Genomic DNA, 92,406 nt, shown 5'->3' on the forward strand with positions numbered 1-92,406 from the left:
AAAACCGTCCCCCTCACGCAAACATGTCCAGAATTGTCGCGCCGCTGTCGCGTCCCTGTCGCCTGACTGTCGCGTCGGTGGTGCGGGACAGTGACCCTGATCGTGACGCAATAGTCGCGCCACAGGCGCGTCGGTGTCGCGTCGCGGGCGCGTGACAGGTGCAAAAGGCCCGAAATGGCCCGACGACACTGTGAACTTCGGGCCGAAATATACTGTCGCGTCATCCGCCTGACCGACCAACCCTAGGGCAACAAATTCGCGCTGTCCTACACCGCACCCCTCAGCCACTATGCGGATGGCTCTTTGACCTGTCGGATATGCCCGCGCGCCGCAGAGGCCGATCCTACCGCTTGCGCGTCAATTCCCGCATCGCCTCATCCAGCCCCTCCAAGGTCAGCGGATACATGCGCTCGCTCATCAGGTCACGGATGATGCGGGTGGACTGGCTGTAGCCCCAATGCTCCGCCGGCGCGGGGTTCAGCCACACGGTCGCGGGATAGGTATGGGTGACGCGCTGCAGCCAGACGGCACCCGCTTCCTCGTTCATATGCTCCACCGACCCGCCCGGATGGCTGATCTCATAGGGGCTCATCGCCGCGTCGCCGACGAAGATCACCTTATAGTCATGGCCATATTTGTGCAGCACGTCCCAGGTCGGGGTGCGCTCGGCAAAGCGGCGGCGATTATCCTTCCACACGCCTTCATAGAGGCAGTTATGGAAGTAGAAGAATTCCATATTCTTGAATTCGCTGGTCGCGGCGGAAAACAGCTCCTCGCACAGCTTGATATGCGGGTCCATCGATCCGCCCACGTCCAGGAACAGCAGCAGCTTGACCGCATTGTGCCGCTCGGGCCGCATCCGGATGTCGAGCCAGCCCTGCCGGGCGGTGCCGCGGATCGTCGCGTCCAGGTCCAGTTCGTCGGCCGCCCCCTCCCGCGCAAACCGGCGCAGCCGGCGCAGCGCCACCTTGATGTTGCGGGTCCCGATCTCGCGATTGCTGTCCAGATTGGCGAATTCGCGCTTTTCCCACACCTTGATGGCGCGCTTGTGTCGGCTTGTCCCCCCGATCCGCACGCCTTCGGGATTATAGCCGCCATGGCCAAAAGGGGATGTGCCGCCGGTGCCGATCCACTTGCTGCCGCCCTGATGGCGCTCCTTCTGCTCCTCCAGCCGCTCCTTCAGCGTCTTCATGATCTCGTCCCAGTCGCCCAGCGACTTGATCTTCTCCATCTCCTCGGGACTGAGGAACTTCTCCGCGACCAGGCGCAGCCATTCCTCGGGTATCTCCGCCTCAACCCCGTCCTGGCCCAGCAGCCCCTTGAACACGCGGGCAAAGACCTGGTCGAACCGGTCGATCAGCCCCTCATCCTTCACATAGGTGGCGCGGGCGAGATAATAGAAATCCTCCGGCCGTCGCTCGATCACGTCGCGGTCCAGCGCCTCCAGGAGCAGCAGATGCTCCTTGATGCTGGCGGGGATGCCGGCGGCGCGCAGCGCGTCGAGGAAATTGAGCATCATGGTGCCGATCTTGTCGGCCAGCGCGGCGGGCGATGCAAGCGTCGGGCGGATCGCATTGGCGAAATATTAAGTGTTGCGCCGCACGGTAAACAGTTCAGTATTCATTGTGACAGTTAAGTTGCGGGGGCGGCTTGGAAAACGGAGAATTGTTGGCTGACCTGGGGGAACGGTCGGGCGACATAGCATTGCAATGCAGCGAAACCGCTGGATTTCTGGGCGAAGTGAACCGCCGGATCCAGGGCGATTCGGCGCGCCTGTCGGACTTGCAGGCGAACATGCAGACGCTGACCGCCAGCCAGAATGAGAGCGTGGCGGCGGCCCAGGAACTGAGCCTCACCGCCGGGCGCGCCGGGCGCATCATTGCCGAGGGGCATGATGTCATCACCCTGTCGCTGGGCGAGGTGGCGGGGCTGGTCGAACATGTCACCGGCCTTGAAGGCCATCTGCGCCAGTTCCTGCAGGTGATCGAGGCGGTGGGCGGCATTTCCGATCAGCTTGGCACGATCGCCCGCCAGACCCGCCTGCTGGGCGTCAACGCGGCGATCGAGGCGGCGCGCGGCGGCGAGGCGACGATGGGCTTTGCCGTGGTGGCGGAGGAAATCCGCCGGCTGGCCGAACAGGCGGCCGAATCCTCGGCCTCGGTCGGCAGCAAGCTTGGCCAGCTCGACCGCGATGCCCGGCATCTGATCGGCGGGGTGGAGGCGAATATCCAGCGCGGCCGCGACGTCGGCACCCATATCGACCAACTGCGCTTGTCGATGGCGGAAATCGCCTCGCTCGTGACCCAGTTCGGCGAGCGATCCAGCGCGATCGTCGCCTGCACCGACGAGGCGGACGCTCATGTCGCGGCGCTGGACCAGGGGCTGGCGCTGTTCGGCCGCTCCTCGACCGAGAGTGCGGGACGTGTCGACATGGCCCGCGACAAGATCGAGACGCTGGAGAGCCTGGCCAACGACATGCTCAACACGGCGGCGCAGAGCCGGCTGCGCACCCGCAACAGCCATTATATCGCGCTGGCCGAGGATGGCGCGGCCGAGGTTACGGCGCTGATCGAGGATGCACTGGCCCGCGGCGAATTGTCGCAACAGGCGCTGTTCGATCGCAGCCATCGACCGATCGCGGGGTCCGAACCGACCCAATATCAGACCGGTTTCACCGCCTATGCCGATCTGCGGGTGCGGCCGTTGCTCGACCGCCATACCGCGAAGGACGCGACCATCATCGGCTGCTGCCTGATCGACATGGACGGCTATCTGCCCACCCATATCAGCGCGCGCAGCCAGCCGCAGCGCATCGGCGATCCGCGTTGGAACATGGAACATGCCCGCAACCGGCAAATCTTCATGGACGCCCAGACCCGCCGCGCGCTCGACGGCGACGATGATTTCTACCTCTTCACCTATCGCCAGAATCTGGGAGAGGGGCGCTACCGGGCACTGCGCAGCGTGTTCGTGCCGCTGCGCTTCGCCGGCCGCCGCTGGGGCCTGTATGAGGTCGGCTATCTGATCTGATCCACCCGCCTTATGCCGTGGATCAGCGAGACCAGCACGAAGGAGATGATCATCAGCAGATACCAGGCGCCCAGTTTCATCAGGCTGACCATCTCCCAGCCATGGCGCTGGCTGGGGTAGGTCCAGGCATTGGAGAAGGTGCCGATATTCTCCGCCAGCCAGATGAATAGCGCGACCAGGAAGAAGCCGAGCAGCAGCGGCATCCGCCGTGCTTCCCGCCAGGGCGTGAACCAGATCCAGGTTCGCCCAAACAGCAGGATGGCGGCGGCGAACAGGGCGATCCGCACATCGGGCAGCCAGTGATGGGCGAAGAAATTGACATAGATGGCGCTCGCCAGCAGCACCGTCGCCCAGACCGGCGGATAGCGGCTGAACCCGAAGTCGAAGATGCGCCAGACCCGCGCGATATAGCTGCCGACGGCGGCATACATGAAGCCGGAAAAGAGCGGAACGGCGCCGATATGGAGCAGGCTGGCCTCCGGATAGACCCAGCTTCCCGCATGGGTCTTGAACAATTCCATGATCGTGCCGATCAGGTGGAAGGCGCAGATCACCAGTGCCTCGCGCGGACTTTCCAGCCGCAGGGCCAGCATCGCGATCTGGATCGCGACTGCGGCCAGGGTCAGGAAATCATAGCGATGCAGCGGCGCGCCGGCGGGATAGAAAAGATGGGTCGCGAGCAGCAGCGCCAGCATCAGTCCGCCGAACAGGCAGGCCCAGCCCTGTTTGAAGCCGAACAGCAGGAACTCATAGGCCCAGGCGCGCGGCCCCGCCGCGACGCGGACCGATTCCAGATGGGCGCGTATCCGCGCAAAGCGGGTCGCGCCCGTGGGGTCGTTCATGTCCCGATGTCTAGCGCGCCATGGCCCGGACGCCAATCATTCCGGCCCCGACGAAAGGGCTTTGCAGCGCGCGCATGATCGTTAAGCTGACGGAACGACAAAAAATGAGGAGAGGCTGCCGATGGCGGGACGGCGATGGACGCGGGGTGTGGCTTTGGCGCTGCTCGGCGCGTCGGGCGCGGCGCTGGGGACCGATACGCCCCAGCAGGCCCAGGACGAGATCGTCGTGATCGCCGCCCGGATGAAGATCATCAACATCGAATATGCGCTTCGTGGCCCCTGGCTCAAGGCCTGCAATCTCGACGGGACGACCGGCACGCCGGCCGCCGACCGGGCGATCTGCATGTTGCTGCAGCAATGCCTGCTCGACGGGAAGACAAGGCGCGAAGAGGCCAAGCAATGTGTCAATGCCCGGATCGATGATCTCGCCAATCATCGGGGTACCCTGCCTGCACTGGTAAGCGAGGCCGCACTTGAAACCGCCCCTGCCGGGCAGGATGCACAAGCGGACGAAGCCGAAAAATCCGACGCGATCATCGTCACCGGCGCGCGCCATGCCATCAATCCTGGCCTGTGGCGCTTTACCGAGATCGGGACCTATGTAAGCAGCATATCCGGACATCATCCTCCCGGCACCCGCCAGTGGGAGGCGTGCATCCCCGATCGCCGCGATGATCTGGCGATCCGCTATGCCGTGGAGGGGCCACCTCTGCCGGCTGGGGCCGGTGGCCCGCATGGATGCCGCCAATGGCGGGTCACTGTGTCAGGGCGAAAATTCGAGGGGCGACTATATTGCGGCCGTGCGCATGGCGGCTTTTCCTATGGCAGGATGAACGGAACGGTCACGGGCGATGCGCTGGAGGCATCTGCCGAACACAAGACTGTTGGCGGACGGGGGCCGCGCGGCAAGGGCCCCGAGAAGCCGCGCTTCTTCGGCAGCCTGAAGACCGAATTGTCGGGGGAACGCGTCGGCGTGTGCCCCGGCCGCTGATCGGAAGCGAAAGGGCGCTCCGGATAATGTCCGGAGCGCCCAGGATTTTCTAAAACCGCCTCAGTTGGGCTTGCGCGCGCCCTGGCTGATCGTAACCTCGCCATTGGCGGCATAAAGTGCCGTGGCTTCGGCCTGGGCGGTCTGGGGATCCTTGCCGTCCAGGATCGCGGCGATCTGGCGGCCGCTCGGCACCTTGTCATAGACGCCGTAAAGGTCGGTCTGGCCGACCATATGGATCGACAGTTGATAGCCAAGGTCGCGGGTGGCGGGATCGAAGGCGAGGACAGTGCCGCTATCGTCGACCGGCACGATGATCGCGCCATCGCTGCGCCCCGTCTGCTGCAGCATGTCATAGCTGCCCTGTGCGGTCTGGACGGTGCCGCGAATGCACAGATTATCCTTGCCCTCGCGCGGGATGCGGACCTCCTGCGGCACGGGCTGGCCGGCGGTGCCGCTGGGCACGGCCTTGGTCAGGCGGGCGTCGCTGCCATCGCCGGTCGGGCAGGCACCGAAGCTGGCCGGGCTGGTCGCGTGAAGGCTTGTCGCATCGTCGAATTTCAGGCCGGCCAGCATGCCGTCCAACCCGGCCAGCACTTCGGCGCGGCGTTCGGTCGGCCCGGTGACGCGCAGCTTCACCATCCAGCGCCCGGCATGGGCGAAGGCGGCCGCCGTCGTCAGCGCGCCATCGGCGGCATCGTCATAGACGGCGCGGATCGCCGTGCCCGCGCGGCCGCCGGCGGCGACGCTGTCATAAGCGGTGCGATGGGTCTTGCCGCCGAACCGCTCCATAACCGCCTTGTCGGTCATGTAAGCGGCGAGTGAAGCGTCGGCATAGGTGGGCAGATAGACATAGAGGGTCGCCTGGATGGCGCCATCCTGCGAAATATATTGGGCGTAATTGTCGATGCCCTTGCCGCCGTTCGATACTTCGCCGCTCTTGGTCAACGACAGGCTGGCGACCGTCTGCGGCAGGCTGATGCCGGCGGCGGTGGCACGTATGGCAGTATCACTGGGCGTCCATGCCTCGATATCGTCCGCAGCCTGCGCCAGCGAGGGCAGAGCCAGGCAGAGGGCCATCGAACATAGGAACAACGCACGTCGGGGCATTGGCATCCTCTCTCTCGATCCAGACCGTCTTGGCGCGGCCTTGAATGACAGAGGATCAGAAAATCACGGATTCCGCAGGGGCGCAAGCCGCCTTCACGCCGGCGGGGCCATTTGCCCCGGAAATCGCGACAATTGCGGGCCGTGACAGGTCCATTGCGGCGCAGCATCGGTGGGGATGACGCCTTCGGCCACGACCAGGCCGGGTTCGCCCAATGTCAGGAGCGCGATTCGGCCAGGCTGGCCGGCGGCCTCAGCGCCCCTGGCGCCGCGCCATGAAGGCCAGGCGCTCGAACATCATGATGTCCTGCTCATTCTTGAGCAGCGCGCCGTGCAGCGGCGGGATCGCCTTGGTCGGGTCGGCATTCTGCAGCACGTCGAGCGGCATATCCTCGTTCAGCAGCAGCTTCAGCCAGTCGAGCAATTCACTGGTGCTGGGCTTCTTCTTGAGACCGGGCACCTCGCGAATGTCGTAAAAAATGTCCATTGCCCGGCTGACCAGCATCTTCTGGATGCCGGGGAAATGGACATCGACGATCGCCTGCATCGTCTCGCGATCCGGGAACTTGATATAGTGGAAGAAACAGCGACGCAGGAAGGCGTCGGGCAATTCCTTCTCGTTGTTCGAGGTGATGATGACGACCGGCCGTTCCTTGGCCGCGACCGTCTCGCCGGTCTCATAGACATGGAAGGCCATGCGATCGAGTTCCTGCAACAGGTCGTTGGGAAATTCGATATCGGCCTTGTCGATCTCGTCGATCAGCAGGACGGGCAGGGTGGGGGAGGTGAAGGCCTCCCATAGCTTGCCCTTGCGGATATAGTTGGCGATGTCGTGGACCCGCTCGTCACCCAGCTGGCCGTCACGCAGGCGGGCAACCGCATCATATTCATACAGGCCCTGATGCGCCTTGGTCGTCGACTTGACGTTCCATTCGATGAGGGGGGCGTTAATGGCCTTGGCGATTTCCTGGGCCAGCACGGTCTTGCCGGTGCCCGGTTCGCCCTTCACCAGCAGCGGCCGGCGCAGCAGCACCGCGGCATTGACCGCGACCTTCAGATCGTCGGTGGCGACATAATCCTGGGTGCCCTCAAAGCGCATGGCTCTCTTCCGCTCCATCATTGCTGGAGGACCGGACTAGGCAAAGCGGGATTGGGGCGCAACGCGTTTGTGCGTTGCGGCAAGCGGTGGGGCGATGGATCAGTCCTGCTGTTGCCGGCGGATGGCGGCGCGCGCCTCCAGCACATCCCACAGACCGCGATGCTGGGCCAGCAGCTGGCGCATGCCGAACTGGATCGCGCGATCAACGGCCGGATCGCCACCAATGGCGCGCGCCACGTCCAGCGTTGCCCGATGATCGGGCAAAGAGCAGGGAACCGGTTCGATGCCCGCACGAAGCGCGGCAATGTCCAGCAGCTTGCGCACGGCGCGCCAGTCCAGCACCAGCGCGATCGCTGCGCCCATGGCGCAACCGCGCCGGTCGGACTGGGCCAGCATGTCGAGCGCATGGCGCTGCTGACTGACGATGGTTTCGCAACTGCTCTGGCCCGCCGTGCTGGGGGCGGGGCCAGCAGCCACGGTGACCTGGGTCAGATAGGCGCGCTCCCGCGCAAAGGCGTCGGCGGCCTCGATCAGCCAGCGGCGCGCGGCATTGTCGACCGAGCGGGTGGCGGCATGGTCGATCACGCCGGGATGGCGACCATGGAGCAGGCAGAGATAATAAGCGGCATCGGCAAGGTCGGGCAGGCCAAGGCCATCGCGCGAGCGGGCATCCTGGCTCGCCTGGGCCAGATAGCTGTGGCTATAGCTGCCATCGGCCCGAACCAACATGTCCAGGATTTGCGCAATATCGTCGCCCCGGCGCAGCGCCGTCACTTCGCTCATAGAAATTTCCCTGTGGCAACGGCGTAAGGGGCGCCGCTGGGTATAATTTAGGGCATGGTGCGTAAACGCCGGGTTAAACTTGTCGCTTCGGCTGGTCGCAAATGTGGCACCAATGGTCTAGGCCGTTATGGTTAACAAATGATGCTATCGTCTTGAAAAACAAAAGGCCCGGCTGGAATGTCCGGCCGGGCCCTTGTTTGAAGCGATAATCTGACCGGATTTACTGGTCCAGGAAGCTGCGCATCTTGCGGCTGCGGCTGGGGTGCTTCAGCTTGCGCAGCGCCTTCGCCTCGATCTGGCGGATACGCTCGCGGGTCACGCTGAACTGCTGGCCCACTTCCTCCAGCGTATGGTCGGTGTTCATGCCGATGCCGAAGCGCATGCGCAGTACGCGTTCCTCGCGCGGGGTCAGGCTGGCAAGGACGCGGGTAACCGTTTCCTTGAGGTTCGCCTGGATCGCGGCATCCACCGGGATGATCGCATTCTTGTCCTCGATGAAGTCGCCCAGATGGCTGTCTTCCTCGTCGCCGATCGGCGTTTCGAGCGAGATCGGCTCCTTGGCGATCTTCATCACCTTGCGCACCTTTTCGAGCGGCATCGACAGGCGCTCGGCCATTTCCTCCGGCGTGGGCTCACGGCCCTGCTCGTGCAGGAACTGGCGGCTGGTACGGACCAGCTTGTTGATCGTTTCGATCATGTGGACCGGGATACGGATGGTCCGCGCCTGATCCGCGATCGAACGGGTGATCGCCTGACGGATCCACCAGGTCGCATAGGTGCTGAACTTGTAGCCGCGGCGATATTCGAACTTATCGACTGCCTTCATCAGGCCGATATTGCCTTCCTGGATAAGGTCCAGGAACTGCAGACCGCGGTTCGTGTACTTCTTCGCGATGGAGATGACGAGGCGCAGGTTCGCCTCGACCATTTCCTTCTTGGCGATGCGCGCCTCACGCTCGCCCTTCTGCACCATGTTCACGATGCGGCGGAATTCGCTGAGCGACATGCCGGTCGCCTGGGCGATCTCGCTCACTTCGTTGCGGATGCGCTCGACCGCGCGGCCTTCGGCAGCGGCAAAGGCGGCCCATTTCTTGTCGAGGCCCTGCACCTTTTCCAGCCAGGCATCGTCCAGTTCATGGCCCATATAGCGCTCGAGGAAGTCCTTGCGGCTGACCTTGTGGCGCTCGGCCAGACGCAGCATCTGACCACCCAGCGCGGTCAGGCGCCGGTTATAGGCATAGAGCTGGTCGACCAGATATTCGATCTTCTGCTGGTGGAACTGGACGCTCTCGACCTCGGCGGTCAGCTGCTCGCGCAGCTCATGATAGCTGTCCTCGGCCTTCTGGCTCAGGCTCTCGCCGTTCGCCATGGCGACCATGCGCGATTCCTGGGCCTTGGAGAAGGCGCGGAAGATTTCGGTGATGGTCGCAAACTTCTCTAGCGCCATCGGCTTCAAAGTCTCTTCCATCTGGGCGAGGGACAGGGTGTTGTCCTCTTCCTCGTCCTCCTCGCGACGGGCGCGGGGCGCACCATCCTCGTCCTCGTCGCCGTCGGCGGATTCCTCCTCCGGCTCTTCCTCTTCCTTGAAGCTGGGGCCAGCGGTCTTCTCGCTGATCTCGCCATCATCATCCTCGGCGCCTTCCTCCATATTTTCAGGAGCAGGATCCTTGGACAGCATGGCGTCGAGATCGAGGATCTCGCGCAGCTGCATCTCGCCATTGTTGAGCGCGGTCGACCATTCGATGATCGCGTTGAAGGTGGTCGGGCTTTCGCACAGACCCAGGATCATCGTGTCGCGGCCGGCCTCGATGCGCTTGGCGATGGCGATTTCGCCCTCGCGGCTGAGCAGTTCGACGGCGCCCATTTCGCGCAGATACATGCGCACGGGATCGTCGGTGCGATCGACCGTTTCCTTCTTTTTCTCGGTGACGAGCTTGGGGCCGTCATCGTCGCTCGAATCATCGTCGGCGTCGTCGGCTTCCTCGCGCTCGCGCTGCTCGTCGCCGTCTTCGCTCGCCTCTTCATTCTCGACGATGTTGACGCCCATCTCGTTGAGCGCCGACATGATGTCCTCGATCTGCTCGGAGGACATCTGGTCCTGCGGCAGGGCATCGTTCAGTTCGTCATAGGTGATGTAGCCGCGCTTCTTCGCGCGGGCGATCAGCTTCTTGACGGACGCTTCGTTGAGGTCGAGCAGGGGGGCATCGCCATCCTCGCCATCGCCCATCCCGCCATTCTTGCTGTTCGCCTTGGTCGCCATCTATTCGCCTTAACTCCGTCGTCCCGACAGGAACGAGCCTCAATCAAACAATGTCTTCGGACTGCGCCAGTTCCGCCAGGCGGCTGTCGTGATCGGCTTTCAGCGCGCGGACGCGCTGCTGTTCAGCGAAATTCTCTTCGCTGAAGTCGCTCTCGAACCGTCTAGTAGCCTCCGCCAGCGCCGTTTCCAGCTCCGGTCCTTGCGCCATCACCCGGATGGCCTCGTCCAGGTCGCGTTGCACGCGACTGGGGTCGGTTGTCATCCTATGTGGGGTGAATGTGAACGTATCGGCCCGGAGCATCCCCTTAGCCATATTATACAAGTCACCTTGCCCCAATATGGTAAGGAGGGCCTGCGTTTCAACTGTTTCTTTGCGGAAGGATGCGGCGATCATCGCATCCAGCAATCGCGCCAGCGCGGGATCACCGATTCGCAGGCCTGACAGCGTCTCGCGGTGCAGGACAATCTGCTCCGGATCGCGCAGCAGGCTGGCCAATATCGCCCGCAGCAGCCGATGTTCCATGCCGCTCGCGCCGATCTCCCGCGCCTCGTTGCCGGCGGGCGGGACGGGGGGCTTCCAATTGCCCTTCTTGTCGCGCTGCCAGCCGGCGCGGCTGCCACCGCCACCGGAGCCGCGCGGGGCACGCTGGCCGCCGCCAAACCGATCCGGCCGGGCAAAGAAGAGTGCGTCATAGCGCTCCCGGAATGCCTGGGCATAGAGCGCGCGGACATCGGGATGCTGGATCGAGTCGCTATGGGCGGCCAGCCGCTGCTTGAGCGCCGCCTTCTGCTCGGGCGTGTCGAGCGGGCCGACCTTCTGCTCATGCTCCCACAGGCGATCGACCAATGGCTGGGCGCCCGCCAACACGGCGTCCATCGCGCGCGGCCCCTCGGTGCGGAGCAGGTCGTCGGGGTCTTGCCCGGCGGGCAGAGTGGCGAAGGCCAGGCTATGGCCGGGGCGCAGCAGGGGGAGGGCGCGGGTCGCCGCGCGGATCGCTGCCTTCTGCCCGGCCGCATCGCCGTCGAAGCACAATATCGGCACCTCGACCATCTTCCACAGCCGCTCGATCTGATGCTCGGTCAGCGCCGTGCCGAGCGGCGCGACCGCATCACCGAAACCGGCCTGGGCGAGCGCGATCACGTCCATATAGCCCTCGACCACGATCACCCGGCCGCTCTGCCGGCTGGCGGGGGAGGCGCGGTCGATATTGTAGAGGGTGCGCCCCTTGTCGAAGAGCGGGGTGTCGGGCGAGTTCAGATATTTGGGTTCGCCTTGGCCGATGATCCGACCGCCAAAGGCGATCACCCGTCCGCGAATATCGCGGATCGGCAGCATCAGGCGACCGCGGAACCGGTCATATGTTTCACGTTCGCCGTCAGGGTCGATGAGCAAGCCGGCCTCGACCAGCATCGGCTCGCCAAATTCCTTGAGCGCGCCTTTCAGCTTCCCGCGCGAATCCGGCGAATAGCCAAAGCCAAACGTGCGCCGGGTCGCGTCGCTGATGCCGCGCTTGGCGAGATAGGCGCGGGCGTCGCCGCCGTCGATGCTGCCAAGCTGGTCCTCGAAGAAGCTCTGCGCGGCGCCCATCGCGTCATGCAGTCCCTTGGCCTGCTCGGCGCGCTTGGCCGCGCGCGGATCGGCGGCGGGCACTTCCATGCCGGCGGTTGCCGCCAGTTCCTTCACGGCCTCCATGAAGGGCAGGCCGCGCTGGTCGGTCATCCAGCGGATCGCATCGCCATGCGCGCCGCAGCCGAAGCAGTGATAAAAGCCCTTCTCGTCGTTGATCGTGAAGCTGGGCGTCTTCTCGTTATGGAAGGGGCAGCAGGCCTTATACTCGCGGCCCGCCTTCTGCACCTTCACGGTCTTGCCGATCAACGTCGAAAGCGACGTCCGCGCGCGCAGCTCGTCCAGCCATTGGGGCGTGAGGGTCATCTAATTAAAGCCCCTCCCTTCCAAGGGAGGGGTTGGGGTGGGTGATCTTCTGCCTTTCCGGCATGGCGCGGGCACGATCCAGAATGACGCTCAGCACGCCTTCCAGATTATCCCGAATGTCGATGTTGGAGAAGCGCAAAACCAGATAGCCCTGATGTGCAAGGTCAAAGTCTCTATCTCGATCCTTGATAGCATCATGGCTATCATCATCGACTTCTATGATGAGGCCGAGGAGGGGGCAGAGAAAGTCGCAGATATAGGGTTCGATCACGGCTTGTCGGCGGAATTTGAAGCCGTCCAGCTGGGAACCGCGTAGGGCGCCCCAAAGGCGGCGTTCATATTCCGTGGGCTCGCACCGCATCTTGCGCGCAAATTGACCGAGTCTCGCATTGATGCGCAGCGCCATCACCCACCCCAACCCCTCCCTTGGAAGGGAGGGGCTATTATGTCAGTATCGCATGCGCGTGTCAGCCCGGTGCTAACTCAGCTCAGCGCCGCCTTCACCAGCCCGCTCGCCTTGCTCATGTCGATCACCGCGCCATGGCGTTCCTTGAGCACGGCCATCACCTTGCCCATGTCCTTGACGCTTTCCGCGCCGATCTCGGCCTTGATGCCCTCGATCGCGGCGCGGGTCTCGTCCTCGCTCAGCTGCGCAGGCAGGAAGGTTTCGATCACGTCCAGCTCGGCCTGTTCCTTGGCCGCCAGTTCGTCGCGGCCACCGCTCTTGAACATGTCGATCGATTCGCGGCGCTGCTTCACCATCTTCTGCAGCACCTCGACCACGACCGTGTCGTCGTCGGGCACATTGCTGGCGGTGCGCAGTTCGATGTCGCGATCCTTGAGCTTGGCCAGGATCAGGCGCACGGCGGCCAGGCGATCCTTGTCGCCGGCCTTCATGGACTCCACTTGGGCGCTCTTGATGGTGTCGCGAATCATGGGCGAATTAATCCTGTTTCTCGGGAAAGGAGTAGATATAATGCGAAAAGAGATTTTTAACAGACGTTGACCTTCACGCGTTGCGGGAATAGGTGACCGGCCGTTTAACCCGCACCAGACGGGTTCCCGCAAAAGCATAAAGGACCGCAGACCATGGCTGACGCCAAGACCCTCATTGTGCCCAAAGGAGCGACAGGGGTATTGGTTTTTGCCGATGGCTCCGCCGTCTTCGGTCGCGGCTTCGGCGCGGTCGGTGACGCGGTCGGCGAACTCTGCTTCAATACCTCGATCACCGGCTATCAGGAGATCATGACCGATCCCTCCTATGCCGGGCAGATCATCACCTTCACCTTCCCGCATATCGGCAATGTCGGCACCAATCTCGACGACGTCGAAGCCGACAGCCCCTATGCGCTCGGCTGCATCGTGCGCCAGGACGTCACCGCGCCCAGCAATTTCCGCAATGTCGAACCGTTCGACCAGTGGATGAAGGACAACGGCCGCATCGGCCTCGCCGGTGTCGATACCCGCGCACTGACTCGCATGATCCGTGAGAAGGGCGCGCCCAACGTCGTCATCGCCCATGATCCGGATGGCAATTTCGACATCGCCGCGCTCGCTGCCAAGGCGGCCGCCTGGCCCGGCCTTGAAGGCATGGACCTCGCCATCGAAGTCACGGGCAAGGAAAGCCGCCTGTGGAAGGATGGCATCTGGACCATCGGCCATGGCTATGGCCTCAATGAAGCGGGCGAGGAACGCCCCCATGTCGTCGCCATCGATTATGGCGCGAAGAACAACATCTTCCGCAATCTGGTGAAGGCCGGCGCGCGCGTCACCGTGCTGCCCGCCACCGCGACCTTCGATCAGGTCAAGGCGCTCAATCCCGACGGCGTGTTCCTGTCGAACGGTCCGGGCGATCCGGCCGCGACCGGCGAATATGCCGTGCCGGTGATCCAGCAGGTACTGGCCGCCGACATCCCCGTTTTCGGCATCTGCCTGGGCCACCAGCTGCTTGGCCTCGCCGTCGGCGCGAAGACGATCAAGATGCATCAGGGTCATCGCGGCGCCAACCATCCGGTCAAGCGCCTGTCGGACGGCCTGGTCGAGATCACCAGCATGAACCATGGCTTCGCCGTCGATGTCGACACGCTGCCGGCCAATGCGCGCTCGACCCATGTCTCGCTGTTCGACGGCAGCAATTGCGGCATCGAACTGACCGACAAGAATGCCTTTTCGGTCCAGTATCACCCCGAAGCCTCGCCCGGCCCGCAGGACAGCTTCTACCTGTTCAAGAAGTTCGTCGATGGCCTCAAGGGCGCGGTCGCGGCGTGAGCCAGAACCTGCCCCCGGTTGACGAAGCGCGCCTTGCCGCAGAGTGGGAGGCGGACCGTGAGGTTCTCGCCAACCTGAAGCGCAATGGCGACGTCGCGCGTCTCGCGCGGCCCGTGGACGTCAGCTTCCGGGGCAGCGAGAAGGATTTCGAGCGTGTCCTCACCATCGCCAGCCAGTTCGGCTTCGTCGAACTGGACCGGGAGGAGGATGAGGAAGGCGACCTGTTCCTGTTCCTGGAATGCGTGCAGCCGGTCGACGAAGCCTCGATCCGCGCGCTGACCAAGAAATGCCTCCAGATCGAAATCCTCTGCGGCGTCGAATATGACGGTTGGGGCTGCGAGGCGCAGGCGGGGGGCGTGCATTGATGGCAAACCGCGATCAGATCGAACTGGCGAAGGAAACCTTGAACGTCTTCGCTGATCGAGGCGAAGATTTCGGCGATGCCCGTCATGTCCTTCATTTTATGGACGGCGGAAACTTCGAAGCGTTAGGCGCTTCGCTCCGTGAACTAGGTTACGCGGTAAAGCCGACAGTCAATGCAGATGGTATTATCGCCGAGCGACATGAAGCCATCGGCGAAGAATGGCGAACTACGACTCTGGCAGCGCTGTGCGACCTCTGTGACAGCTACGGCGTTGAATATGATGGCTGGGAGGCTGCAATGATGCGTCAACCTCCAGCGCCCGAACCATCGAAGCCAATCGGCTTTTTCCCCAAGATTTTTGGTAAGAAGAAATAAGATGCCCAAACGCACCGACATCTCCTCCATCCTCATCATCGGCGCTGGTCCGATCATCATCGGCCAGGCGTGCGAGTTCGATTATTCGGGCACGCAGGCGGTCAAGGCGCTGAAGGAAGAGGGCTATCGCATCATCCTGGTGAATTCCAACCCGGCCACCATCATGACCGACCCGGAATTTGCCGACGCGACCTATGTCGAGCCGATCACGCCCGAAATCGTGGCGAAGATCATCGAAAAGGAGCGGCCCGATGCGGTGCTGCCGACGATGGGCGGCCAGACCGCGCTCAACACGGCGCTGGCGCTGTTCAACGACGGCACGCTGGAGAAATACGGCGTCCAGATGATCGGCGCCGACGCCGAGGCGATCGACAAGGCGGAGGATCGGATCAAGTTCCGCGACGCCATGGACAAGATCGGCCTGGAATCGGCCCGCTCGCGCATCGCCCACACCATGGAAGAGGCGATGGAAGCGCTGGAGTTCACCGGCCTTCCCTCGATCATCCGTCCCAGCTTCACCATGGGCGGCACCGGCGGCGGCATCGCCTATAATCGCGACGAGTTCATGAACATCGTCCGCGGCGGCCTGGATGCTTCGCCGACCACCGAAGTCCTGATCGAGGAATCGCTCCTCGGCTGGAAGGAATATGAGATGGAAGTCGTGCGCGATCGCAACGACAATTCCATCATCATCTGCTCGATCGAGAATGTCGATCCGATGGGTGTCCACACCGGCGACTCCATCACCGTCGCGCCGGCGCTGACGCTGACCGACAAGGAGTATCAGATCATGCGCAACGCCAGCCTGGCGGTGCTGCGCGAGATCGGCGTCGAAACCGGCGGGTCCAACGTCCAGTTCGCGGTCAATCCCAAGGATGGCCGTCTGGTCGTCATCGAGATGAACCCGCGCGTGTCGCGCTCCTCGGCGCTGGCGTCGAAGGCGACCGGCTTCCCGATCGCCAAGGTCGCGGCGAAGCTGGCCGTCGGCTACACGCTCGACGAGATCGAGAATGACATTACCGGTGCGACCCCGGCCTCGTTCGAGCCGACCATCGACTATGTCGTGACCAAGATCCCGCGCTTCGCCTTTGAAAAGTTCAAGGGCGCCGAGCCGCTGCTGGGCACCGCCATGAAGTCGGTTGGCGAAGTCATGGCGATCGGCCGCAACATCCATGAATCGATGCAGAAGGCGCTGCGTGGTCTGGAAACCGGCCTGTCGGGCTTCAACCAGGTCGATCATCTGGTCGGCGCGCCCAAGGACGACATCATCGCCGCCCTGGCACAGCCGACGCCCGATCGTTTGCTGGTCGCTGCGCAAGCCCTTCGTGAAGGTCTGACCGTCGCGGAAATCCACAATATCGCCAAGTTCGATCCCTGGTTCCTGGAGCGCCTCAAGGAAATCGTCGAGGCGGAGAATGAGGTGCTGGAACACGGCCTGCCGCGCGATGCGGACGGCATGCGCCGCCTCAAGGCCATGGGCTTTTCCGACAAGCGTCTCGCCTGGCTGGCGCTCAAGTCCGCCAATCTGCGCGGCAATGAGCGCGGCGTCGCCCGCGGCAGCGGCCTGATCCACGATGCCGTCGTTGCCATGACCGGCGGCGTGACCGAGGATGAAGTGCGTAGTCTGCGCCACAAGCTGGGCGTGCGTCCGGTGTTCAAGCGCATCGACACCTGCGCCGCCGAGTTCGAGGCGAAGACGCCCTACATGTATTCGACCTATGAAGCCCCGATATTCGGCGAGCCGGAGAATGAGGCGCAGCCCAGCGACCGCAAGAAGGTCGTCATCCTGGGCGGTGGTCCCAACCGCATCGGCCAGGGCATCGAGTTCGACTATTGCTGCGTCCATGCCTGCTTTGCGCTGAGCGAAGCCGGCTATGAGACGATCATGGTCAACTGCAACCCGGAAACCGTGTCGACCGACTATGACACGTCCGACCGCCTCTATTTCGAGCCGCTGACGGCCGAAGACGTGCTGGAAATCTTGGCAGTAGAAATGTCGAAGGGGACGCTGGCGGGCGTGTTGGTGCAGTTTGGCGGCCAGACGCCGCTCAAGCTCGCACAGGCGCTGGAGGATGCCGGCATCCCGATCCTGGGCACCAGTCCGGACGCGATCGACCTGGCCGAGGATCGCGAGCGTTTCGCCGCGCTGATCGACAAGCTGAAGCTGCGCCAGCCGGCCAACGGCATTGCCCGCAGCCGCGAGGAGGCGATCGCGGTCGCCAATCGTATCGGCTATCCGGTGCTGATGCGTCCGTCCTACGTCCTTGGCGGTCGCGCCATGGAAATTGTCGACGGCCAGGCCCAGCTCGAAGAATATATCACTACCGCCGTGCAGGTGTCGGGCGACTCCCCGGTGCTGATCGACCAGTATCTGCGTGATGCGGTCGAGGTGGACGTGGACGCGCTGTGTGACGGCGACGATGTGGTCGTCGCCGGCGTGCTGCAGCATATCGAGGAAGCCGGCGTTCACTCCGGTGACTCCGCCTGCTCGCTGCCGCCCTACAGCCTGTCGGACGAGGTGATTGCCGAGATCGAGCGTCAGACCGAAGTGCTGGCCCGTGCCCTGTTGGTCCGTGGCCTGATGAACATCCAGTTCGCGGTCAAGGACGGCATCGTCTATCTGATCGAGGTCAATCCGCGCGCCAGCCGGACCGTGCCCTTCGTCGCCAAGGCGATCGGCACCCCGATCGCCAAGATCGCCTCGCGCGTCATGGCCGGTGAGAAGATCAAGGATCTGCCCAAGATCGATCGCAACGCGATCGACCATGTCGCGGTCAAGGAAGCCGTCTTCCCGTTCAACCGCTTCCCCGGCGTCGACCCCGTGCTCTCGCCGGAAATGAAGAGCACCGGCGAAGTCATGGGCATCGACAGCAATTTCGCCACCGCCTTTGCCAAGGCGCAGCTGGGTGCGGGTACCGTGCTGCCGACCAGCGGCACCGTCTTCGTCTCGGTCAAGGACAGCGACAAGCCGGTGATCCTGCCGGCGGTGCAGAAGCTGGCGGGCATGGGCTTCACCATCATCGCCACCGGCGGCACCGCCACCTATCTGGAAGGGCAGGGGATCGCCGTCGAGCATGTGAACAAGGTGGCCGAAGGCCGCCCGCACATCGTCGACCGGATCACCGATGGCGACGTGCAACTGATCTTCAACACCACCGAAGGCTGGCAGTCCCTAAAGGACAGCAAGGCGATCCGCACCAGTGCTCTACGCGCAAAGATTGCAAGTTTCACCACCGCGACCGCCAGCGTCGCTGCGGCGGACGCAATCGAGGCTTTGCGGGACCGCGCCCTTGAAGTGCGCTCGCTCCAGTCCTATTATCCTGGGTCGCACGCCTGATCCCCTTCACCAGGAAGCATGCTGCGGGTGGCGCCACGTTCGGCGCCGCCAAAGGGAAGTTTTGACGAAGGATTTGCAATAATGGCGACCGTCGAGAAGATGCCGATGCTGCAGGTGGGCTATGACAAGCTCAATGCGCAGCTCCGCGAGCTGAAGGCCGAGCGCCCTCTGATCGTGGACGCCATCGAGGAAGCTCGTGCCCACGGCGACCTGTCGGAAAATGCCGAATATCACGCCGCCAAGGAACGGCAGGGGCAGGTCGAGGCAACGATTTCCGACCTGGAAGACAAGCTGTCGCGCGCCCAGATCATCGATCCGACCACCCTGTCGGGTAACAAGATCGTGTTCGGCGCGACCGTGACCCTGCTGGACGAGGACGACAAGCCGGTCAAATATCAGATCGTGGGCCAGGCCGAGGCGGATGCCAAGGCGGGCATGATCAGCTATAACAGCCCGCTGGGCCGTGCGCTGATCGGCCGCGAGGTCGGTGACGAGGTGGAAGTGTCGGTCCCGTCGGGCGACAAATTCTACCTGGTCGACAAGATCGCGTTCATCTGATCCCGTGAAACTGCCTGCCGGACGCACGACCAACGCGATCGCGCTGGTCACGTTCGTTCTGTTCCTGTTGCTGCTGGCAACCGGGCAGATCGACAATGCGGCCTTGCTGGGCGGGTTCATGCCCGCCCGCATTGGTAACCCCGGCTTGCTGGACGGCATGGCGGCGGTGCCGTGGTGGCTGACGCCGCTCAGTTGCACCTTCGTCCATGCCGGCTGGCTGCATGTCGGCTTCAACCTGCTGATGCTGCTTTTCTGCGGGCGGCAGGTCGAACATGTGCTGGGCCGCACCGGCACGCTGATCCTCTATGTCGCCGGCGCCTATGCCGCCTGCTTCGCCCAATGGGCGATCACGCCGGAATCGATCAATCCGATGGTCGGGGCGAGTGGCGCGATTTCCGCGATCATCGCCACCTATGCGCTGCTTTACAGCCAGCAACAGGTGCGGCGGATCGGGCCGTTGTCGGCCAATTTCGTGCGGGTGCTGTGGCTGGCGGCCGCCTGGATCGCGATCCAGTTGATGATCGGCGTGGCGACGGCGGGGGGATTGGGCGATCTGGGTCAGATCGCGATTGCCGCGCATATTGGCGGCTTCCTGGCAGGGCTAGCCCTGACCCGGCCCTTGCTGCGCTGGCGGTTCCGCAAACGGCCCCAGGCTATCAATTGATCGTTCGATAATATGTGTTCGGGCGAAACCGGGGCATGATCCGGTCTCGCCCGAAACGGGTCATCAGGCTGCCGGCAGCTCAGGCTCCAGCAGGCGGTGCAGATGGACGATCACATAGCGCATTTCGGCGTCATCGACGGTGCGCTGCGCCGCGCCGCGCCAGGCCTTTTCGGCCGAGGCATAGTCAGGGAAGACGCCAACCAGGTCGACCTTGCTGAGGTCCTGGAATTCCAGCGTCTGCGGGTTGGTTACGCGGCCGCCCATCACCAGATGCATCTTGCTCATGGCGTTATATGTTCTCCTTTGACTGATCGCGGTGCCTTAGCATCGTCCCTGCGATCCGCCAAGGAAAGCGGCCTTTGTGTCGATTGCGTTTGCGGCAATCGCGATTAGCTTTTCGGCAATCGCGCCTTGATCGCGTCGCCCAGCGCCTCGACGCGGGTGGAAACGAGCGCGACCAGTTCGTCCGCCAGCTTCGATGCCTTGCCGCCAAGATCGGCCGATGCCGCGGCGTCACGGGCCGCTGCAGCGGTGTCGCTTGCGCTTTCCTTGGCGCTCGACAGCGCATGGCTGGCCGTTTCGCGGGCCTTGCTCAGCACTTCGCCGGCATTGTCCCGCGCACTCGCCAGTGCTTCGCCAGCATTATGGCGCAGCGACTCGCTATTCTCGCTCGCGGCGGTGCGGGCAGTGGCGGCCGCCTCCAGCACGCGGGCGCCGGCGGTGGCGGCCAGACCCGGCAACGCCTTCATCACCTTACGGCTCTTGGGGAACATCCAGGCGATGACCGCGCCTGCCGCCACCGCGCCGGCCACAGCCGCAACCGGATGCTCCTGAATGATCTCGTTGGCGCGGGCAGCGACACGCTGGCCCCGGTCGCGCGCGTCGCCATAGGCTTCACTCGCCTTGTCCTTGCCGGTCTGGATCAGTTCGCCGGCGCTTTCGCGCGCCTTGCCGGTGCTGTCCTTGATCATGTCGGTTGCGCTGCCGGCGGCGTCATTGGCCGCTTCGCGGACGCGGGTCAGTTGGGCGCGGATGTCAGCCATCATCAATCTCCGAAATTTCCGTGTTACGGTTCCTCAGTCGAACGAACAGGCGTCCGAAAAGTGCCGTGAGGGGGCGGCGGAAGAGAAACAGGACGATGCCGGTTGCCGCCGCGCCGGTTGCAACCGGCCGCTGGCGCACCTTGGCACCGACATAGGCGACGCCGTCGAGCGCAGTCGCCGTGATCTTCGCCTCGAAATCGGCCTTCAGCCGATCGGGTGCGATCCGCGCCTGGGCATCGGCAAGGCTCAGGACCGCCTTGCTGCGCAGATGCACCGCGCGTTCGGTCGCTTCGCGATAGGCCTGTTCCCGGCTCATGACTTGATCGTCTTCAACATATGGCTGATCTGTCCCTTGGCCAGCAGCAGCAGCAGGACGGCGATCAGTACAGCGCCGCCGAACACCGCCAGCGTTGCCCAGAGCGGCCCGATCGTCGCTGACAGCGCAATCACCAATCCGATCAACAGGGTCACGATCGCTGCGAACAGCAGCATCAACGCCACGATCCCCAGGATAGCGGCATTGCGGATGCCGGCGCCAGCAATGCCGGCGCGCAGCTTCTGGCGCTCGACCTCCGCCTGCGCATAGGCGCGGCCATCGGTGTAGAGGCGGGCGAATGTCGCGCGGACAGACTCCTCATTCCCCTCGGTCTGCGGCGTTGCCACCGTATCCGCTGGTTCCTGCGTCAATTGCCCCTCCGCCCCGTGAACCGGGGCCTGCGGTTAGCCGTCACGATAATCCTGTCTTGCGTTCGTCAGGCGTCGCTGTCGGACGATCCTTTGGCAAGGCGCATCAGCACAAAGCCGACCACGGCGGCCGCGCCGATGGCAACGGCCGGGCTCTTGCGCACGAAATCACGCGCCTCGGTCATCAACTGGTCCACGTCCTTGCTATCCAGCGTATCTGCAGCACTGGCCACCGATTCCGCTGCCTGGCGGGCATAATCGCCATATTGCGGGCCGAGCTTCGCATCGACCGTGCCGGCGGTGTCTGCAATCAGCTTCGACAGGCTCTGCATGGCCGAACCGGTCTTGTCCTTGGCACTGCTCGCCGCAGACTTTGCGGTCTTGCCGGCCTGCTCCTTGATCGGGTCGATATGCGCCTTCCAATCGACCGAATTGATCTTGTCGGTCGCGGCCTTGGCGGCCTTTTCGGCTTGCGCCTTGATCGGGGCGATCTGCGCGGACCAGCCATGGGCGGCCCCGTTTCCGGGCTTTGCGGGCGCCTTGCGGGTGGCGGCCTTCTTCACCGGCGCGGCCTTGACGGCCGGGGTGGAGGCCTTGGTCGACGCCGGCTTCGCCTTGGCGGCAACCGCCTTCTTCACGCGCTTGACGGGCGGGGTTTCCGGGGTGTCGGCCATTGTCCAAAGTCTCCCTAAAGCTCAACCTCATGGTCCCGCGCGGGGCGGGCTGTCATGATCCTAATGCTTGGCGGCGGCCTACAGTTCCGGCGCCGTTACTATTTTGAGCATCGGCATTTTTTGTCCGATGGCAAGTCCCCCGGATTGCCAAGTTTGGGGCTGCTGGCTAAGCGGGGCCGCGAAAAGGCCGCCCGGCGCGTGTCCGGGCCCAGATCAGGGAGCGATCATGACCGCCATTCTCGATATCCACGCCCGCCAGATTCTCGACAGCCGCGGCAATCCGACCGTCGAAGTCGACGTGATGCTGGAAGATGGCAGCTTCGGCCGCGCCGCCGTGCCGTCGGGCGCGTCGACCGGTGCCTATGAGGCGGTCGAAAAGCGCGACGGCGACAAGAGCAAATATCTGGGCAAGGGCGTGCTTCAGGCCGTCGCCGCCGTCAATGACGAGATTGCCGAGCAACTCATTGGCCTCGATGCCGAGGACCAGGGCGAAGTCGATGCTGCGATGATCGCGCTCGACGGTACCGAGAACAAGTCGCGTCTGGGCGCCAACGCGATCCTGGGCGTGTCGCTTGCCACTGCCAAGGCAGCCGCCGACGCGCGCGGCCTGCCGCTCTATCGCTATGTCGGCGGCGTGTCCTCGCATGTTCTGCCGGTGCCGATGATGAACATCATCAACGGCGGCGAGCATGCCGACAACCCGATCGACTTTCAGGAATTCATGATCATGCCGGTCGGTGCGGAGAGCATCGCCGACGCCGTGCGCATCGGTTCGGAAATCTTCCACACGCTCAAGAAGGGGCTGCACGACAAGGGTCTGGCCACTTCGGTCGGTGACGAGGGCGGCTTTGCCCCCAACATCGCCTCGACCCGCGATGCGCTCGACTTCATCATGCTGTCGGTCGAAAAGGCCGGCTACAAGCCCGGTGACGATGTCGTGCTGGCGCTGGACTGTGCCGCGACCGAATTCTTCAAGAACGGCAAGTACGAGATTTCGGGCGAAGGCCTGTCGCTCTCGCCGGTCGAAATGGCCGATTATCTCGCCGCGCTGGCCGCCGACTATCCGATCAAGTCGATCGAAGACGGCATGAGCGAGGATGATTTCGAGGGCTGGAAGGCGCTGACCGACAAGATCGGTGACAAGGTCCAGTTGGTCGGCGACGATCTGTTCGTCACCAACCCGGCCCGCCTGTCGATGGGCATCGGCAAGGGGCTGGCCAACTCGCTGCTGGTGAAGGTCAACCAGATCGGCACGCTGTCGGAAACGCTCGCCGCCGTCGATATGGCGCATCGTGCCCGCTACACGGCGGTCATGTCGCACCGTTCGGGCGAGACCGAGGATTCGACCATCGCCGACCTTGCCGTCGCCACCAATTGCGGTCAGATCAAGACCGGCTCGCTCGCCCGTTCGGACCGGCTTGCCAAGTATAATCAGCTGATCCGCATCGAAGAGGAACTGGGCGACATGGCGGTCTATGCCGGTCGTTCGATCTTCCGCTGATCCACGGCTAATTTCAGGTTAGGGATTCGGCTGGTCGCATCGGGCATATTTTTGCTTGCGACCGGCCGAATCCTGTGATTCAAGCAGTTCATGGCGCATATCGCGAAGCTCCGCATGCTATTGATGTCGGCCCTCGGGCCGGCAATCGCGGTGCTGTTGCTGCTGTTCTTCGCCGGCTATGTGGTGCTCGGCTCCAATGGCGTGCTCGCCTGGGGCGATTATTCGCGCCAACTGCGCGATGCGAAGGCTGAGCTCAAGATCGTCCAGCTGCATCGGCAGGAGTTGCGCAACCGGGTGGACCTGCTCAATCCGCGCCGCGTCGATCCCGATCTGTCTGACGAACTGATCCGTCGCCAGCTCGGCGTGATTCACCATGATGAAGTGATCGTTCCGCTGAACTGATCCGCGCGTCGATAGGGTGCGCTTTCCATTTATTTGGTAAAATCCTGTCGCGGCAACATTTTGTTGCCGGTCGTTCGCGACCCGTTTTCGACAGCGTTGTCATGGATTGTCGTTTTTGCACTCGGGACATTCATTATGCCGGGATTCCGTGGGGTCCGCCGTTGCAATCTATGCAACTCTGACGCATATCGGGCTTCCTTCCATCCTACCCACGCAAAAGGATAATAGCCTTGGCGAAACCAACCACGCCGCGCGCCGACAGCGCAAAGGCAAAGGCCGCAGTGCCGGCCGGTGCGGACCATAATCGTCCGCGCCCCGAAACGCCCACCGACTACAAGGCCAGCAAGGAAGAGCTGCTGGAATTCTATCGGCAGATGGTTCTGATCCGCCGCTTCGAGGAAAAGGCCGGCCAGCTTTATGGTCTGGGTTTCATCGGCGGTTTCTGTCACCTCTATATCGGCCAGGAAGCGGTTGCGGTCGGCATCCAGTCGGCATTGAAGCCCGGCAAGGACAGCGTGATCACCGGTTATCGCGACCATGGCCACATGCTCGCTTATGGCATCGATCCCAAGGTCATCATGGCCGAACTGACCGGCCGCGAAGCCGGCATTTCGCGCGGCAAGGGCGGTTCGATGCACATGTTCAGCGTCGAGCATAAATTCTATGGCGGCCACGGCATCGTCGGCGCCCAGGTGTCACTCGGCGCGGGCCTGGCCTTCGCCCACAAATATAACGACGATGGCGGCGTGTGCGTTGCCTATTTCGGCGACGGCGCGGCCAACCAGGGCCAGGTCTACGAATCGTTCAACATGGCCGAACTGTGGAAGCTCCCGATCATCTTCGTGATCGAGAACAATCAATATGCCATGGGCACCAGCGTCAACCGCGCCTCGTCGGAAGACCAGCTCTATCGCCGTGGCGAGAGCTTCCGTATCCCCGGCATCCAGGTCGACGGCATGGACGTTCTGGCGGTGCGCGGCGCGACCGAGGAAGCGCTCAAGTGGGTCCAGGGCGGCAATGGCCCGATCCTGCTCGAAATGAAGACCTACCGCTATCGCGGTCACTCCATGTCCGACCCGGCCAAATATCGTTCGCGTGACGAGGTTCAGGCGGTGCGCGACAACAGCGACCCGATCGAGGGCGTGAAGAAATATCTGATCGACGCCGGCGTCAGCGAGGACGAGATCAAGGTCATCGACCAGGATATCCGCAAGATCGTCGCCGAAGCGGCCGATTTCGCCGAAACCTCGCCCGAACCTGAGATGCATGAACTCTATACCGACGTGCTGGTGGAGCAATATTAATGGGTATCGAAATCAAGATGCCGGCGCTCTCGCCGACGATGGAAGAGGGCACGCTGGCCAAGTGGCTGGTGAAGGAAGGCGATGAAGTGAAGTCCGGCGACATTCTCGCCGAGATCGAGACCGACAAGGCGACGATGGAATTCGAAGCCGTCGACGAAGGCAAGATCGGCCAGATCGTGATTGCCGAAGGCACCGAGGGCGTGAAGGTCGGCACTGTCATCGCGACGATGGCGGGCGAGGGCGGCGAGGCTGCTCCGGCACCTGCGCCGAAGGCCGAAGCGCCCAAGGCAGAAGAGGCCCCCAAGAAGGCGGAAAGCGGCACGTCGAAGCTGGCGTCGGAAGCCAAGGCGACCGTGCAGGATCCGGACCTTCCGGCCGGCACCGAGTTCGTCAAGACGACTGTGCGCGAAGCGCTGCGCGACGCCATGGCCGAGGAAATGCGGTCGGACCCGCGCGTCTTCGTGATGGGCGAGGAAGTCGCCGAATATCAGGGCGCCTACAAGGTGACCCAGGGCCTGCTCGACGAATTCGGTCCCAAGCGCGTCATCGACACGCCGATCACCGAATATGGCTTTGCCGGCATCGGTTCCGGCGCGGCCATGGGTGGCCTGCGTCCAGTCATCGAGTTCATGACGTTCAACTTCGCCATGCAGGCGATCGACCACATCATCAACTCGGCTGCCAAGACCAACTATATGTCCGGCGGCCAGATGCGCTGCCCGATCGTGTTCCGTGGTCCCAACGGCGCGGCCAGCCGCGTCGGCGCACAGCACTCGCAAAACTATGGTCCTTGGTATGCCGCGGTTCCCGGCCTGATCGTCATCGCGCCCTATGATGCGGCCGACGCCAAGGGCCTGCTGAAGGCCGCGATCCGCTCGACCGACCCGGTCGTGTTCCTGGAGAATGAACTTCTCTATGGCCGCAGCTTCGACGTGCCCAAGGTCGACGATTATGTCCTGCCGATCGGCAAGGCGCGGATCATGCGTCCGGGCAAGGACGTCACCTTGGTCAGCTACTCGATCGGCGTGGGCCTGGCGCTCGACGCGGCGGAGACGCTGGCGGCCGAGGGCATCGACGCCGAAGTGATCGACCTGCGCACGCTGCGCCCGCTCGACACCGCGACGGTGCTGGAGAGCCTCAAAAAGACCAACCGCCTGGTGGTGGTGGAAGAAGGCTGGCCGACCTGCTCGATCGCGTCGGAAATCGCCGCCGTCGTGATGGAAAAGGGCTTCGACGATCTTGATGCCCCGGTCCTGCGCGTCACCAACGAGGATGTGCCGCTGCCTTATGCCGCCAATCTCGAAAAGTTGGCGCTGATCGACGCGGCCCGCGTGGTCGAAGCGGCCAAGAAGGTCTGCTACAAATAAGAATGAAAAAGGGGCGGTCCGATCGGATCGCCCCTTTTTTAATCAGACCTATGGTGGCCGGCTATCAGGAGCAGGCTGCAGTCTGCGAGGTGGACAGGTTGCCGGCATTTTTCATTGCCTGGTCGGTCCGTTCGCGCACGTTGAACGCGCTGGTGTAGCGGATGGTCTTTTCGCCGAAGATGCTGTTCGAAATGAGCGGCTGATATTTATAGGCGACTTCAACGAACATCACCGCCGTGCCGTTACCGGCGCTGATTTTTCGGTTGGTCGGTCCCATGCCGTCGACCATGCTGGCATCGGATGCGCCATTGCCTGTGGTGCCATAGGTGGAGGTAAAACTGCCGCTGCCATAGCAGCGCTGCCAGCGGATATATTGGCCTGTATTGGGCGCATCCTGCCTGTTGGGCTCCAGGTCCGACAGGAAGATTTTGCCATTGGCGGCGAAATTGAGTCCATTGGCGGAGAGCGCTGCGCCACTGAATATCTCGTTGATATCGGCCTCGTCGATTGACGCACGCACGCGCGAGGCATTGTCAGCGACCAGCATGGCAAGCTGGCTCAATTTCATATGGGTGATGGCCAGATTGGCGACTTCCAGCCCGCCTAGCGTCAACGCCAGCAGGACGGGCAGCGAATAGGCGAACTCGATCAGGGCCAGGCCTGATTGATCCTGCCGCAGCCGGCGCAGAAGGGGGGGCGAAGGCATGCGCATGTCAGGTGCAGACTTTCGTCGGGCTGATCTGATTGGACCAGGGCTGGTTGCGAAGAATGACCGATGACGTGGCGGTTTGCGTCGCTGACCAGCCAAGGATTTTCGCCATGGGAAATAGGCGCGGCATGGTGACCGTGACCTGATAATAGACGACGTCGTCGGCACTGCCGAGGCCGGTCGCGCCGGCGCTCGTGTCATAGATGCCGTTCCCATTGCTGTCTTCGAAACAGTCGCCCGCATTATAGGTGCCAAGCGGCGCGGTATCGGTCAGGATCTTCTCGGGCTTCCCGATCCGCGAGAAATTATAATAGCTGGTCTTGGTGATATCCACGCTGCCCTTTTTCGACACGATCGGGGCCATGCGCTGATTGATATAGGTGTCGATCTGGGCCGACGTCATCGTCCCGACCGAGGCGGCGCGGGCAGCCTGGTCCAGGACGCCCTTGGTGACGGCGTTGAGATAGCTTTGATAGCCCAGGTCGGCGATGCCCATGATGATCAGACAGAGCGGCCCTATGACGAAGCCGAACTCGACCAGCGTCGCACCGCGGCTGTCAGCCGCAAGGTTGCGGACAGGCAGGAGGCGCGCGATCATTGCGAGAGCCTCAGCCCGCCGATATTCTGGGCAATGGTGGTGAATTGGGTGGTCAGCGCGGCCGCGTTGGTGGACACGGCGACATGGTCGGTGCTGGAGGCGCAACTGTTGAGCGTGGCATTGGACGCGCTGGCGAAGACGATCACCCAGATGGTGATACCCCTGCGCTTGGCGGCTTCGCAGGCAATCGAGAAGCGCTTGTTCTGGATCGTCACCAGATCATCGGTGCTGGTGCCGGTCGGGGCAATGCGGCCATCCAGCCTGTTGATGCCCCAGCCGTCATAATTGCCGTCCGATGCGGTCATCGCACCGTCCGTCATGAAGATGACGTGTCGCGAAATGGTGAAGCCATTGGGGGCTGCGCCGTTATTGGCGGCAAAGATCCCGTTTGGCGACATCATACGGGCACCCCAGACCATCCCGGTGGTGTGATTGGTGAAACCCCAGGGTTCCAACGAGTTCACATAGGTATTGAACGATGTGGCGCTGGGATCGTTGCTGGGCGCCGCATCCCGCGATGTATATTCCGCCAGCGGTCGTGCTGGGGCCGGGCAGGCAGCCTGATCGCCGCCCCAACTGCTCCAATAGGGCGAAGTGGCAGGCGTCGAGGTGCGATACCAGGATACGTCCGGCCAGAATGGGCGCCAGCGGGTCGCGTTGGAATCTGGGATCAGGTCGATATTCAGGTCGTTCGCGCCGGTTGGGACGGAACTGGACGAGGTGCTAGAATTGATCGTGTTGATCGTATCCGGCTCCTCGATGCAGCCGCCCCAGGTCGACGTCGTGCCGTCATTATAGGCAGGATTTGGAATGGCCGTGCCACGGACATAGTCGGAAACCGTGAGGTTGATCTTGTTATAGGACCATTTGTCGAGCGACGTATTGCCGGTGCCACCGGTCACATTGCTCGTATGCGTGGTCGTCACTTCCTGGCGAACACATTTCTTGTTGTTGTTGCCAGAAGATGGGAAGGGCGTGGTCCCATCCCACGAATAGGCGGAATAGGTGACCCTGGTGATCATGTTGGGATAATTGCCGCTAATCGAGGTGGCGGCTTGCGCCCATGATCTGCAGGCGGCGAGGTCCACATTGCTGGAGTCGCTCTGGGCACTCCCTGAAGTCATACGACAGTTATTGCTTCCGCTGCTCTTGTAGCCTCGATAGCAGGTGCTGGTCGAAGCGGGGGTGTCGTTATAATAGGTCATCTGGCGGCTGTTATAGCCCCAGGTGTCGCCAGTGGTTCCGCCGACCAATGCCGTCGTGGGCAGCAGGCGCCCGACATTGACGTTGCTGGCATAGGGCATGAAGCCATAGCGCACCCGCCCGGTATTGGTGTTGCCGGGGCCAAGCGTGTCGTAGAAGGCGCGCACGGCCTGGCGCAGGGCCGCAATACGCGTCGTGGTGCCGCCCGCGCCATCGCTGATATTGCTGCTCATCGAACCGGTTGTGTCCAGCACCAGCATCACATCGGTATTGCCGATGTCGAATTTCGAACTGCACGACACCGACAGGTCGAGATATTGGAAGCCCAATATCCGCATGATCGTGGTCGGGATGCGCGTGTCGGCTGAAACCAAAACGGTGGTCGTCAGGCTCGGATCGCTGCGGATGTTCGGCGTGAAGCTGTCCGTCTGGAACGTGTTCTGCGGGAAGTTGAAATTGAAGAATTTCTGCGCTTCCGCAATGTCCGTGGACGTCATGGACGAGGTCGTCATGGAGCGTCGACCAGCCAGCGCACCGGCGTCACAGGCTTGCTGCAGACGGGCCTTGGCCATATAGGCGCGGCTCATGTCCACGCCGCCCCCGATCAGACCGGCAAGGGGAATGACGGCCGCGGCCACCATAGCGAGCGTGTTGCCTGCCTGGTTGCGCCGAAGCCGGCCGAGGAATGTCATCGCGCGCTTGATCTGCTTGCCCATGTTCCGCATTCACCCATGTCGCCCGTTTCCCCCCAGAAATCTGGACAGGGCCATCGTCGGCCATGCAACGGGACTGGTTAGGGTCTCTATGCGAAGTCTGGTTAAAGGATTGATAAGCCATTTTTAGATCGGGATCGAAATGATGGATCGCACGGACGATCTGGCGCCGCTGGCGCGCCTGCTTTCCGGGCATGCAAGGCGCTTTGCCGAGCGGCATCGGGCGCTCTGGGCGCTGGATCAGCGCTTTGCGCAAATTGCGCGAACCACCAGCGATCCAGCGATCGGGCAGATGCGTCTCGCCTGGTGGCTGGGCGTCGTTACGGACGCGGCGGGCGTCAAGGGACAGGGCGAACCGGTGGTCGACTGGCTGCGCGCGATCGGTGCGCTGGACGCGCCCGGCATTCCCGCAATGCTGGATGGCTGGGAAGTGCTGGTGGTGGAGCCGGAGATCGACCTCACCGGCTTGCGCGACTATGCCGCCGGCCGCGGCGGCGGGCTGTTCCAGGCATTGGCCGATGCAGCCGATGCGCCCGACTGGCTGATCGCGGCGGGCAAGGTCTGGGCTTTGTGGGATCTGTCCGCCCATAGCGGCGACGAAGCACTGGCGGATGCGGCGATTGGGCTGGCCCGCGACCTGTTGCCGCAGGTTGGTGATCCGGTGTGGCCCAAGGCGTGGAAGCCGCTGCGCATCGCCTATCTGCTGGCACGGCATGATGTCGAGCGGGGGCAGCGGGCGCCGGTCGGGCTGACGCGGAACATGGCCTGGCGGTTGATGCGGATCGCGCTTGTCGGGCGCTAGTCGATCGCGATAGGTTCGCGCCGTCACGAAGTGGGGAGCGGGCGATGGGACGGTTGCTGGCAGGTGGCATGGGGGCGTTGCTGTTGGTCGCGGCCGGCCTGTTCTGGTGGCAGGGGCGGGCGACCAACGAGCCGCCGCCCAAGGCATTGCTCGCGCCACCGCCACCGCCAGCCAACGAAGTCCTGCCCGAAGGCGATCCCGATGCGGTAGGCGAGCCGCCGCCGATGCCCGGCGAGGCCAGTCCGCAGAGCCGCGAGGAAAAGCGCTTTGCCCGTTATGACCGCAATCGCGACGGCATCATCAGCCGGATCGAGATGCTGGGCAGCCGAACCGCCGCGTTCAAACAGCTCGATACGAACAAGGATAATCTCCTGTCGTTCGAGGAATGGGCGATGGCCACCGCGGATCGTTTTGCCGGGGCCGATGCCGACAAGAACGGCAAGCTGACCCCGGCCGAGTTCGCCACCACCGCGCCGAAGCGGGCGGCGAAACCGCGCTGCAAATGCTGAGCCTGTCCCGGATGGATCAGGCCGGTTCCACCACCTCACCCAGCCAGCGACCGAAGGAGGCGCGGGCGCGGGCGGTATAGGCTTCCTTGCGCTGCTTCTTCTTGACGTCGTCCAGCGTCGGGAACAGGCCGAAATTGACGTTCATCGGCTGATAGTCGGCGGTCTCGACATTGCCGGTGACATGGCCGAGCAGCGCGCCCAGTGCCGTGTCGGCGGGCGGCGGCGCCAGGTCCTGGCCCAGTATCTCGGCCGCGGCGAAACGCCCGGCGATGAGGCCGATGGCAGCGCTTTCGACATAGCCCTCGCACCCGGTCATCTGCCCGGCGAAGCGGATATGCGGCGCACTTTTGAGGCGCAGCGTCGGGTCGAGCAGCTTCGGGCTCTGGATGAAGGTGTTGCGGTGCAGGCCGCCCAGCCGCGCGAACTCCGCCTTTTCCAGCCCCGGAATGGTGCGGAACAGCTCGACCTGGGCGCCATGCTTCAGCTTGGTCTGGAAGCCGACCATGTTCCACAACGTGCCCGACGCATTGTCCTGGCGCAGCTGGACCACGGCATAGGGCCAGCGGCCGGTCTTGGGATTGTCCAGCCCCATCGGCTTCATCGGGCCATGGCGCAGCGTTTCCGGCCCGCGCGAGGCCATCACCTCGATCGGCATGCAGCCCTCGAAATAGGGGGTGCTCGACTCCCATTCCTTGAACTCGGTCTTCTCGCCGTCGAGCAGCCCCTGGACGAAGGCCTGATACTGCTCCTTGTTCATCGGGCAGTTGATATAGTCCTTGCCCTCGCCACCGCCGGGGCCGATCTTGTCCCAGCGATTGGCCATCCAGCATTCTTCCATGTCGATGCTGTCGAAATGGATGACCGGCGCGATCGCGTCGAAAAAGGCGAGATGCTCCATGCCGGCGGCTTCGCCGATGCTGCTGGCCAGCGCGGCGGCGGTCAGCGGCCCGGTGGCGACGATGGTCATGCCCTCCGTCGGCAGCGTGTCGATCCGCTCGCGCACGATCTCGACATTGGGATGTTCGGCGAGTGCGCGGGTAACGCCGTCGGAAAAGACATGGCGGTCGACCGCCAGGGCAGAACCGGCCGGCACCTTGGCCGGTTCGGCGCGGTCCATGATCAGCGAGCCGAGACGCCGCATTTCCTGATGCAGCAGACCCACGGCATTCTTGTCCGCATCATCGGAACGGAAACTGTTGGAGCAGACCAGTTCGGCCAGGCCGTCGGTCTGGTGCGCCGGGGTCATCTCTCCGGTGCCGCGCATTTCCGACAGGCGGACCTTGATACCGGCCTGGGCGAGCTGCCAGGCGGCTTCCGAACCGGCGAGACCGCCGCCGATGACATGGATCTGGTGATTGGACATATTTCGCTTAACTTCGCACTTTTCCCGCACATTCGGTAATTTCCGAACGCCAGTGGGACATATTGTTATGAGATGCAATCAGTATAGCGGGGCATGGTTCAATAGGACAGGGGCGCGGAAATACTATTCCGGGGTGTAGGCCAGCCAGCCGCTGAGGCCGCTGGTTGCGATCAGGGCAAAGCTCAAATCAGGGAATTCCCCCAATAGGTCGCAGCCATAAGCCACGCCGAAGCCGACGGCGGCACCGGCGAGCAACCAGAAGGCGCGGGGGGCAAAAAGGGGACAATGATATGCCAGGACGCGCATCGACGTCGTCCCGATGATGATCGGGATGGCGGCAACCAAGGGGCCGAAGATCAACGCGAAGAGCAATATGAGGGGCAGGATGATGAGGATTCCCAGATCCACCGTAATGGCATCGGGTATGCGGCGATAGAGATCGGCGGCCAGATAGAGCGTCACGAACAACGGGCCGGCGGTCAGGATCGCGCGGGCGCCGCCGCGAAGATGGGCAGGATCGGCATGGGACATCGGAACCTCCCGGAAAGGGGGAAGGGTGGGGCGCACCCTTCCGGCTGGCGATCAGGCGGCCTGGGGATGGCCGTCGTGCAGCCAGCCATTCACCTTGCGGCCGAAATGGGCGATCGCGCCCATGTTGAAGAAATGCATGCCGCCCAGCACCAGCACGGCGAGGCCGATCTTGGCGCTGAGGAAGCGGATCGTTTCGGCATAGCTGGTCGGTTCCTTGCCCAGGCTGAGCGTCAGGGTGATGAAGCCGATATTGACGAGGTAGAAGCCGACGACGAGCAGATGGTTGGTCGATCGGGCCAGTTGCGCATCATGGCCGAAACATTGGATCAGGAAGACCTCGCCATTTTTCGACAGGGTGCGCGCGACCCAGATGGTGATGGCGAGCGTGATGACCAGATAGAGGGCATAGGCGGTTTCAACCATGGTTCATCTCCTTTTGGCAGTCAGAGGATGGCGGGCGCGACCGGCCGTTCGGCGCGCTGCTTGATGAGGACGAGCAGGTTCTTTTCGATGTCGCCCAAGAAAATTTCGCCCCACAGCCGGGAATAGCCATTGACCGGGGTCTGCATCCAATAATGGGTGTCGATGATGACGCGAGTGCGGCCGGGGCCGGCCGGTTCCATGCGATAGCCGCCGGTCGTCACCTTGAAATAGGCGCTGTCGGGCATCAGGTGCCGGTCGGTGAACTGCCAGGCGTCGAGCCCGCGAAAATCGAAGCGCCAGCCGATGCTGCGGCCCGGTTGCCAATCGATGATATGTTCGCGAAACCGCACCTGCCGGCCCCAGTCGGCCATGCGGACTGCGCCGATCCCGTCACCCAGCATATGGGCGCCGAGCGGCCGGGGTACGCCCAGCACATCCTGGGTGAAGGTCCATGTTCCGTCGCCCGGTCGGACATCGGGAATGCCGCGCAGCAGCGGCCAGATCCGGTCCGGGCTGGCCTCGACGATGATCGAGCGGCTGACGGTGGCGGTGGCGTCGGGCAGGGGGATCATCGGTTCGACCTGCATCGCGATCAGCGGCATGGCCAGCACCGCCATGCAATAGCTGGTGCCGCGATCGCCAGCACGGCCGCGCAGCCGATAGGTGGCATAGGCGCCAGCCAGCCCGCTGGCGATCCAGAGCGGGGCGAGCATGACGATGCAGATCACCCCTTCCTTCAGCACCGGGACGGACAGGAGGATGGTCGCGCCCAGCAGCCAGAGCGGCATCGTCATATAATAGCGGCGCGACCGCTCCGCCCAGGGATCGCCGACATAGGCAACGAAGGCGGTGAGCGCGGCGGGCAGGAGCAGCAGGAAGGTGAAGCTGACAAGGCCGTTCACGCGGGTGGCGTCGAGCAGCAGATAGACGCCGATCGCAAAGGCCATGGCCAGCGCGACGGCCGATGCAATGCGCAGCGGGGCCGATCCGGCGCGAACGGGCGGGGCGATGGGATCGGGATTTTCGTCGTTTTTGTCAGACATTTCTGTAAACTCCGAAATAGCTGGGTGCGATCGGGCGTCAGGGCGCATCGATTAGCAGCGACTAGTCCTTGCTCTTGCCGCTAGGAATGAAGCGGGCGACCTTGTTGCCGAGCTTCATGAGGGCGATCAGGGTCGACTTGGGCAGCTTGTTGACCTGCTCATACCAGTTGCCAAGCGTCGACATGAATTCATGCATGCGGGTGATGCGCTCGCGTACATGGGGCGGGCAGCTTTCATCCCTGGCGAGCCGCTGGGCGAGGTCGTTCAGCAGGGCGATGGTTGGGTCGATCTCGCGCCGCTTGCGCTCGGCAGCGATGCGGGTGAGCATTTCCCACAGATCGGTTTCCGCGACGAAATGGTCGCGCCGGTCGCCCTCTACATGGACCCGGCGGACGATCGCATAGGATTGCAGTTCCTTGAGCGCGGTCGAGACATTGGAGCGGGCAAGGCCGAGCTGGTCGACAATCTCGTCGGCGGGCAGGGGATGGTCCGACAGATAGAGGAGTGCATGGACCTGGCTGACCGACCGGTTGACGCCCCATTGCGTGCCCATCTCACCCCAGTGGAGCAGGAACGCCTTGGCATCGGGATGGTCGAGAAGTGGCATGACATTCCTTTCTGTAAAAACAGAAGTAACGGAATGAAAAGAGTCGGGCAAGGGGGCGGTGACGGCGGAGGAAAAATCGTCGGAATTCGTCGAGCCCGTTGAAAAGCCGCCGCATGTCAGCAATCTGCGGGTCAGCAACGGAGCCTCTTATGTCTGCCTTTTCCGACGATCCCTTTCCCCTCGATAGCTTGTCGACGCCTTGCCTTGTGCTGGATGCCGACCGGATGGATCGCAATATCGCGCGGCTGCGGGCACATCTGGACGGGCTGGGCGTAGGGATGCGGCCGCATCTCAAGACCGCCAAGTCGGTCGAGGTCGCGCAGCGGCTGATGCCGACGGCGCAAGGACCGGCGACGGTATCGACCTTGCAGGAGGCGCGCCGCTTTGCGGCGGCCGGGGTGCGCGACATTCTCTATGCGGTCGGCATCAGTCCAGCCAAGTTGCCCGAGATACTTGCGCTGCGGGCGCAGGGCGTGGACCTGGCGATCGTGCTGGATTCGGTCGAGCAGGCAGAGGCGGTCGCGGCCGCATCGCGCGCGGCGGGCACGGCCATTCCGGCCCTGATCGAGATTGATTGCGACGGCCACCGGTCGGGCGTGCAGCCCGACGATGCGGCGCGGCTGCGGGCGATCGGCACGGCGCTGGCGCAGGGCGGCGCATTGCGCGGCGTGATGACCCATGCCGGCGGCAGCTATGGCGCGCGCGGCGCGGCGGAACTGCGCGCCTGCGCTGACGCCGAGCGGGATGCCGTGGTGTCGGCGGCGCGGGTCTTGCGGGAGGCGGGACATGATTGTCCGATGATCAGCGTCGGATCGACCCCGACCGCGCATCACGCCACGGACCTGAGCGGCGTGACCGAGGTGCGCGCCGGCGTCTTCGTCTTCTTCGATCTGGTGATGGCCGGGATCGGCATCTGTTCTGTGGACGACATCGCCCTGTCGGTGCTGGCGACGGTGATCGGGCATCAGCGGGACAAGGGCTGGATCTTGGTCGATGCCGGCTGGATGGCGATGTCGCGCGATCGCGGCACGGCGAAACAGGATGTCGATCAGGGCTATGGCCTGGTCTGCGACCGGGACGGGCGGCCCTATGGCGATCTGATCCTGGTCGATGCCAATCAGGAACATGGCATCATCGCGCTGCGGCCGGGGGCATCCGGCGCGCTGCCGGACCTGGCGGTGGGCGATCGGGTGCGAATATTGCCCAATCACGCCTGTGCCACCGGCGCGCAGCATGATCGCTATCATGTGGTGCGGGACGGCAGCGATATGGTGGAAGCGGTCTGGCCGCGATTTGGAGGATGGTGATGGACGTGCAGCGGATCGAGACCGACAAGGCGCCGGCGCCCGCCGGCCATTATGCGCAGGCGACGATTGCGAATGGCTTCGTCTTCGTGTCGGGGCAATTGCCGGTGGTGGCGGGGCAGGGGCCGCGTAGTGACCTGTCGTTTGAGGACCAGGCACGGCTGGCGATCGGCAATATGCTGGCGATCCTGGCAGAGGCAGGATGCGGGCCGGAACGGATCGCGCGCGTCACCGCCTATATCGTGGGCGTCGAGAATTGGCCGCGTTTCAACGGTATCTATGCCGAGATGATGGGGGACGCCCGGCCGGCGCGCACGGTAGTGCCCGCACCCGAACTTCATCATGGCTGTCTGGTCGAAGTGGACGCGATCGGCCTGCTACCGGGCTGATTACGACCATGGGAGCGCTATCTTTCCGTCGCCGCCTGTCCTAGCGATAGGCGAGTGAAGGAGGCAGGCGGATGAGAAACAAGGTCGGGGCACTCATCGCCCTGATGGCGCTGTCGGTGCCCGCAGCGGTGCGGGCGGAGGACCAGTATAAGTTGCTCGTCCTCGCCATCCCGAACAAATATCATTATGAATATATACCGATCGCGCGGGACAGTCTGGAGAATCTTGGCAAGCTGCATGATTTCAGCTTCACCTGGGCCAACAACACGTCCGTCTTCGATGGCGATCTCAGCCAATATGCGGCGGTGATGTTCCTCAATACGCCGGGCGAGGAACTGAACCCGGCCCAGCGCGCCAGGTTCGAGGCCTATATGCGGGCGGGCGGCAATGCCATCGTCGTGCATCGCGCGCTCATCACGCCGCCGGGCGAATGGGCCTGGTACGAGAAGATGGTCGGGCGCAGCTTCGTCATCCATCCGATGGTGCAGACGGCGGTGGTGACGCCGACCGACAAGGGTTTCCCCGCCACCTATGGTCTGCCCGATCGCTGGATCTGGACCGACGAATATTATGTCACCGCCAACCCCTATAAGGTGACGATCCATCCGGTGCTGAATGTCGAGGAAAGCAGCTACGACCCGACCAAAATCTGGCTGGGGCAGGTGGCAAGGCCGATGGGGCGGGAGCATCCCGTCGCCTGGTATCATGCCTATGAGAAGGGGCGGGTGTTCGTCACCACGCTGGGCCATAATGGCGAGATGTATCGCGATCCGCGCTATCTCGACCATCTGATGGGCGGCATCTACTGGACGGCGACCGGGCGCGGCCAGCTGCCCTGACGGCGGCGCGGAACGCCCGCGCCGCCCGGTTTTCGATCAGGCGGCGACCAGTTCGCCCTCGCCATAATAGGCGCTTTCGTCGAGAATGCCCTCGCGCTTGGCGACGATGACGCCCACCAGCACCTGGCCCGCAACGTTGACGGCGGTGCGGCCCATGTCGAGGATCGGGTCGATCGCCAGCAGCAGGCCGGCGCCTTCGAGCGGCAGGCCCAGCGTCGAGAGGGTCAGCGTCAGCATCACGATCGCGCCGGTCAGGCCGGCGGTCGCGGCCGAGCCGATGACCGAGACGAAGACGATCAGCACATAGTCGATGAAGTGCAGCGGGATGCCATAGAAGCCCGCGACGAAGATCGCTGCCAGTGCCGGATAGATGGAGGCGCAGCCGTCCATCTTGGTGGTGGAGGCGAGCGGGATCGCGAAGGCGGCATAGCCCTTGTCGACGCCCAGCCGCTCGGTCACGGTCTCGGTCACCGGCAGGGTGCCGACCGACGAGCGCGAGACGAAGGCGAGCTGGATCGCCGGCCAGGCCTTGGCGAAGAAAGGGCCGGGCTTCAGGCCATTGGCGATCAGCAGCAGCGGATAGACCACCAGCAGGACGAGGCCGAGGCCGAGATAGATGGCGGCGGTGAAGGTGCCGAGCTGCGCCAGTGCGCTCCAGCCATAGGTGGCGATCGCGGTGCCGATCAGCGCGGCCGAGCCGATCGGCGTCAGGCGGATGACCCAGCCCAGGATCGCACGGACGACGGCGAGCAGCGAGCGGACGAAGGAGAGGAAGGGCTCCGCCTTGTCGCCGACCTTCAGCGTGGCGAGGCCGACCGCGATCGAGATGACCAGCAACTGCAGGATGTTGAACGAGATGCTGGTGCTGGCGCTGCCGTCAGTGATCTTGGTGCTACCCGACAGGGCCAGGCTGTTGCCGGGGACCAGACCCTTGAGGAAATCGAGCCAGCCGCCGACCGAATCCGCCTTGCCCATGGCGAGCGCGGTGCCGTGCAGGCCCGCGCCCGGCTGAACGATCAGGCCGATGGCGAGGCCGATGCTGACCGCGATCAGTGCGGTGATCGCGAACCAGAGCAGGGTCTGGCCGGCGAGACGGGCGGCATTGTCGAGCGCGCGCAGATTGGCGATCGACGCGACAATCGCGGCGAAGACCAGAGGTGGAACGATCGCCTTCAAGAGCGAGACGAAGATCGATCCGACCGTCTTGAGCGTGGTCGCCAGCCAGTTGAGGTCGCCATCCGGACCGGCGCCAATCTGGCGCGCGACGAGACCGAGGGCAAGGCCCACGACCATGCCGAGCAGAACCTGGAAGCCGAAGCTGCGATAATTGAGGGCCATGATGGCATTTTTCCTTTGGACGACCGGCGCGCTATATCGGATGGCATCTATCCGATTGCGCGCAAGCAATTCTTTCAAGGGGTTCAGTGCGGATAAGGTGGCCCTCTTTCCGCGCGCCGTCCGATCAAACGCATGGAACGGCGCGATCCGCTATGCCACAATCGTCGCTCGGGTCCATCAGGGAGTATAAATATATGCAATTGCGGGGGATATTGCTGGCAGGGGCGATGCTGGGAGTAGGGGGGCTGGCAATGCCAGTCGGGGCGCAGGCGGCAGCGGATGCCGGCGCGGCCAAGGAGATATTGAAGCGATCGGTCGCGTTCAAGACGGTCGAGGGGGCGGGGCAGGTGCCCGCGCTCGCGACCTATTATGCGTCGGTGCTCAAGCAGGCGGGCTTTGCCGATGCCGATATCGTCATCACCCCGATGGGCGAGACCGCGACCCTGGCGGCGACGATCAAGGGGCGGGAACCCAGCCTCAAGCCGATGCTGATGATCGGTCATATGGACGTGGTGGCCGCCAACCGCGCCGACTGGACGCGCGATCCCTTCGTCCCGGTGGAGGAGGATGGCTATATTTTCGGGCGCGGGTCGGAAGATAATAAATATGACGTGGCGATGATGGTTGCGACGCTGGCGCAGCTCAAGAAGGAGGGCTGGACCCCGCGCCGCAGCGTCATCCTGCTGTTGTCGGGCGACGAGGAGACCAACATGGTCACCACCAAGGCGCTGGCGGCCAAATATAAGGATGCCGAACTGCTGCTGAACGGCGATGGCGGCGGCGGTCTGCTCGACGAGAGTGGCAAGCCCGTCCTCTACCAGTTGCAGGCGGGCGAGAAGACCTATGCCGATTTCGAGATCGGCTTCACCGATCCGGGCGGCCATTCGAGCGCGCCGACGCCAGGCAATCCGATCTATCGGTTGGCCAAGGCGATCGACCGGATCGCGGCCTATCAGTTCCCGCCGATGATCAACGAACTGACCAAGGCGTCGCTCAGCTTGTCGGCGCAGCGGATCGGCGGCGATGTGGGGGAAGCGATGCGCCTCTATGCCGCGACCCAGGATCCGGCCTCTGCGGAACTATTGTCGAGCCGGCCCGAATTTGTGGGGCAGGTGCGCACCACCTGCGTCGCGACCATGCTGTCGGGCGGCCATGCGCTCAACGCCCTGCCGCAAAGTGCCAAGGTCAGCGTCAATTGCCGCATCTTTCCCGGCGTGAAGATCGACGATGTGAAGGCGCAACTGATCAAGGTGGTGGATGATCAAAGCGCGACCTTCACCACGCTCAACGACCCCACTGGCAGCGACGCCTCGCCGTTGCGCGACGATGTGGTGAAGGCGGTGGCGGCCGCGATCAAGGCGCGCTCGCCGGCGATCACGGTGATGCCGGGCATGTCGGCCGGCGCGACCGACAGCCTTTATTTCCGCGCGCTGGGCGTGCCCAGCTATGGCGTCTCCAGCCTGTTCATGAAGGCCGAGGACGGCTTTGCCCATGGCCTGAATGAACGGGTGCCGGTGGCCGGCATCGCCGCATCACTAGCCCAGTGGGACAGCGTGGTGCGGGCGCTGGCGAAATAACGGTTATCCTTAAACCGTTCGGGCTGAGCGAAGTCGAAGCCCGACACTGAGCGAAGCGAAGTGGCCTCCCGATGGTCGGCCGTGCCCTTCGACTTCGCTCAGGGCGAACGGATGGATATCAGCCCCGCACGGCCACCGCATTGGCGGCAGAGAGGACGGCCTTGACCGATGCGGTCGCGACGTCGCTGTCGGTGCCGATGCCGAAGACGGTGCGGCCGTCGGCGGTACGGCATTCGACATAGGCGGCGGCGTTCACGTCGGTGCCGGCGCCAATGGCGTGTTCATTATAGTCAGCGACCTCCAGCACTACGCCCAGCTCGTCGCGCAGCGCGGCCAGCACCGACGAGATGAGGCCGTTGCCGCGACCCGAGATCGAGCGCTCGCCGCCTTCATGGACGATCTTGCCGGTGAAGATGCGGTCGCCCGCGCTGCCGCTCTCATGATAGTCGATCAGGCTATAGGCCTGGTCGCCGGTCTGGTGATAATAGTCATCGAACGCAGCCGAGATGTCGGCGGCGTTGAGTTCGCGGCTCGACTGGTCAGCCAGCGCCTGCACCACCTTCGAGAAGTCGGCCTGCATCCGCTTGGGCAGCTTGTAGCCCTTGTCCTGCTGCAGCACCCAGGCGACGCCGCCTTTGCCCGACTGCGAATTGACGCGGATCACCGCCTCATAGTCGCGGCCCAGATCCTTGGGGTCGATCGGCAGATAGGGGACGTTCCAGAACAGGTCGTTGCGCGCTTCCTGCGCGGCAAAGCCCTTCTTGATCGCGTCCTGATGCGACCCTGAGAAGGCGGTGAACACCAGTTCGCCGGCATAGGGGTGGCGCGGGTGGACTGGCAGCTGGTTGCAATATTCAACGGTCTGGATGACCTCGTCGATGTCGCTGAAGTCCAGTTCCGGGTCGATGCCCTGCGTGTACATGTTGAGCGCGACGGTCACCAGGTCGCAATTGCCGGTGCGTTCGCCATTGCCGAACAGGCAGCCTTCGACACGATCGGCGCCGGCCATGATGCCCAGTTCGGCGGCAGCAACGCCGGTGCCCCGGTCATTATGGGTGTGCAGCGAGATCACCACGCTGTCGCGGCGCGAGATGTTGCGGCAGATCCATTCGATCTGGTCGGCATAGATGTTCGGCGTCGCGCACTCGACCGTGGCGGGCAGGTTCAGGATCAGCGGCCGTTCCGGCGTCGGCTGCAGGATGTCCATCACCGCCTCGCAGCATTCCAGGCTGAAATCCAGCTCGGCGGTCGAGAAGGTTTCGGGCGAATATTCGAAATGCCAGTCGGTGTCGGGCATGCGCGCCGCATTGTCGCGCAGCAGCTTGGCGGCGTTGATCGCGATCTGCTTGATTTCCGGGCGTTCCATCTGGAACACGATGTTGCGCCAGGCCGGCGAGATCGCGTTATAGACATGGACGATCGCCTGCTTCGCGCCACGCAGGCTTTCGAAGGTGGTGGCGATCAGGTCTTCGCGCGCCTGGGTCAGCACCTGGGGCATGACATCGTCGGGGATCGCGCCTTCCTTGACCAGGCCCGAGATGAAGTCGAACTCGGTCGCGCCGGCGGCGGGGAAGCCGACCTCGATCTCCTTGACGCCGACCTTGACCAGCAGGTCGAAGAAGCGGCGCTTCTTTTCTGCATTCATCGGGTCGATCAGCGACTGGTTGCCGTCGCGCATGTCGGTCGACAGCCAGCGGGGCGCCTTGGTGATGACCTTGGACGGCCATTGGCGATTGGGCAGGTCCACCTGGGGGAAGGGGCGGTATTTCTGCGAAGGATCGGTCAGCATCATGGGATCAAACTACTTCCTGGCTCGGGACGCTATGGCGCGCTCCGGGGTACGACTTGACTGTGATGAATGCCCTTAGGCGGATCGACGCTGCCCTTAGCCGGAAGGCAGCACAAAAGCCACGCCTAAGGGCGTGTAAGTCGTAGCAGGGTAAGAAGCGCGACGCTCTGCATGATGCTGTCCCCATAAACGCGGACGGGAGGAGCGTAAAGCCGTTTCTTGCGAAAGGGGCGTCAGGCGCGACGGAAAATTGCGTCGATGGTCAGGTCGACCTTATCCGACACGAAGGGGCGGCCAAAGCCCATGCCATGATGGCTGCGTTCGACGCTCATGCTGCCGGTGAAGTGAAGGGTGGCGATGCCAGGCGCTTCGTCGGGCGTGACGCCGGTCAACTGGACGGACAGGGCGACCGCGCGGGTCTGGCCATGCATGGTGAGTTCGCCGGGAATGATCGTCGCGCCGTCGCTGCCGGCCAGCGGCGCGTCCCTGGCGGTGAAGCGCACGGTCGGGAAATGGGCCATGTCGAAAAAGCTGTCGCCTTTCAGCATGGAGTCGGTTGAAGCATCGCCCGTGGTCATCTTCTCGACCGGGAAGCGGATGTCGACGTCGGCCCGCTCGGGCCGGGCGGGGTCGATCATCACCATGCCTTCGGGTTGGGTGAAATCCCCCTCATAGCCGTCGATCAGGGCCTTCACATGGAAGTGGACTCTGGTCGCTGCGCCATCCACCAGATAGCGGCCCGGCGCATAGAGCGCAGGGCCGCCAGCAGGACTGGCCGCCGCCGGCCCGCAGGCGAACACGCTCAGAAGCAGGATCGCGCGGGCCGGGCGGGGGATCATCGCATCACTTCTGGAAGGCGACGATGATCTTCAGTTCGACATTGTCGCCGACGACGGGGACGAAGCCGCCCATGCCGAAATCGCTGCGCTTGATCGTGCCGGTCGCGACGAAGCCGACATTTTCCTTCTTGTTCATCGGGTTCGCACCGGCACCGTAGAATTCGGCATCCAGCGTCACCGGCTTGGTGATGCCCTTGATGGTCAGGTTGCCGGTGATATCCGCGCCGGTCGCGCCATCGGTCTTCACGCCGGTCGACACGAAGGTCGCGGTCGGGAACTTGGCGGCGTCGAAAAATTCGGGCTTGGCGAGATGCTCGTTCAGCGCCGGAATGCCGGTGGTGAGGTTGGCGATCGGCAGGGTGATCGACACCTTCGATGCCGAGAGATTGGCCTTGTCCAGCGTCAGCGTGCCGGTCGGCTGGGTGATGACGCCCATATTGTTGGTGAAGCCCATATGGTCATAGGCGAAGACGATCTGGGTGTGGCTGGGTTCGACGCTGTAGGTGCCGCCGGTGACCTTGGCGACATCTTTGCTGCCGGGGACGGCCATCGGGGCCTGGGCGATGACGCCCGAGGTGAGAAGGGTGGTACCACCGGCGACCGCGATCAGGGCAGCAGCAGAGATCAGATATTTGCGCATGGGAAACGCTCTCCAAAAGCATTCAAGGGACGCGGCACAGAATATGCCACGTCCCTCGATTGTTCCAGAGGCGTAACCGGAAACGGATCGTTCCGGTTTGCCGCTATTTCTCCCCTCCCTTTTCAGGGAGGGGCAGGGGGTGGGTGCGCCGCACTTGCGGCGCCAATTCGCTAGGGCACAGCTCGCTACGCTCGCACCCACCCCAACCCCTCCCTGGAAGGGAGGGGCTGCTATCCGCTTAGTTCTTGTCCTTGTTGACCAGCTTGTTGGCGCCGATCCAGGGCATCATGGCGCGCAGCTGCGAACCGGTCTTCTCGATCTGGTGGGCGGCAGCCTGCTTGCGGCTGGCCTTGAGTTCGGGCTGACCGGCGCGGTTGTCGAGGATGAAGTCCTTGACGAAGCGGCCCGACTGGATGTCGGCCAGAACGCGCTTCATTTCCTTCTTGGTTTCCTCGGTGATGATGCGCGGGCCGGTCTTGATGTCGCCATATTCGGCGGTGTTCGAGATCGAGTAGCGCATGTCGGCGATGCCGCCTTCATACATCAGGTCGACGATCAGCTTCAGCTCGTGCAGGCACTCGAAATAGGCCATTTCCGGGGCATAGCCGGCTTCGACCAGGGTTTCGAAACCGGCCTGGACCAGCGCGGTGGCGCCGCCGCACAGAACGGCCTGCTCGCCGAACAGGTCGGTTTCGCATTCCTCGCGGAAGTTGGTTTCGATGATGCCGCTGCGGCCGCCGCCGACGCCCGAAGCGTAGGACAGGGCGATGTCATGGGCGTTGCCGGTCGCGTCCTGATGGACGGCGATCAGGCAGGGGACGCCGCCGCCGCGCTGATATTCGCCGCGCACGGTGTGGCCGGGGCCCTTGGGCGCGATCATGATGACGTCGATGTCGGCGGGGACTTCGATCAGGCCGAAATGGATGTTGAGGCCATGGGCGAAGGCGAGCGCGGCGCCGGGGCGCAGATTGCCCTTGATGTCGGCTTCATAGATGGCGGCCTGATGCTCGTCGGGCGCCAGGATCATCAGTACGTCGGCCCACTGGGCGGCTTCCTTGTTCGGCAGCACCTTGAAACCGGCGCCTTCGGCCTTCTTGGCGCTGGGCGAACCGGGGCGCAGGGCGATGGCGACTTCGGCAACGCCGGAGTCGCGCAGATTCTGCGCATGGGCGTGGCCCTGCGAGCCATAGCCCAATATGGCGACCTTCTTGCCCTTGATCAGGCCGATGTCTGCGTCGCGATCGTAATAAACCTTCATTGGAAAACCCCTTCTCGTCCCCCCATGCAGGGGGCGTTAGACAATAGTGGTGGAAAGAAACGCCGCCTGTGACGGCGCGGAATGGAATATCAGGCCGGCTCCTTGCCGCGGATCAGGCCGGCAACGCCGGTGCGACCGACCTCGACCAGGCCGATCTGGCGCATCAGGCCGACGAAATTGTCGATCTTCTCGGTCGTGCCGGTGATCTCGAAGATGAAGCTCTCGATCGTGGTGTCGACCACCTTGGCACGGAACACGTCGGCCAGGCGCAGCGCCTCGATCCGGTCCTCGCCGGTGCCGGCGACCTTGACCAGTGCCAGTTCACGCTCGACGAACGGGCCTGCGTCGGTCAGGTCGGTCACCTTGTGCACCGGCACCAGCCGGTCGAGCTGGGCGATGATCTGGTCGATCACCTTGGGCGGGCCGTTGGTGACGATGGTGATGCGGCTGATCGCATGGTCGTCGGTAATGTCGGCCACGGTCAGGCTGTCGATATTATAGCCGCGCGCGGTGAACAGGCCGGCGATGCGGGCCAATATGCCCGCCTCGTTCGACACCGTCAGCGACAGGACGTGCCGCTCGCTCTGTTCTTCGTGGATATGCATCAGATGCTGTTCCCGTCTTCCATTTCTTCGCGCTCGGGGCGCGGCGAGATCATGCCGATAAAGGCATAGTGCCAATCATCGTCCTGCGGGTGGGCGAGGCGGACGGGGAAGGCCGTCACCGCGTCGAACATCCGCAGGAGATGTTCGCCCACATAGCGTGGGCCGGCCAGCAGCCGATCGACCTGCAGGCCATGATATTCGAACCCGCTATCCAGATGCACTTCCCATTCCTCATTGTCGGGGTCAGCATGGTCGCTGGTCCAGCCGGTGAGTTCGGTCGTGCCTGTGATCCGTTCGAAATCCCAGGGTTCGGTCACGAAAATGCGGACCTTGGCGGGGGTGGTCACACCAGTGCCTTTGCCTCGTCCGACATGACGCCTTCGATCTGGTTGGGATCGAGCAGCATTTCGGTATGGGCCGCCCCCGACGGGATCATCGGGAAGCAGTTGGACAGCTTTGCCACGCGGCAGTCGACGATCACGGGACCATCGGTTTCCAGCATCTGGCGGATGCCGGCCTCCAGTTCCTGCGGTCCTTCGATGCGGATGCCGGTCCAGCCATAGGCTTCGCCGAGCTTCACGAAGTCGGGCAGGCTGTCCGAATAGCTGTTGGAATAGCGGCTTTCATAGGTCAGTTCCTGCCACTGGCGGACCATGCCCATATATTCATTGTTCAGGATGAAGATCTTCACCGGCAGCCGATACTGGCTGGCCGTCCCCATTTCCTGGATGTTCATCTGGATCGAGGCGTCGCCAGCGATGCAGATGCTGATGCTGTCGGGATTGCCCATCTGCGCGCCGATGGCAGCGGGGAAGCCATAGCCCATCGTGCCCAGGCCGCCCGAGGTCAGCCATTTATTGGGGTCTTCAAAGCCGAAATGCTGGGCCGCCCACATCTGGTGCTGGCCGACTTCGGTGGTGATGATGATATCCTTGCCGGTCGCGCGGGTCGCCTTGTAGAGGTCTGCGATCGCCTTTTGCGGCATGATCTCGCTGCCGCTTTCGGGGTAAGACAGGCTCTTCTTGGCGCGCCATTCGGCGATCCGTGCCCACCAGGCCGACAGGTCCGCTTTTTCATGGCCGCGCTGCTTCCACAGGGCGATCATGTCCTCCAGCGCGCTGCCGACATCGGCGACGACCGCGACATCGACGTCGACGATCTTGTTGATCGAGCTGCGGTCGATATCGATATGCACCTTGCGGCTGTTGGGCGCGAAGGCGTCCAGCCGGCCAGTGACGCGATCGTCGAAACGCGCGCCGATGCAGAGGATCAGGTCCGCCTGGTTCATCGCCCAATTGGCTTCATAGGTGCCATGCATGCCCAGCATGCCGACCCACTGGTCGGACGAAGCGGGGAAGGCGCCCAGACCCATCAGGGTCGAGGTGACGGGCGCGCCGGTCATCGCCGCCAGTTCGCGCAGCAGGGCGCTGGCCTGCGGACCCGAATTGATGACGCCGCCGCCGGTGTAGAAGATCGGCCGTTCCGCCGCCGCCAGCATCTCGACCGCCGCGTCGATCGCGGCGGCATCCGCCTTGGTCTGCGGATGATAGCTGGCATGGACCTTCAGTTCCGGCCGGGCATAGGGTGCGGTTGCGATCTGGACATTCTTGGGAATGTCGACGACGACCGGGCCGGGGCGGCCGGTGGTGGCGATATGGAACGCCTCATGGACGATGCCGGCCAGCTTGGCCGGATCCTTCACCAGATAATTATGCTTGGTGCAGTGGCGCGTGATGCCGACCGTGTCCGCTTCCTGGAAGGCGTCGGTGCCGATCAGCTGCGTGGGCACCTGACCCGTGATGACGATCATCGGGATCGAATCCAGCAGCGCGTCGGTGATGCCGGTGACGGCATTTGTCGCGCCGGGGCCGGAGGTGACCAGGACGACGCCCGGCTTGCCGGTCGAGCGGGCATAGCCCTCTGCCATGTGGGTCGCGCCCTGCTCGTGGCGCACTAGGACATGCTTGATCGTGGGGTGATTATAGAGCGCGTCATAGATGGGCAGCACGGCGCCGCCCGGATAGCCGAACACAACTTCGACGCCCAGATCAACCAGGCACTCGACCAAAATGTCCGCGCCGCTCTTTTCGGCCACGATGAAACTCCTCTTTTTTAAGATGCTGGCTCGCGGGTCTGCGCCGTCGCGCCCGCATTGGCAAGGCGCCAGCGTCTAGAGGACATAAAATGCGTGGTCAACCCCTATTGTTGTAATTTAATTGCTAATTCATTGGCAATTTCAGCATCAATCGATCTCTTTTCGCGATGCCAGTCCTGCGGCGGCTGGTTGGAGAACCAGGTATATTGGCGTTTGGCATATTGGCGCGTGGCGAGCTGGCCACGCGCCATCATCGTGTCACGATCGATGTCACCTTTGAGCCAGGCGGCGATTTCGGGCACGCCGATCGCCCGCATCACCGGTAGGTCGGGGGTGAGGTTGCGGGGCAGCAGCGCCTCCACCTCGGCAACGGCACCCTGATCGACCATCTGTTCGAACCGCCGGTCGCAGCGTTCGATCAGCCAGTCGCGGGGCGGCAGCAGGATCATCGGGGACAGGTTGATGCGGTCGGCGATGCCGCCCTGCTTGTGCTGCTGCCATATCTTCAGCGGCTTGCCGGTCGATCGCACCACTTCCAGCGCGCGGGCGACGCGGGTGGTGTCGGCCGGGGCGAGGCGGACGGCGGCTTCCGGGTCTTCGCTGCGCAGTGCTTCATGCGCCTGCGCCACCGGCATGGCGCGGACGGTGGCGCGGATATCGGCGTCTATCTCCGGCACCGGCGCGATGCCGTCGAGCAAGGTCCGTATATAAAGGCCGGTGCCGCCAACCAGCACGGGCAGCTTGCCGGCTTCATGGGTGGCGTCGATCTCCGCCCTGGCCTCGGCGGCCCAGCGTGCGGCGGAGCAGGCTTCCGCTCCATCGATATGGCCGAACAGGCGATGGGGCACGCCGCCCATTTCCTCTTGCGACGGGCGGGCGGACAGGATGGCGAGGTCGGCATAGACCTGGCTGGCATCGGCATTGATGACGACGCCGTCGGCGATCTGGGCCAGGCGGACGGCGAGCGCGCTCTTGCCGCTGGCGGTCGGCCCGGCAATAAGCGCGACCGGTGGGCGGGATTCGCCCGGCATATGTGCGGGAGTGTTCATGTTCGTCGCGACCTTAGTGGCAAAAGGTGGGTTGGACCACGACCTGCTCAGCGAAATTGCGCACCAGTTTGATCGCGATTGTACTGCGGGCGCTGGTTACTCCATATCCATGATCGACGACGGCATCGCTGCGGACATCTTCTTTGAACCGGCGGACGGTGTCGAAAAATCGGATTGCCTCGAAATTTCGCGAGCGATCAAAGAGATCGCACTTTCCATCGCGCAGGGCGGGTATGGCCGCGACTTGGCTTTGGATGTGATCGTCCAACCTGCCGCCACACGCGAGAAGACGCTGCTGATCGCCGACATGGATTCGACCATGATCACGGTCGAGTGCATCGACGAACTGGCCGATTATGCCGGGATCAAGCCGCAGATTGCCGAGATCACCGAACGGGCGATGCGCGGCGAACTGGATTTCGAAGGCGCGCTGCATGGCCGCGTCGCCCTGTTGAAAGGGCTGCCCGACAGCGCGATCGACCAGTGCCGCGAGGAGCGGGTGGTGATCATGGGCGGTGCGCGCGAACTGGTGCGCACAATGAAGGCGCGCGGTGCACGCACCCTGCTGGTTTCTGGCGGTTTCACCCGCTTCACCGGGCCGGTCGCGGCGGAAATCGGCTTCGATGTGCATGTCGCCAATGTGCTGGAAATTGCCGATGGCGCGCTGCTTGGCACCGTCACCGTCCCGATCGTGGATGCCGCGCGCAAGCGCACCGAGTTGGAGGCCGCGATCGAAGGCGGGATCGACCGCGCGCTGACGCTGGCGGTGGGCGACGGCGCCAATGACATTCCGATGATCGAGGGGGCGGGGCTGGGCGTTGCCTATCATGCCAAGCCTAAGACCCGCGAAGCGGCAGCGGCCGAGATCGTCCATGGCGACCTGTCGGTGCTGCTCTATGCGCAGGGTATCGCCTCGGCCGACTGGGTCCGCGACTGATCCCATATGCTTAACGGCTGGGCGCGCTTGAGGCACGTCCTGCCGTCATTGCACAAGGGTAATGGATTCCATTTCACCCCTGAACCGTTGTCGTCGCACTGCATCCCGGCAGTGGGTCCAATTGGCGTTGCGACAGGATCGTGGCGCACAGGGAGATGGTATGAAAATCCAGACAATGGCGCTGGTCGCCGGTAGTTTGCTGGCGCTGAGCGCCTGCTCGAAAAATGACGCGCCGGTGACCAGCGCGCCGCCGCTGGGGCCGGGCGCGATTGCCGGCACGGTGGCCGCAGACCGCAACGGCGATGGCTATGTCGACGGCTATTACACGTCGGATGGCATCTATCACCCGGTCCAGGGGCCGCCCTGTCCGCCGCCCCCGCCGCCGCCGGCGCCGCCCCGTTCCGGAGAACGCGGCTGAGCAATCTTCCTTTCCGGGCGCGGCATTTCCGCCGCGCCCCCCGACATCCTGTTTCCCTGATCCTCGCCATGCTGATCGCCGGCTCCGTGCCGGGGATGGCGGCTGCGCAGCCACCTGCCAGCGACACGGTGGCGCGGTCGAGCGTGGCAGCTGAAATCCGGTCGGCGGCAAGCGGCAAGCTGCGCGATTTCTATGGCACGCGCGGCTATTGGCCGCTGTGGAGCGACAAGGGCAAGGTCCGCGCCGAACCGGCGCAAGCGCTGCTGACGCTGCTCGACAGTGCCGATCAGGACGGGCTGCGATCGCGCGACTATGATGCCAGGGGATTGTTGCGGGCGATCAAGGAGGCCGATGCCTCGGGCGACCCCAAGGCGCTGGCGCGGGTCGACGTCGCCCTGTCAAAGGCGCTGGCCACCTATGTTGCCGATGTCCGCCGCCCGTCCAAGGCGGTGAAGATGCGCTATCTCGACCCCGAGGTGGAGCCGCAGGCGCCCGATGCGGCCGAAGTGCTGCGCGCGGCGGCGGTGGCGCCGTCGCTGGCCACCTATGTCGAGAAGGCGGGCTGGATGAGCCCGCTCTATATGAAGCTGCGCGCGGCGAGCGGCGCTTATGCAACGCGCTGGGGCGGCCTGCCGGCGGTGAACGTGCCGACCGACGTCAAGCTGCGGCCGGGCGGATCGAGTGGCGAGATCGCGATCCTGCGCCATCGGCTGGGGCTGCCCGACGGGGTCGATTATGACAAGGCGCTGGCGGCCAAGGTCAAGCTGTTCCAGGCCGATCACGGGCTGGATGCCGACGGCATTGCCGGCGCGCAGACGATCGAGGCGCTCAATCGTGGACCGGGCCATTATGCCAGGATATTGACGCTCAATCTGGAGCGGGCGCGGCTGCTGCCTGGCCCATGGGTGCGGCATGTCGAGGTCGATGCGGCATCGGCGCGGCTCTATTATTATAGCGGCGGCGAACTGGACGGATCGATGAAGGTCGTGGCCGGCGCCAAGGAAAGCCAGACGCCGATGATGGCGGGCATGATCCGCTATGCGACGCTCAATCCCTATTGGAATGTCCCGCCCGACCTGGTCGAGCGCAAGATCGCCCCCAAGATCCTGGACGGGGCGATGCTCAGGAAGATGCGCTATGAGGCGCTGAGCGACTGGACCGCCGAGGCGCAGACGCTGAACCAGAGCGAGATCGACTGGCAGGCGGTGGCAGCGGGCCAGCGCGAATTGCGCGTGCGCCAGTTGCCCGGCGGCAATAATGCCATGGGGAAGATCAAGTTCATGTTCCCCAATGATCTGGGCATCTATCTGCACGATACGCCTGACCGGACGCTGTTCGCCAAGCCGGTGCGCCATTTCAGCAATGGCTGCGTCCGGCTGGAGGATGCGCAGCGTCTGGGGCGCTGGTTCTTCGGCAAGACGCCGACGGCGGAGAGCGATGCGCCCGAACAATATGTGCCGCTGCCGCGGCCGGTGCCGGTCTATCTTACCTATCTGACGGTGGTGCCGACGGCGGACGGGGTGCAGTTCCTGCCCGACGATTATGGACGGGACGGGGAGTAATCTCCCCGTCCTGCCGGCTCAATGGATGCCGGCAACCATCCAAAGCGCCATGGCGACCATCATGACATTCTCGGTCAGCGAGACGAAGCCCAGCGGCACATTGCTGCTACCGCCGACGCAGGCGCATTTCAGTTCGCGCTTCTCGATATAGACCGCCTTGAACACCGATATCGCGCCGATGCCGCCGATGAACAGGGCGACCGGGATCGACAGCCAGGGGGCAAGGCCGGTCAGCATCAGCGCGCCCGCGCCCAATTCCAGGAAGGGATAGATACGGCCATAGGGAATGACGCGGCGTGCAAGCAGGTCGTAGTTGAGGAACATGGTCGCAAACCGCTCCACATCCTGCAGCTTCAGCATGGCAAGCAGCATCATGGCGATGGCGATGAACCGTTCGAGCGTCGGCAGGCCGACCAGCGGCACCAAGGTCAGCCAGTTGATCGCTAGTGCCAGCAGCGCGGCGACGGCAAAGACGGCCAGCACCGGCACATAGCTGGTCGCGCCGGGGACCGGCACCTTGAGGCCCAGGAAGCGGCGCAGATCGTCATGGCCGCCGATCCGGCGGCCGTCGATGAAGATTTGCGGCGTCGTGTTCACGTCATGCTGCGCCTTGAAGGCATCGGTCTCGGCCCGGCTGGTAAGGGCATGATCCTCGACCCGATAGCCATGGCGGCGCAGCAGCCAGCGCGCCTTGAGGCCATAGGGACAGACATGGCCGGGCATCACCATACGGTAGAGCTGGGCCGTCTTTTCCGGGGGCGGATTTCCCGAGGCTGGGGACATTGCATCATCCTTGTTTACGCTGCGATGCCCCTCATATAGGGTCTGTACCATGGTACGGAGTCAAGGCATGAGCATGACAATTTCCGCACTGGCCCGCGCGGGCGATGTCGGGGTGGAGACGGTGCGCTTCTACCAGCGGCGCGGCCTGCTGGATGCGCCCGATCGGCCGGAGGGCAGCGTGCGCCGCTATGGCGAGGGGGATGTGCGGCGGCTGCGCTTCATTCGGTCGGCGCAGGCGGCAGGCTTCACGCTGGAACAGATTGGCGAACTGCTGCAGCTCGATGCCGGGCAGGACCGCAAGCGGGCGCGCGAGCTGGCGGCCGATCGGATCGCGGCGCTGGATGTGAAGATCGCGGAACTGGAGGCGGCGCGGGCGGCGCTGACGCGGCTGGCCCGGCAATGCCATGCCTCCGATGAAGGGCCGTGCCCGATCATCGCGGCGTTCGAGGACGGCGCTCAGACGTCCTGCGTCTGATCGTCCTGCTTCTGCGCCATCTGCCGGCGCGACATTTCCCGACGCACCGAGTAGCTGGTGGGATCACGGCGAAAATGGTCGCGCATCATGCGGCGCTGTTCGCTGATGATGTGCCAGATATCTTCCGGACTCTTGCCTTCGGTCATTGATCCGTCCGCCCTTTTCCGTTCGACTGCAGGGCAGGGAATATCGTTTTCGCAACGATCAATCCGTGAGCGCGATCACGTAAACAGCGCTTTAACGCTGTTACTTCAGATATATGCAACTCCGGCAGCGCGCGCTGGGCGGGATGAATGTTGGAAATCGCGCGCTTAACTTCGCATATTTCCCGTACATTCTGACATTATGTTACGTTCCGCTGATCCTATCGGAAAGTGGCGGGGGATCGCGATGGGAAAGAGCCGCCGGGAATGTAGCGGGGCGGCACGTTGTAGGACAGGCGTGCCTATTCCAGCCCGGCGACGAGGCCGTCGATCGCGCCCTGGAGGATGTAGCTGGCGGCGAGCTTGTCGACCAGTTCGTCGCGGCGGGCGCGGCTGGCGTCGGCCTCCAGCAGGGTGCGGGTGACGGCCTGGGTCGACCAGCGCTCGTCCCAGAGCAGCACGGGCAGGCCGATATCCGCGACATTATGGGCGAAGGCGCGGCTCGCCTGGCTGCGCGGGCTGTTGGTGCCGTCGAGGTTGAGCGGCAGGCCGATGACGATGCCCTTGACCTGCTGCTGCGCCATGAAGGCTTCGAGCGCCGGCTTGTCCTTGCTGAACTTGCCGCGATTGACGGTGTAGGCGGGACTTGCGATCGACCATTGGGCGTCGCACAGGGCTAGGCCGATCGTCTTCGTGCCCACATCCATGCCGATCAGGCGGCCACCCTCGGGCAGGGCTGCGCGAAATTCCGCGCGGTCAGTCGTGACAAGTTTCATGTATCTCAGTGCGTCTTGGTAAAGGCCGCCAGTCGCTGGCGGGCGTCGTCGCGCACATTGCCCCAGAACAGGCTATAATCATAGACGTGATAATTATTGCCGGGCAGCGTGTAGGGGCCCATGTCGACCGGCTCGCCGATCATCAGCACGCCGCTGGTGTCGCAGCGGGCAGGGACGATGCCGGCGACCAGATGAGCGGGCTTGTCGGCGGCGCGGGCGTCGAGCGTGCCGATATTGGCGCTGGCGGGCGCATTGCCGTTGAAGGTGCCGGTGATCGGATTGGTGCAGAGCATGTGCGTGCCCTTGCGCGGCTGGCCATTGAGGCCCTGCTTGCGCTCGAAGCTTTCGACCACGGCGGACGGATCGGCCGGTTCGGCATAGCTTTGCCAGCTGACGATGCAGTGTGATTGATCCCGCTTGGCGCAGGCGGGGAAGCCCAATGCAGGCAGGTCCGCCTCGACCGAGATCGGCCAGCCCACGGCATAGATGGCGGCGATCCGGTCGGCGACCGGCTTGCCCGCCACCTGTTCGCGCACCAGTTGCAGCAGGTGGCGTGACCCCTGACTGTGGCCAGCGAGGATCAGCGGGCCGGTGGGATTGGCCTTGAGAAAGGCGGCGAAGGCCTGGGTCACGTCGCGATAGGCGGCGGCGAGCGCCTGGTCGCCCTCCGCTCCGGTGGTGAGGAAGGCGCCATAATTGGCCTGGCGATAGCGCGGTGCCCAGACATTGCCGGCGGCGCTGAAGGCACTGGCCTGGCTCAGCACGAAGCGGCGCGCGGTCGCGTTGCTTTCGGCATCGTCCAGCGGCGCGTTCCAATGGGCATTGCCAAGCGGCGTCACATAGCTGGTCGGGTGGATGAAGAAGACGGCGGCCTTCTGCGCGGGCGGCGCAAGCTTGGCCGCGCCCTGCGGCGTCCAGAGCGCGGGATTGTCCTTGCTCAGGTCAGGGCGGGCGATCCACATTTTCGGATCGTCATAGGCGTTGGCGGGCAGGGGCTGGAGCGGCTGGAACGCTTCGCGCGGGACCATCACCGCCCGCATGATCTGCATCCCCCAGATGCGATAGGCGAGCAGCATCGCAAGCACCAGCACGACCAGGCCGGCGACGACATAGAGGAATTTGCGGGCCACTTGCTCTCGTCTCCATCCCTGTGCGGGGATCGCCCCGCCTTCGTGCGGCCTGTCTGGCCCATGCGCGGCAGTCATGCAAGATGGGGGCATGCAAGATGGGCGCATGCAAGATGGCAGATGGTGCAGCAGGACACTTGAAGCGGACTGGTGCGGGTGCTAGCGGCTTGGCCCATGTCGATAGACCTTCAGACCGTGAAAAAGATCGCCAGCCTTTCGCGCATTTCGGTGACGGATGCGGAAGCGGAAGCCATGGTGCCCGAACTCAACAATATCCTTGGCTGGGTGGAACAGCTGGGCGAGGTGGACGTGACCGGCGTGCAGCCGATGACGGCCGTCATCCCCAACCATCAACGCCTGCGCGACGATGTCGTCACTGACGGCAATGTGCGTGACAAGGTGCTGGCCAATGCGCCGCAGGCCGAACATGGCTTCTTCGCGGTGCCCAAGGTGATCGAATAATGACCAATCTGACTGATCTGACGGTCGCGGAAATCCGCGACGGCTTCCGCGCGGGCGATTTTTCGGCGCGCGAAGTGGCCGAGGGTTTCAACGCCAATGTCGCCGCTGCCAAGGCGCTGAACGCCTTCATCGTCGAGACCCCCGAAAAGGCGCTGGCTGCGGCCGACGCCGCCGACAAGGCCAAGGCCGCCGGCGAGACGCTGGGCGCGCTCGCGGGCGTGCCGATCGGCATGAAGGACCTGTTCTGCACCGAAGGCACGCAGACGACTGCCGCGTCGCACATGCTGGAAGGCTTCGTGCCGACCTATGAATCGACCGTGTCGGGCAAGCTGTGGGCGGCCGGCGCGGGCATGCTGGGCAAGCTCAACCTCGACCAGTTCGCCATGGGTTCGTCCAACGAGACGAGCTATTATGGCAATGTGATCTCGCCCTGGCGGCGCGGCGGCGGCGACAATGCCGCACTGGCGCCCGGCGGTTCGTCGGGTGGTTCCTCCTCGGCCATTTCCGCGCGGCTCTGCCCGGCGGCGACCGGCACCGACACCGGTGGCTCGATCCGCCAGCCCGCGGCCTTCACCGGCATCAGCGGCATCAAGCCGACCTATGGCCGCTGCTCGCGCTTCGGTATCGTCGCCTTCGCCAGTTCGCTGGACCAGGCCGGGCCGATGGCGCGCACCGTGCGCGACAATGCGATCCTGCTGGAAGTCATGTCGGGCTTCGACCCCAAGGATTCGACCAGCCTCGACCTGGCCGTTCCGCAGTGGGAAGCCAATTTGTCGAGCGATCTCAAGGGCAAGAAGGTCGGTATTCCCAAGGAATATCGGCCCGATGGCCTGAACGCCGAAATCTCCGCCATGTGGGATCGCGGCATCGAATGGCTCAAGGACGCCGGTGCCGAAGTGATCGAAGTGTCGCTGCCGCATACCAAATATGCGCTGCCGACCTATTATATCATTGCGCCTGCCGAAGCCTCGTCGAACCTCGCCCGCTATGACGGCGTGCGTTATGGCCAGCGCGACCTGCCCGATGGCGCAGGTTTGCAGGACATGTATGCCGCGACCCGCGCTGCCGGCTTCGGCCCGGAAGTGAAGCGCCGCATCATGATCGGCACCTATGTGCTGTCGGCCGGCTTCTATGACGCCTATTATACCCAGGCGCAGAAGGTGCGGGCACTGATCGCGCGCGATTTCGAGCTGGCGTTCGAAAAGTGCGATCTGCTGCTGACGCCGACCGCGCCGAGCGCCTCCTTCGCGCTGGGCGAGAAGCAGGCCGATCCGCTGGCCATGTATCTGAACGACGTCTTCACCGTGCCGGCCTCGCTGGCCGGGCTGCCGGCGATGGCGATTCCGGGCGGGCTGGATTCGGCCGGCCTGCCGATCGGCCTGCAGGTCATCGGCAAGGCGCTGGACGAACAGACCGTGCTGAACGCCAGCCTCGCCATCGAGGAACGGGCCGGGTTCACCGCGCGGCCGGACAAGTGGTGGTGAACTGGATCGGCGAGATCTTCGTCCAATTCGTTGGGGAAGGCCTTGTCGAAGGTTTCAAGCGGCTGAAATTCGGACGATCCAAGTCCGTTGCTCAGACCCGAGATAGACAGAAAATTCTGGAACGGCGCGCTCGCGAGCGCGCGAACAGACGGAAGCATAGATGACTGAATCAACCTATCGCATCCAGGGCGCAACCGGCGAGTGGGAGGTCGTGATCGGCCTAGAAGTCCATGCGCAGGTGACGTCGAACGCGAAGCTCTTTTCTGGCGCCGCGACGGCGTTCGGCGCGGAGCCCAATACGCAGGTCTCGCTTGTAGACGCGGCCATGCCCGGCATGTTGCCCGTGCCCAACCGCGAATGCATCCGCCAGGCGGTGCGCACCGGAATGGCGATCGACGCGCAGATCAACAAATGGTCGCGCTTCGACCGCAAGAATTATTTCTATGCGGATCTGCCGCAGGGCTATCAGATCAGCCAGCTCTATCACCCGATCGTGGGCGAAGGGCAGATCGAGATCGTCCTCGACGAGAAGAACCCTGAAGCCAGCACCAAGGTGATCGGCGTCGAGCGCATCCATGTCGAGCAGGATGCCGGCAAGCTGATGCACGACCAGCATCCCACCAGCTCCTATGTCGACCTCAACCGGTCGGGCGTGGCGTTGATGGAAATCGTGTCGAAGCCGGACATGCGGTCTCCTGCCGAAGCAGGGGCTTATCTCTCGAAGCTGCGAACCATTCTTCGCTATGTTGGTTCGTGCGACGGCAATATGGACCAGGGTTCGATGCGTGCCGACGTCAACGTCTCCGTGCGCCGTCCGGGCGAGGCATTCGGTACCCGCACCGAGACCAAGAATGTGAACTCGGTCCGTTTCGTCATGGCCGTGGTCGAGCATGAGGCGAACCGTCAGGTCGACGTGCTAGAAGCCGGTGGCAAGATCGTGCAGGAAACGCGCCTCTATGATCCGGACCGCAACGAGACCCGTTCGATGCGGTCGAAGGAAGATGCGCACGACTATCGCTACTTCCCCGATCCCGACCTGTTGCCGCTGGAGCTGGACGATGCCTTCCTGGAGGAATGCCGCCAGTCGCTGCCGGAACTGCCGGACGCGAAGCTGCGCCGCTATGCGCAGGATCTGGGCCTGTCCGCCTATAACGCTGCGACCCTGACCGCTGATGCCGATACGGCGCGCTGGTTCGAGGCGCTGCTGGCCGAAGGCGCGCGTATTCAGAAGAAGAGCGAGGGCGAGGTCGCCAAGGCATCGGCCAACTGGCTGCTGTCGGAGCTATATGGCGCGCTCAACCGCATTGGCAAGAGCCTTGAAGAAAGCCCGGTAAGCCCCGAGGAAGGCGCCGAATTGCTGGCACTGGTGGCCGATGGCACGATCAGCGGCACGATCGCCAAGCAGGTGTTCGAGATCATGCTGGAAACAGGCGACAAGCCCGGCAAGATCGTCGAGGAAAAGGGCCTGAAGCAGACCAGCGACACTGGCGCGATCGAGGCGGCGGTGGCCGATGTCCTCGCCAAGAATGGCGACAAGGTCGAGCAGTATCGCGGCGGCAAGGAAGCGCTGTTCGGCTTCTTCGTCGGCCAGACGATGAAGGCGATGCAGGGCAAGGCCAACCCCCAGGTCGTCAACGAACTGGTCAAGAAGGCGCTCGCCGGCTGACAGCAGGACGTCAATTGATAGGCAAAGAAGGGGTGATGGCGATGCCATCGCCCCTTTTTCTTGGTCGTAGCCACATGGTTGGACGTTGCTGCACCAAGCGACTGCGAGGGCGGAACGGAACTAGCCCATGAAAAAAGGGGCGCCGCTCGGGTGAAACCCATGCGACGCCCCTCTTTTTTGCCTTGGCGTCCCTTGGGGAGGAACATCATGCCGTGGCGCAACTGGCGGACCGGGAGGGTCTGTGGGGTGTGGCCCGCCAATTCCTTATTCAGACGTCACAGGACGAAGTTAACCGTCGCCCGGAATGAGATTGCGACGTGATTTTGTTGTTCTTCCGCACCGAATTCGCCGCCGACGCGGAACGTGTCGGTGCCGCCATAGAGGCGGGCCCGGCCGGTCCAGCCGCTGGTGCGCTTGTCGGCGACCAGGACGAAGTCATCGCCATCCTTGAAATGGGCGACCGTGTCGCCGAGCGACCCGCCGATCAGCTGGCGGCGTCCGCCTTCCAGTTCGAACCGTGCCCAGCCATCCTCACGATTGAGGCTGCCGAAATCATAGCCGGCGGCGATCGTGCCGTTGGCGGTCATTTCGTCGCTGGTACGGCCGTCGACGGTCAGGTTGAACGCGTCGCCACCGCCGCTTTCGCTATAGCCGCCTTCCTTCAGGCGGTAATAGTCGATGCCAATGCCCGGACGCAGGCTGAAGCGGTTGAACTGGAGCTGATAGGAGGCCCCGGCCGTGGCCGAATAGAGCTTGCCCGACCAGTCGCCGGTCGCCTTGCGCACGACATCGTCGAGCGCGAAGTTGCGGGTGCCGTCAAAGTCGATATGCGCCGCCGAAACGCGCGCGAAGGCTTGGAGCGGACCCCAGCTGCCGCGCCAGTGCGCCGCCAGTTCGAACTGGTCGGAATCCGCCGAGCTGTTGGAGCTGTCGCTGGTGTCCCGGCCATGGATATAGGCGAAGGAACCACCGAAGGCGCCAAGATCGGTCAGATATTCGACGCCTCCGCCCGCGCCCCAGCCATTGATGTCGTAGGAAGCGGTGTCGCCGATGCTCTTGGAACTGCCGAACGCGACCTGCTGCAACCAGAAGCCCAGCTTGCCGTCCTTGGTCCGGTAGATGCCGTTGGGATCGGACAGGATGCGCGCGGTCGCCCGCGAGCCGGCGGTGACGGCTTCGAAGGTGCTGCCGGAATGTTCAGGCAGCATCTGGCGCAGCGCACCGTTCAGCGTCTGGCCGTCGGTCACGTCCAGATAGGCGTTGGCCAGCGTGCTGTCATTGTCGAGCGCGTTGAAGATCGCCGAATAGGCCCTTGAAAGCGAACCGGTCAGGCCCAGTTCCGACGTGGTCTTGGCGGCGATCGACAGGGTTACGTCACCGGTCGTGGTGTCGCTGCTGACGCTGCCCTTGAACATATAGGGCAGCAGGGTCGCGCTATCGAGCGCCGGGGTGCCGGACAGCGATGCGGCGCGGACGATGACATAGTCGCCTGCCGATCCGCCGACCTGGGTCAGCGCCACCTTCACCTTGGAACCGCTGGCGAAGCTGGCAGCGCCGGCCACGTCATAGACGGTGTTGGTGCCATCGGCGCCGTTGATGGTGACGCCCAGCGCCGAGCCGGAGGAGGCGCTGAGCGAGGCGAGCGCGACCGAACCGGTGTTGCTGACAGCCAGCGTGCCGCCGTTCAGCACCAGCGCCATATTGCCGCTGTTGCTGATCGCGCCGGTATAGCTGGAGGTGCCGTTCAGCGTCATCGTGCCGCTGGCGCCGCCAAAGTCGAGCGCGCCGGTGACGCTGGCGGTATCGGCCAGGGTCAGGGTGGCGCCGGTGCCGGCATAGCTGAGATCGCCGGTCAGGGTCGAACTGCCCGAGAGCGACAGGCTGTTGTTGCCGGCGCCCAGGCTGACATCGCCGACGATCCGGCCAGCCGATACCGTCATGACGTCATCGCCCGAGCCGAGCTTGACGTCGCCGACGATGCTGGGCGCGGTCGCGGTCGAGGAGGCGAGTGCCTGGGTCAGCGTCACGCCGCTGCTGTTGGCGCTGAGGTCAATGGCGGTGTTGGTAAGGCCGCCGGTCGCCGAGATGGTGCCGGTGTTGCTGAGGCTGGAGACGGTGCCCGAGGAATCGAGGATCGCGATCGCGCGACCCTTTTCATCATCGGCGGCGACGGCCGCGACGGTGCCGCTGACCTTGACCGAATTCACCTGTGCCCCGGCGTCGATCACCACGCCGCGCGACGTGGTGTTCGCGAGCGCCGCGCCCGATGCGGCGACGGTGCCCGAAATCTCGATCGCGTCGCTGGTCGCGCCCGAACCCAGGCGCAGCGCGGTGGCGTTGCTGTCATAGGAGATGGCGGTGATCGATCCGGCGACCAGGACGCCCTTGGCAATGTCGACATCGCCGCCCAGGCCGCCGATCACCATCGCATTGGCATCGACGCCGTCATAGATGCCATAGCCCGCGATCGCGCCGCGCACGACCACGCCATAGCCCGAACTGTCGCCCTGGACCACGCCGATGCTGGTGTCGGCCGTGGCCGAGCCGATCTGCACCGCAGCCGCCGAGCCATAGTTGATGACCGTGGCGGTGGTTTCGGTGCTGTCGAGCAGGCCGTCATCATCGATGTCGGTGTCATCTTCGTCGTCATCGTCGCTGGCGGTCGGCGCGACGTCGAACACGATGCCGCCGCTGGCATTGCCGGCGATGACGAGGGCGGGGCCGCCCTGCAGCAGGTCGTCGGCATCGAGCTTGGTGACGTCGCTCGGGCGGGTGGTGGAGCGATAGCCGGTGCTGACGATCGTGCCCTGGATCTTCACTGCGCCATCGACATCGCCCAGCAGGGCGACGGCGGTGCTGTTTGCGCCCTTGGTGCTGATCGAACCGCGGATCGTGGCGTTGCCGTCAATATCGTTGGCGACCACGCCATAGCTGTTGTCGCCGACGACGGAGATGGTGCCATAGGTCGACAGATTGCCGATCAGGGTCGAGTTGACGCGGATGCCGGCGCTGTTGTTGCCTTCGATCGAGATCGTGCCAGTGGTGTCGATATTGCCGGTGTGGGCCGCGCCGGATTCGACCAGGATGCCATTGCGGTTCGTCCCTTTGGCGAACGTCCCGTCAATGTCGCCGTCACTGTCCGTGTCGGTCGCGGTATAATCTTCCGTCAGCGTGATCGTGCCGCTGTTGGTGATGTTGCCGGTGGTGCCGGCCTTGATCAGAATGCCGGTCGCATTGTCGGCATCGTTGATGGTCAGCGAACCGGCGTTGCTGACATTGTTGTTGCTGTCCATCGTGATCGCGGTGCCGCTGGTCAGCGTGATGCTGCCAGCCGAGCTGACCGTGATCGCATCGGCCGCGCCCGAGGCGACGGTGGAGGTCTTGACGGCGGTGGTGGTGGATGAACCGATCGTGGTTTCCGCCGCGGCGTTGGTTGCGGTCAGCGCAACCAGAACCGGGGCGATGGCCGTGCAGGCCAGCAAATGTCGCATGATATCTCCTCTGAATGCCGCGCCGTTTGATGGGCACGTACATGCGGGAGGGACGCCGCCGCCGGGCCGGTTCCGTCAGGAAAAATGCCGTCCGGTGTGATTTTAGAAGGCGAAATCCAGGCCGATGCGCACGGTGCGGGGACGCAGCGGCGTATAATAGTCCGTGCTCAGGTCGAACGGCGTGCCGAGCGAGAAACGATTGCCGTCGCTGTCGAACAGGTTGGTGAGCGAAAGCGAGAGTTCGACCGGGCCGCGGGTGACGGCGGCGGACAGGGCCGTATCGACATAATCCCCCTGTTCGCGGCCCAATATCGGCCCGACGCCCAGGCGCGACTTGCCGACATAGCGGGCCGAGGCCGACAGGTGCAGGCGCATGTCGTCGCCCAATGGCGCGCGATAGTCGGCGGCAATCCGGCCGCCCAGATTGGCGACATTGGGCAGGGTCAGCGAGCGCCCTTCATAGGAAAGAGCGCGCACGAACTGGGCCGGCTGGGTCAGGCGGCTGTCATTATAGATGATCGAGCCGTCGAGCGTCAGCGGCGGGATCGGGCGGACCACGATCCGGCCTTCCACCGTATAGATGCGTCCATCGCCGATATTGGCGGTGGTCGGCAGGCCGATGCGGTCGGTGACGTCGGCCTGGATATCGCGCCAGTCGGTATAGGCGACATTGCCGCTGAGCGCGACCGTGTCGCGGCCCGGCACGCCCTTGCGGAAGCCCAGTTCCATGGTCGAGATGCGATCGTTACGGAAGCTGCGCGCGCGCTGATCGTCGACCGCCAGGCCGCCGGGACGAAAGCCCTGTTCGAACCGGGCATAGAGGGTGAGCCCCTTCACCGCATCGCTGAGCAGCGAGAAGGAGGGGAGGAAGATGGTTTCGGAGCGATCGGCCTGCGCCTCGACACGGGCAAGGTCGGCGACGGCCGAAAGCATCGCCACCGGATCGATCGCCTCGCCGCTGAGGCGGCTGTTGGTGAGGCGTCCGCCGACGGTAGCGACCAGCCCCTGGAGCGGTTCGAACGAGGCTTCGCCGAACAGGGTCGCTTCCTTGATCCGGTTGCGCACGCCGGTGGCCGTGGCAGGACGTCCGCGACCATAGACCGGGACGCCCGGCAGGATCTCGATCGCCGGTGCACTCAGGGGGCCATAGCCGGTCAGCGACCGCTGGATGGTCGAGGTGCTTTCCAGATAGGAAACGCCCAGCAGCCAGCCCAGGCCATTGTCGAGGTCGCGGACCAGCCGGTTCTCGGTCGAGAAAAGTTCGACCTTGTTGCGCTGGCGGAACAGGGCGGGTGCGCCGCCCGGCTGGGTCGCGTCGTAGCTTTCGGCCAGGACATTGCGAACATAGCCGGTCGAGGAGACGAGGCGCAGATCGTCCCACTGATGCTCGATCCGCGCATTGGCTAGGATATAGTCGGAATGATAGGGCTGGGCGACGCTGGAGGCGCGTTCCAGTCGGCCGACCTCGCGGCTGGCATATTGGGCGTCGTCACCTTCGATATGCTGATAGGCGGTGCTGAGATCGATCGTCCAGTCGTCCGCCGGTGCGATCCGCAGCGTGGCGCGGCCGCCATAGGTGCGGGTGCGATTGACGTCATCCTTGTCGCGCAGGACATCGTCGATATAGCCGCCTTCCTGCACGCCATAGCCGACGACGCGCAGCGCCACCTTCTCGGCCACGATCGGCAGGTTGAGGATGGCCGACAGGTCGCCGCCCGGATCGCCATGCTGGGTTGCCGACACGCCGGTCGAGATCTGGCCGCCGAACTGCGCGAGATTGGGGGCGTTGGGGATGATGCGGATGATGCCGCCGAGCGAGCCGGCGCCGTAAAGCGTGCCCTGTGGCCCTTCCAGCACCTCGACCCCGCCGACGTCATAGAGGCGCAGGTCGGGATCGGGCGCGGCATAGTTGAGGCGCATGTCGCCCAGATATTGGCCGGTCGTCGCCTGGGTCGGCCCGGCGACGCCGGAATCGGCGATGGCGCGGATGAACAGCTTATTGCGGCCGGCACCGGCATGGGTGGAGCTGAGGCTGGCGACGCGCGAGAGCAGCGCGGCCGTGCCCTGTGCCGCGTCGGCGGTCTCGAATAGGCCGCCGGTCACGGTTTCGACCATGCCGGCATAGCGGGGCAGGGGAATGTCGCGCTTGGACGCAGTGACGATGATGTCGGCCGGCGGTTCCTGAACGACCGGCGCGAGTTGCACCGCTGCGGCTGGCGTCGGCGACGGGGGCGGAGTGCTTTTGCGGGCACGCACGATGCGCCAGGTGCTGGCGTCGATCTGCCGGGCCTTGGCGCCGCTGCCTCGCAGCAACTGGGAAAGGGCGCCTGCGGTCGACATCCGGCCCCGGATCGCTGGGGTGGCGATGCCGGCCAGTGACTGGTCCGACATGCCGATGCTGGCGCCGGTTTGACGGCCGAGCGCCACCACCGCCTCGCCCAGGCGTCCCGGAGCGAGGTCGATCGACTGTCTGTCCGCCGCTCGCGCAGGCGATGCGGCCGCTATGGCGAAGGCGGTGACGAAAAGGACGTCAGTTTTGCGACCCATCCCCTTCCTTCAGCAGCCATCCATTCCCCTGTCGGATGGCGGACAGCCCCATCAGGGGCGCGGCAGCGGCGAAGAAGCGGGACGGATCCCGTTCAAGCCGGATCGTGCCGGTAAAGCGCATGGCCTGCGCGCCGGGCGTCGCGGCCAGCGTCACGCCCAGCGAACGGGCGATATCCTGGGTCACGTCGCCGACCGGCGCATTGGCATAGATGAGTTGGCCCTGGCGCCAACTGGCGACGGCCTGGGGCGCGACGTCCATCACGCGCAGCCCTTCCGCGCCGTCGCTGAGCGCGCGGCCGGCGGGCAGCGAAATGGCTTCGGCCTGCGGATTGTAGATCACCTTGCCCTCGGACACGCCGATGCGGGTGGCGTTGCCGCTATGGACGATATTGAAGACGGTGCCAGCATCCTCGAACACGGCGTCGCCCACGGTTACGCGGAACGGATCGGCGGCATCATGGCGCACGGTGAAGGCGGCTTCGCCCGCGTCGAGCGCGGCAAAGCGCGCATTCTTGCGGTCGAGGCGCAGGGTGGTGCCGCCGTTCAGTTCGATCCGGGTGCCGTCGTCGAGCGCGATGCTGCGGGTTTCGCCGGGACGGGTGGTGATGCTGTAGATGTCGCTGCGGTTGAGCAGGCCGACCGAGACGGCGGCCACCAGCGCGGCGGCGATCGCGCCGCCGCCGATCCAGCGCAGCGGGCGGCGGTGACGTTCGCCGGCATCATTGGCGGCAACAGGCATGACGACGGGTTCTGCCGGAACCATGTCCGCCAGATCCGCGTCGGCCGCCATCAGCGCATCATAGGCGGTCGCGCGGGCGGGATCGCCCTCCAGCCAGATGGTGAAGGCGTCCCAGTCGTCAAATTCGGGATCGCGCGTGCGGATTACCCATCCGAGCGCCTCCTCGTTCATCATGGCCTGTGCCCTGTTCATTTCTTGCCCCTTGAAGAGCCAGACGCCGCCGATCCGCTCATTCCGTATCCAGACTTTGCTTGAGCGCAAGCATCGCCCGATAGGCCTTTTGCAGATCCTTCTCGACCGTGGTCAGGCTGACCCCCAATTCCTCCGCGATCAGCCGCTGGCCGACCCCCTCTATGCGGAAACGGCGGAACACCAGTTCGACGCGGGGGCCAAGATCGGCCAATATGCCGCGCGCCTGTTCCAGCCGCTGATTGAGGATCATGCGTTCGTCGACCGCCAGATCGTCATTCGGATCGGCCATCACGCCGCCGGCGCCTTCGGCCCAGTCCTGCTCGCGCCGCTCGCGCCGCGTGGCGGAGCGATAGCGATCGAGCATCAGGTTGTTGGCCATGCGATAGAGATAGGGCAGGGGATCGGCGACCGGCCCCAGATCCTTGGCCTCCAGCTTCATCCACATGTCCTGCAGCAGATCTTCCGCATCCTCCCCCGCACCGCGCGCGCGCAGGAAGCGCAGCAAAGCAGCGCGATTCTGGAAGAAGATAGCAGAAAGGCCCGTGGCCATGCCTGTGGTGCGTCCGGTATTGGCGATCAGGCGGGTTGCCATAGAGGCAGGGGTGGGGTCTTGGCAATGGCAAGGCGCGGATCGAGCGGTCATGGCCTGAAATCATTTACCTAGTGCGCGGCTTGCTCTAGCCCGTTTCGGATATGGCAGGAGCGGACATGGCGACAGCGAAGGTGACGGATGCAGCAGCGGCGCGGGCGGCGGGGATGGACCCCGACCGGCTGGACGCGCTGGTCGATCATCTGGACCGGACCTATGTGCAGAGCGGCAAATTGCCGCATATGCAGATGCTGGTGTCGCGCGACGAGGTGCCGTTGCTGTCGGTCAGCCGGGGGCAGGCGCGCGCGACCGGCGAGCCGTTACAGGCCGGTGCGCTGTTCCGCATCGCGTCGATGACCAAGCCGGTCACCAGCGTCGCCTTCATGCAACTGGTCGAACAGGGCAAGGTGGCGCTGGACGATCCGGTGACCGACGTGCTGCCCGAATTTGCCGACCTTCGCGTTGGGGCGGACGGAACCGGGCGGATGACGCGGCCTATGCGGATGATCGACCTGCTGCGCCACACGTCGGGCCTGACCTATGGGTTGCAACGGCAGACGCCGATCGATGCACACTATCGCGAACTGGGGCTGGACGAGTTCCAGCAGAAGCGGTCATCGGACGAATTCATCGCCGCGCTGGCCAGCCTGCCGCTGGAATTCTCGCCGGGCGAGCGCTGGAATTATGGCGTGTCGACCGATGTGCTGGGCGTGATCGTCGAGCGACTGTCGGGGCAGGATCTGGAACGCCATTTTCGCGAACATATCTTTGTGCCGCTTGGAATGACGGACACATTCTTCACCATCCCGGTGGATCGGATCGATCGTCTGACCGACGCCTGGCGGCTGGAGGATGACCAGCTGAAGCTCAAGGATCGCGGCGCGCGCAGTAGCTGGCGGCGCAAGCTGCGTTTCCGATCCGGCGGGGGTGGGCTGATCTCTTCCACCGCCGACTATCATCGCTTTGCACGGATGCTGCTGCGCGGTGGCGAGATGGATGGGGCGCGGCTGTTGCAGCCCGAAACGGTGATGCAGATGCGAAGCAATCACCTGCCCGGCGGCGGCGATCTCGCCAGCATGTCGCAGGCGATGTTCAGCGAAGCCGATTATGCCGGCGTGGGTTTCGGCCTGGGCTTCGCGATGACGCTGGCGAACCAGCAATTTTACTGGGGCGGGGTGTTTTCGACCTATTTCTTCATCGATCCGGTCGAGCGGCTGATCGGCCTGTTCATGACCCAGCATTTGCCGTCCAGCACCTATCCGGTTCGGGCGGAATTGCGGGCCGGGATCGGGGCCGCCATCGTCACGCGACGCGGTCAGGGCTGAGGCAGGCCAAGCCCGCGGAAAGAAGCGGGAAAAGCCCATGCTGCGCTGCAAAAAATGGATTGGCATGGCGAAGCGCGCTGTGCCATCATCCCGGTGACTCATAGAGGGAGATCCCGGCCATGAATCTCAAGGGCGAGACGCAGCTTCCCAAGCCGGCACCCCGGCAGGTTGATCCGCAGATTCTGGCCCATGAGATTGTCGAGCGATTGACCTATCGCATCGGCAAGGATGCCAAGGCGGCCAAGCCGCATGACTGGCTGCATGCCGTGATCCTCTCGATCCGCGACCGGGTGATCGACGCCTGGATCGAGTCCACCCACAAGACCTATGAGGAACAGGGGCGCAGGGTCTATTATCTGAGCCTGGAATTCCTGATCGGCCGGCTGATGCGCGATGCCGCGTCCAACATGGAAATGCTGGACGATTTGCAGGCCGCGCTCGACTCGCTGGGCGTCGATCTGGACCTGATCGCCGCGCTGGAGCCGGATGCTGCGCTGGGCAATGGCGGCCTGGGGCGCCTCGCCGCCTGCTTCATGGAGAGCATGGCGACGGTCGACATCCCCGCCTATGGCTATGGCATCCGTTATGTGAACGGCATGTTCCGGCAGGAGATCAGCGACGGCTGGCAGGTGGAATTGCCGGAAAACTGGCTGGCGCACGGCAACCCCTGGGAGTTCGAGCGGCGCGAGGCGAGTTACGAGGTCGGGTTCGGCGGGCGCGTCGATCCGGCCGAGTGCGAGAATTGCGGCCCCTATCAGATGAGCTGGCGTCCCGCCGAACGGGTGATCGCCACCCCCTATGACACGCCGATCGCCGGCTGGCGCGGCAAGCGGGTCAATACGTTGCGCCTGTGGGAGGCGCAGCCGATCGATCCGATCCTGCTCGACAAGTTCAATGCCGGCGACCATCTGGGCGCGCTGTCCGAAAGCAACCGGGCCGAGGCGCTGACTCGCGTCCTCTATCCTGCCGACAGTTCGCCGGCGGGGCAGGAATTGCGGCTGCGGCAGGAATATTTCTTCTCCTCCGCCTCGCTGCAGGACATTGTCCGGCGGCATATCCAATATTTCGGCGATGTCCGCACCCTGCCGGACAAGGCGGCGATCCAGCTCAACGATACCCATCCGGCGGTGTCGGTGGCGGAGCTGATGCGCATCCTGGTCGATGAGCATGGGCTGGACTTTGACGAAGGCTGGGACATTGTTCGCCGCACCTTCGGCTATACCAACCACACATTGTTGCCCGAGGCGCTGGAAAGCTGGCCGGTGCCCTTGTTCGAGCGGCTGCTGCCCCGGCACATGCAGATCGTCTATGCCATCAACAGCAGATTGCTGGGCGAGGCGCGCAAGTCCGGCCAGTTCGACGATCATGCGATCGGCACCATTTCGCTGATCGACGAGGGCGGTGAGCGGCGGGTGCGGATGGGCAATCTGGCCTTTGCCGGATCGCACAGCGTCAACGGCGTGTCGGCGCTGCATACCGACCTGATGAAGGTCACGGTCTTCGCCGACCTGCACAAGCTTTATCCCGCGCGGATCAACAACAAGACCAACGGCGTCACCTTCCGCCGCTGGCTGATGCAATGCAACCATGGCCTGTTCGAACTGATCCGCGAGGCGATCGGCGACCGGTTCATGGACGATGCCGAGGCGCTGCGCGAGCTTGACAATTTCGCCGACGACACCGCCTTCCAGGAACGGTTCCTGGCGGTGAAGCGCTTCAACAAGGTCGCGCTGGCCGACCTGCTGCGCAAGCGCATCAATGCGCGGATCGACGCCGACGCGCTGTTCGACATCCAGATCAAGCGCATCCATGAATATAAGCGGCAATTGCTCAACATCATCGAGGCAGTGGCGCTCTATGACCAGATCCGTTCTCACCCGGAAAAGGACTGGGTACCGCGGGTCAAGCTGTTCGGCGGCAAGGCGGCGCCCAGCTATCATAATGCCAAGCTGATCATAAAGCTGGCGGGCGACGTGGCCCGCGCGATCAATCATGACCCGTCGGTGCAGGGGCTGCTGAAGGTGCAGTTCGTGCCCAATTACAATGTCTCCATGGCCGAGATGATGATCCCGGCCGCCGATCTGTCGGAACAGATTTCGACCGCCGGCATGGAGGCGTCGGGCACCGGCAACATGAAGTTCGCGGTCAATGGCGCGCTGACCATCGGCACGCTGGACGGCGCCAATGTCGAGATGCGCGACCATGTCGGCGAGGATAATATCGTGATCTTCGGCCTGACCGCGGCCGAGGTGAACCAGCGCCGGGCCGAGGGCTATAATCCGCGCGCGGTGATCGAGCAGAGCCGGGAACTGGGGCAGGCGCTCAATGCCATTGCCAGCGGCGTCTTCTCGCCCGACGATCCCAATCGCTACAAGGATCTGATCCAGGGCATATACGACCATGACTGGTTCATGGTGGCGGCCGATTTCGACAGCTATGCCGCCGCCCAGCGCCGGGTCGATGGCATCTGGCAGGATCAGGCATTGTGGGCGAAGAAGGCGATCCACAATGTCGCGCGCATGGGCTGGTTCTCGTCCGACCGGACGATCCGCGAATATGCCGCCGATATCTGGAAGATGGGATGATGAGAATGGCCGCGATCGGCGGAGACGGGAGATAGGAGCGTGCTGACGCCGGAGCAGATCGACCGGCTGGTCGAAGGGCGGGATGCCGATCCCTTCGCGACGTTTGGCGTGCATCCGGCCGATCCCGACGCCGGCAAAGGCGGTTTTACCGCCTGTGTTCTGCTGCCCGACGCCGTCAGCGTCAGCGCGCAGACGCTGGATGGCAAGCCGGTCGGCGAACTGGCGCTGATCCACCCGGCCGGGCTGTTCGAGGGCAAGGTCAAGATCCGCAAGCGCCAGCCGCTGCGCTATGAAGCGCATTATGGCGATGGCGGCAGCTATGCGACGATTGATCCCTATGGCTTTGGCCCGGTGCTGGGGCCGATGGACGATTATTATTTCGCCGAAGGATCGCACAAGCGGCTGTTCGAGAAGCTGGGCGCGCATCCGATGGAGCATGAAGGGATTGCCGGCACCCATTTCGCGGTCTGGGCGCCCAATGCCCGGCGCGTGTCGGTGGTCGGCGACTTCAATCGCTGGGACGGGCGGCGCGCGGCGATGCGGCACCGGCAGGATGCGGGCGTATGGGAAATCTTCCTGCCCGAAGTCGGCATCGGCCAGCCCTACAAGTTCGAGATTGTCGGGCCGGACGGCGTGGTGCTGCCGCTCAAGGCTGATCCCTTCGCCTTTCGCTCGGAACTGCGCCCGTCGACCGCGTCGATCGTCAACGGTCCGCCGGCGCATATATGGGGCGATGCGGATCACCGCGACCATTGGCAGAAGGCCGATGCGCGACGCCAGCCCATCTCCATCTACGAGGTGCATGCCGGATCGTGGCAGCGCGACGAAAATGGCGATTTCCTGCACTGGGACGCGCTGGCCGAGCGGCTGATCCCTTATGTTGTCGGCATGGGATTTACCCATATCGAGTTCCTGCCGATCAGCGAATTTCCCTATGACCCAAGCTGGGGCTACCAGACGCTGGGCCTTTATGCGCCGACCGCGCGCTTTGGCGATCCGGCGGGCTTTGCGCGTTTCGTCGATGGCGCGCACCGAGCGGGGATAGGTGTCCTCCTCGATTGGGTGCCGGCGCATTTCCCGACCGACGAGCATGGTCTGGCCCGGTTCGATGGCACCGCGCTTTATGAACATGCCGATCCGCGCAAGGGCTTCCAGCCGGACTGGAACACGGCGATCTATAATTTCGGCCGGCGCGAGGTGGCGGAATATCTGACCAACAATGCGCTCTTCTGGGCCGAGCGCTATCATGTCGACGGGCTGCGGGTCGATGCGGTCGCCTCGATGCTCTATCTCGATTATTCGCGCAAGCCCGGCGAATGGATCCCCAACGACCATGGTGGGCGGGAGAATGTGGAGGCGGTGGCCTTCCTCCAGGGGATGAACAAGGCGCTCTATGCGGACTCGCCCGGCGTGATGACGATCGCCGAGGAATCGACCAGCTGGCCGCAGGTGTCGGCGCCGGTGCATCAGGGTGGCCTTGGCTTCGGCTTCAAATGGAATATGGGCTTCATGCACGACACGCTGCGCTATCTGGCGCGCGAGCCGGTGCATCGGCAGCATCATCATGACGACATCACCTTCGGCCTGCTCTACGCCTTCAGCGAGAATTTCGTGCTGGCGCTGAGCCATGACGAGGTGGTGCATGGCAAATCGTCGCTGCTGCACAAGATGGCGGGCGACGACTGGCAGAAATTCGCGACGCTGCGGGCTTATTATGCCTTCATGTGGGGCTATCCCGGCAAGAAGCTGCTGTTCATGGGCCAGGAATTCGCCCAGCGCGCCGAGTGGAGCGAGCAGCGGGCGCTCGACTGGAACCTGGTCGATCATGCGCCCCATCATGGCGTGCAGATGCTGGTCGGCGACCTCAACCGCCTCTATCGCTCGCGGCCGGCGTTGCATGCGCGCGATTGCGAGGCGGAAGGGTTTGAATGGGTGCTGGTCGACGGCGCGGCGGACAGCGTCTTTGCCTGGCAACGGCGGGCTCCGGGCCACAAGCCGATCGTCGTCATCAGCCATTTCACGCCGGTGCTGCGCCATGGCTATCGCATGCGGCTGCCCGTGGGCGGTCGCTGGCGCGAGATACTCAATAGCGATGCGTGCGAATATGGCGGCAGCGGCGCCGGCAATATGGGCGTGGTCGAGGCCGATGAGAGCGGATGGGCGAACATAACCATCCCACCCTTCGGAACCTTGATGCTGGAACTGGACTATTGATACCGAGGAACGCGTGCAGGCGGTCGCGGGCATGAGAGAGGAGCCCTAATGCAACAACGCAATCAGCCGATCGCGCGCGACGCCATGGCCTATGTGCTGGCCGGCGGACGCGGCAGTCGCCTTGCCGAGCTGACCGACCGGCGGGCCAAGCCGGCCGTGCATTTCGGCGGCAAGGCGCGGATCATCGACTTTGCCCTGTCCAACGCGCTCAACAGCGGTATCCGCCGCATCGGCGTCGCAACCCAGTATAAGGCCCATTCGCTGATCCGCCATTTGCAGCGCGGGTGGAACTTCCTGCGACCCGAGCGCAACGAGAGCTTCGACATATTGCCCGCCAGCCAGCGTATCTCCGAAAGCCAATGGTATGAGGGCACGGCCGACGCCGTGTTCCAGAATATCGACATCATCGAAAGCTATGCGCCGGAATATATGGTCATCCTGGCCGGCGATCATGTCTACAAGATGGACTATGAGCTGATGCTGCAGCAGCATGTCGACAGTGGCGCAGATGTCACTGTTGGCTGTCTGGAGGTGCCGCGGATGGAGGCGGTCGGCTTCGGCGTGATGCATGTTGACGAGGCGGACGTGATCACCGCCTTTGTCGAAAAGCCCAAGGATCCACCCGCCATTCCCGGCCAGCCCGACATGGCGCTGGCATCGATGGGCATTTATGTCTTTCGCACCCGCTTCCTGATCGAGCAATTGTGGCGGGACGCCGACGACAAGAACAGCAAGCGTGATTTCGGTGGCGATATCATCCCCTATATCGTCAAGCACGGGAAGGCGGTGGCGCATCGCTTCTCCAGCAGCTGTGTGCGGGCGGAAAGCGAGCTGGTGCCCTATTGGCGCGATGTCGGCACGATCGACGCCTATTGGCAGGCCAATATCGACCTGACCGACGTGGTGCCCAGCCTCGACCTTTACGACCGCAGCTGGCCGCTCTGGACCTATTCGGAGGTCACGCCGCCGGCCAAGTTCGTCCATAATGAGGAAGGGCGGCGCGGATCGGCGACCAGTTCGCTGGTGGCGGGCGGTTGCATCGTGTCGGGATCATCGCTGCATCGCAGCCTGCTCTTTTCCGAGGTACGCACCCACAGCTTCTCGTCAGTGACGGAAAGCATCATCATGCCCAATTGCGAGATCGGGCGGGGCGCGCGGCTGCACAAATGCGTGGTGGACTCGGGGATCAGCATCCCGCCGGGCCTAATCATCGGCGAAGACCCGGCCTTTGACGCGCAGCATTTTCGCCGCACCGACAGCGGCATATGCCTGGTGACGCAGCCGATGATCGATCGGCTGGTGGCCTGAAACGAAGGATGATGATGAAGCTTCTGTCGGTTGCGTCCGAAATCTATCCGCTGATCAAGACCGGGGGGCTGGCCGATGTCGTCGGCGCGCTGCCCGGCGCGCTGGCCGGCCATGATGTCGAGACCCGGACCTTGGTGCCGGGCTATCCTTCGGTGCTGTCGAAGCTGGGCAAGGCCAAGGCGGTGCGCCGCTATGACAAGCTGTTCGGTGCCGCGGCAACGGTGCTGGCGGGCAAGGTCGGCGACCTCGACCTGCTGGTGCTGGATGCGCCCGATTTCTTCGCGCGCGAAGGCGGGCCGTATGGCGACCATGGCGGCAATGACTGGGGCGACAATTGGCGGCGCTTTGCCGCGCTGGCGCGGGTCGGGGCGGACATTGCGGCGGAGGGCGTGAAGGGCTGGGTGCCTGATATCGTCCATGTCCATGACTGGCAGGCGGCGATGACGGCGGCCTATATGCGCTTTGGTCCGGCCCATGCCGTGCCGCGCGTCGTGACCATCCATAACCTGGCCTTTCAGGGGCGGTTCGGGCCGGAGATATTCGCCCAGCTTGGCCTGCCGGCCGAGGCCTGGGGCATGGATGGCGTCGAATATTATGGCGGCACCGGCTTCCTGAAGGCGGGGCTGGTGTCGGCCGATGCGATCACCACGGTCAGCCCGACCTATGCCGAGGAAATTCGCTCGCCGGTCCATGGCATGGGGCTGGACGGGCTGATCAACGGGCGCAGTGACAAGCTGCATGGCATATTGAACGGCGTGGATACCGACATCTGGAACCCGGCCGAGGATGAACTGATCGCGCGGCGCTACAGCGCGCGCGCCCTGAGTGGACGCAGTGCCAACCGGCGGGCGCTGGAAAAACGCTTCGGCCTGCAGCGTGACGATGCGCCGATCTTCGTCATCATCAGCCGCCTGACCTGGCAGAAGGGCATGGACCTGATGATGGGGGCGATCGACCATCTGGTCGGGCTGGGCGCGAAACTGGCGGTGCTGGGATCGGGCGATCACGCGCTGGAGGGCGGTTTCCTGGCGGCGGCGGACCGGCATCGCGGCCGGGTGGGCGTACAGATCGGCTATGACGAGCCGCTGTCGCATCTGTTGCAGGCGGGCGGCGACGCGATCCTGATCCCGTCGCGGTTCGAGCCGTGCGGCCTGACTCAGCTTTATGGCCTGCGCTATGGCTGCGTGCCGGTGGTGGCGCGGGTCGGTGGCCTGGCCGATACGGTGATCGACGCCAACGAAGCGGCGGTGAGTGCGGGCGTGGCGACCGGCATCCTGTTCGCCGGCGACGATCCGCTGGCGCTGCATGGTGCGATCGCGCGGACGGTGCGGCTGCATGGCGAGGCGGAGGCCTGGCAGACGATGCAGCGCGCGGGGATGCGCGCCGATTTCAGCTGGACCCGCAGCGCGGCGCGCTACGCGGCCCTCTATCGCAGCCTGCTGGGGCGCGAAGCGGCATGAGCGCGGGCGGGTTCGGGCCGGTGATCGATGCCGGCGGAACCCGCTTTGCCGTCTGGGCGCCGGAGGCAACGCAGCTCTGGCTCTGCCTGTTCGATCAGGACGACCGGGAAACCCGCCTGCCGATGACGCGTGGGGAGGAGGGCATCTGGCAGGTCCATGCGCCGGGCGTCGGTGCCGGTGCCCGCTATGGCCTGCGCGCCGATGGCCCTTATGATCCCGATCATGGTCTGTGGTTCGACCCCGACAAGCTGCTGCTCGATCCCTATGCGCCGGCGATCGACCGGGCCTTCGTCCATGACCCGATGCTGGCCGCGCCGCGCGGGCAGGGGGAGGACACGGCGCCGCTGATGCCCAAGGGCGTGGTCGCCGCGCCGCTGCAGGCCGTCGCGCCGGCGCCGCCGTGCTTCCAGCCGGGCGGGCTGCTCTACGAATTGCAGGTGCGCAGCTTCTCGCTGCTGCATCCTGACGTGCCCGAGGCGCAGCGCGGCACGATCGCCGCGCTCGCCCATCCGGTGGTGATCGATCATCTGCAGAAGCTGGGCGTTGGCGCGGTCGAGCTGATGCCGATCAACGCGTGGATCGATGAGCGGCATCTGCCGCCGCACGGCCTGCGCAATGCCTGGGGCTATAATCCGGTCAGCTATTTCGCGCTCGATCCGCGACTGGCGCCCGGCGGGCTTGCCGAATTGCGGGAGGCAACGGCGGCGCTGCACGATGCGGGGATCGGCGTGATGATGGACATGGTCTATAATCATGACGGCGAAAGCGACCGCTTGGGGCCGACCTTGTCGCTGCGCGGCCTCAATGCCCGCGCCTATTTCCGGCACGAGGCGGACGGGCGACTGATCAACGATACCGGCACCGGCAACAGCGTGGATTGCAACCAGCCGATGGTCCGCCGGCTGATCCTGGAATCGCTGCGCCATTTCGTGGTGCAGGCGGGGATTGACGGCTTCCGTTTCGATCTGGCGCCGGCGCTGGGGCGGCTGCCGGACGGGTTCGACCGTGATGCGCCGTTGCTGGCGGAGATGCGCGCCGATCCGGTGCTGGGCGACCGCATCCTGATCGCCGAGCCATGGGATATCGGGCCGGGCGGCTATCAACTGGGCCGGTTCGGGCCACCCTGGCTGGAATGGAATGACCGCTATCGCGACGATATGCGGCGTTTCTGGCGGGGCGACGCTGGCACGATCGGTGCCTTCGCCACGCGACTGGCGGGATCGTCGGATATTTTCGAGGGGACGACCCGCAGCGTCAATTTCCTCGCCGCCCATGACGGCTTCACTTTGGCCGACTGCACCGCTTATGCGGACAAGCATAACCTAGCCAATGGCGAGGACAATCGCGATGGCCATGGCGAGAATTTCAGCTGGAACAACGGCGTGGAGGGGGCGAGCGACGATCCGACGGTCATCGCGGCGCGGCGGCGCGACATCAAGGCGCTGCTCTCCACCCTCTTCTGCTCGCGCGGGACGATCATGCTGACGGCGGGTGACGAGTTCGGGCGCAGCCAGATGGGCAATAATAATGCCTATGCGCAGGATAATGGCATCAGCTGGATCGAATGGGACGCGCGCGACCGGGAGATCGAGGCCCATGCCTTTGCATTGGGTCAGTGGCGGCGGAATTGTGCCGAGCTAACCGACGTGGCGCTGCTGGGCGAGGACGATGTCGTCTGGCTGGACGAGGGCGGTCAGCCGCTAAGCGTCGCCCAATGGGAAGATCCCGCGCGGCGGCGGCTGGTGCTGCATTTCCGGGCGTCGGGCCTCAGCCTGTGCATCAATGGCGCGGAGGGCGATATTCTTTTCGAGACGCCCGGCGGTCCCCTGATGGTGCCGGGACGCAGCGTGATGCCGCAACGCCGTAGCGTTATCCCGGAAGGCGTGGCCGCGCCCGATTGATGCGCGGCGATCCAGCCGTCATCCTGCCCGCCGATCGGGGGCTTCCTTCGCCCGCCAAAGCATGGCTAAGCAGGGGCAAAGGGAGCAGGATGACAGATGACGGAAGCAGGATCGGCGGCAGGACCGGGAGCGGACGAGGAACGGGATCTGCTGGGCGGGCGCTGGCTGACGGGTGATATGCCCTATGGCGCGATGATCGACCGGTTGCGCGATTTCCTGGATCATGTCGCCGCCGCCAAGCTGGACGACGCTACGGCGCAGGCGCTGGACGCGGACCTGGCCGCCTGGACGCAGCGGCTGACGCCGATGGTGGCGGACGAGGCGCATCGCATGTTCGGCCGGGTGCGCGACGCGCCGGGCCATGGCCAGGTGTTCGCGCCGGCCTTCATCCCCGATCAGATGGGCGATGATTCGCTCCATGCCCGCGTCACCTTTGGCGCCTTCCATCTGGGCGCCAATTATGCCGCTCATGGCGGGGCGGTGGCTTTGCTGTTCGACGAGATATTGGGCCTGCCGGCGAACATGAGCGCGCAGCGCATGGCGCGCACCGCCTATCTGCACGTCAATTATCGCGCGATCACGCCGATCGACAAGGAATTGCAGGTCAGCGCCTGGGTCACGAAGGTCGAGGGGCGCAAGCGTTTCGTGCGCGGCGAACTGCGGGACGGCGATATTCTGTGTGCCGACGCAGAGGGGCTGTTCATCGAATTGCTGCCGCATCAGCAATAAGTCGGGAACCATCGCCGCATTGGCCCGTTCTGTTGCATGAGGCCGCCGCACTTCCCCCCGCTCGGGCGGTCTCGCAGATCGGGCCCGTCGACATCCCCCCGTCGACGGGCCTTCTCTCTTTTTAGGCCATATTGACGAGCGCGCCATCCTGCGCGGCGGACTGGCGGATCGCGTCGAGTAGCGCCATCGCCGCGACGCCGTCATGGAAGGTCGGGACCGGGACGCCATCGGGCATGGGCCGCCCTTCGACGCCGGCGCGCAGGGCTTCACACAGGCGGATGAAGGGGGCGAGTTCGAACAACATCGCTGCCTTGCGCGGATCGTCGGCTTCGACCGGCGGCAGGTGGAGGTCGGCATCGACCGGCAGGTCGCGCACGCCATCCCGGTCGGCGATCCTGACCACGCCCTTGTCCACCCACAGCGTGCCATGGGTGCCGGCGACGCGGCTGATATTTTCGGACGGTCCCCAGATGCCGGCACTGTGCTGGAGAACGCCCTGCGCGCCATTCTTCATGCGGAAGCGGACGATATAGCTGTCCTCCGCTGCGTCGGCCGGGCGATCCGACACGGTGGGCAGGGTGGCGCTGAGGCTGTCGACCTCGCCCAGCCAGACGCGCAACTGGTCGACCAGATGCGAGCCATGGGCGCCGAGCCAGCCGCCGCCCGCGCCGGCATCGAACCACCAGCGCGGCATGCGGGCGGCAGGATCGGCGACGATCGGCAGGACGCTGGACAGGGTCACATAGCGTGGATCGCCGATCAGCCCGTTGGCGATGGCGCGGCCGATCATCGCGCGATCGGGCGCCCAGCGAAACTCGTTACCGATCAGGTGCGTGATGCCCGCCTGTTCCGCCGCCGCCAGCATCGCGCGGGCCTCGGCCAGGTCGGCGGCCATCGGTTTTTCGCAAAGGATATGGCAGCCGCGCTCGATCGCGGTCAGGGCAAGCGCGGCATGGGTGGCGGGCGGCGTGGCGATCGTTACCACAACCGCGCCGGCGCGGTCGATCGCTTCGCCCAGATCCGTGAAGATGTCAGCGATGTTGACAGCATCGGCGCGGCGGCGGGTGCGGTCCGGGTCGGTGCCGACGAGGCCCGCTACCTCGAACCCGGCGGCGCGCAGGGCGGGAACATGAATGCGGCAGCCAAAGCCGGTGCCGACGACGATCGCGCGGGGGGCAGGGGGCATGGTTGGTCCTTTCAGGCGGGTCAGGTGGCGGGAACGGCGGCGAAAAAGTCGATCCCGGCCTGGGTCGGGAAAATATATTCGAGATAATGGCCAAGCTCCGGCGCATCGACGAAGCAACTGTCCATGAAGCCTTCATTATGGCTGACATGGGGGACGGGCAGGCCGTCGGCTTGCGCGCGGGCGAGCAGGGCCTGCCACTGCGCGGCGTCGTGGATCAGATAGCCCAGATGATGATGGCGCAACTGGAAAGCATCGCCGGGGGCGAGCCGGTCCATATAGATGGCCGATCCCGGCCCGGAGGCGGTCAGCAATTCATACATGACCGGGCCGACCCAGGCCAGTTCGACGCGGATATGGCCGCCGGCTGCCAGCGGCCCTTCGAGCCGGCGAAAGGCGCCTATGCCATAGCGATCGGCCAGGATCGTCTGGGCGCGGTCGATATCGTTGGTCGCATAGGCGATCTGGAAATGTTCGGCGCGCAGCACGCCCGATGCTGGGTCGACAAGCGGCGATGGTCGGCGCAACAGCATGAGCGCTATCCTCTCGGCATGATCCCGTTCGCGGGATTCGGCATGAAGATAGTATATGCTATCTTTATGGGGCAAGGCGCGTGCACCGTCATCCGCCCCGGCGATATGGGACGATGATGATGCAGGAAATCGGCGTGGGCCTGATCGGCTATGGGCTTGGCGGGCGGGCGTTCCACGCGCCCTATGTGATGGCGACGCCGGGCATGGCGCTGCGCGCCGTCGTTTCGCGCGACCCGGCCAAGGTCCATGCCGGCCTGCCGAGCATGCAGGTGGTGGCCGATGTCGATGCGCTGCTGGCGCTGCCGGGGATCGATCTGGTCATCGTGTGCAGCCCGGACGAGCTGCATGCCGATCATGCGATCGCGGCGCTGCGGGCGGGCAAGCATGTGCTGGTGGACAAGCCCTTCGCTGCGACCCTGGCCGATGCGCGCCGGGTGGCGGCCGAGGCGGAAAGTGCGGGCAGGCTGCTTGCCGTGTTCCAGAACCGGCGCTGGGACGCGGATTTCCGCACCTTGCGCCGGTTGATTGCCGAGGGACGGCTGGGCGAGATCATCCAGTTCGAAAGCCATTTCGACCGCTGGCGGCCGACCCCGGCGACGACCTGGAAGGATGCGCGGGCGGCGGGCATCTGGCAGGATCTGGGGCCGCATCTGATCGACCAGGCGCTGTGCCTGTTCGGCAAGCCCGAAGGGGTGAGCGCGGATATTGCGGCTTTGCGCGAGGGGGCGGTGTCGCCCGACTATTTCCATGTGACGCTGCGCTATCCGCGCCATCGCGTGCTGCTGCATGCGACCAAGCAGGCGGCAGCGCACGGGCTGCGCTTCGTTGTGCATGGCACGGGCGGCAGCTGGATCAAGCATGGGACCGACGGGCAGGAAGCGGCGACAGTCGCGGGGCAGCGGCCCGAGGGGGCGGACTGGGGCGTCGATCCGCAGCCGGGCCATCTTACCGATACGGCGGGTGATAGCCATGTGATTATGAATGAACGTGGCGATTACCGGCTGTTCTGGCAGGCGCTGGCCGATGCGATCCGGGGTGAGGGCGCCAATCCGGTGCCGGCGGACGAAGCGATCGCGGTGATGGAAATATTGGAAGCAGGCCTGCGCAGCAGCGCGGAAAGGCGCGAAATCCGGCCCTGACGGGTTGAAGATACATAATTCAGAAATATTTGGGCGAAGGGGGATTAAAGCGATCACTGAGGCGTAAGTGACGTATGAAACCCACGCCGCCCAAGGTTGTCGACCTGTTGCCCGCGCTGATGCGCTACGCCCGTCGACTGACCGGCAATGAAAGCGATGCCGAAGACCTGGTCCAGGATGCGCTGGTGCGCGCCTATGCCAATGCCGACAGCTATCAGCGCGGCCGGCCACTGCGCGTCTGGCTGTTTTCCATTCTGCACAATGTCTTCATCAGCGGCGCGCGACGGGCGGCCGTGCGCGAACGGTTTCGCGCCGATGCCGTAGTGCAGGCCGAGCCGATGACAGCACCGGCGCAGGAGCAGATGGTGCGGCTGCACCAGATCGAGGCGGCGCTGAGCGCCTTGCCGGAGGAGCAGCAGACCGTGCTGCATCTCGTAGCGGTCGAGGGGCTTTCCTATCAGGATGCGGCCGACGCGATCGGCATTCCCATCGGCACGCTGATTTCGCGGCTGTCCCGCGCCCGCGCTAAGCTGCGCGCACTGGAGGAGGGGGCACCCGCCGTGCGCCCCGGCCATCTGCGCATCGTGAGGGATTGAGCCATGGCGGAACTCACCATCACCGAATGCGAACTGCATGCCTATGTCGACGACCAGCTCGACGCCATGGGGCGGCTGGAAGTGGCCGATTATCTGGTGCGCAACCCTGATGTCGCCGCGCGCGTGCTGGCCGACCTGTCGGTGCGCGACGCGATGCGGGCGCTGGCGGAGCGCGATGATCAGCCGGTGCCGCAACGGCTGCACGACAGCGCCCGCAAGGTGGAAGGCGCGCTGCACCGCAGCCGGCTGTTTCGCCGGTTGAGCGGAGGGCTGGCGATGGCGGCGGGTATCGTGGCTGCGGTGGCGCTGGGCGTGGGGAAGCTGAACATGGGGGGCGCGCCGACGGCGCAGGCGATGCCGGTCTTCATCGAGGAGGCCTTGATGTCGCACAAGACCGCGCTGGTGCGGTCGCATATGAAGTCGCAGCCCGAAATCCCGCATTTCGACCCGGCCGATGTCCGGTCGGCCACCCATATCAACGTGCCGGTACTGCCGGCGGGCTGGCGGGTGCTGGATGTGCAGCTCTTCCCGTCGGACTATGGGCCGAGCCTGCAACTGGTGATCGATGCGGGCGAAAAGGCGCCGGTATCGCTGTTCGCGGCGCGGGCTGTCACCGGCCTGCCGGAAACGCCGCGCACCCAGGTCGTCGACGGCGAGACCATCGCCTACTGGGCCCGCAAGGGCACCGTCTATGTGCTGACCGGCGTGGAATCCCAGGATTTCCTGCAGAAGCACGCGGCCGATCTGGCCAATAATCAGGACGCATGAATGAGCATTGATCTCTCGCAACAGACCGGCGCGCTGCGCCGGCGGGCAGATGTCTGCGTCATCGGCGCGGGCGCGGCCGGCATCACCACCGCGCGCCGGCTGCTGGCGACCGGGCATCAGGTGTTGCTGCTGGAAAGCGGCGGGCTGGACTATGAGCGGGAAACCGCCAACCTCAACGCCGGCAAGAATGTCGGCCAGGCCTATTATGATCTGGACGATGCGCGGCTGCGCTTCTTTGGCGGCACGACGGCGATCTGGGGCGGGCGCTGTGCTACGCTGGACCCGATCGACCTGCAGCGCCGCGACTGGGTGGCGGGATCAGGCTGGCCGCTGTCGTGGGACGAACTGCAGGATTATTATGGCCAGGCGCGCGGCATATTCGAGATTGGCGACGAGCCGGCCAGCGCCGAGGCGCTGAGCGCCCATGGCGTGCCGCTGCCCGGCTTCGACCGGTCGGAACTGCACATGCCGGTGTGGAATTTCGATCCGCGCTTCAACCGCTTCACCTTCGACGCGTGCCAGGATCTGCGCGACCATCCGCGCTGCGAGATCATCACCCATGCCAGCGTCACGCGGATCGTGACCAGGGATGGCGCGATCAGCCGGATCGAGGCGAAGGCGCTCGCCGGCGCGCATCTGCATGTCGAGGCCCGCGCCTTCGTGCTGGCGGCGGGCGGGATCGAGAATGCCCGGCTGCTGCTGGCGTCGAACATCGGCAATGAGCGCGACCAGGTCGGCCGCAACTTCATGGAGCATCCCCATGCCCGCGGCGGGCGGATCGTCGATGCGAAAGCCTGGCCGCTGCTCAAGGCGTTCGGCCGGCGGCACCGGATCGGCGGCCATGACATGGCGGCGCTGATCACGCCGTCTGCCGATCTGCAGCGGCGCGAGGGGCTGCTCAACAGTTCGCTGACCATCGTCGGGCGGCAACCGGCGCGGGCGTCGCAATTCTGGGGCATGCGGGCCTATGGCTCGCTCAAGCATGACATGTCGCCGACCCGCAGTGGCCGGCGGATGTGGATGATGACCAAGAAGGCGGCGACCTGGGCCCAGCGCCATGTCGATCCGCTGCGTCCCTGGCTGCTGCACCAGGCGGGCAAGCTGGAGATCGCGCTGCTGGTGCGGGCGGAACAGGCGCCCAATCCCGATAGCCGGGTGCTGCTGACGAAGGAGCGCGACGCGCTGGGCGTGCCGCGCGTGGCGCTGGACTGGCGCTTGTCGGCGATCGACAAGCATAGCGTGACGGGACTGGTCGATGGTCTGGGCCGTGAACTCAAGCGGCTGGGCATGGGCCGGGTCGAGCGGGCCGATTGGCTGGACGAGCCGGGCGAGCTGTGGCGCAACGATCCGCTCATCTCCTCCCACGCGATCGGCGGCTATCATCATATGGGCACGACGCGCATGGCGACCGATCCGCGCCAGGGCGTGGTGGATGCCGACGGGCGCGTGCATGGCCAGGCCAATCTCTATGTCGTGGGCTCTTCGACCTTCCCGACGTCGAGCTGGGCCAATCCGACGCTAACCATCGCGGCGCTGGCGCTGCGCACGGCGGATCGGCTGTCGGTCGCGCTCAACCGGCCGGTGGCGCAGCCGGTGCGCGTGCCGGGACTGGCGAAGGCGTCGTAGCGCTTGCTTTGAGCTTCGCCGAACGGCGGCGATGCGGTGGGAACAAGACATAGCCCCTCCCTGCAAGGGAGGGGAGTAGGAAACGTCCGCTTCTGGTCGTTTCTCGACAGGCTCGAAACGAACGGATGTGGTAGCGTGCGGGCTGGGGGCGTCAGTCGACCGGGCCGTGGAACTCCGCTTCGACGATGCCCAGGTGCCAGCCGGGCGGGACGGTGTCGGCGCCGGTGTCGCCGGCCTGGCGGGCGCTGGCCAGTTCCACCACCTTGCCGAAGGCGTCCTTGTCCTGCACCGGGCCGGTCTGGCGGATGCGCAGCGTCTGGCCGGTCGTGGCGGGGAAGCGCAGCGTGGTATAGCCAAGCTGCCGTTCGGTCTCGCCGCGCCAGACGCTCTTGCCGTCGATCGTCAGTTCGAGCGGATAGGCGCGCGAGCGCCAGCCGACCAGCTTCAGGTCGATTTCGCTGAGGCGCACCGGCGTGGCGAAGCGATATTCGATCCAGCCATTGTCGAGCTTGCCGTCGCTCGCCCAGCGGGTGAGTTCATTGTCGTCGACGGTGGCACCGGCATCGGCCTGTCCGGACCCGGCGCGAATATCCTGGGCGAGGAAAGTGGTGCGGTGCGGGGTGAAGCTGGGGGTGGCCGGCGTGGGGCCACGCACCAGGCTGCCGGGCTGGAAGGCGTCGGCGAAATCGGTGGACAGGCCATTCTTGGAAGCGGCCGGCAGCTTGGTCTGGATCGACAGGCTGGCGGCTTTGAGGCCTGGCGCGGTCGCGGTGAGCGATACGGTGCCGGCCTTGGTGCCCGCGCGGATCAGGACGCGGTTGACCCCGCCCTCCAGCGGCAGGTCGGGCGAGAGGATATAATTATCCTCCTCGCGCGCGGTGCCGGCATAGGAGGTGGTGCCGTCCGCGCCATGCGCCTTGGTCACCACCGCTTCACCTTCGGTCTGGCCGGCGCGGACCTTGCCCTGGCTGTCGCCCTGGGCAATGCCGCCGCGCCAGAGCGCCGGCCCCTGGAGGTCGAAATGGACCTTGCTGGCGTCGACCGGCACGCGGCGGCCCTGCGCATCGACGGCCTCGACATCGACCAGTGCGATGTCGGCGCCGTCCATGACGAAGCCGCGCGGCGAGACATGGGGGGTGAGTTTGAGCGCGACCGCCGGGCCGGTGGTCGAGAGGCTGAACTCCGAGGTCTTGCCATCGGCGTGGGTGGCGACCGCGCGCAGCGTGCCGGGGGCGAAGGCAATATTTTTCCAGCTGAAGAGGAAGCTGTCGCTGCGCTGGCCCTTGCCGAGCGAGCGACCGTTGAGGAACAGCTCGACGCTATCCCCATTGGACACGACGCTCATGTCCTTGACCGTGCCGGGGGCGTAGTTCCAGTGGCCGATAATGTGGGTGGCGGGGGTGACGCTGTCGACCCAGTCGTTCCACATCACCTGATGCGCGAAAAAGCCCTGCTTGGGGATGCGCACGGCGTCGACCTCACCCGAGCGGCGGTAATTATTGTCGCCGCGATAATGGGTGTTGCTGTCCGACCAGATGATGTTGACGCCGCCGGAACTGACGCGGGTGCCGGTGCCCGGCCGCATGACATAATAGTCGTTCCAGCGCTTCACATCCTCGATGGCGTGACTGTCCTGGTTGCGATTATAGGCGGGCGCATCCTTGTGGAAGGGCGGGGTGAAATTGTCCTGATAGGCGCGGGCGGCTTCGTCGCGGCTATATTCCATCGACCACATCGGATGCCTGGCGCTCTTGTTGATATACATCATCTCGCCGCCATATTCGGCGATGCGGCTGTCCAGCATCTCGCGTGATCCGATGGCGCGGCCGCCATGGGGATCGTACAGGTCGCGGATCGCCTTCATCTCCGCCATATGGTCTTCGCTGATATTCTCGTTCCCGCTTTCGTAGAAGAGGATCGAGGGATTGTTGCGGTTGTAGATGATCGCATCGCGCATCACCTCCTTGCGCTGGTCCCAGCGGCGGCCGGTCACGTCGCTTTCGGCGTCGCCCGCCGGCATCGCCTGCATCAGGCCGACGCGGTCGGCGGATTCGATGTCCTGCTTGGATGGGGTGACGTGCATCCAGCGGACGAGGTTGCCGCCGCTTTCCACCATCAGCGCGTTGGAGAAATCGCTGATCCAGGGCGGGATGGAGGTGCCGACGGCGGGCCATTCGTTGGAGGTGCGCTGGGCATAGCCATGGACCATGATGGTGCGGCCGTTGAGGTCGACCTTGCCATCGCCGAAGCGGGTCTGGCGGAAGCCGGTCTTCGTATCGACGCTGTCGATGACCTTGCCCTTGTCCATCAGGCTGGTCGTCACGGTGTAGAGATAGCCATAGCCCCAGCTCCAATAATGGAGGCCGGCTACCGGCGATGCGGCGGCGAGGGTGGCGGTCTGTCCGGGCGCGATCGAGGTGGCGGCGCTGTCGAAGCGGGCAATGCGGCGGCCGGCGGGATCGCGCACTTCGACGCGGAGCGACAAGGCGCGGGCGGCGGCGCTGTCGTTGCGGACCTGGCTTTCGGCATGGATGGTCGCGCGGCGGCCGGCGATGTCGAAACCGTCGGCCCAGACATATTGGCCGGTGGTGCCGAGCGACGAATAGAGCGGCAGCGTCTGATAGACTTGGCCCGTCAGGTGGAGCCGGACATTCTTGGTAATGCCGCCATAATTGACGTTGAAATTGTCATTATTCCACTGGAAGCCGCTGCCGGTGGCGCGTTCCTTGTACTTCCAGTCATTGTCGACGCGCACGGCGATGACATTGTCGCCGGGCTTGAGTGCGGCACTGATATCGGCGCCAAAGGCCATCACGCCATGTTCGGACAGGACGACCGAGCGGCCATTGACCCAGATTTCGGCGGCCTGGCGCACGCCTTCAAATTCCAGGAAGGCCCTGCCTCGCGCCGCATCGGCGGGGAGGCTGATATGCTTGCGATACCAGATGATGCCGGTGGACAGCGCCTTGATATCGCGGGCGAAGGCCTGGGTCTCGTTGAAGGCGTTGGGCAGGGTGACGCTTTGCCAGCCCTTGTCGTCAAAGCCGGGCTGCTGCGCACCGGCCTGATCGCCGGTGGTCATCAGCCAGCCGGGATTGAGATTATAGGTCTGGCGCGGCGAGGCGGTGACGGTGGAGGCGTCATGGGCGGCGGCGGGTGCCAAAGGCAGGAGCGGCGCCAGCGCCAGCAGGGCCAGGCCACCCCGCAACTGACGCATCCGCGCGCCGACAGCCGATTTCCGCTTCATGCCCTTGCCCTCTCCGAATATTGGTCAGGCCACTTTGGGCGATGCCGGACGAGGGGTCAATAGATATCCCTAAAAATGGATATGTGATCCATATATTGGTCAGTCAGGTGGGCGGCGTTTGTGGCGCCGCCCACCCGATCGAGAGTCAGCGTTCGCCCTGCTTGCCGGCGCCCAGATAGAAGCTGGTGTGCGGCGGCTGGTTATAGGCGGTGTTCTGCCAGGCGACGCCGAGGCGATAGACCGGGTCCTGCATCAGCGTCACGAAGCGGTGCGTGGTCGGATAGGGGGTGGTGTAGATGCGCAGTTCGCGATTGTCGGCGCTGCGCCACACCACTTCCTCGCGCCAGTCGCCGATCAGGTCGGCCTGGAGCGCCGGTGTCGCCTTGGTGCCGTTGTTGGACGACAGGCCTTCGGGCGAGAGCAGGGGGATTTCCCTGCCATTTTCCCAGTCCCATTTGGAAATGGTCGTCTTGTCGAGCAGTTCGCGCAGCAGGTCGCCATCCCACCAGATGGCGAAGTTCATCTGGCGCGGGCGCGGGCCGATCGGCTTGCCGGCGACGTCGAACAGTTCGGCCGAACTGGAATTCCAGAACTCGGCGCCCCAGTGGCGCGGATCGATATCGGCGGCGACGCCGCGGCCGGTGTCCTTTTCGGCCGGGGTGGACCAGAGCATCTGGCCGGTGCGCGCGTCGAGAAGGGCGGAGCCGATCATGCCATTCTGGCGCTGATCCTCGAACACGCCGAATTTTTCGAGGCCGGGGCGGGCGGGGTCGAGATCGCTGACATGCATGGTGTCGCCGTGGAAGAGCGGCTGGGTCCACAGCCCCTTGCCATCGTCATCGACCGCCATCGATCCGTAGATCACCTCGTCGCGGCCGTCGCCATCGACATCGGCGACCGAAAGCTGGTGATTGCCGCGCCCGGCATAGTCGCCCTTGCCTGGCTGGCTGCTGTCGAACAGCCAGCGCTGGGTCAGCTTGCCGTCGCGCCAGTCCCAGGCGGCGATCGCGGTGCGGGCATAATAGCCGCGGCCAAAGACCATCGAGGGCAGATGGCCGTCGAGATAGGCGACACCGGCCAGGAACCGGTCGGACCGGTTGGCATAGCCATCGCCCCAGCTTTCGGTCAGCTGCTGCGTCGTGGGATTGCCGCCGGGATAGCGCGGCGGATCATAGGGGGCGGTGGCCAGTGCCTTGCCGGTGAGGCCGTCGAAGACGGTCAGATATTCCGGCCCCTTGACGATGCGGCCCTGCATCGGCGCGACCTTGGTGCCATCGGCAAGGACTTTGGCGCCGGTGCGGTCGCGCTGCGGCACTTCGCCATCATGGCCGCGCCAGTCGGCCTTCGCGTCGCCGATCACCGTGCCGATGCCGTCGATCGTGCCGTCGGCGGTCTTCATCGCCACTTCGGCGCGACCGTCGCCATCGAAGTCGAAGGCCAGGAACTGGGTATAATGGGCGCCGGCGCGGATGTTGCGGCCAAGGTCGATGCGCCATAGCCGCGTGCCGTCGAGCCGATAGGCGTCGAGGAAGACCGAGCCGCTATAGCCGCCCTGGCTATTGTCATGGCTGTTGGTCGGATCCCATTTCAGGATGATCTCGTAACGGCCGTCGCCGTCCAGATCGGCCGCGCTGGCATCATTGGCGGTGTAGCTGAACGACTCGCCGGCCGGGGTGACGCCGTCGGCGGGGGGCGTGAGGGGGATGGAGAGATAGGATTTGTCCCACATCATGGCGGGGGAGGGGGCGCCCTTGTCGCCGATCCGCTGCACCGCATAGCGGCTGGTCGTGCTGCCCTTCCTGTCGACGAAGGCGGTGGCTTCGCCGACGCGGCTGTCATGGATCGGCTTGCCGTCGCGCAGCAGGCGGAAGCGGATGGTGGCGGGATCATCGGTCAGTAGACGCCATGTAATAAGCATGCCGCCGCCTTGTGTTGGTAGCGCTACCGCGCCACGATCAAGTCGTTCGGCCGCTATTCGGGCGGTGGGGCCAGTTGCTAGTGCCATGGTCGAAGTCGCCAGCCCGAGCATCATGGTAAAGGCCCGAATAGTGGTGCGCATTTGCATCAATCTCCCCTCTGGATCACTACTGATCCAAATATTAGAATTGCATCCCACATATAGGTTCAGTAACTCTCCGTCTAGAAACTGATTCGACGACCGTGGGGAAACGGAGTCGGTCATGGGTGTTCTGGGAGAGAGGGGATCGGCTATGCGCGAGCATACCACTGAAAGTGCACGCAATTTTTCAAACATCGCAATGGTTCGCCGGACGCTGAAGGGCGCCTCTGCCCTCGCCATGGCGGGCGTCATGCTGATGTCGGCTTCAGCCATTGCTCAGACAAATGACGAAGGCGAAAAGAAGGAAGGCGCCGTTTCGGCCGCCGATATCGTCGTCGTCGGCACCCGTGCCTCGCTGCAATCGGCGATCAACCGCAAGAAGGAAGCGAACACCGTCGTCGACTCGATCGTCGCCGATGATATCGCCAGCTTCCCCGACAAGAATATCGGTGACTCGCTCGCCCGCATCACCGGCGTCCAGCTGAGCCGCGAATTTGGCGAGGGCAACCAGATTTCGATCCGTGGCGTCGAGCCCGATCTCAACCGCGTCGAGATCAACGGTGTCAGCCAGGTCAGCGCGCTCGGTTCGCGCGCCGGCGACTTCCGCGAAATCGCGGCCGAACTGGTCAAGTCGATCGACGTCTACAAGGGCTATGCTGTCGACCTGACCGAAGGCGGCATCGGCGGCACGGTGCGCGTCGAAACGCGCAAGCCGCTGGAACTGAAGGATCCACTGATCTCGATGGTCGCGTCGGGCCAGCATCTGGATCTTACGGAAAGCTGGAAGCCGCGCCTGACCTTCTTTGCCGGTGAGCCCAAATTCCTGATCGATGGCTTGGGCATCCTGGTCAACGCCACCTATAGCGACGTCGACACACGCCAGGATTATATCAGCAACACTAATTGGCAGCGGCTGGCCGATTTCGATCATTCGACCGAGAAGACGGTCGCTAACCCGCTCTACAGCAACTATAATACATATGAGAGCTGCGCTGGCGTCGGTGGTGCGACCACTGGGGCCGCCACCGCCAACCGGCTGGCGTGCGAAACCCAGTTCTTCGACTGGGCGCCGACCGTGCCGCGCTATCGCCAATTGGTGCGTAATGACAAGCGCATCTCGGCCGATGTCACATTGCAATATCAGGTGGCGCCCAATTTCCGCGCCTATGTCAACGGCCAGGTCAATCTGCGCAACCAGAAGCTGCAGGACACCAACTATTCGGTGGATTTGGGTCGCATCGAGCGCTTCAACCTCGATCCGCAGCTGGCAGCCGGCGCGGGCGGCGGCACGTCGCGTCGCCGGGTCCAACTGGGCACTTCGACGGTCAACGGGAACCATGTCGTCACCGGCCTCACCACCGCGCTTGACGCCGTCAACATCGGCACCGCAACCAACCCCAACTGGAATGGTGCGGCGAACATCATCGGCGTGCAGCGCCGCGACTTCGATTATGACCAGGACAGCAAATATTTCTCGGGCGGCTTTACCTGGGAACCCAATAGCCGGTTGAAGATCGACGTGATGGGATCGCATGCGACCGCCCATACCGATCAGCAGACCAACCTCATTTCGCTGGGCACCAGCGTGTCGGGCATCACCATCGACCGCAACAATGACCAGGGACTGCCGGTCTTCAGCTTCCCATCCAATTTCGACCCCGCCGATCCGGCGGTCTATGCCGACTTCACCCGCACCGGCGCCAATGGCCAGGTGCTGCCGGTCTATGGCCCCGGCCTGCAATATCGTCCGGGTGAGTTCAACAATACCGAAGATCAGTTCAAGATCGACGTCGATTGGGAAATTGATCACCCGATCGTCAGCAAGATCGAATTTGGTGCCCAGGGGCGCAAACAAAAATTCCTGAACTATCAGGGTGGTGGTTCGGTCCTGCTGAATCCGACGACGATGACCTATCAGTCGTCGGCGAATGTTTCCTACACCACCAATATCGTTGCCAATCCGACCCAGACGCGCAACGGCAATACCTGGTATATGACGCCCGCCCAATATACCGCGCTGATCGGCGCGATTGGCGGTACCACGGGTGGCGCGCCGCTCTTTTCCGGCCTCAAGGGCGCGCCGGCTGGCCTGCCCACGGGGCTCGCCTTCCCCAATTTCGATGCCGAGGAACTGGGGAAATTCTACGATCTGTCGGGCTTCGATCATGATCTGGTCCGCTTCGCCGATGGTTTCCCGCAGGTGCCCAGCGCCAAGATCGACGAAACCGTGCTGGCGGGTTATGTCATGGCGGATATCGATACCCAGATTTTCGGCATGCGCCTGACCGGCAATGCCGGCGTGCGCTGGATGCATACCAAGGATGAAGGGACCGGCACCAATGTCAGCCGCGTGACCCGCTTCACCCCGACCGGCGGCACGGAAACCGTCGTTCTGGCGGCGCAATCGGTGACGATCAGCAACAGTTACACGGACATCATGCCGGCCTTCAACGCCAATCTGGAACTGGCGCGCGACCTGTTCCTGCGGGCCAACTGGGCCAAGAATTTGGCGCGACCGCGCCCGACCGACCTGGTGCCGAACATCAATTGTTTGGATGACATCACCATCACGGGCACGGACGATACCTGCACAGCGGGTAATCCGGCGCTCAAGCCCTATCGGGCCGACCAGTGGGAAGTGAACCTGGCCTGGTATCCCAACGCCGACACGATGCTGAGCCTGGGCTATTGGAAGAAATATGAATCCAGCTTCGTCATTCCCAATGTGACCCGCAGCGGCGTGGACCTGTTCAACGACGGCTCCAGCTATACGGTGCGCCAGCCGGTCAATGGCTTTGGTGCGCTGCTCGACGGCATCGAGGCGAATGCGCAGACTGCCTTCACCTTCCTGCCCAAGCCGTTCGATGGTTTCGGGGCTAGCGCGAATTTCAGCTATTCGCGGGCGTTGCGGACCAACCTCACCAACAGTGCGACCGGGGCGGAACTCAAAGAATATCCCGGCATGTCGAAATATACTTATAATGCCAGCTTCTTCTACGACAAGGATTGGCTCAATTTCCGCCTGAGCTACAATTATCGCTCCAAGTGGATGCAGACGGTGATTGATGCCAATAACGGCAATAACCCGCTCTATCGCAGGGGTGAAGGCTATCTGGACGGAAAGATCACGCTGCGCTTCCCGCAATATCATTTCAGTGTCTTCCTGGAAGCGCAGAACCTGACCAAGGAATCCACCAAACTCTATATCAATAGCGATATGCCGGTGGAGATGGCCTATCCCGGTCAGCGCTTCTTCGTCGGTATCCAGGGCAAGTTCTGATCCCATTCCCTTGGGGAAGGGCAAAGACGCGGTTCCGGGCATGTTCCGGGGCCGCGTTTTCTTTTGCGGGTGGGCGCAATGGGGGAAGGTCGGGTCATGGGAAAGGTGACGCGCCCGCTTTTCGAAAACCGCGGTGTGCGCCCCGGATCTTGGCAGCGGGCGCGTCACCCGTTCGATAACATCCGGACCCGTCCTGTCCTGCCGTTTGTCGGCACGATAGTTGTGCGTTGCGCGCAGAAATGGCGTGGATGCGCGC

At 64.2% G+C, this 92,406-nt stretch carries 80 protein-coding genes; 37 read left to right on the top strand and 43 right to left on the bottom strand.

Annotation, left to right across the window (positions count from 1 at the left end):
* Positions 1-343: 343 nt before the first annotated feature.
* A complete protein-coding gene (locus ACUCV3_RS09990) occupies positions 344-1,519 on the bottom strand; it encodes a vWA domain-containing protein (RefSeq protein WP_048937329.1) in 1,176 nt (391 codons plus the stop codon).
* Between the two features lie 146 nt (positions 1,520-1,665).
* Between ACUCV3_RS09990 and ACUCV3_RS09995 the strand changes: the two genes are divergently transcribed.
* Positions 1,666-3,030: a methyl-accepting chemotaxis protein gene (locus ACUCV3_RS09995; protein ID WP_172438601.1), complete on the top strand. Its 1,365-nt coding sequence runs from the start codon at positions 1,666-1,668 to the stop codon at positions 3,028-3,030.
* Here ACUCV3_RS09995 and ACUCV3_RS10000 read toward each other — a convergent pair.
* On the bottom strand, positions 3,018-3,872 hold the full coding sequence (locus ACUCV3_RS10000) for a DUF817 domain-containing protein (RefSeq protein ID WP_048937327.1): 855 nt from the start codon (positions 3,870-3,872) through the stop codon (positions 3,018-3,020). The genes ACUCV3_RS09995 and ACUCV3_RS10000 overlap by 13 nt on opposite strands.
* A gap of 121 nt (positions 3,873-3,993) precedes the next feature.
* Between ACUCV3_RS10000 and ACUCV3_RS10005 the strand changes: the two genes are divergently transcribed.
* Positions 3,994-4,863 carry a DUF3617 domain-containing protein gene (locus ACUCV3_RS10005; protein ID WP_048937326.1) on the top strand — a complete coding sequence of 290 codons (870 nt, stop codon included), beginning with the start codon at positions 3,994-3,996 and terminating at the stop codon, positions 4,861-4,863.
* A 60-nt stretch (positions 4,864-4,923) separates the two neighbouring features.
* Here ACUCV3_RS10005 and ACUCV3_RS10010 read toward each other — a convergent pair whose 3' ends face one another.
* The 7 genes from ACUCV3_RS10010 to ACUCV3_RS10040 form a co-directional block, all read right to left on the bottom strand.
* Positions 4,924-5,970 carry a hypothetical protein gene (locus tag ACUCV3_RS10010; RefSeq protein WP_048937325.1) on the bottom strand — a complete coding sequence of 349 codons (1,047 nt, stop codon included), beginning with the start codon at positions 5,968-5,970 and terminating at the stop codon, positions 4,924-4,926.
* Positions 5,971-6,220: 250 nt separating this feature from the next.
* A complete protein-coding gene (locus tag ACUCV3_RS10015; protein ID WP_010337204.1) occupies positions 6,221-7,066 on the bottom strand; it encodes an AAA family ATPase in 846 nt (281 codons plus the stop codon).
* Between the two features lie 99 nt (positions 7,067-7,165).
* Positions 7,166-7,849 (bottom strand): DUF6975 family protein, encoded by a 684-nt coding sequence (locus ACUCV3_RS10020; RefSeq protein WP_037507512.1) that lies wholly within the window; start codon positions 7,847-7,849, stop codon positions 7,166-7,168.
* Between the two features lie 220 nt (positions 7,850-8,069).
* Entirely contained in the window at positions 8,070-10,109 is a 2,040-nt protein-coding gene (rpoD, locus tag ACUCV3_RS10025; protein WP_004211766.1) for an RNA polymerase sigma factor RpoD, read from the bottom strand.
* A 43-nt stretch (positions 10,110-10,152) separates the two neighbouring features.
* Entirely contained in the window at positions 10,153-12,042 is a 1,890-nt protein-coding gene (gene dnaG, locus ACUCV3_RS10030; RefSeq protein WP_137405403.1) for a DNA primase, read from the bottom strand.
* A 4-nt stretch (positions 12,043-12,046) separates the two neighbouring features.
* Positions 12,047-12,448, bottom strand: coding sequence for an endonuclease domain-containing protein (locus ACUCV3_RS10035; protein ID WP_080993551.1), 402 nt, complete (start codon positions 12,446-12,448; stop codon positions 12,047-12,049).
* A 77-nt stretch (positions 12,449-12,525) separates the two neighbouring features.
* Entirely contained in the window at positions 12,526-12,978 is a 453-nt protein-coding gene (locus tag ACUCV3_RS10040) for a GatB/YqeY domain-containing protein (RefSeq protein WP_004211770.1), read from the bottom strand.
* Between the two features lie 153 nt (positions 12,979-13,131).
* Between ACUCV3_RS10040 and carA the strand changes: the two genes are divergently transcribed.
* The 6 genes from carA to ACUCV3_RS10070 all read left to right on the top strand — a co-directional run bounded on the left by carA (position 13,132) and on the right by ACUCV3_RS10070 (position 19,608).
* Positions 13,132-14,310 carry a glutamine-hydrolyzing carbamoyl-phosphate synthase small subunit gene (gene carA, locus ACUCV3_RS10045; protein ID WP_048937322.1) on the top strand — a complete coding sequence of 393 codons (1,179 nt, stop codon included), beginning with the start codon at positions 13,132-13,134 and terminating at the stop codon, positions 14,308-14,310.
* Positions 14,307-14,675 carry a ribonuclease E inhibitor RraB gene (locus ACUCV3_RS10050; protein WP_010337196.1) on the top strand — a complete coding sequence of 123 codons (369 nt, stop codon included), beginning with the start codon at positions 14,307-14,309 and terminating at the stop codon, positions 14,673-14,675. Before carA ends, ACUCV3_RS10050 begins: the two co-directional genes overlap by 4 nt.
* A complete protein-coding gene (locus tag ACUCV3_RS10055) occupies positions 14,675-15,049 on the top strand; it encodes a hypothetical protein (protein ID WP_048937321.1) in 375 nt (124 codons plus the stop codon). Before ACUCV3_RS10050 ends, ACUCV3_RS10055 begins: the two co-directional genes overlap by 1 nt.
* A gap of 1 nt (position 15,050) precedes the next feature.
* On the top strand, positions 15,051-18,386 hold the full coding sequence (carB, locus tag ACUCV3_RS10060) for a carbamoyl-phosphate synthase large subunit (RefSeq protein WP_048937320.1): 3,336 nt from the start codon (positions 15,051-15,053) through the stop codon (positions 18,384-18,386).
* Between the two features lie 81 nt (positions 18,387-18,467).
* Positions 18,468-18,944 (top strand): transcription elongation factor GreA, encoded by a 477-nt coding sequence (gene greA, locus ACUCV3_RS10065; protein WP_004211784.1) that lies wholly within the window; start codon positions 18,468-18,470, stop codon positions 18,942-18,944.
* A 4-nt stretch (positions 18,945-18,948) separates the two neighbouring features.
* Entirely contained in the window at positions 18,949-19,608 is a 660-nt protein-coding gene (locus ACUCV3_RS10070; protein ID WP_048937319.1) for a rhomboid family intramembrane serine protease, read from the top strand.
* Between the two features lie 63 nt (positions 19,609-19,671).
* Here the strand turns inward: ACUCV3_RS10070 and ACUCV3_RS10075 are convergent, their stop codons facing one another.
* From ACUCV3_RS10075 to ACUCV3_RS10095, 5 genes are all read right to left on the bottom strand, one after another.
* Positions 19,672-19,893, bottom strand: a complete 222-nt coding sequence (locus ACUCV3_RS10075; protein WP_004211788.1) for a DUF4170 domain-containing protein — start codon at positions 19,891-19,893, stop codon at positions 19,672-19,674.
* A 104-nt stretch (positions 19,894-19,997) separates the two neighbouring features.
* Positions 19,998-20,651: a hypothetical protein gene (locus ACUCV3_RS10080; RefSeq protein WP_004211790.1), complete on the bottom strand. Its 654-nt coding sequence runs from the start codon at positions 20,649-20,651 to the stop codon at positions 19,998-20,000.
* Positions 20,644-20,967, bottom strand: a complete 324-nt coding sequence (locus tag ACUCV3_RS10085; RefSeq protein ID WP_048937318.1) for a hypothetical protein — start codon at positions 20,965-20,967, stop codon at positions 20,644-20,646. The genes ACUCV3_RS10080 and ACUCV3_RS10085 overlap by 8 nt, the downstream gene beginning before the upstream one ends.
* Entirely contained in the window at positions 20,964-21,338 is a 375-nt protein-coding gene (locus ACUCV3_RS10090; RefSeq protein ID WP_048937317.1) for a phage holin family protein, read from the bottom strand. The genes ACUCV3_RS10085 and ACUCV3_RS10090 overlap by 4 nt, the downstream gene beginning before the upstream one ends.
* A 65-nt stretch (positions 21,339-21,403) precedes the next feature.
* Entirely contained in the window at positions 21,404-22,009 is a 606-nt protein-coding gene (locus tag ACUCV3_RS10095; protein ID WP_004211793.1) for a hypothetical protein, read from the bottom strand.
* A 226-nt stretch (positions 22,010-22,235) separates the two neighbouring features.
* Between ACUCV3_RS10095 and eno the strand changes: the two genes are divergently transcribed.
* From eno to ACUCV3_RS10115, 4 genes are all read left to right on the top strand, one after another.
* Positions 22,236-23,510, top strand: coding sequence for a phosphopyruvate hydratase (eno, locus tag ACUCV3_RS10100; protein WP_037521021.1), 1,275 nt, complete (start codon positions 22,236-22,238; stop codon positions 23,508-23,510).
* A gap of 90 nt (positions 23,511-23,600) precedes the next feature.
* Positions 23,601-23,912 (top strand): FtsB family cell division protein, encoded by a 312-nt coding sequence (locus tag ACUCV3_RS10105; protein ID WP_004211795.1) that lies wholly within the window; start codon positions 23,601-23,603, stop codon positions 23,910-23,912.
* A gap of 230 nt (positions 23,913-24,142) precedes the next feature.
* On the top strand, positions 24,143-25,216 hold the full coding sequence (gene pdhA, locus ACUCV3_RS10110) for a pyruvate dehydrogenase (acetyl-transferring) E1 component subunit alpha (protein ID WP_004211796.1): 1,074 nt from the start codon (positions 24,143-24,145) through the stop codon (positions 25,214-25,216).
* The gene (locus ACUCV3_RS10115) at positions 25,216-26,583 is read left to right on the top strand and encodes a pyruvate dehydrogenase complex E1 component subunit beta (RefSeq protein ID WP_279728295.1); all 1,368 of its coding nucleotides are present in this window, start codon (positions 25,216-25,218) and stop codon (positions 26,581-26,583) included. The genes pdhA and ACUCV3_RS10115 overlap by 1 nt, the downstream gene beginning before the upstream one ends.
* Before the next feature lie 64 nt (positions 26,584-26,647).
* Here ACUCV3_RS10115 and ACUCV3_RS10120 read toward each other — a convergent pair whose 3' ends face one another.
* The 3 genes from ACUCV3_RS10120 to ACUCV3_RS10130 are packed head-to-tail and all read right to left on the bottom strand — an operon-like array spanning position 26,648 to position 29,809.
* Positions 26,648-27,295 carry a TadE/TadG family type IV pilus assembly protein gene (locus tag ACUCV3_RS10120; protein ID WP_482240590.1) on the bottom strand — a complete coding sequence of 216 codons (648 nt, stop codon included), beginning with the start codon at positions 27,293-27,295 and terminating at the stop codon, positions 26,648-26,650.
* A gap of 1 nt (position 27,296) precedes the next feature.
* Positions 27,297-27,890, bottom strand: coding sequence for a TadE/TadG family type IV pilus assembly protein (locus ACUCV3_RS10125; RefSeq protein ID WP_278988256.1), 594 nt, complete (start codon positions 27,888-27,890; stop codon positions 27,297-27,299).
* Entirely contained in the window at positions 27,887-29,809 is a 1,923-nt protein-coding gene (locus ACUCV3_RS10130; protein ID WP_482240591.1) for a TadE/TadG family type IV pilus assembly protein, read from the bottom strand. Before ACUCV3_RS10130 ends, ACUCV3_RS10125 begins: the two co-directional genes overlap by 4 nt.
* A 139-nt stretch (positions 29,810-29,948) precedes the next feature.
* On the opposite strand from ACUCV3_RS10130, the gene ACUCV3_RS10135 reads away from it, so the two are divergent.
* Together ACUCV3_RS10135 and ACUCV3_RS10140 are read left to right on the top strand one after the other, a co-directional pair.
* A complete protein-coding gene (locus ACUCV3_RS10135) occupies positions 29,949-30,608 on the top strand; it encodes a hypothetical protein (protein ID WP_279728292.1) in 660 nt (219 codons plus the stop codon).
* A gap of 44 nt (positions 30,609-30,652) precedes the next feature.
* Positions 30,653-31,117 carry an EF-hand domain-containing protein gene (locus ACUCV3_RS10140; RefSeq protein ID WP_482240592.1) on the top strand — a complete coding sequence of 155 codons (465 nt, stop codon included), beginning with the start codon at positions 30,653-30,655 and terminating at the stop codon, positions 31,115-31,117.
* Between the two features lie 16 nt (positions 31,118-31,133).
* Here ACUCV3_RS10140 and trmFO read toward each other — a convergent pair whose 3' ends face one another.
* The 5 genes from trmFO to ACUCV3_RS10165 form a co-directional block, all read right to left on the bottom strand.
* Positions 31,134-32,480 (bottom strand): methylenetetrahydrofolate--tRNA-(uracil(54)-C(5))-methyltransferase (FADH(2)-oxidizing) TrmFO, encoded by a 1,347-nt coding sequence (gene trmFO, locus ACUCV3_RS10145; RefSeq protein WP_048937311.1) that lies wholly within the window; start codon positions 32,478-32,480, stop codon positions 31,134-31,136.
* Between the two features lie 123 nt (positions 32,481-32,603).
* Positions 32,604-33,011, bottom strand: a complete 408-nt coding sequence (locus tag ACUCV3_RS10150) for a hypothetical protein (RefSeq protein WP_037521000.1) — start codon at positions 33,009-33,011, stop codon at positions 32,604-32,606.
* 51 nt (positions 33,012-33,062) lie between these two features.
* Entirely contained in the window at positions 33,063-33,434 is a 372-nt protein-coding gene (locus ACUCV3_RS10155) for a hypothetical protein (RefSeq protein ID WP_037520998.1), read from the bottom strand.
* 20 nt (positions 33,435-33,454) lie between these two features.
* Complete coding sequence (locus tag ACUCV3_RS10160; protein WP_048937310.1) at positions 33,455-34,477, bottom strand: SRPBCC family protein; 1,023 nt, start codon at positions 34,475-34,477, stop codon at positions 33,455-33,457.
* Positions 34,478-34,538: 61 nt separating this feature from the next.
* Positions 34,539-35,084 carry a GbsR/MarR family transcriptional regulator gene (locus ACUCV3_RS10165; RefSeq protein ID WP_482240593.1) on the bottom strand — a complete coding sequence of 182 codons (546 nt, stop codon included), beginning with the start codon at positions 35,082-35,084 and terminating at the stop codon, positions 34,539-34,541.
* A 149-nt stretch (positions 35,085-35,233) separates the two neighbouring features.
* Here ACUCV3_RS10165 and ACUCV3_RS10170 point away from each other — a divergent pair, with 149 nt between their 5' ends.
* The 3 genes from ACUCV3_RS10170 to ACUCV3_RS10180 all read left to right on the top strand — a co-directional run bounded on the left by ACUCV3_RS10170 (position 35,234) and on the right by ACUCV3_RS10180 (position 37,616).
* On the top strand, positions 35,234-36,391 hold the full coding sequence (locus ACUCV3_RS10170) for a DSD1 family PLP-dependent enzyme (protein ID WP_482240594.1): 1,158 nt from the start codon (positions 35,234-35,236) through the stop codon (positions 36,389-36,391).
* A complete protein-coding gene (locus ACUCV3_RS10175) occupies positions 36,391-36,777 on the top strand; it encodes a RidA family protein (RefSeq protein ID WP_048937379.1) in 387 nt (128 codons plus the stop codon). The genes ACUCV3_RS10170 and ACUCV3_RS10175 overlap by 1 nt, the downstream gene beginning before the upstream one ends.
* A gap of 71 nt (positions 36,778-36,848) precedes the next feature.
* The gene (locus ACUCV3_RS10180) at positions 36,849-37,616 is read left to right on the top strand and encodes a ThuA domain-containing protein (RefSeq protein ID WP_048937307.1); all 768 of its coding nucleotides are present in this window, start codon (positions 36,849-36,851) and stop codon (positions 37,614-37,616) included.
* Between the two features lie 36 nt (positions 37,617-37,652).
* Here the strand turns inward: ACUCV3_RS10180 and ACUCV3_RS10185 are convergent, their stop codons facing one another.
* Positions 37,653-38,954, bottom strand: a complete 1,302-nt coding sequence (locus ACUCV3_RS10185) for a dicarboxylate/amino acid:cation symporter (protein WP_037521091.1) — start codon at positions 38,952-38,954, stop codon at positions 37,653-37,655.
* Positions 38,955-39,148: 194 nt separating this feature from the next.
* Between ACUCV3_RS10185 and ACUCV3_RS10190 the strand changes: the two genes are divergently transcribed.
* Positions 39,149-40,531 carry a M20/M25/M40 family metallo-hydrolase gene (locus tag ACUCV3_RS10190; RefSeq protein ID WP_279728287.1) on the top strand — a complete coding sequence of 461 codons (1,383 nt, stop codon included), beginning with the start codon at positions 39,149-39,151 and terminating at the stop codon, positions 40,529-40,531.
* 118 nt (positions 40,532-40,649) lie between these two features.
* Here the strand turns inward: ACUCV3_RS10190 and leuA are convergent, their stop codons facing one another.
* The 8 genes from leuA to miaA all read right to left on the bottom strand — a co-directional run bounded on the left by leuA (position 40,650) and on the right by miaA (position 48,806).
* Entirely contained in the window at positions 40,650-42,323 is a 1,674-nt protein-coding gene (gene leuA / locus ACUCV3_RS10195; RefSeq protein ID WP_097382649.1) for a 2-isopropylmalate synthase, read from the bottom strand.
* A 230-nt stretch (positions 42,324-42,553) separates the two neighbouring features.
* Positions 42,554-43,159, bottom strand: a complete 606-nt coding sequence (locus ACUCV3_RS10200; RefSeq protein ID WP_482240595.1) for a YceI family protein — start codon at positions 43,157-43,159, stop codon at positions 42,554-42,556.
* 4 nt (positions 43,160-43,163) lie between these two features.
* The gene (locus tag ACUCV3_RS10205) at positions 43,164-43,799 is read right to left on the bottom strand and encodes a YceI family protein (RefSeq protein ID WP_125998614.1); all 636 of its coding nucleotides are present in this window, start codon (positions 43,797-43,799) and stop codon (positions 43,164-43,166) included.
* Between the two features lie 238 nt (positions 43,800-44,037).
* Positions 44,038-45,057, bottom strand: coding sequence for a ketol-acid reductoisomerase (ilvC, locus tag ACUCV3_RS10210; protein ID WP_004211826.1), 1,020 nt, complete (start codon positions 45,055-45,057; stop codon positions 44,038-44,040).
* A gap of 89 nt (positions 45,058-45,146) precedes the next feature.
* Positions 45,147-45,662, bottom strand: a complete 516-nt coding sequence (gene ilvN, locus ACUCV3_RS10215; RefSeq protein ID WP_004211828.1) for an acetolactate synthase small subunit — start codon at positions 45,660-45,662, stop codon at positions 45,147-45,149.
* Positions 45,662-46,009, bottom strand: coding sequence for a hypothetical protein (locus ACUCV3_RS10220; RefSeq protein WP_010337168.1), 348 nt, complete (start codon positions 46,007-46,009; stop codon positions 45,662-45,664). Before ACUCV3_RS10220 ends, ilvN begins: the two co-directional genes overlap by 1 nt.
* Complete coding sequence (locus ACUCV3_RS10225; RefSeq protein ID WP_279728285.1) at positions 46,006-47,757, bottom strand: acetolactate synthase 3 large subunit; 1,752 nt, start codon at positions 47,755-47,757, stop codon at positions 46,006-46,008. Before ACUCV3_RS10225 ends, ACUCV3_RS10220 begins: the two co-directional genes overlap by 4 nt.
* A 104-nt stretch (positions 47,758-47,861) precedes the next feature.
* Positions 47,862-48,806 carry a tRNA (adenosine(37)-N6)-dimethylallyltransferase MiaA gene (gene miaA / locus ACUCV3_RS10230; protein ID WP_048937301.1) on the bottom strand — a complete coding sequence of 315 codons (945 nt, stop codon included), beginning with the start codon at positions 48,804-48,806 and terminating at the stop codon, positions 47,862-47,864.
* 109 nt (positions 48,807-48,915) lie between these two features.
* Between miaA and serB the strand changes: the two genes are divergently transcribed.
* From serB to ACUCV3_RS10245, 3 genes are all read left to right on the top strand, one after another.
* On the top strand, positions 48,916-49,743 hold the full coding sequence (gene serB / locus ACUCV3_RS10235; protein WP_432215162.1) for a phosphoserine phosphatase SerB: 828 nt from the start codon (positions 48,916-48,918) through the stop codon (positions 49,741-49,743).
* A 160-nt stretch (positions 49,744-49,903) separates the two neighbouring features.
* Positions 49,904-50,161: a hypothetical protein gene (locus ACUCV3_RS10240; RefSeq protein WP_010337163.1), complete on the top strand. Its 258-nt coding sequence runs from the start codon at positions 49,904-49,906 to the stop codon at positions 50,159-50,161.
* A gap of 68 nt (positions 50,162-50,229) precedes the next feature.
* The gene (locus ACUCV3_RS10245; RefSeq protein WP_279728283.1) at positions 50,230-51,723 is read left to right on the top strand and encodes a L,D-transpeptidase family protein; all 1,494 of its coding nucleotides are present in this window, start codon (positions 50,230-50,232) and stop codon (positions 51,721-51,723) included.
* Between the two features lie 18 nt (positions 51,724-51,741).
* On the opposite strand, the gene ACUCV3_RS10250 is transcribed toward ACUCV3_RS10245, so the two are convergent.
* Entirely contained in the window at positions 51,742-52,506 is a 765-nt protein-coding gene (locus ACUCV3_RS10250; RefSeq protein ID WP_037520981.1) for a MauE/DoxX family redox-associated membrane protein, read from the bottom strand.
* Positions 52,507-52,573: 67 nt separating this feature from the next.
* Here ACUCV3_RS10250 and ACUCV3_RS10255 point away from each other — a divergent pair, with 67 nt between their 5' ends.
* Positions 52,574-52,981: a MerR family transcriptional regulator gene (locus tag ACUCV3_RS10255; protein ID WP_004211840.1), complete on the top strand. Its 408-nt coding sequence runs from the start codon at positions 52,574-52,576 to the stop codon at positions 52,979-52,981.
* Here ACUCV3_RS10255 and ACUCV3_RS10260 read toward each other — a convergent pair.
* The 3 genes from ACUCV3_RS10260 to ACUCV3_RS10270 all read right to left on the bottom strand — a co-directional run bounded on the left by ACUCV3_RS10260 (position 52,963) and on the right by ACUCV3_RS10270 (position 55,030).
* Positions 52,963-53,127: a hypothetical protein gene (locus ACUCV3_RS10260; RefSeq protein WP_004211842.1), complete on the bottom strand. Its 165-nt coding sequence runs from the start codon at positions 53,125-53,127 to the stop codon at positions 52,963-52,965. The two genes, ACUCV3_RS10255 and ACUCV3_RS10260, sit on opposite strands and share 19 nt — an antisense overlap.
* 299 nt (positions 53,128-53,426) lie before the next feature.
* Positions 53,427-53,900: a Holliday junction resolvase RuvX gene (ruvX, locus tag ACUCV3_RS10265; protein WP_004211843.1), complete on the bottom strand. Its 474-nt coding sequence runs from the start codon at positions 53,898-53,900 to the stop codon at positions 53,427-53,429.
* A 5-nt stretch (positions 53,901-53,905) separates the two neighbouring features.
* Positions 53,906-55,030 (bottom strand): DUF3089 domain-containing protein, encoded by a 1,125-nt coding sequence (locus ACUCV3_RS10270; RefSeq protein WP_037520979.1) that lies wholly within the window; start codon positions 55,028-55,030, stop codon positions 53,906-53,908.
* Between the two features lie 171 nt (positions 55,031-55,201).
* On the opposite strand from ACUCV3_RS10270, the gene gatC reads away from it, so the two are divergent.
* The 3 genes from gatC (at position 55,202) to gatB (ending at position 58,639) form a co-directional block, all read left to right on the top strand.
* Positions 55,202-55,489, top strand: coding sequence for an Asp-tRNA(Asn)/Glu-tRNA(Gln) amidotransferase subunit GatC (gene gatC / locus ACUCV3_RS10275; protein ID WP_004211845.1), 288 nt, complete (start codon positions 55,202-55,204; stop codon positions 55,487-55,489).
* On the top strand, positions 55,489-56,973 hold the full coding sequence (gene gatA, locus ACUCV3_RS10280; RefSeq protein ID WP_279728276.1) for an Asp-tRNA(Asn)/Glu-tRNA(Gln) amidotransferase subunit GatA: 1,485 nt from the start codon (positions 55,489-55,491) through the stop codon (positions 56,971-56,973). The genes gatC and gatA overlap by 1 nt, the downstream gene beginning before the upstream one ends.
* Positions 56,974-57,133: 160 nt before the next feature.
* Positions 57,134-58,639 carry an Asp-tRNA(Asn)/Glu-tRNA(Gln) amidotransferase subunit GatB gene (gene gatB, locus ACUCV3_RS10285; RefSeq protein WP_482240596.1) on the top strand — a complete coding sequence of 502 codons (1,506 nt, stop codon included), beginning with the start codon at positions 57,134-57,136 and terminating at the stop codon, positions 58,637-58,639.
* A gap of 275 nt (positions 58,640-58,914) precedes the next feature.
* Here the strand turns inward: gatB and ACUCV3_RS10290 are convergent, their stop codons facing one another.
* The 4 genes from ACUCV3_RS10290 to ACUCV3_RS10305 form a co-directional block, all read right to left on the bottom strand.
* Positions 58,915-62,130, bottom strand: a complete 3,216-nt coding sequence (locus tag ACUCV3_RS10290) for an autotransporter domain-containing protein (RefSeq protein WP_279776188.1) — start codon at positions 62,128-62,130, stop codon at positions 58,915-58,917.
* A gap of 102 nt (positions 62,131-62,232) precedes the next feature.
* Complete coding sequence (locus ACUCV3_RS10295) at positions 62,233-64,677, bottom strand: TonB-dependent receptor (RefSeq protein ID WP_048937293.1); 2,445 nt, start codon at positions 64,675-64,677, stop codon at positions 62,233-62,235.
* Positions 64,661-65,590, bottom strand: coding sequence for a FecR family protein (locus ACUCV3_RS10300; RefSeq protein ID WP_037507458.1), 930 nt, complete (start codon positions 65,588-65,590; stop codon positions 64,661-64,663). Before ACUCV3_RS10300 ends, ACUCV3_RS10295 begins: the two co-directional genes overlap by 17 nt.
* A gap of 55 nt (positions 65,591-65,645) precedes the next feature.
* Positions 65,646-66,158: an RNA polymerase sigma factor gene (locus ACUCV3_RS10305; protein ID WP_029547652.1), complete on the bottom strand. Its 513-nt coding sequence runs from the start codon at positions 66,156-66,158 to the stop codon at positions 65,646-65,648.
* Between the two features lie 158 nt (positions 66,159-66,316).
* On the opposite strand from ACUCV3_RS10305, the gene ACUCV3_RS10310 reads away from it, so the two are divergent.
* The 7 genes from ACUCV3_RS10310 (at position 66,317) to ACUCV3_RS10340 (ending at position 77,719) form a co-directional block, all read left to right on the top strand.
* Positions 66,317-67,522, top strand: a complete 1,206-nt coding sequence (locus tag ACUCV3_RS10310; RefSeq protein WP_279731322.1) for a serine hydrolase domain-containing protein — start codon at positions 66,317-66,319, stop codon at positions 67,520-67,522.
* A gap of 119 nt (positions 67,523-67,641) precedes the next feature.
* Positions 67,642-70,107, top strand: a complete 2,466-nt coding sequence (locus ACUCV3_RS10315) for a glycogen/starch/alpha-glucan phosphorylase (protein ID WP_099231761.1) — start codon at positions 67,642-67,644, stop codon at positions 70,105-70,107.
* 39 nt (positions 70,108-70,146) lie between these two features.
* Positions 70,147-72,321, top strand: a complete 2,175-nt coding sequence (glgB, locus tag ACUCV3_RS10320; RefSeq protein ID WP_279731319.1) for a 1,4-alpha-glucan branching protein GlgB — start codon at positions 70,147-70,149, stop codon at positions 72,319-72,321.
* A gap of 48 nt (positions 72,322-72,369) precedes the next feature.
* Positions 72,370-73,629 carry a glucose-1-phosphate adenylyltransferase gene (glgC, locus tag ACUCV3_RS10325; RefSeq protein ID WP_279731318.1) on the top strand — a complete coding sequence of 420 codons (1,260 nt, stop codon included), beginning with the start codon at positions 72,370-72,372 and terminating at the stop codon, positions 73,627-73,629.
* Between the two features lie 8 nt (positions 73,630-73,637).
* Positions 73,638-75,089, top strand: coding sequence for a glycogen synthase GlgA (gene glgA / locus ACUCV3_RS10330; RefSeq protein WP_279731317.1), 1,452 nt, complete (start codon positions 73,638-73,640; stop codon positions 75,087-75,089).
* On the top strand, positions 75,086-76,990 hold the full coding sequence (gene glgX, locus ACUCV3_RS10335; protein ID WP_482240597.1) for a glycogen debranching protein GlgX: 1,905 nt from the start codon (positions 75,086-75,088) through the stop codon (positions 76,988-76,990). The genes glgA and glgX overlap by 4 nt, the downstream gene beginning before the upstream one ends.
* Positions 76,991-77,086: 96 nt before the next feature.
* A complete protein-coding gene (locus ACUCV3_RS10340) occupies positions 77,087-77,719 on the top strand; it encodes a PaaI family thioesterase (protein ID WP_279776187.1) in 633 nt (210 codons plus the stop codon).
* 121 nt (positions 77,720-77,840) lie between these two features.
* Here the strand turns inward: ACUCV3_RS10340 and ACUCV3_RS10345 are convergent, their stop codons facing one another.
* Together ACUCV3_RS10345 and ACUCV3_RS10350 are read right to left on the bottom strand one after the other, a co-directional pair.
* Positions 77,841-78,905 carry a Gfo/Idh/MocA family protein gene (locus tag ACUCV3_RS10345; protein ID WP_279730061.1) on the bottom strand — a complete coding sequence of 355 codons (1,065 nt, stop codon included), beginning with the start codon at positions 78,903-78,905 and terminating at the stop codon, positions 77,841-77,843.
* 20 nt (positions 78,906-78,925) lie between these two features.
* The gene (locus ACUCV3_RS10350) at positions 78,926-79,435 is read right to left on the bottom strand and encodes a hypothetical protein (protein WP_279730062.1); all 510 of its coding nucleotides are present in this window, start codon (positions 79,433-79,435) and stop codon (positions 78,926-78,928) included.
* Between the two features lie 113 nt (positions 79,436-79,548).
* Here ACUCV3_RS10350 and ACUCV3_RS10355 point away from each other — a divergent pair, with 113 nt between their 5' ends.
* From ACUCV3_RS10355 to ACUCV3_RS10370, 4 genes are all read left to right on the top strand, one after another.
* Positions 79,549-80,574: an oxidoreductase gene (locus tag ACUCV3_RS10355; protein ID WP_279730063.1), complete on the top strand. Its 1,026-nt coding sequence runs from the start codon at positions 79,549-79,551 to the stop codon at positions 80,572-80,574.
* Positions 80,575-80,648: 74 nt separating this feature from the next.
* Positions 80,649-81,170, top strand: coding sequence for a sigma-70 family RNA polymerase sigma factor (locus tag ACUCV3_RS10360; protein ID WP_279730065.1), 522 nt, complete (start codon positions 80,649-80,651; stop codon positions 81,168-81,170).
* 3 nt (positions 81,171-81,173) lie between these two features.
* A complete protein-coding gene (locus ACUCV3_RS10365) occupies positions 81,174-81,938 on the top strand; it encodes an anti-sigma factor family protein (RefSeq protein ID WP_279730066.1) in 765 nt (254 codons plus the stop codon).
* Positions 81,939-83,564 (top strand): FAD-dependent oxidoreductase, encoded by a 1,626-nt coding sequence (locus ACUCV3_RS10370; RefSeq protein WP_482240598.1) that lies wholly within the window; start codon positions 81,939-81,941, stop codon positions 83,562-83,564. It begins immediately after the preceding gene.
* 151 nt (positions 83,565-83,715) lie between these two features.
* Here ACUCV3_RS10370 and ACUCV3_RS10375 read toward each other — a convergent pair whose 3' ends face one another.
* Together ACUCV3_RS10375 and ACUCV3_RS10380 are read right to left on the bottom strand one after the other, a co-directional pair.
* Positions 83,716-86,811 (bottom strand): DUF4982 domain-containing protein, encoded by a 3,096-nt coding sequence (locus tag ACUCV3_RS10375; protein WP_482240599.1) that lies wholly within the window; start codon positions 86,809-86,811, stop codon positions 83,716-83,718.
* A gap of 145 nt (positions 86,812-86,956) precedes the next feature.
* Positions 86,957-88,876, bottom strand: a complete 1,920-nt coding sequence (locus tag ACUCV3_RS10380; protein ID WP_482240600.1) for a rhamnogalacturonan lyase — start codon at positions 88,874-88,876, stop codon at positions 86,957-86,959.
* Positions 88,877-89,069: 193 nt separating this feature from the next.
* Between ACUCV3_RS10380 and ACUCV3_RS10385 the strand changes: the two genes are divergently transcribed.
* The gene (locus ACUCV3_RS10385) at positions 89,070-92,150 is read left to right on the top strand and encodes a TonB-dependent receptor (protein ID WP_482240601.1); all 3,081 of its coding nucleotides are present in this window, start codon (positions 89,070-89,072) and stop codon (positions 92,148-92,150) included.
* Positions 92,151-92,406 lie beyond the last annotated feature (256 nt).

The organism is Sphingobium sp. VMM (assembly GCF_056790315.1).

Coding starts and splice junctions, on each gene's coding strand:
- ACUCV3_RS10370 (WP_482240598.1), top strand. CDS start 81,939: ATGAGCATTGATCTCTCGCAACAGACCGGCGCGCTGCGCCGGCGGGCA.
- ACUCV3_RS10170 (WP_482240594.1), top strand. CDS start 35,234: ATGTCTGCCTTTTCCGACGATCCCTTTCCCCTCGATAGCTTGTCGACG.
- ACUCV3_RS10135 (WP_279728292.1), top strand. CDS start 29,949: ATGATGGATCGCACGGACGATCTGGCGCCGCTGGCGCGCCTGCTTTCC.
- serB (WP_432215162.1), top strand. CDS start 48,916: ATGATCGACGACGGCATCGCTGCGGACATCTTCTTTGAACCGGCGGAC.
- eno (WP_037521021.1), top strand. CDS start 22,236: ATGACCGCCATTCTCGATATCCACGCCCGCCAGATTCTCGACAGCCGC.
- ACUCV3_RS10205 (WP_125998614.1), bottom strand. CDS start 43,799: ATGCGCAAATATCTGATCTCTGCTGCTGCCCTGATCGCGGTCGCCGGT.
- ACUCV3_RS10085 (WP_048937318.1), bottom strand. CDS start 20,967: ATGAGCCGGGAACAGGCCTATCGCGAAGCGACCGAACGCGCGGTGCAT.
- ACUCV3_RS10375 (WP_482240599.1), bottom strand. CDS start 86,811: ATGAAGCGGAAATCGGCTGTCGGCGCGCGGATGCGTCAGTTGCGGGGT.
- ACUCV3_RS10290 (WP_279776188.1), bottom strand. CDS start 62,130: ATGCGACATTTGCTGGCCTGCACGGCCATCGCCCCGGTTCTGGTTGCG.
- gatB (WP_482240596.1), top strand. CDS start 57,134: ATGACTGAATCAACCTATCGCATCCAGGGCGCAACCGGCGAGTGGGAG.
- ACUCV3_RS10180 (WP_048937307.1), top strand. CDS start 36,849: ATGAGAAACAAGGTCGGGGCACTCATCGCCCTGATGGCGCTGTCGGTG.
- ACUCV3_RS10190 (WP_279728287.1), top strand. CDS start 39,149: ATGCAATTGCGGGGGATATTGCTGGCAGGGGCGATGCTGGGAGTAGGG.
- ACUCV3_RS10130 (WP_482240591.1), bottom strand. CDS start 29,809: ATGGGCAAGCAGATCAAGCGCGCGATGACATTCCTCGGCCGGCTTCGG.
- ACUCV3_RS10345 (WP_279730061.1), bottom strand. CDS start 78,905: ATGCCCCCTGCCCCCCGCGCGATCGTCGTCGGCACCGGCTTTGGCTGC.
- ACUCV3_RS10020 (WP_037507512.1), bottom strand. CDS start 7,849: ATGAGCGAAGTGACGGCGCTGCGCCGGGGCGACGATATTGCGCAAATC.
- trmFO (WP_048937311.1), bottom strand. CDS start 32,480: ATGTCCAATCACCAGATCCATGTCATCGGCGGCGGTCTCGCCGGTTCG.
- ACUCV3_RS10125 (WP_278988256.1), bottom strand. CDS start 27,890: ATGATCGCGCGCCTCCTGCCTGTCCGCAACCTTGCGGCTGACAGCCGC.
- carB (WP_048937320.1), top strand. CDS start 15,051: ATGCCCAAACGCACCGACATCTCCTCCATCCTCATCATCGGCGCTGGT.
- ACUCV3_RS10080 (WP_004211790.1), bottom strand. CDS start 20,651: ATGGCTGACATCCGCGCCCAACTGACCCGCGTCCGCGAAGCGGCCAAT.
- ACUCV3_RS09990 (WP_048937329.1), bottom strand. CDS start 1,519: ATGATGCTCAATTTCCTCGACGCGCTGCGCGCCGCCGGCATCCCCGCC.
- dnaG (WP_137405403.1), bottom strand. CDS start 12,042: ATGACCCTCACGCCCCAATGGCTGGACGAGCTGCGCGCGCGGACGTCG.
- ACUCV3_RS10295 (WP_048937293.1), bottom strand. CDS start 64,677: ATGGGTCGCAAAACTGACGTCCTTTTCGTCACCGCCTTCGCCATAGCG.
- ACUCV3_RS10300 (WP_037507458.1), bottom strand. CDS start 65,590: ATGATGAACGAGGAGGCGCTCGGATGGGTAATCCGCACGCGCGATCCC.
- ilvN (WP_004211828.1), bottom strand. CDS start 45,662: ATGCATATCCACGAAGAACAGAGCGAGCGGCACGTCCTGTCGCTGACG.
- ACUCV3_RS10155 (WP_037520998.1), bottom strand. CDS start 33,434: ATGGTTGAAACCGCCTATGCCCTCTATCTGGTCATCACGCTCGCCATC.
- ACUCV3_RS10310 (WP_279731322.1), top strand. CDS start 66,317: ATGGCGACAGCGAAGGTGACGGATGCAGCAGCGGCGCGGGCGGCGGGG.
- ilvC (WP_004211826.1), bottom strand. CDS start 45,057: ATGAAGGTTTATTACGATCGCGACGCAGACATCGGCCTGATCAAGGGC.
- ACUCV3_RS10245 (WP_279728283.1), top strand. CDS start 50,230: ATGCTGATCGCCGGCTCCGTGCCGGGGATGGCGGCTGCGCAGCCACCT.
- ACUCV3_RS10120 (WP_482240590.1), bottom strand. CDS start 27,295: ATGCGCATGCCTTCGCCCCCCCTTCTGCGCCGGCTGCGGCAGGATCAA.
- ACUCV3_RS10075 (WP_004211788.1), bottom strand. CDS start 19,893: ATGAGCAAGATGCATCTGGTGATGGGCGGCCGCGTAACCAACCCGCAG.
- ACUCV3_RS10095 (WP_004211793.1), bottom strand. CDS start 22,009: ATGGCCGACACCCCGGAAACCCCGCCCGTCAAGCGCGTGAAGAAGGCG.
- rpoD (WP_004211766.1), bottom strand. CDS start 10,109: ATGGCGACCAAGGCGAACAGCAAGAATGGCGGGATGGGCGATGGCGAG.
- ACUCV3_RS10140 (WP_482240592.1), top strand. CDS start 30,653: ATGGGACGGTTGCTGGCAGGTGGCATGGGGGCGTTGCTGTTGGTCGCG.
- ACUCV3_RS10355 (WP_279730063.1), top strand. CDS start 79,549: ATGATGATGCAGGAAATCGGCGTGGGCCTGATCGGCTATGGGCTTGGC.
- ACUCV3_RS10255 (WP_004211840.1), top strand. CDS start 52,574: ATGAGCATGACAATTTCCGCACTGGCCCGCGCGGGCGATGTCGGGGTG.
- ACUCV3_RS10010 (WP_048937325.1), bottom strand. CDS start 5,970: ATGCCCCGACGTGCGTTGTTCCTATGTTCGATGGCCCTCTGCCTGGCT.
- ACUCV3_RS10040 (WP_004211770.1), bottom strand. CDS start 12,978: ATGATTCGCGACACCATCAAGAGCGCCCAAGTGGAGTCCATGAAGGCC.
- ACUCV3_RS10200 (WP_482240595.1), bottom strand. CDS start 43,159: ATGATCCCCCGCCCGGCCCGCGCGATCCTGCTTCTGAGCGTGTTCGCC.
- gatA (WP_279728276.1), top strand. CDS start 55,489: ATGACCAATCTGACTGATCTGACGGTCGCGGAAATCCGCGACGGCTTC.
- gatC (WP_004211845.1), top strand. CDS start 55,202: ATGTCGATAGACCTTCAGACCGTGAAAAAGATCGCCAGCCTTTCGCGC.
- greA (WP_004211784.1), top strand. CDS start 18,468: ATGGCGACCGTCGAGAAGATGCCGATGCTGCAGGTGGGCTATGACAAG.
- ACUCV3_RS10365 (WP_279730066.1), top strand. CDS start 81,174: ATGGCGGAACTCACCATCACCGAATGCGAACTGCATGCCTATGTCGAC.
- glgX (WP_482240597.1), top strand. CDS start 75,086: ATGAGCGCGGGCGGGTTCGGGCCGGTGATCGATGCCGGCGGAACCCGC.
- ACUCV3_RS10305 (WP_029547652.1), bottom strand. CDS start 66,158: ATGGCCACGGGCCTTTCTGCTATCTTCTTCCAGAATCGCGCTGCTTTG.
- carA (WP_048937322.1), top strand. CDS start 13,132: ATGGCTGACGCCAAGACCCTCATTGTGCCCAAAGGAGCGACAGGGGTA.
- ACUCV3_RS10165 (WP_482240593.1), bottom strand. CDS start 35,084: ATGCCACTTCTCGACCATCCCGATGCCAAGGCGTTCCTGCTCCACTGG.
- ACUCV3_RS10000 (WP_048937327.1), bottom strand. CDS start 3,872: ATGAACGACCCCACGGGCGCGACCCGCTTTGCGCGGATACGCGCCCAT.
- ACUCV3_RS10250 (WP_037520981.1), bottom strand. CDS start 52,506: ATGTCCCCAGCCTCGGGAAATCCGCCCCCGGAAAAGACGGCCCAGCTC.
- ACUCV3_RS10005 (WP_048937326.1), top strand. CDS start 3,994: ATGGCGGGACGGCGATGGACGCGGGGTGTGGCTTTGGCGCTGCTCGGC.
- ACUCV3_RS10150 (WP_037521000.1), bottom strand. CDS start 33,011: ATGTCCCATGCCGATCCTGCCCATCTTCGCGGCGGCGCCCGCGCGATC.
- ACUCV3_RS10185 (WP_037521091.1), bottom strand. CDS start 38,954: ATGGCCCTCAATTATCGCAGCTTCGGCTTCCAGGTTCTGCTCGGCATG.
- ACUCV3_RS10175 (WP_048937379.1), top strand. CDS start 36,391: ATGGACGTGCAGCGGATCGAGACCGACAAGGCGCCGGCGCCCGCCGGC.
- ACUCV3_RS10105 (WP_004211795.1), top strand. CDS start 23,601: ATGGCGCATATCGCGAAGCTCCGCATGCTATTGATGTCGGCCCTCGGG.
- ACUCV3_RS10260 (WP_004211842.1), bottom strand. CDS start 53,127: ATGACCGAAGGCAAGAGTCCGGAAGATATCTGGCACATCATCAGCGAA.
- leuA (WP_097382649.1), bottom strand. CDS start 42,323: ATGATGCTGACCGATCCTTCGCAGAAATACCGCCCCTTCCCCCAGGTG.
- miaA (WP_048937301.1), bottom strand. CDS start 48,806: ATGAACACTCCCGCACATATGCCGGGCGAATCCCGCCCACCGGTCGCG.
- ACUCV3_RS10385 (WP_482240601.1), top strand. CDS start 89,070: ATGGTTCGCCGGACGCTGAAGGGCGCCTCTGCCCTCGCCATGGCGGGC.
- ACUCV3_RS10160 (WP_048937310.1), bottom strand. CDS start 34,477: ATGTCTGACAAAAACGACGAAAATCCCGATCCCATCGCCCCGCCCGTT.
- ACUCV3_RS10340 (WP_279776187.1), top strand. CDS start 77,087: ATGACGGAAGCAGGATCGGCGGCAGGACCGGGAGCGGACGAGGAACGG.
- ACUCV3_RS10115 (WP_279728295.1), top strand. CDS start 25,216: ATGGGTATCGAAATCAAGATGCCGGCGCTCTCGCCGACGATGGAAGAG.
- glgC (WP_279731318.1), top strand. CDS start 72,370: ATGCAACAACGCAATCAGCCGATCGCGCGCGACGCCATGGCCTATGTG.
- ACUCV3_RS10015 (WP_010337204.1), bottom strand. CDS start 7,066: ATGCGCTTTGAGGGCACCCAGGATTATGTCGCCACCGACGATCTGAAG.
- glgA (WP_279731317.1), top strand. CDS start 73,638: ATGATGATGAAGCTTCTGTCGGTTGCGTCCGAAATCTATCCGCTGATC.
- ACUCV3_RS10035 (WP_080993551.1), bottom strand. CDS start 12,448: ATGGCGCTGCGCATCAATGCGAGACTCGGTCAATTTGCGCGCAAGATG.
- ACUCV3_RS10055 (WP_048937321.1), top strand. CDS start 14,675: ATGGCAAACCGCGATCAGATCGAACTGGCGAAGGAAACCTTGAACGTC.
- ACUCV3_RS10380 (WP_482240600.1), bottom strand. CDS start 88,876: ATGCAAATGCGCACCACTATTCGGGCCTTTACCATGATGCTCGGGCTG.
- ACUCV3_RS10350 (WP_279730062.1), bottom strand. CDS start 79,435: ATGCTGTTGCGCCGACCATCGCCGCTTGTCGACCCAGCATCGGGCGTG.
- ACUCV3_RS10315 (WP_099231761.1), top strand. CDS start 67,642: ATGAATCTCAAGGGCGAGACGCAGCTTCCCAAGCCGGCACCCCGGCAG.
- ACUCV3_RS10240 (WP_010337163.1), top strand. CDS start 49,904: ATGAAAATCCAGACAATGGCGCTGGTCGCCGGTAGTTTGCTGGCGCTG.
- ACUCV3_RS10360 (WP_279730065.1), top strand. CDS start 80,649: ATGAAACCCACGCCGCCCAAGGTTGTCGACCTGTTGCCCGCGCTGATG.
- ruvX (WP_004211843.1), bottom strand. CDS start 53,900: ATGAAACTTGTCACGACTGACCGCGCGGAATTTCGCGCAGCCCTGCCC.